The 112,443-nt window shown below is 73.2% G+C and carries 103 protein-coding genes (1 of these 103 only partly in view); 47 read left to right on the top strand and 56 right to left on the bottom strand.

Annotated features, from left to right (window positions below; all coding sequences use genetic code 11):
- On the bottom strand, positions 1-1,252 hold the 5' portion of the coding sequence (locus AB0J55_RS18895) for a DUF1996 domain-containing protein (RefSeq protein ID WP_364249564.1). The gene continues 194 nt to the left of window position 1, outside the view; only the first 1,252 of its 1,446 coding nucleotides appear in the window; it begins with the start codon at positions 1,250-1,252; its stop codon lies off the left edge, out of view.
- 238 nt (positions 1,253-1,490) lie between these two features.
- Here AB0J55_RS18895 and AB0J55_RS18890 point away from each other — a divergent pair, with 238 nt between their 5' ends.
- Positions 1,491-2,324, top strand: a complete 834-nt coding sequence (locus tag AB0J55_RS18890; protein ID WP_364249471.1) for a substrate-binding domain-containing protein — start codon at positions 1,491-1,493, stop codon at positions 2,322-2,324.
- 9 nt (positions 2,325-2,333) lie between these two features.
- Here the strand turns inward: AB0J55_RS18890 and AB0J55_RS18885 are convergent, their stop codons facing one another.
- From AB0J55_RS18885 to AB0J55_RS18870, 4 genes are all read right to left on the bottom strand, one after another.
- Positions 2,334-3,548, bottom strand: coding sequence for a cytochrome P450 (locus AB0J55_RS18885; protein ID WP_364249469.1), 1,215 nt, complete (start codon positions 3,546-3,548; stop codon positions 2,334-2,336).
- Positions 3,549-3,626: 78 nt separating this feature from the next.
- Positions 3,627-4,766 (bottom strand): MFS transporter, encoded by a 1,140-nt coding sequence (locus AB0J55_RS18880; RefSeq protein ID WP_364249467.1) that lies wholly within the window; start codon positions 4,764-4,766, stop codon positions 3,627-3,629.
- A gap of 177 nt (positions 4,767-4,943) precedes the next feature.
- The gene (locus AB0J55_RS18875; RefSeq protein ID WP_364249465.1) at positions 4,944-5,936 is read right to left on the bottom strand and encodes an amidohydrolase family protein; all 993 of its coding nucleotides are present in this window, start codon (positions 5,934-5,936) and stop codon (positions 4,944-4,946) included.
- Positions 5,937-5,943: 7 nt separating this feature from the next.
- A complete protein-coding gene (locus AB0J55_RS18870; protein ID WP_364249463.1) occupies positions 5,944-6,507 on the bottom strand; it encodes an NAD(P)H-dependent oxidoreductase in 564 nt (187 codons plus the stop codon).
- A gap of 99 nt (positions 6,508-6,606) precedes the next feature.
- Between AB0J55_RS18870 and AB0J55_RS18865 the strand changes: the two genes are divergently transcribed.
- Positions 6,607-7,116, top strand: coding sequence for a MarR family transcriptional regulator (locus AB0J55_RS18865; RefSeq protein ID WP_364249461.1), 510 nt, complete (start codon positions 6,607-6,609; stop codon positions 7,114-7,116).
- On the opposite strand, the gene glpK (AB0J55_RS18860) is transcribed toward AB0J55_RS18865, so the two are convergent.
- Complete coding sequence (glpK, locus tag AB0J55_RS18860; RefSeq protein ID WP_364249459.1) at positions 7,113-9,062, bottom strand: glycerol kinase GlpK; 1,950 nt, start codon at positions 9,060-9,062, stop codon at positions 7,113-7,115. The genes AB0J55_RS18865 and glpK (AB0J55_RS18860) overlap by 4 nt on opposite strands.
- 10 nt (positions 9,063-9,072) lie before the next feature.
- Positions 9,073-9,825 (bottom strand): IclR family transcriptional regulator, encoded by a 753-nt coding sequence (locus tag AB0J55_RS18855; protein WP_003057213.1) that lies wholly within the window; start codon positions 9,823-9,825, stop codon positions 9,073-9,075.
- A 154-nt stretch (positions 9,826-9,979) separates the two neighbouring features.
- On the opposite strand from AB0J55_RS18855, the gene AB0J55_RS18850 reads away from it, so the two are divergent.
- The 3 genes from AB0J55_RS18850 to glpD are packed head-to-tail and all read left to right on the top strand — an operon-like array spanning position 9,980 to position 14,033.
- Positions 9,980-10,801, top strand: a complete 822-nt coding sequence (locus AB0J55_RS18850) for an MIP/aquaporin family protein (protein WP_364249457.1) — start codon at positions 9,980-9,982, stop codon at positions 10,799-10,801.
- Positions 10,802-10,815: 14 nt separating this feature from the next.
- A complete protein-coding gene (gene glpK, locus AB0J55_RS18845) occupies positions 10,816-12,330 on the top strand; it encodes a glycerol kinase GlpK (RefSeq protein WP_364249455.1) in 1,515 nt (504 codons plus the stop codon).
- Complete coding sequence (gene glpD, locus AB0J55_RS18840; protein ID WP_364249453.1) at positions 12,330-14,033, top strand: glycerol-3-phosphate dehydrogenase; 1,704 nt, start codon at positions 12,330-12,332, stop codon at positions 14,031-14,033. The genes glpK (AB0J55_RS18845) and glpD overlap by 1 nt, the downstream gene beginning before the upstream one ends.
- A gap of 10 nt (positions 14,034-14,043) precedes the next feature.
- Here glpD and AB0J55_RS18835 read toward each other — a convergent pair whose 3' ends face one another.
- Complete coding sequence (locus tag AB0J55_RS18835) at positions 14,044-14,886, bottom strand: aminoglycoside phosphotransferase family protein (protein WP_364249451.1); 843 nt, start codon at positions 14,884-14,886, stop codon at positions 14,044-14,046.
- Between the two features lie 91 nt (positions 14,887-14,977).
- On the opposite strand from AB0J55_RS18835, the gene argG reads away from it, so the two are divergent.
- Entirely contained in the window at positions 14,978-16,423 is a 1,446-nt protein-coding gene (argG, locus tag AB0J55_RS18830; RefSeq protein WP_364249449.1) for an argininosuccinate synthase, read from the top strand.
- A 6-nt stretch (positions 16,424-16,429) separates the two neighbouring features.
- On the opposite strand, the gene AB0J55_RS18825 is transcribed toward argG, so the two are convergent.
- Positions 16,430-17,437, bottom strand: a complete 1,008-nt coding sequence (locus tag AB0J55_RS18825; protein ID WP_364249447.1) for a medium chain dehydrogenase/reductase family protein — start codon at positions 17,435-17,437, stop codon at positions 16,430-16,432.
- Between the two features lie 77 nt (positions 17,438-17,514).
- Complete coding sequence (locus AB0J55_RS18820) at positions 17,515-18,084, bottom strand: TetR/AcrR family transcriptional regulator (RefSeq protein WP_364249445.1); 570 nt, start codon at positions 18,082-18,084, stop codon at positions 17,515-17,517.
- A 296-nt stretch (positions 18,085-18,380) separates the two neighbouring features.
- On the opposite strand from AB0J55_RS18820, the gene AB0J55_RS18815 reads away from it, so the two are divergent.
- The 4 genes from AB0J55_RS18815 to AB0J55_RS18800 all read left to right on the top strand — a co-directional run bounded on the left by AB0J55_RS18815 (position 18,381) and on the right by AB0J55_RS18800 (position 22,152).
- A complete protein-coding gene (locus tag AB0J55_RS18815) occupies positions 18,381-18,968 on the top strand; it encodes a papain-like cysteine protease family protein (RefSeq protein WP_364249443.1) in 588 nt (195 codons plus the stop codon).
- A complete protein-coding gene (locus AB0J55_RS18810; protein ID WP_364249561.1) occupies positions 18,965-19,726 on the top strand; it encodes a hypothetical protein in 762 nt (253 codons plus the stop codon). The genes AB0J55_RS18815 and AB0J55_RS18810 overlap by 4 nt, the downstream gene beginning before the upstream one ends.
- Positions 19,727-19,774: 48 nt before the next feature.
- A complete protein-coding gene (locus tag AB0J55_RS18805) occupies positions 19,775-20,833 on the top strand; it encodes an Lrp/AsnC family transcriptional regulator (RefSeq protein ID WP_364249441.1) in 1,059 nt (352 codons plus the stop codon).
- 80 nt (positions 20,834-20,913) lie between these two features.
- A complete protein-coding gene (locus tag AB0J55_RS18800; protein ID WP_364249439.1) occupies positions 20,914-22,152 on the top strand; it encodes an FAD-binding protein in 1,239 nt (412 codons plus the stop codon).
- Here the strand turns inward: AB0J55_RS18800 and AB0J55_RS18795 are convergent.
- Positions 22,149-23,132 carry a LacI family DNA-binding transcriptional regulator gene (locus tag AB0J55_RS18795; protein WP_364249437.1) on the bottom strand — a complete coding sequence of 328 codons (984 nt, stop codon included), beginning with the start codon at positions 23,130-23,132 and terminating at the stop codon, positions 22,149-22,151. The genes AB0J55_RS18800 and AB0J55_RS18795 overlap by 4 nt on opposite strands.
- Before the next feature lie 298 nt (positions 23,133-23,430).
- Between AB0J55_RS18795 and AB0J55_RS18790 the strand changes: the two genes are divergently transcribed.
- The 14 genes from AB0J55_RS18790 to AB0J55_RS18725 all read left to right on the top strand — a co-directional run bounded on the left by AB0J55_RS18790 (position 23,431) and on the right by AB0J55_RS18725 (position 39,716).
- A complete protein-coding gene (locus tag AB0J55_RS18790) occupies positions 23,431-24,618 on the top strand; it encodes a Gfo/Idh/MocA family oxidoreductase (protein WP_364249435.1) in 1,188 nt (395 codons plus the stop codon).
- Between the two features lie 209 nt (positions 24,619-24,827).
- On the top strand, positions 24,828-26,123 hold the full coding sequence (locus tag AB0J55_RS18785; protein ID WP_364249433.1) for an extracellular solute-binding protein: 1,296 nt from the start codon (positions 24,828-24,830) through the stop codon (positions 26,121-26,123).
- A gap of 3 nt (positions 26,124-26,126) precedes the next feature.
- Positions 26,127-27,101 (top strand): sugar ABC transporter permease, encoded by a 975-nt coding sequence (locus AB0J55_RS18780; protein ID WP_364249431.1) that lies wholly within the window; start codon positions 26,127-26,129, stop codon positions 27,099-27,101.
- Entirely contained in the window at positions 27,098-27,943 is an 846-nt protein-coding gene (locus AB0J55_RS18775; protein WP_364249429.1) for a carbohydrate ABC transporter permease, read from the top strand. Before AB0J55_RS18780 ends, AB0J55_RS18775 begins: the two co-directional genes overlap by 4 nt.
- 4 nt (positions 27,944-27,947) lie before the next feature.
- Positions 27,948-28,565 (top strand): YesL family protein, encoded by a 618-nt coding sequence (locus AB0J55_RS18770; RefSeq protein WP_364249427.1) that lies wholly within the window; start codon positions 27,948-27,950, stop codon positions 28,563-28,565.
- Positions 28,562-29,686: a Gfo/Idh/MocA family oxidoreductase gene (locus tag AB0J55_RS18765; RefSeq protein WP_364249425.1), complete on the top strand. Its 1,125-nt coding sequence runs from the start codon at positions 28,562-28,564 to the stop codon at positions 29,684-29,686. Before AB0J55_RS18770 ends, AB0J55_RS18765 begins: the two co-directional genes overlap by 4 nt.
- A 13-nt stretch (positions 29,687-29,699) precedes the next feature.
- Positions 29,700-30,920: a Gfo/Idh/MocA family oxidoreductase gene (locus AB0J55_RS18760; RefSeq protein ID WP_364249423.1), complete on the top strand. Its 1,221-nt coding sequence runs from the start codon at positions 29,700-29,702 to the stop codon at positions 30,918-30,920.
- A complete protein-coding gene (locus tag AB0J55_RS18755) occupies positions 30,917-31,852 on the top strand; it encodes a PmoA family protein (protein WP_364249421.1) in 936 nt (311 codons plus the stop codon). The genes AB0J55_RS18760 and AB0J55_RS18755 overlap by 4 nt, the downstream gene beginning before the upstream one ends.
- Position 31,853: 1 nt before the next feature.
- Positions 31,854-33,140 (top strand): pectate lyase, encoded by a 1,287-nt coding sequence (locus AB0J55_RS18750; protein ID WP_364249419.1) that lies wholly within the window; start codon positions 31,854-31,856, stop codon positions 33,138-33,140.
- Between the two features lie 210 nt (positions 33,141-33,350).
- Entirely contained in the window at positions 33,351-34,121 is a 771-nt protein-coding gene (locus AB0J55_RS18745; protein WP_364249558.1) for a pectate lyase, read from the top strand.
- A 65-nt stretch (positions 34,122-34,186) separates the two neighbouring features.
- Positions 34,187-35,215: a pectinesterase family protein gene (locus AB0J55_RS18740; RefSeq protein WP_364249417.1), complete on the top strand. Its 1,029-nt coding sequence runs from the start codon at positions 34,187-34,189 to the stop codon at positions 35,213-35,215.
- A 159-nt stretch (positions 35,216-35,374) separates the two neighbouring features.
- Entirely contained in the window at positions 35,375-36,361 is a 987-nt protein-coding gene (locus tag AB0J55_RS18735; RefSeq protein ID WP_364249415.1) for an arabinan endo-1,5-alpha-L-arabinosidase, read from the top strand.
- Positions 36,362-36,405: 44 nt separating this feature from the next.
- Positions 36,406-39,321 (top strand): beta-galactosidase, encoded by a 2,916-nt coding sequence (locus AB0J55_RS18730; protein ID WP_364249413.1) that lies wholly within the window; start codon positions 36,406-36,408, stop codon positions 39,319-39,321.
- Positions 39,322-39,365: 44 nt separating this feature from the next.
- Positions 39,366-39,716, top strand: coding sequence for an STAS domain-containing protein (locus AB0J55_RS18725; RefSeq protein WP_364249411.1), 351 nt, complete (start codon positions 39,366-39,368; stop codon positions 39,714-39,716).
- Here the strand turns inward: AB0J55_RS18725 and AB0J55_RS18720 are convergent.
- A complete protein-coding gene (locus AB0J55_RS18720; protein WP_364249409.1) occupies positions 39,703-41,820 on the bottom strand; it encodes an AfsR/SARP family transcriptional regulator in 2,118 nt (705 codons plus the stop codon). The two genes, AB0J55_RS18725 and AB0J55_RS18720, sit on opposite strands and share 14 nt — an antisense overlap.
- 188 nt (positions 41,821-42,008) lie before the next feature.
- On the opposite strand from AB0J55_RS18720, the gene AB0J55_RS18715 reads away from it, so the two are divergent.
- Complete coding sequence (locus AB0J55_RS18715; RefSeq protein WP_364249407.1) at positions 42,009-42,449, top strand: DUF6294 family protein; 441 nt, start codon at positions 42,009-42,011, stop codon at positions 42,447-42,449.
- 24 nt (positions 42,450-42,473) lie between these two features.
- Here AB0J55_RS18715 and AB0J55_RS18710 read toward each other — a convergent pair whose 3' ends face one another.
- A complete protein-coding gene (locus AB0J55_RS18710) occupies positions 42,474-42,821 on the bottom strand; it encodes a cytoplasmic protein (RefSeq protein WP_364249405.1) in 348 nt (115 codons plus the stop codon).
- Positions 42,822-42,858: 37 nt separating this feature from the next.
- Between AB0J55_RS18710 and AB0J55_RS18705 the strand changes: the two genes are divergently transcribed.
- Positions 42,859-43,455 (top strand): TetR/AcrR family transcriptional regulator, encoded by a 597-nt coding sequence (locus tag AB0J55_RS18705; protein ID WP_364249404.1) that lies wholly within the window; start codon positions 42,859-42,861, stop codon positions 43,453-43,455.
- On the opposite strand, the gene AB0J55_RS18700 is transcribed toward AB0J55_RS18705, so the two are convergent.
- On the bottom strand, positions 43,448-43,861 hold the full coding sequence (locus AB0J55_RS18700) for a hypothetical protein (RefSeq protein WP_364249402.1): 414 nt from the start codon (positions 43,859-43,861) through the stop codon (positions 43,448-43,450). The two genes, AB0J55_RS18705 and AB0J55_RS18700, sit on opposite strands and share 8 nt — an antisense overlap.
- Positions 43,862-43,918: 57 nt before the next feature.
- Entirely contained in the window at positions 43,919-44,782 is an 864-nt protein-coding gene (locus tag AB0J55_RS18695; protein ID WP_364249400.1) for a universal stress protein, read from the bottom strand.
- Positions 44,783-45,031: 249 nt separating this feature from the next.
- Between AB0J55_RS18695 and AB0J55_RS18690 the strand changes: the two genes are divergently transcribed.
- The gene (locus tag AB0J55_RS18690; protein ID WP_364249398.1) at positions 45,032-45,811 is read left to right on the top strand and encodes a prepilin peptidase; all 780 of its coding nucleotides are present in this window, start codon (positions 45,032-45,034) and stop codon (positions 45,809-45,811) included.
- A gap of 4 nt (positions 45,812-45,815) precedes the next feature.
- Here AB0J55_RS18690 and AB0J55_RS18685 read toward each other — a convergent pair whose 3' ends face one another.
- The 11 genes from AB0J55_RS18685 to AB0J55_RS18635 form a co-directional block, all read right to left on the bottom strand.
- Complete coding sequence (locus AB0J55_RS18685) at positions 45,816-47,828, bottom strand: hypothetical protein (protein ID WP_364249396.1); 2,013 nt, start codon at positions 47,826-47,828, stop codon at positions 45,816-45,818.
- Complete coding sequence (locus AB0J55_RS18680; RefSeq protein ID WP_364249394.1) at positions 47,825-48,451, bottom strand: prepilin-type N-terminal cleavage/methylation domain-containing protein; 627 nt, start codon at positions 48,449-48,451, stop codon at positions 47,825-47,827. The genes AB0J55_RS18685 and AB0J55_RS18680 overlap by 4 nt, the downstream gene beginning before the upstream one ends.
- The gene (locus AB0J55_RS18675) at positions 48,445-48,882 is read right to left on the bottom strand and encodes a prepilin-type N-terminal cleavage/methylation domain-containing protein (RefSeq protein WP_364249392.1); all 438 of its coding nucleotides are present in this window, start codon (positions 48,880-48,882) and stop codon (positions 48,445-48,447) included. The genes AB0J55_RS18680 and AB0J55_RS18675 overlap by 7 nt, the downstream gene beginning before the upstream one ends.
- Entirely contained in the window at positions 48,882-50,087 is a 1,206-nt protein-coding gene (locus AB0J55_RS18670; protein ID WP_364249390.1) for a type II secretion system F family protein, read from the bottom strand. Before AB0J55_RS18670 ends, AB0J55_RS18675 begins: the two co-directional genes overlap by 1 nt.
- On the bottom strand, positions 50,084-51,613 hold the full coding sequence (locus AB0J55_RS18665) for a GspE/PulE family protein (protein WP_364249388.1): 1,530 nt from the start codon (positions 51,611-51,613) through the stop codon (positions 50,084-50,086). The genes AB0J55_RS18670 and AB0J55_RS18665 overlap by 4 nt, the downstream gene beginning before the upstream one ends.
- The gene (locus AB0J55_RS18660; protein WP_364249386.1) at positions 51,610-52,698 is read right to left on the bottom strand and encodes a type IV pilus twitching motility protein PilT; all 1,089 of its coding nucleotides are present in this window, start codon (positions 52,696-52,698) and stop codon (positions 51,610-51,612) included. The genes AB0J55_RS18665 and AB0J55_RS18660 overlap by 4 nt, the downstream gene beginning before the upstream one ends.
- A gap of 73 nt (positions 52,699-52,771) precedes the next feature.
- The gene (locus AB0J55_RS18655) at positions 52,772-53,125 is read right to left on the bottom strand and encodes a prepilin-type N-terminal cleavage/methylation domain-containing protein (protein WP_364249384.1); all 354 of its coding nucleotides are present in this window, start codon (positions 53,123-53,125) and stop codon (positions 52,772-52,774) included.
- 44 nt (positions 53,126-53,169) lie between these two features.
- Positions 53,170-53,598 carry a hypothetical protein gene (locus AB0J55_RS18650; protein WP_364249382.1) on the bottom strand — a complete coding sequence of 143 codons (429 nt, stop codon included), beginning with the start codon at positions 53,596-53,598 and terminating at the stop codon, positions 53,170-53,172.
- Positions 53,595-54,071, bottom strand: coding sequence for a hypothetical protein (locus tag AB0J55_RS18645; protein WP_364249381.1), 477 nt, complete (start codon positions 54,069-54,071; stop codon positions 53,595-53,597). The genes AB0J55_RS18650 and AB0J55_RS18645 overlap by 4 nt, the downstream gene beginning before the upstream one ends.
- Entirely contained in the window at positions 54,068-54,517 is a 450-nt protein-coding gene (locus AB0J55_RS18640; protein ID WP_364249379.1) for a hypothetical protein, read from the bottom strand. The genes AB0J55_RS18645 and AB0J55_RS18640 overlap by 4 nt, the downstream gene beginning before the upstream one ends.
- A 22-nt stretch (positions 54,518-54,539) precedes the next feature.
- Positions 54,540-54,986, bottom strand: a complete 447-nt coding sequence (locus AB0J55_RS18635) for a hypothetical protein (RefSeq protein WP_364249377.1) — start codon at positions 54,984-54,986, stop codon at positions 54,540-54,542.
- Positions 54,987-55,424: 438 nt separating this feature from the next.
- On the opposite strand from AB0J55_RS18635, the gene AB0J55_RS18630 reads away from it, so the two are divergent.
- A complete protein-coding gene (locus tag AB0J55_RS18630; protein ID WP_364249375.1) occupies positions 55,425-56,393 on the top strand; it encodes a DUF1731 domain-containing protein in 969 nt (322 codons plus the stop codon).
- A 201-nt stretch (positions 56,394-56,594) separates the two neighbouring features.
- On the opposite strand, the gene AB0J55_RS18625 is transcribed toward AB0J55_RS18630, so the two are convergent.
- A complete protein-coding gene (locus AB0J55_RS18625; RefSeq protein ID WP_364249373.1) occupies positions 56,595-57,617 on the bottom strand; it encodes a helix-turn-helix domain-containing protein in 1,023 nt (340 codons plus the stop codon).
- Positions 57,618-57,721: 104 nt separating this feature from the next.
- Here AB0J55_RS18625 and AB0J55_RS18620 point away from each other — a divergent pair, with 104 nt between their 5' ends.
- On the top strand, positions 57,722-58,681 hold the full coding sequence (locus AB0J55_RS18620) for an alpha/beta hydrolase (protein ID WP_364249371.1): 960 nt from the start codon (positions 57,722-57,724) through the stop codon (positions 58,679-58,681).
- Between the two features lie 84 nt (positions 58,682-58,765).
- On the opposite strand, the gene AB0J55_RS18615 is transcribed toward AB0J55_RS18620, so the two are convergent.
- On the bottom strand, positions 58,766-59,803 hold the full coding sequence (locus tag AB0J55_RS18615) for an NADPH:quinone reductase (RefSeq protein WP_364249369.1): 1,038 nt from the start codon (positions 59,801-59,803) through the stop codon (positions 58,766-58,768).
- Positions 59,804-59,969: 166 nt separating this feature from the next.
- On the opposite strand from AB0J55_RS18615, the gene AB0J55_RS18610 reads away from it, so the two are divergent.
- Both AB0J55_RS18610 and AB0J55_RS18605 read left to right on the top strand, forming a co-directional pair.
- Positions 59,970-60,119 (top strand): hypothetical protein, encoded by a 150-nt coding sequence (locus AB0J55_RS18610; RefSeq protein ID WP_364249367.1) that lies wholly within the window; start codon positions 59,970-59,972, stop codon positions 60,117-60,119.
- Between the two features lie 97 nt (positions 60,120-60,216).
- Positions 60,217-60,348: a hypothetical protein gene (locus AB0J55_RS18605; protein WP_257920605.1), complete on the top strand. Its 132-nt coding sequence runs from the start codon at positions 60,217-60,219 to the stop codon at positions 60,346-60,348.
- Positions 60,349-60,357: 9 nt separating this feature from the next.
- Here AB0J55_RS18605 and glgC read toward each other — a convergent pair whose 3' ends face one another.
- From glgC to AB0J55_RS18585, 4 genes are all read right to left on the bottom strand, one after another.
- The gene (gene glgC / locus AB0J55_RS18600) at positions 60,358-61,575 is read right to left on the bottom strand and encodes a glucose-1-phosphate adenylyltransferase (RefSeq protein ID WP_364249365.1); all 1,218 of its coding nucleotides are present in this window, start codon (positions 61,573-61,575) and stop codon (positions 60,358-60,360) included.
- Positions 61,572-62,726, bottom strand: coding sequence for a glycogen synthase (gene glgA, locus AB0J55_RS18595; RefSeq protein WP_364249363.1), 1,155 nt, complete (start codon positions 62,724-62,726; stop codon positions 61,572-61,574). Before glgA ends, glgC begins: the two co-directional genes overlap by 4 nt.
- Before the next feature lie 70 nt (positions 62,727-62,796).
- The gene (locus AB0J55_RS18590) at positions 62,797-64,251 is read right to left on the bottom strand and encodes a hypothetical protein (RefSeq protein ID WP_364249361.1); all 1,455 of its coding nucleotides are present in this window, start codon (positions 64,249-64,251) and stop codon (positions 62,797-62,799) included.
- A 159-nt stretch (positions 64,252-64,410) separates the two neighbouring features.
- Positions 64,411-64,794, bottom strand: coding sequence for an STAS domain-containing protein (locus tag AB0J55_RS18585; RefSeq protein WP_364249359.1), 384 nt, complete (start codon positions 64,792-64,794; stop codon positions 64,411-64,413).
- A gap of 626 nt (positions 64,795-65,420) precedes the next feature.
- On the opposite strand from AB0J55_RS18585, the gene AB0J55_RS18580 reads away from it, so the two are divergent.
- From AB0J55_RS18580 to fusA, 5 genes are all read left to right on the top strand, one after another.
- A complete protein-coding gene (locus tag AB0J55_RS18580) occupies positions 65,421-66,302 on the top strand; it encodes a MerR family transcriptional regulator (protein ID WP_364249357.1) in 882 nt (293 codons plus the stop codon).
- A gap of 225 nt (positions 66,303-66,527) precedes the next feature.
- Positions 66,528-70,103 carry a discoidin domain-containing protein gene (locus AB0J55_RS18575; RefSeq protein WP_364249355.1) on the top strand — a complete coding sequence of 1,192 codons (3,576 nt, stop codon included), beginning with the start codon at positions 66,528-66,530 and terminating at the stop codon, positions 70,101-70,103.
- A gap of 1,071 nt (positions 70,104-71,174) precedes the next feature.
- A complete protein-coding gene (locus AB0J55_RS18570) occupies positions 71,175-72,011 on the top strand; it encodes a hypothetical protein (protein WP_364249353.1) in 837 nt (278 codons plus the stop codon).
- A gap of 61 nt (positions 72,012-72,072) precedes the next feature.
- The gene (locus AB0J55_RS18565; protein ID WP_364249351.1) at positions 72,073-73,713 is read left to right on the top strand and encodes a helix-turn-helix domain-containing protein; all 1,641 of its coding nucleotides are present in this window, start codon (positions 72,073-72,075) and stop codon (positions 73,711-73,713) included.
- Positions 73,714-74,166: 453 nt separating this feature from the next.
- Positions 74,167-76,113 (top strand): elongation factor G, encoded by a 1,947-nt coding sequence (fusA, locus tag AB0J55_RS18560; RefSeq protein ID WP_364249349.1) that lies wholly within the window; start codon positions 74,167-74,169, stop codon positions 76,111-76,113.
- 102 nt (positions 76,114-76,215) lie between these two features.
- Here the strand turns inward: fusA and AB0J55_RS18555 are convergent, their stop codons facing one another.
- The 3 genes from AB0J55_RS18555 to AB0J55_RS18545 are packed head-to-tail and all read right to left on the bottom strand — an operon-like array spanning position 76,216 to position 78,825.
- A complete protein-coding gene (locus AB0J55_RS18555) occupies positions 76,216-77,397 on the bottom strand; it encodes a cysteine desulfurase-like protein (RefSeq protein ID WP_364249347.1) in 1,182 nt (393 codons plus the stop codon).
- Between the two features lie 14 nt (positions 77,398-77,411).
- A complete protein-coding gene (locus AB0J55_RS18550) occupies positions 77,412-78,545 on the bottom strand; it encodes an acyltransferase (protein ID WP_364249345.1) in 1,134 nt (377 codons plus the stop codon).
- A gap of 55 nt (positions 78,546-78,600) precedes the next feature.
- On the bottom strand, positions 78,601-78,825 hold the full coding sequence (locus AB0J55_RS18545) for a hypothetical protein (RefSeq protein ID WP_103354194.1): 225 nt from the start codon (positions 78,823-78,825) through the stop codon (positions 78,601-78,603).
- 104 nt (positions 78,826-78,929) lie between these two features.
- On the opposite strand from AB0J55_RS18545, the gene AB0J55_RS18540 reads away from it, so the two are divergent.
- Positions 78,930-80,159, top strand: a complete 1,230-nt coding sequence (locus AB0J55_RS18540; RefSeq protein WP_364249343.1) for a glycosyltransferase 87 family protein — start codon at positions 78,930-78,932, stop codon at positions 80,157-80,159.
- On the opposite strand, the gene AB0J55_RS18535 is transcribed toward AB0J55_RS18540, so the two are convergent.
- Positions 80,110-80,544 carry a DUF4383 domain-containing protein gene (locus tag AB0J55_RS18535; protein WP_364249341.1) on the bottom strand — a complete coding sequence of 145 codons (435 nt, stop codon included), beginning with the start codon at positions 80,542-80,544 and terminating at the stop codon, positions 80,110-80,112. The genes AB0J55_RS18540 and AB0J55_RS18535 overlap by 50 nt on opposite strands.
- Positions 80,545-80,632: 88 nt before the next feature.
- On the opposite strand from AB0J55_RS18535, the gene AB0J55_RS18530 reads away from it, so the two are divergent.
- Entirely contained in the window at positions 80,633-81,094 is a 462-nt protein-coding gene (locus AB0J55_RS18530; protein ID WP_364249339.1) for an SRPBCC family protein, read from the top strand.
- On the opposite strand, the gene AB0J55_RS18525 is transcribed toward AB0J55_RS18530, so the two are convergent.
- The gene (locus AB0J55_RS18525) at positions 81,064-82,263 is read right to left on the bottom strand and encodes an FAD-dependent oxidoreductase (RefSeq protein WP_364249337.1); all 1,200 of its coding nucleotides are present in this window, start codon (positions 82,261-82,263) and stop codon (positions 81,064-81,066) included. The two genes, AB0J55_RS18530 and AB0J55_RS18525, sit on opposite strands and share 31 nt — an antisense overlap.
- Entirely contained in the window at positions 82,260-82,700 is a 441-nt protein-coding gene (locus tag AB0J55_RS18520) for a nitroreductase family deazaflavin-dependent oxidoreductase (protein ID WP_364249335.1), read from the bottom strand. The genes AB0J55_RS18525 and AB0J55_RS18520 overlap by 4 nt, the downstream gene beginning before the upstream one ends.
- Before the next feature lie 54 nt (positions 82,701-82,754).
- On the opposite strand from AB0J55_RS18520, the gene AB0J55_RS18515 reads away from it, so the two are divergent.
- A complete protein-coding gene (locus AB0J55_RS18515) occupies positions 82,755-83,213 on the top strand; it encodes a MarR family winged helix-turn-helix transcriptional regulator (protein WP_364249333.1) in 459 nt (152 codons plus the stop codon).
- Between the two features lie 10 nt (positions 83,214-83,223).
- Entirely contained in the window at positions 83,224-84,066 is an 843-nt protein-coding gene (locus AB0J55_RS18510) for a cryptochrome/photolyase family protein (protein WP_364249331.1), read from the top strand.
- A 204-nt stretch (positions 84,067-84,270) separates the two neighbouring features.
- On the opposite strand, the gene AB0J55_RS18505 is transcribed toward AB0J55_RS18510, so the two are convergent.
- Genes AB0J55_RS18505 through AB0J55_RS18490 form a run of 4 tightly spaced genes read right to left on the bottom strand, consistent with a single transcriptional unit; the run spans position 84,271 to position 92,520 of the window.
- Entirely contained in the window at positions 84,271-85,881 is a 1,611-nt protein-coding gene (locus AB0J55_RS18505; protein WP_364249329.1) for an MFS transporter, read from the bottom strand.
- Complete coding sequence (locus tag AB0J55_RS18500) at positions 85,872-90,140, bottom strand: beta-ketoacyl synthase N-terminal-like domain-containing protein (protein WP_364249327.1); 4,269 nt, start codon at positions 90,138-90,140, stop codon at positions 85,872-85,874. The genes AB0J55_RS18505 and AB0J55_RS18500 overlap by 10 nt, the downstream gene beginning before the upstream one ends.
- Positions 90,137-91,837: a fatty acyl-AMP ligase gene (locus AB0J55_RS18495; protein WP_364249325.1), complete on the bottom strand. Its 1,701-nt coding sequence runs from the start codon at positions 91,835-91,837 to the stop codon at positions 90,137-90,139. The genes AB0J55_RS18500 and AB0J55_RS18495 overlap by 4 nt, the downstream gene beginning before the upstream one ends.
- Before the next feature lie 14 nt (positions 91,838-91,851).
- Entirely contained in the window at positions 91,852-92,520 is a 669-nt protein-coding gene (locus tag AB0J55_RS18490; RefSeq protein ID WP_364249323.1) for a hypothetical protein, read from the bottom strand.
- Between the two features lie 385 nt (positions 92,521-92,905).
- On the opposite strand from AB0J55_RS18490, the gene AB0J55_RS18485 reads away from it, so the two are divergent.
- Genes AB0J55_RS18485 through AB0J55_RS18475 form a run of 3 tightly spaced genes read left to right on the top strand, consistent with a single transcriptional unit; the run spans position 92,906 to position 95,986 of the window.
- On the top strand, positions 92,906-93,901 hold the full coding sequence (locus AB0J55_RS18485; protein ID WP_364249321.1) for an alpha/beta hydrolase family protein: 996 nt from the start codon (positions 92,906-92,908) through the stop codon (positions 93,899-93,901).
- A complete protein-coding gene (locus AB0J55_RS18480; RefSeq protein ID WP_364249319.1) occupies positions 93,898-94,728 on the top strand; it encodes an SDR family NAD(P)-dependent oxidoreductase in 831 nt (276 codons plus the stop codon). Before AB0J55_RS18485 ends, AB0J55_RS18480 begins: the two co-directional genes overlap by 4 nt.
- Positions 94,729-94,777: 49 nt before the next feature.
- A complete protein-coding gene (locus AB0J55_RS18475; protein WP_364249317.1) occupies positions 94,778-95,986 on the top strand; it encodes a glycosyltransferase in 1,209 nt (402 codons plus the stop codon).
- On the opposite strand, the gene AB0J55_RS18470 is transcribed toward AB0J55_RS18475, so the two are convergent.
- Entirely contained in the window at positions 95,983-96,972 is a 990-nt protein-coding gene (locus AB0J55_RS18470; protein WP_364249315.1) for a YdcF family protein, read from the bottom strand. The two genes, AB0J55_RS18475 and AB0J55_RS18470, sit on opposite strands and share 4 nt — an antisense overlap.
- Before the next feature lie 41 nt (positions 96,973-97,013).
- Here AB0J55_RS18470 and AB0J55_RS18465 point away from each other — a divergent pair, with 41 nt between their 5' ends.
- Positions 97,014-97,376, top strand: coding sequence for a DNA polymerase ligase N-terminal domain-containing protein (locus AB0J55_RS18465; protein ID WP_364249313.1), 363 nt, complete (start codon positions 97,014-97,016; stop codon positions 97,374-97,376).
- Between the two features lie 12 nt (positions 97,377-97,388).
- Here AB0J55_RS18465 and AB0J55_RS18460 read toward each other — a convergent pair whose 3' ends face one another.
- The 6 genes from AB0J55_RS18460 to AB0J55_RS18435 form a co-directional block, all read right to left on the bottom strand.
- Positions 97,389-98,090, bottom strand: a complete 702-nt coding sequence (locus AB0J55_RS18460) for a DUF998 domain-containing protein (RefSeq protein WP_364249311.1) — start codon at positions 98,088-98,090, stop codon at positions 97,389-97,391.
- A gap of 108 nt (positions 98,091-98,198) precedes the next feature.
- Entirely contained in the window at positions 98,199-99,065 is an 867-nt protein-coding gene (locus AB0J55_RS18455) for an NAD(+)/NADH kinase (protein ID WP_364249309.1), read from the bottom strand.
- 33 nt (positions 99,066-99,098) lie between these two features.
- Complete coding sequence (locus AB0J55_RS18450; protein ID WP_364249307.1) at positions 99,099-100,577, bottom strand: NAD(P)/FAD-dependent oxidoreductase; 1,479 nt, start codon at positions 100,575-100,577, stop codon at positions 99,099-99,101.
- Entirely contained in the window at positions 100,574-101,419 is an 846-nt protein-coding gene (locus tag AB0J55_RS18445; RefSeq protein ID WP_364249305.1) for an SDR family NAD(P)-dependent oxidoreductase, read from the bottom strand. Before AB0J55_RS18445 ends, AB0J55_RS18450 begins: the two co-directional genes overlap by 4 nt.
- The gene (locus AB0J55_RS18440) at positions 101,403-102,293 is read right to left on the bottom strand and encodes an alpha/beta hydrolase (protein ID WP_364249303.1); all 891 of its coding nucleotides are present in this window, start codon (positions 102,291-102,293) and stop codon (positions 101,403-101,405) included. The genes AB0J55_RS18445 and AB0J55_RS18440 overlap by 17 nt, the downstream gene beginning before the upstream one ends.
- Positions 102,290-103,588 carry a cytochrome P450 gene (locus tag AB0J55_RS18435; protein ID WP_364249301.1) on the bottom strand — a complete coding sequence of 433 codons (1,299 nt, stop codon included), beginning with the start codon at positions 103,586-103,588 and terminating at the stop codon, positions 102,290-102,292. The genes AB0J55_RS18440 and AB0J55_RS18435 overlap by 4 nt, the downstream gene beginning before the upstream one ends.
- Positions 103,589-103,673: 85 nt before the next feature.
- On the opposite strand from AB0J55_RS18435, the gene AB0J55_RS18430 reads away from it, so the two are divergent.
- On the top strand, positions 103,674-104,261 hold the full coding sequence (locus tag AB0J55_RS18430; protein WP_364249300.1) for a helix-turn-helix domain-containing protein: 588 nt from the start codon (positions 103,674-103,676) through the stop codon (positions 104,259-104,261).
- A gap of 7 nt (positions 104,262-104,268) precedes the next feature.
- Here AB0J55_RS18430 and AB0J55_RS18425 read toward each other — a convergent pair whose 3' ends face one another.
- The gene (locus AB0J55_RS18425) at positions 104,269-105,138 is read right to left on the bottom strand and encodes an NAD(P)H-binding protein (RefSeq protein ID WP_364249299.1); all 870 of its coding nucleotides are present in this window, start codon (positions 105,136-105,138) and stop codon (positions 104,269-104,271) included.
- A gap of 79 nt (positions 105,139-105,217) precedes the next feature.
- Between AB0J55_RS18425 and AB0J55_RS18420 the strand changes: the two genes are divergently transcribed.
- Positions 105,218-105,772, top strand: coding sequence for a helix-turn-helix domain-containing protein (locus AB0J55_RS18420; protein WP_364249298.1), 555 nt, complete (start codon positions 105,218-105,220; stop codon positions 105,770-105,772).
- Between the two features lie 54 nt (positions 105,773-105,826).
- On the opposite strand, the gene AB0J55_RS18415 is transcribed toward AB0J55_RS18420, so the two are convergent.
- The 5 genes from AB0J55_RS18415 to AB0J55_RS18395 are packed head-to-tail and all read right to left on the bottom strand — an operon-like array spanning position 105,827 to position 109,719.
- Positions 105,827-106,105, bottom strand: a complete 279-nt coding sequence (locus tag AB0J55_RS18415) for an HPr family phosphocarrier protein (protein ID WP_364249296.1) — start codon at positions 106,103-106,105, stop codon at positions 105,827-105,829.
- A gap of 11 nt (positions 106,106-106,116) precedes the next feature.
- A complete protein-coding gene (locus AB0J55_RS18410) occupies positions 106,117-107,565 on the bottom strand; it encodes a fructose-specific PTS transporter subunit EIIC (RefSeq protein WP_364249294.1) in 1,449 nt (482 codons plus the stop codon).
- A gap of 2 nt (positions 107,566-107,567) precedes the next feature.
- Complete coding sequence (locus tag AB0J55_RS18405) at positions 107,568-108,020, bottom strand: fructose PTS transporter subunit IIA (RefSeq protein ID WP_364249292.1); 453 nt, start codon at positions 108,018-108,020, stop codon at positions 107,568-107,570.
- Positions 108,017-108,961 carry a 1-phosphofructokinase gene (pfkB, locus tag AB0J55_RS18400; protein ID WP_364249290.1) on the bottom strand — a complete coding sequence of 315 codons (945 nt, stop codon included), beginning with the start codon at positions 108,959-108,961 and terminating at the stop codon, positions 108,017-108,019. The genes AB0J55_RS18405 and pfkB overlap by 4 nt, the downstream gene beginning before the upstream one ends.
- Complete coding sequence (locus AB0J55_RS18395; protein ID WP_364249288.1) at positions 108,958-109,719, bottom strand: DeoR/GlpR family DNA-binding transcription regulator; 762 nt, start codon at positions 109,717-109,719, stop codon at positions 108,958-108,960. The genes pfkB and AB0J55_RS18395 overlap by 4 nt, the downstream gene beginning before the upstream one ends.
- A gap of 103 nt (positions 109,720-109,822) precedes the next feature.
- Between AB0J55_RS18395 and AB0J55_RS18390 the strand changes: the two genes are divergently transcribed.
- Positions 109,823-111,424: a putative PEP-binding protein gene (locus AB0J55_RS18390; RefSeq protein ID WP_364249286.1), complete on the top strand. Its 1,602-nt coding sequence runs from the start codon at positions 109,823-109,825 to the stop codon at positions 111,422-111,424.
- On the opposite strand, the gene AB0J55_RS18385 is transcribed toward AB0J55_RS18390, so the two are convergent.
- The gene (locus AB0J55_RS18385; RefSeq protein WP_364249284.1) at positions 111,369-112,340 is read right to left on the bottom strand and encodes an SEFIR domain-containing protein; all 972 of its coding nucleotides are present in this window, start codon (positions 112,338-112,340) and stop codon (positions 111,369-111,371) included. The two genes, AB0J55_RS18390 and AB0J55_RS18385, sit on opposite strands and share 56 nt — an antisense overlap.
- Positions 112,341-112,443: the final 103 nt, after the last annotated feature.

Genomic DNA, 112,443 nt, shown 5'->3' with positions numbered 1-112,443 from the left:
GCACGTTCTTGAAGCCCTGCGGGCACTTGCCCTGCTGGTCGGCGAACACGATGTGCGTGCGGTGGTTGGCGCTGTCGATGTTCTTGCCGTCCCAGCAGTTCGGGAAGGCGTGGATGCGCTCCACCTTGCTGTTCTGCGGGCAGATCGGGTAGTGGTCGGTCAGCCGGTCCTCGAAGCCGGTGCAGGTCCAGCTGGGCCGGGCGTTGGCCGGGCCGTTGGTGCTCTGCTTGGCGTCGCCGTAGAGGATCCGGAGGAACTGCGGCATCGCGACGACCTTCTGCGCGCCGCCGCTGGTGAAGGTGATCGTCGCCGACTGGACGCGCTGGATCTCGCCGTCGTTGTCGCCGACTTCGTTCTTGTCGTTGACGCCCGGCAGTTCGCCCGCCTGGCCGTTGCTGTTCTGGCCGCCGTTGTCGAGGCCGCCCTGGCCGTTCTGCTTGAGCTTGCACGCGGCGAGCCCGCCGAGGTTCGTCGGCTTCGCGGCGCGGCGGCCGATCGCGATGGCGATCCGGTCGATGGTGGCCGCGCGCTTGTCCTTCAGCGGTCCGACGACGGCGTTCTGGATGTCCTGCGGGGTCTTCAGGTCGCCGTTCGCGATCCGCTTGTTCGCCTCGTCGATCTGCTTGTCGAGCAGGTCGAGGTTGCGGTTGACCTCGTCCATCGCCTGGTCCGGCACGTCGGGCAGCTTGCTCGCGACGTCCGGGCAGTCGACCTGGGCACTCGCCTTGTCCTTGGCGCTGCCGGCGCGGTCGGGCTGGGTGGCCGGCGGGTTCTTCTCGTCGTCGCCGGTGTCGATGCGGACGACCGGCCAGAAGTAGGCGGACTTGTCGCCGTTCTTGCACGTGGTCCCGGCCTTGAGCAGGCTCTTGTTGTTCGAATCGGCGTTCGTGGAGAGGTTGCCGACGTAGTCGTGCAGGTGCTGGGCACCGTTCTTGATCCCCGGCTGCGCGATGAAGTTGTCGGGGTTGAAGTGCTGGTTCTCGTTGCGGCCGCAGTCCACGGTGAACGTGCCGCGCGCGCCCTTCTGCTGCAGCGCCTTGTTCACGTTCACCCCGGCAGGCACCTTCGCGATGTCGATGAAGAACGACTTGTCGGCGGGGTCGGCACTGGCCTCGCCGGTGCGCCCGGCGGTGGTCGCGACGACGATGCCGCCGACCGCGATCGCGAGCGCGAGACCGCCGGTCGCGATCTTCGTGCGGCGGGTGATGCGATGTCTGCCCGTGGCGGGGGTGCGGGTGGTATTCCGGGCCATGGTCACCTCGTTCGGTTTTCCGGGCACGCCGAAGAAAGCCTGCGTGCCCGGGCTGGAGACGTGCGGAACCCGGGGAGTGAGCACCGGGGCGCGGGTATCGGGGACGCGCCCGGTGTCACTGGTTCCGGCATTGGGGGGAACGGCCGCCGCCGGAGCCCGGTTCAGCGCGTTACCGTTTCGTTATTTATGGAAGGTGAACAAAGTTCACGTCTATCCCTGTGATCGCTAACATCGACGCATGCCCGTGGACGACGCAGGTCCCGACGGCCCGCTCCACGCGCGGCCCCTCCCGCGACGGGGCACGCTCGGGGTGATCGCGACCGGAGCCTCGGCGTCGGGGCCCGTCCTGCACGGCCTGCGCGCCGCCGCCCGCGAGCAGGAGTACGCACTGAGCGTCTTCAGCGTGTCCAGCGCCGGCGGCGCGGCCGTGCTCGCCGCGGTGGCCGGCCTGCAGCTGCAGGGCGTGACCGGGATCGTGGTGCTCGACGGGCACCTGCTGGCCGAGCTCGCCCCGGTCGCCGGCATCCCGCTGGTGCCCGCGGCCTCGACCGACCAGTACGCGGGGGCTCGCCAGGCGACCGAACACCTCCTGCAGCTCGGCCACCGGACGGTCTGGCACCTCGGCGGCCCGGAAGAAGGGCCGGTGGCCCGCGCCCGCGAGCGCGGCTGGCGCGAGACACTCGAACGCCACGGGGCGGAGGTGCCCCCGGTGGTCCGCGGCGACTGGTCCGCCCGGTCGGGCTTCCGGGCCGGCCAGTCCCTGGCGGTCGAATCCGGGGTGGGTGCGGTGTTTTCGGCGAACGACCACATGGCACTGGGGCTGCTGGCCGCGTTCGCGGAGGCCGGCATGCGGGTCCCGCGCGACGCCCACGTGGTCGGCTTCGACGACGTCCCCGAGGCGGCGTACTTCGCCCCGCCGTTGACGACGGTCCGCCAGGACCACCTGGCGGCGGGCCGCCGCACCCTGGCCACGATGGCGGCCCGCATCGACGGTGTCGCGGTACCGGCGTGGGGGACGGTCGAGGCCGAGCTGGTGGTGCGGGAGAGCAGCCGCTGCCTCAAGAACGCGTAGGCCCCGGGCTCACCGGGTCAGCGGCAGGGACGCCATCCCGCGCAGCGCCGGGTTGGGGCGGCGCGCCACCTCACCGCCGATCCGCAAGGTCGGGAACCGCTTGCCCAGCTGTTCGAGCAGCACAGTCATTTCGAGCCGCGCCAGGGCCGCGCCGAGGCACAGGTGCAGGCCGTGCCCGAAGAACAGCCCGCGGCCGCCGTCGCGGGTGATGTCGAAGCGGTCCGGGTCCGCGAAGCGCGCCGGGTCCCGGTTCGCCGCCCCGGCGAGGATCACGACCATGTCGTCCGCCGGGATCTCCCGGCCGTCGAGGACCGCCGGCCGGGCGGCCGCACGCTGGCTCATCTGGGCGGCCCCGTCCCACCGCAACACCTCCTCGACCGCCCCCGACGCCAGCCCTGGGTCGCCGGCGAGCAGGGCGTACTGGTCCGGGTGGGTCAGCAGCGCGTGGATGCCGTTGCCCAGCGCACCCGCGGTGGTCTCGTAGCCGCCGCCGAACAGCACGAGCAGCGCGTTGAGCACCTCTCCCTCGGACATCAGCTCCTCGCCGGCGGCGGGCCGGGCCAGCAGCGCGGACGTCAGGTCGTCGCGGGGATCGGCACGCCGCCGCGCGATCAGCTCCGTGAAGTAGTCCCGGTATTCGACGGCGGCCGCGTCGACCTGGGCACGCAGTCCGGGCGCCATCGCCGGGTCGACCTGCTTGCCGATCAGCTCGGTGACCCGGCGAAGCCGGTTGTGGTCGGCTTCGGGCACGCCGACCAGATCGCCGATCACGGCCATCCCGAGCGGGTAGAGGACCGTGCCGACGAACTCCGCCGCGGTCCCGTCCGCCGTGGCGTCGGCGAAGCGGTCCAGCAGCCGGTCGGTGGCGCGGCGGACGGCGGGCTCCAGCTGCTGGACGCGCCGGACGGTGAAGTCGCGGACGAGCAGCCGGCGCTCGCGCGTGTGTTCCGGCGGGTTCTTCCACGGCAGGAGGTCCGTCAGCATCGCCATCGCGGCGTTGTCCCGCCAGCCCGGCCGGTGCCGGTCGCGCCATTCGGCGTCCAGGACCCGGAAGGTCTCGCCGTCGGCGAGCACCTGCTGGCAGTCGGCGAACCGGCTGAGCACCCAGCCGTCGTAGACCTCGCTGCGGAAGACCGGTGACTCTTCGCGGAGTTTCGCGTAGACCGGGTACGGATCGGCGAGCCCGGCGGGGGTGGACAGGGACAGCAGAGCGGCGTCGGACACGGGAGCTCCCTCCGGTGGCAGTGCGGTGTTCGCAGTCTTCTCCCCGGCACCCTGCCGGGGCAGGGCCCGGAGCCGGGATCACTCCGATGGCAGAGCGACGGACAGCACGAGCAGGGCGAGCCCGGCCGCCGGGGCGAGGGCGAAGGCGGCGGAAGCGCCCAGTGCGTCGGCGATGTGCCCGGAGACGAACGCCGCCAGCGCGGAGCCGGCCGCGCTGGCGGAGTTGTTCCAGGTGAACGCCTGGGTGCGGACAGCCGGGTCGACGGTCGTCTCGGTGAGGACGTTCAGCAGCACCAGCGTCGGCGGGATCGCCGCCTCGGTCACCACCACCGCGGCCCCGAGCCACAGGGCGGACGGCGCCAGAGGAGGCAGAAACGCTGTGCCCGTCAGGTAAGCGGCGGCGGCGACGAGCTGGAGCCGGGCCGGGGCGCGGTGCCTGCGCAGCCCGTAGTGCCAGCCGGAAACCAGCCCGCCGATGCTCGCGGCGGCGACGATCGGTGCGGCCGCCCCGGGCACGCCGTGCTGGGTGGCGAACGCGCTCACCGAGACACCCATGGTCCCGAAGTACAGCCCGACAGCCACGTTGAGCAGCGCGAGCCGGACGAAACGCACCCGGCGAAGGGGACGTCCGGGGCGGGCCGGCGGTGGCGCGGTCCGGCGCTGGGTGGCCAGGGCCGCACCACCGCCGACGACGAGAACCGCGGCCAGGGTACTGGCCAGGGGTGCGTACCCGGCCGCCCCGAGCGCGGTGACCAGTACCGGTCCGAGGAGGAACGCGGTGGCGTTGGCGAGCGACTCCAGCGAAAAGGCGGCCGGCAGGTGGCCGGTTCCCCGCAGCAGGTGCGCCCAGCGGGCCGCGGACAGCGCGCCGAGCTGGGGGACGGCCGCGCCGGCGCAGGCGGCGAAGGCGACCGCCACCGGGGGCGGCGCGGTGAGGACACCGGCGACGGCGATGCCGTGGGCGGCCACGGAGAACGGCAGGACACGGGTCTGGCCGAACCGGTCGGTCAGGCGGGCGACCTGCGGGCCGAGCACGCCTTCGGCGAGGGCGAACCCGGCGGTGGCGAGACCGGCCGTGCCGTACGAACCGGCGCGGGCGTGGAACAGCCAGAGCAGGCCCAGACCGGTCATGGCGATGCCGGTGCGGCCCACGGCGGCGGTGAAGAAGAAGGCGGCGGCGCCGGGAAGGCGCAGCACCGGACGGTATCCGGATGACATGGGGGAGTCCTCGTGGCCGCCGGGAAGCCCGGGCGGAGGGACACGGCCCGGCCGAGGCGGGTCCGGACGACTGGGGTCACCATGGCCGACGGACCCCCGGCTCGGCAAGTGTTTTACGGACGGCCCGGCGCGGCAGCGTCCTCAACGGGTGCTTCGTCGTTCACGTGCTGACTCCCTTCAGTCTCGCCGGATACCGGCGACGAGCTTCTCCCAGTTCCCGGACGCGATGAGCTCCCGGTCGGCGCCGCCGAGGGGTGCACTGTCCACAAAGGCCCGTGCGGACCCGGCGCGTTCCCGGTTGAACGGGTAGTCGGAGGCGTACATGATCCGCTCCGCCCCGACTGTTTCGCGGCTCCACCGCAGGTACTTGTGGCTGGCGATGCCGCCCGGGGTGATGAAGATGTTGGTGCGGAAGTAGTCCGCGATCGGGCGCCGAAGGGTGACGAGCGGGTCCATGGCGGCGACGCGGTCGAGGTAGAACAGCACGACTTCGCCCCAGTGGCCCAGAATGACCTGCAGGCCGGGAAACCGATCGAAAACACCCGCGATGATCATCCGCAGGACGGTCAGGCCGGCGTCATAGTGCCAGCCGAACGCCCCGGTGGCCAGCATGCTGTCCACCGGCTCGCCGAACCCGCGGTAGTACGCGTCGGTGACGCTGGGCACCGGCGCGCGAGGATGCAGGTAAACCGGCGCGCGCAGGTCTTCGGCGGCTTCGTAGATGTCCCAGAATCCGGCCGCGTCCAGGGCGCGGCCGCCGGAGTGTGCGTTCACCAGCGTTCCGTGGAACCCGAGTTCGGTGACCGCGCGCCGCAGTTCGTCGGCCGCGGCCGGCGGTGCCGGGGTCGCCAGCGTCGCGAACCCCTGCAGACGTCCGGGATGGCGCCGGATCGCTTCGGCGAGGCCGTCGTTCACGGCCACCTGCAGGGCGACCGCCTCGGCGGCGGGCAGGTTCTGCAGGCCGGGTGTCGTCAGGGACAGCACCGCCGTGTCGATCCCGGCGTCGTCCATGGCCGCGATCCGCCCCTCGCCGACGTCGAGCAGGGCCGGCAGCACGCCCGCGGCCAATGCCCGCTTCATCATCGGCTCGGCCGGCTGGGGATCGTGCCGCTTCCAGGCCTCGGTCACCTCGGCGGTGACGAAGTGCTCCTCCAGCCCGTACAGCCGCATCGCGCGCTCAGCTCCGGACGGTCTTGAGTGCGCCGGCCCAGGATTCGAGCTGGTCGAACAGGATCGTGGCCGCCTGGTCGTGCGCGGCCGCGGGGGTGAAGGTGGTGAAGTTGCGGAAGTCGTCGGCCAGGGAGAAGGACAGCTGCTGGCGGACGTGGGCGAGCTGCAGTTCGCTGCAGATCGCGCGCAGGTGCTCGATCGCCCGGGCGCCGCCGAGTGAGCCGTAGGAAACGAAGGCGGCGGCCTTGTTGTTCCACTCGCCGTAGAGGTAGTCGATGGCGTTCTTCAGCACCGCGGACGTGGAGTGGTTGTACTCGGGGGTGACGAAGACGAAGCCGTCGTACTCCGCGATGGTGGCGGCCCAGGCTTTGGTGTGTTCGCCGGTGTACCGGCCGGCGCGGGCGGGGATGGGCTCGTCCAGGTGGGGCAGTGGGTGGTCGAGCAGGTCGATCAGCTCGTAGCGGGCGCCGGTGCGTTCCTTGGCGCGGGTCAGGACCCAGTCGGCCACGGCTTCGCCGTTGCGGCCGGGGCGGGTGCTGCCGAGGATGACGGCGAGCTGCAGATCGCTCACGGGGCTGCCTCCGAATCTTCGTGACTTGAATCTTCAAGTCACGCTAGCCCGACTGACTTGAAGATTCAAGTGTCGGTTTCCCGCCGGTACACTCCCCGCATGCCTGCTCCGAAGGATCCCGAGGCGGCCGGGCCGCGCTGGCTCACCGACGACCAGCTGGCCGCGTGGAGGGGATTCATGAAACTGCTCCAGCGGCTGCCCGTGGCCCTGGAAGCCCAGCTGCAACAGGACTCGAAGCTCAGCCTGGTCGAGTACTACGTCCTGGCGCACCTGTCCGACCAGCCCGGGCGCCGCCTGCGGATGAGCGAGCTCGCCGTCCTGGCCGGCACGGAACTGTCCCGCCTTTCCCACCTGATCCGCCGGCTGGAGAACCGCGGCTTCGTGGTCCGCGAGCCCGACCCCGGAAACGGGCGCTACACGCGAGCCGTGCTGACCGACGCGGGATACGCCTACCTCGCCGACGCGGCACCCGCACACGTGGCACGGGTACTGGAGCTGTTCGTCGACGTTCTCGGCGCGAACGAACTCCGGACCCTGCACCGGATTTCCGGGAAGGTGCTCCACCGCATCGACAGCGAACCCGGCCCCCGGCTGCCGTTGCCGTCCTAGAGCTTGAGGCGATCGCCGAGCCCGCGGATGTGGTCCGCCCGGCCGCAGTCGAGGTCCTGCTGGCGACGCCGTTCCGCGACGAACGCCCGCCCCAGCCCGGTGCGGTCCGATGTGGACATCTCGCGGCGCAGTTCGTTCAGCAGCCCGCGTTCTTCGCCGCGCACGTGCGCGTCCACGGCGTTCTCCAGCCGCAGCAACGCCTTCTCGAAGTCGTCGCCGTCGAGGACGGCCAGCAGGTCGTCGGCGAACGGTGCGCCGGGTGACGACGGGCGGACGATCCGCTCGGTCGCCGTCGCGTGGGCGACCAGCAACGCCGCCAGCTCCGCCACCAGGGCCGGGCGGTCGGCTTCGCTGTTGCGCAGGTCGCGCAGGAGCTGCTCGAACCGGCGGTGGTCGGCCAGCAGGACCTCCACCAGGTCCGAGCCGGGGGCCGCCGCGGCCGGGGCCGGGCGCATCCAGCCGAACGTCAGCTCGACCGCCTGGCGCCAGTGCGCGTACTCGGTGTCGCGGCGGGCCGGGTCCATCGCCGGCAGCCACTGGCCCGCCCGGTGCCAGTTGCGGCGCAGGCCCTCCAGGTCCGGCCAGTACCCGACGGACAACCCGGCCGCATAGGCCGCGCCGAGCGAGACCGTCTCCGCCACCATCGGGCGGACCACCGGCACGTCGAGGACGTCGGCGACGAACTGCATCAGCAGGTTGTCCGCGGTCATCCCGCCGTCGACCTTCAACGTCGACAGCGCCAGCCCGGAGTCGGCGTTCATCGCGTCGACGACCTCGCGGGTCTGCCAGCCGGTCGCCTCCAGCACCGCCCGCGCGAGGTGGCCTTTCGTGATGTACGACGTCAGCCCGGCGATCACGCCGCGGGCCTCGCTGTGCCAGTGCGGCGCGAACAGCCCCGAGAACGCGGGCACGATGTAGCAGCCGCCGTTGTCCTCGACCGTCCGGGCCAGGGTCTCGATCTCCGGTGCGCTGCCGATCAGCTCCAGGCCGTCGCGGAACCACTGCACCAGCGACCCGGTGACGGCGATCGACCCTTCGAGGGCGTACACCGCGGGCTCGTCGCCGATCTTGAAGCCGACCGTGGTGAGCATGCCGTGGGTGGACAGCACCGGCGTCGGGCCGGTGTTGAGCAGCAGGAAGCTGCCGGTGCCGTAGGTGCACTTCGCCTCGCCGGGCGCGAAGCAGGTCTGGCCGAACAGCGCGGCCTGCTGGTCGCCCAGCGCCGCCGCGATCCGGATGCCGGGGACCACCCGGGACGTCGTCCCGTAGACCTCCGTCGACGACCTGATCTCCGGCAGCATCGCGCGCGGGACGTCGAAGAACTCGAGCAGCTCGTCGTCCCACGAAAGGGTGCGCAGGTTCATCAGCATGGTGCGCGAGGCGTTGGTGACGTCGGTGACGTGCACGCCGCCCTCGGCGCCGCCGGTGAGGTTCCAGATCAGCCAGCTCTCGATGGTGCCGAACAGGACGTCGCCGCGTTCGGCGCGCTCGCGCAGCCCCGGCGTGCGTTCGAGCAGCCAGCGGATCCGCGGCGCGGAGAAGTACGTGGCCAGCGGCAGGCCGCACAGCTGCCGGACGCGGTCGGCGCCGGGTTCCCGGGCGAGCTGTTCGAGCATGGCGTCGGTGCGGGTGTCCTGCCAGACGATCGCCCGCCCGACCGGGTTGCCGGTGCGCCGGTCCCACAGGACGGTGGTCTCGCGCTGGTTGGCGATCCCGAGGCCGACGACCTGGTCGGCGGTCGCGCCCGCGTCGGCCAGGGCCTGCGGCACGATCCGCGAGAGGTTCCGCCAGATCTCGGTCGCGTCGTGTTCGACCCATCCGGGCCGCGGGAAGTGCTGCTGGTGCTCGCGCTGCACGACGGAGACGAGCCGGCCGCGCGCGTCGAACAGGATGCACCGGGTGGAGGTGGTGCCCTGGTCGATGGACATCACGTACCGCTGGACCATCGTCCTCCCTTCACCATCGGGACGCGCCGAGGTCTCGGGACACCGCCCGGGCCGCGTCGCGGACCTGGGTCAGCAGCCGCGGGCTCGGGGCGCCGTCGGGCTCGCAGATCCGCTCCGCCGCGCCCGACACCCCGATCGCGCCGACCACGATGCCGCCGTGGCCGCGGATCGGGGCGGCGATCCCGGCCTCGCCCGAGATCATCTCGCCGTTCTCGGCCGCCCAGCCCGCCTCCCGTACCTTCGCACACGCCCGCTTGATCGCCGTCTGGGTGACCAGGGTCCGGCGCGTGTACGGCTCCGGGGTCGCCTTCAGCGTCGTGTCGTAGGCCAGCAGGACCTTGCCCAGGGCGGTCGCGTGCAGCGGCAGCAGCGTGCCGACGTCGAGGGTCTGCAGGCTGTCGTCCGGGCGGAACACGTGGTGCACGACGAGCACCCGGCCCTCCAGGGGCGCGCCGATCCGGACTGCCTCGCCGCTGCGGGCGGCCAGCGCGTCGGCCCAGTTGATCGCCCGGGACCGCAGCTCGTTGACGTCGAGGTAGCTCGTGCCCAGGTGCAGCAGGGCCGCGCCGAGCTGGTACTTGCCGGTGTCGCGGTCCTGCTCGACGAACCCGACGCCCTGCAGCGTGCGCAGGATCCCGTGCGCGGTGCCCTTCGCCAGTTCGAGGGACTCGGCGATCTCGCCGACACCCAGGCGCCCCGAGCCGCGCGCCAGCAACCGCAGGATCGCGGCGGCGCGCTCGATGGACTGGATCGGACCGGGCACCGCGCGACCCTAACCCGACCGGCCGCGATTCGACAATGTCGAACATCCACTTCGGCCGTTCGACAATGCCGACCGCCGTCCGTTGACCCTCCCGACCCGCGAACTTAACTTTCCCTCACCAATAGGGGGACAAGGTCCTTTGTGGAGGAAAGCAATGGTGCGAAACCTCAAGGCCCACGGGCTCGTCGGCGAGATGGCCGCCGAGTTCGTGGGGACGATGATCCTCATCCTCTTCGGATGCGGAGTGGTGGCGCAGGTCGTCGCCGCGGGCATCGGGGACCACGACAGCATCGCCTGGGCCTGGGGCCTCGGTGTCACGCTCGGTGTTTACGTCGCTTCGCGGATCAGCGGCGCGCACCTGAACCCGGCCGTGACCATCGCGCTCGCGGTGTTCAAGGGCTTCGAGTGGCGCAAGGTCGCCCCCTACGCCCTGGCCCAGACCGCCGGCGCGTTCCTGGCCGCGATGCTGGTGCGCTGGAACTACACCGAGGTCCTCAACGCGAAGGACCCGGGCCTGACGATCAAGACCCAGGGCGTGTTTTCCACCCTTCCGGGTAACGGCACGCTCCCGGTGGGTGACTGGGGTGCCTTCCGCGACCAGATCATCGGCACCGCGATCCTGCTGATCGTCCTGTTCGCCATCACCGACCTCCGCAACACCTCGCCGGGCGCGAACCTGGCCCCGGTCGTCGTCGGCTTCCTCGTCGTCGCCATCGGCATGGCCTGGGGCACCGACGCCGGCTACGCGATCAACCCCGCCCGCGACTTCGGCCCGCGCCTGGCCTCCTGGCTGACCGGCTACGACACGGCGTTCACCGACCAGTACGGCTTCCCCTACTGGTGGATCCCGATCGTGGCGCCGGTGCTCGGCGCGCTGATCGGCGGCGCCATCTACAAGTACCTGATCGAGCGGTTCCTGCCCGCGGGCGAACCGCTGGACGCCATGCCCGCCAAGGACCTCGAGCCCGCCAACTGAGTAGGAGCACGACCATGCCGGACTTCGTCGGTGCCGTGGACCAGGGCACGACCAGCACCCGCTTCATGATCTTCGACCACGGCGGCAACGAGATCGCCCGCCACCAGCTCGAGCACGAGCAGATCCTGCCCAAGCCGGGCTGGGTCGAGCACGACGCCACCGAGATCTGGGAACGCACGCGCTCGGTGATCGCGACCGCGCTCAACAAGGCCAACCTGACGGTGACCGACCTGGCCGCGCTGGGCATCACCAACCAGCGCGAAACCACCGTCGTCTGGAACCGCCGCACGGGGCGCCCGTACGGCAACGCGATCGTCTGGCAGGACACCCGCACCGACCGGATCGCCTCCGCGCTGGAGCGCGAGGGCAAGGGCGACATCATCCGCCGCAAGGCCGGCCTGCCGCCCGCCACCTACTTCTCCGGCGGCAAGCTGCAGTGGATCCTCGAGAACATCCCGGGCGTGCGCGAGGACGCCGAGAAGGGTGACGCGCTGTTCGGCACCACGGACACGTGGCTCATCTGGAACCTCACCGGCGGCCCGGACGGCGGCGTGCACGTCACCGACCCGACCAACGCCTCCCGCACCATGCTGATGGACCTCGAGACCCTCGACTGGGACGACGAGCTCCTGTCCTTCTTCGACGTCCCGCGCCAGATGCTCCCGGCGATCCGGCCGTCGTCGAACCCGGGGTTCGGCACCACCCGCGCCGACGGCCCGCTCGGCGGCGAGGTCGCCATCACCGGCGTCCTCGGCGACCAGCAGGCCGCCACCGTGGGCCAGGTGTGCTTCCGGCCCGGCGAGGCCAAGAACACCTACGGCACCGGCAACTTCCTGCTCCTCAACACCGGCCAGGAGCTCGTCCGCTCCCAGCACGGCCTGCTGACGACGCTGTGCTACCAGTTCGGCGACGACAAGCCGGTCTACGCGCTGGAAGGCTCGATCGCCGTCACCGGCTCGGCGGTGCAGTGGCTGCGCGACCAGCTCGGCATCATCAGCGGCGCGGCCCAGAGCGAGAGCCTCGCGCGCCAGGTCGAGGACAACGGCGGCGTCTACTTCGTCCCGGCGTTCTCCGGCCTGTTCGCCCCGTACTGGCGCTCCGACGCCCGCGGCGCGATCGTCGGCCTCACCCGCGCCACGACCAACGCCCACATCGCGCGGGCCACCCTGGAAGCGATCTGCTACCAGACCCGCGACGTCGTCGAGGCCATGCAGAACGACTCCGGCGTCACGCTCGACGTGCTGCGGGTGGACGGTGGCGTCACGGCCAACGAGCTGTGCATGCAGCTGCAGGCGGACATCCTCGGCGTGCCGGTGTCGAAGCCGGTCGTCGCCGAGACCACCGCCCTCGGCGCCGCCTACGCGGCGGGGCTCGCGGTCGGCTTCTGGAAGTCGACCGACGAGCTGGAGCAGAACTGGAACGAGGACAAGCGCTGGACGCCGTCGTGGAGCGGCGAACAGCGCGCCGAGGGCTACGCGGGCTGGCAGAAGGCCGTGGGCCGCACGCTCGACTGGGTCGACGTGCAGTGATGAGGAGGAACACCGTGACCCCGCTTTCCCCGGCCTACCGGGCGGAGACCCTGCGGAAGCTGGTCGGCGAAGAGGTCGACGTGCTCGTCGTCGGCGGGGGAGTCACCGGGGCCGGCGTCGCGCTCGACGCCGCGTCCCGGGGGCTGTCGACCGCACTGGTCGAGGCCCGCGACTTCGCCGCCGGCACGTCCAGCCGGTCGTCCAAGCTGATCCACGGCGGCCTGCGCTACCTGGAGCAGCTGGACTTCAAGCTGGTGCGCGAGGCCCTCAAGGAGCGTGGCCTGCTGCTGCAGAAGCTGGCCCCGCACCTGGTGCGGCCGGTCAAGTTCCTGGTCCCGCTGCAGCACCGGGTCTGGGAGCGCGGCTACATCGGCGCCGGCGTCACGCTGTACGACACCCTCGGCGGCGCCCGCGCGCTGCCGCGGCACCGGCACCTGTCCAAGCGGGGCGCCTTCAAGGCCGCTCCGGCGCTGGCGGACGACGCGCTGATCGGGGCGATCCAGTACTACGACGCCCAGGTCGACGACGCCCGCCACACGATGACCATCGCGCGGACGGCCGCCGAGCAGGGCGCTTCGGTCCTCACGCGGACTCGCGTCACTTCGCTGCTTCGTGACGGCGAGCGCGTCGTCGGGGCGAAGGTGGTGGACCGCGAGAGCGGCGTGGAGTTCGAGATCCGGGCGCGCGTGGTCGTGGCGGCCACCGGCGTGTGGAGCGACGACATGGCGGAGGCGGCCGGGATTCCCGCGCCGTTCACCGTGCGGGCGTCGAAGGGCATCCACCTCGTGGTGCCGCGGGAGAAGATCGACCTGGACACCGGGCTGATCCTGCGCACCGAGAAGAGCGTGCTGTTCGTCATCCCGTGGGGACGGCACTGGATCGTCGGCACCACCGACACCGAGTGGGACCTCGACCGCGAGCACCCGGCGGCGAGCCGCGCGGACGTCGACTACGTGCTCGACCACCTCAACGCCGTGCTCCGGACGCCGGTGACGCACGACGACATCGAGGGTGTCTACGCCGGTCTCCGCCCGCTGCTGGCGGCGAAGGCGACCGCGACGACGAAGCTGTCGCGGGAGCACGCGGTGGCGCGCCCGGTGCCGGGCCTGGTGATCGTGGCCGGCGGCAAGTACACGACGTACCGGGTGATGGCCGCGGACGCGGTCGACGCCGCGGTCGAGGAGGTCGGCCGCCCGGCCCCGCCGTCGTGGACCGACCGGCTCCCGATCGTCGGCGCCGACGGCTACCACGAGCTGTGGGACGACCGGTACTCGCTGGCCGCCCGGACCGGCCTGCCGCTGACCCGCGTCGAGCACCTCCTGCAGCGGTACGGCACGCGGATCTGGAACCTCGTTTCGCTGATGGAAGAGGATCCTTCGCTGGCTTCGCCGATCACGGAGACCTCGGAATACCTCCGTGTGGAGGCCGTCTACGCGGTGTCCCACGAGGGTGCGCTGCACCTGGAGGACGTCCTCACCCGGCGGACGCGGATTTCGATCGAGGAACGCGACCGCGGGGTGGCGGCGGCGCCCGTCGTGGCCGCCCTGATGGCCCCGCTGCTGGGCTGGGATTCCCACCGCACGGACCGTGAGGTGGCGAACTACCTGGCCCGCGTCGAAGCGGAGCGCTCGGCCCAGGAAGCCCCGGACGACGCGGCGGCGAACGCCACCCGCCTCGCGGCGCCGGCCCTGCTGCCGAGCTGATCCGGCGTGCTCACGGAGCTGGGACGCACTCCAGCTCCGTGAGCACGTACCGCGCGTTGGCGGAGATGACCGGGTTGGTGTGCCGGTAGTACGGCAGCTGGATCACCGCCATCGACAGCGCCCGGCCGCGGCCGCGCGCCCAGGTGGCGTCGTCGGCGGCCACGGCGTCCCGGAAGTCCTGCCGGGTGTCGGCGGTCAGCAGGTTCCATGCGGGGATCAGGTCGATCGCCGGGTCGCCGAGGCCCGCGGTCGCCCAGTCGAGGACGCCGCTCAGCCGGCCGTCGCGCAGCAGGAGGTTGCCCGGCATCAGGTCCCCGTGCACCCAGCACGGCGGCCCGGTCCACTGTGGAGCATCGAGCGCCTCGGCCCAGACGCTCAGGGCCGCCTCGGCGTGGAACGGCTCGTCGGTGCGGCTGAGCTCGTGGATCGCCCGGCGGGTGGCCGTGTCCACCGTGGACAGCGGCTGCCCCCGGAAGGCCGGGGGACCGGCCGCCGTGTTCGCCCGCAGCGCGAGGACGAACTCCGCCAGGCCGTGGACCGGGCGGCCTTCGAGCGCCGGGTCGCCGTCGAGCCACCGGTGCACCGCCCACGGCCACGGGTACCCCTCGGCGGGTTCGCCGAGCGCGGCGACGGCCGGGATCGCCACCGGCAACCCGTCGAGCACGCTCAGGATCCGGCGTTCCTTCGCCACGTCCTCGGCCGCGCGGGGCAGCCGGACCGTCAGTGCGTCCCCGAGGCGGAACACGGCGTTCACCGTCCCGCCGGAAGCCAGGGGCGTGACCGGCAGATCCGCCCACTGCGGGAACTGCCCGCGCAGCAGCCGCCGGACGAGCGCGGAGTCGAGGTCGGACACGTGATCACCGAACCACGCACGTCAACGGGGTTTCCGTGACCACGGGCACCCCGGATTGCACGACGATGCATAGCCGTGCATAATCATTCGCATGTCCAAGGTGCTCACTTCCCTGCCCGTCGGCGAGCGTGTCGGTATCGCCTTCTCCGGTGGCCTCGACACTTCCGTAGCCGTCGCGTGGATGCGCGACAAAGGCGCGGTCCCCTGCACCTACACCGCCGACATCGGCCAGTACGACGAGCCCGACATCGAGTCGGTGCCCGGCCGGGCCGGCCAGTACGGCGCCGAGCTCGCCCGGCTCGTCGACTGCAAGGAAGCACTGGTCGAAGAGGGGCTCGCGGCCCTGACCTGCGGCGCCTTCCACATCCGCACCGGCGGCCGCAGCTACTTCAACACCACCCCGCTCGGCCGCGCGGTCACCGGCACCCTGCTGGTGCGTGCCATGCTCGAGGACGACGTCCAGATCTGGGGCGACGGCTCCACCTACAAGGGCAACGACATCGAGCGGTTCTACCGCTACGGCCTGCTGGCCAACCCCTCCCTGCGGATCTACAAGCCGTGGCTCGACGCCGCTTTCGTCACCGAGCTCGGCGGCCGCAAGGAGATGTCGGAGTGGCTGGCCGCGCACGACCTGCCGTACCGGGACAGCACCGAGAAGGCCTACTCGACCGACGCCAACATCTGGGGCGCCACCCACGAGGCGAAGTCCCTGGAGCACCTGGACACCGGCATCGAGATCGTCAAGCCGATCATGGGCGTGGCGTTCTGGGACCCCGAGGTGGAGATCCCGGCCGAGGACGTCACGATCGGCTTCGAGCAGGGCCGGCCGGTGACGATCAACGGCAAGGAGTTCGCCTCCGCCGTCGACCTGGTCCTGGAGGCCAACGCCATCGGCGGCCGGCACGGCCTGGGCATGTCCGACCAGATCGAGAACCGGATCATCGAGGCGAAGAGCCGCGGCATCTACGAGGCCCCGGGCATGGCGCTGCTGCATGCCGCCTACGAGCGGCTCGTCAACGCCATCCACAACGAGGACACCCTCGCCAGCTACCACAACGAGGGCCGCCGCCTCGGCCGCCTGATGTACGAAGGCCGCTGGCTGGACCCGCAGGCGATGATGCTGCGCGAGTCGCTGCAGCGCTGGGTGGGCACCGCCATCACCGGCGAGGTGACGCTGCGGCTGCGCCGCGGCGAGGACTACTCCATCCTCGACACGTCCGGCCCGGCGTTCAGCTACCACCCGGACAAGCTGTCGATGGAGCGCACCGAGGACTCCGCGTTCGGCCCGGTCGACCGGATCGGCCAGCTCACCATGCGCAACCTCGACATCGCGGACTCGCGGGCGAAGCTCGAGCAGTACGCGAGCCTCGGCATGGTCGGCGGCAAGCATCCGAAGCTGATCGGCGCCGCCCAGGCCGCGGCGACCGGCCTGATCGGCGCGATGCCCGAGGGCGGCGCCGAAGTGATCGCCTCGCGCGGCAAGACCGACGACGTCGAACTGCTCGACAGCGCGGCGATGGAGTTCGGCACGGACTGACCGCGGTCAGGGCACGAGCACGACCTTGCCGGTGACCGTGCCGGATTCCGCCAGCGCCAGGGCTTTCCCGGCCTCGGCCAGCGGGATCCGCGCGGCCACCTGCGGCGTCAGCGTTCCGGCGGCGGCGAGCTCGAAGACGGCCGTCAGGTCCTCGGCGAGCCGCGCCCGGAACCGGGCGAGGTTCCGCTTGCCGCCCCAGACGTTGTAGAAGTGCGTCCGGCGCCGGTTCGGCAGCACGTTCCACCACAGCAGCCGGGCGAAGAGCTTGAGCACCGGCAGCCGGGAGTTGCCGGGGTCGTCCTTTGTGGACGCGCTGCCGTAGGCGACCAGCGTGCCGCCCGGGGCCAGCAGCCGGAAGGAATCGGCGATCCCGGGCCCGCCGACGTGGTCGAACACCGCGTCGACGCCGCCGGGCGCCAGCCTGCGGACCTCGGCCGGCACGTCGCCGCGGTAGTCGACGGCGGTCGCGCCGAGCGCGGTGACGACGCCGGCGTTGCGGGCCGACGCGGTCCCGATGACCTCGATCCCGGCCGCGCGGGCCAGCTGCACCAGCGTCGTGCCGACGCCGCCGCTGGCGCCGTGCACCAGGATCTTCGCCCCGGCCCGGACGCGGGCGATCCGGTGCAGCATCTGCCAGGCGGTGATCCCGTTGACGACGAACGTCTCGGCTTCGGCCGGGTCGAGCCCGGCCGGCACCGGGACCAGGTCGGCGGCGGGGAGGACGACGTGGCTGCGCCACCCGCCGGTCTTCGTCAGCGCGGCCACGCGGCGGCCGGCCAGGGCCGGGTCGGCGGCTTCGAGGACCGTGCCGACCACGTCGTACCCGGGCACGAAGGGGAACGGCGGCTGGTCGTAGTACTTGCCCCGCCGCATCTGCTGCTCGGCGAAGGACACGCCGGTCGCCTCGACGCGGACCAGCGCTTCGCCGGCGCCCGGGTGCGGGAGCTCGCGGCGTTCGACGCGCAGGCCGTCCGGCTCGACGAGGCCGGGGAGGACGATCTCGGTGACGGTCATGGTGGCTTCCTTCCGGTTGTGAGTGACTGGTCAATCACTTCATGGGCGACGAAAAGGCCCCCGGCGGGGGCCGGATTTCAGGACTTGCCGGGGTGGCGGATGCCGGCGGACAGGAGCGCGGCCCACTCGCCGGCGTGCTCGTCGAGGTCGAGTGTGGCGATCAGGTGGCAGAGCTGGCCGTAGGCGATGAACCGCTGCACGTGGTCGTCTTCGGCGCCGGAGCGGGACTTGGCCAGCTCGGTCACCTTGGCCAGGCCGCGGCGGACGGCGTCGGCGATCTCCGGGGTGTCGGCGGCCGACTGGGCGTGCACCTGCAGCATCAGCAGGTTCCGGTCGGCGATCAGCTCCGCGTAGGCGCCGCCCATTTCGTGCAGGATTTTCCCGGGATCGTCGTCCGCGGCGCGCGCGGCGCCGTGGGAGAGGGCGTGGGCGACGAGTTCGTAGCAGCGGTCGAGGGCGGCGACGAACAGGGAAACCTTGCCGGGGAACAACTTGAAGACGTACGCGGGGGAGATGTCGGCCCGGGCGGCCACGGCGCTGATCGGCGTGCTGTGGTAGCCGCCGCGGGCGAACTCGGCGATGGCCGCGTCGACCACGACGTCCCGCCGGGCGTCGGAGGTGGAGAGGGTGGCACCGCGTTTCGTCATGTGAGTGACTGTACACTCACTCTGGTCCGCGGGCAACCGGGGTGGGCGAGGAGCCGGATCCCTGGCGACGGGGACGAACCCGGCCCGCGTCCGCCGGCGAACGCCCGGAACAATCCCGCCGGAATCCGTCCGGCGGCCCCGAGCCGCTGCCGGATTCCGGCGCCCCGGAACTGCCGGAATCCGCCGGGAACGGTTTCCCGCGCCGCCAACCTCCCTTAGTAGGTACCGGATTCCCGGCCCCGCGCGGAGTATTCCGTGCCACCACGTCGATTCCCCACCGGCTGGAGGCACACCTCGTGAAAACCACATCAGGAGTCCTTCGTGGACTCGCGGCCCTTTCGGCCGTCACCGCCGCGGTCGTCGCCCTGCAGGCGCCGGCCGCCGCGGCCGCGGCGCGGACCGATCTCGGGATCACCATGCAGGCCCAGCAGAAGGACCAGTGGTGCTGGGACGCCAGCGGCAACACGGTCGCCGACTACTGGGGCTACTCCCTGACCCAGACCCGGTTCTGCCAGATCGCGCACAACGAGTCCGGCAGCGACTGCGCCAACAACCAGGGCTACCTGTCCGACCAGCAGCGGGTTTTCCGCTACCTCGGCTTCGCCAGCGCCGGGACGTACAACTCGAACGGCCAGACGCTTTCCTTCTCCGGCATCAAATCCCAGATCGACGCGGGCCGCCCGATCGGCACCCGGATCGGCTGGCGGTCCGGCGGCGGCCACATGCACGTCCTCTACGGCTACGACAATTCCGGCGGCGCGACCCGCGTGGAATACGGCGACCCGTGGCCGAACAACAGCCGCTACAACTCGATGAACTACAGCACCTACCTGTCGAACACGCAGTTCCAGTGGACCCACACCGTGTACGGAATGGAGGGCTGAGCATGCTGCGGAAAGCCATCGGCGTCGCCGTGCTGGCCGGCGCCGCGATGCTCACCACGACCGGCGCCGCGGGCGCGGCGAGCGGACCGGCGGGTACCCCGACCGCCGCCGACACCGCCGCCATCGGGCAGCTCACGAGCGGCCCGGCCACCCTCGGCCGGCTCGCGTCGACGAAGTTCCCGGGCGCCCACGCGGCCGCGGCGCAGCAGTCGGCCGACCCGCGCACCCAGGTCCCCGTCTACGAGCCGACCGCGGAGTTCGTCGCCGGGAAGTCGGACGTTCCGGCCGCGCTCGCCTACGTCGCGGTGCCGGCGCGGACCGGCGACGGCACCGCCGCCACCGTGTGGGCCGAGCGCCAGGGGGCCGCCTGGACCGTCGTGAACGTCGCGTCCGGCGACTACGAGCAGCGGTACGCCCGGGCCGCGGCCGGCGGCTACCTCCTGCACGAGCCGCAGGTCAACGCCTGGTACGCGGTGCACGGGGACGCCGTGACCGTCCTCGACGGCTCGGTCACCGGCCTGGCCGCGGGCACGAAGCTGTCCCTGGCGGACTACCGCGCGGCGCTGCACGGGCGGTACGCGGACAAGCTGCCGGGTTCGGCCTACGACCGCGACGGCGCGGGTGGCGGTTACGGCGGCCGCGAACGCGCGGTCCCGGCCGCGGACCCCGCCGGCGTGCCGCTGCTGCCCTTCGTGCTCGGCGGCGCCCTGGTGCTGGTGGCCGGTGCGGTGGTCGTGCCGCGGCTGCGCCGGCAGTAGGACGGCGAGGGGCTGCCGGTGCACCCGGCAGCCCCTTGGCAGCCGGTCATGATCAGGTCACAATGCGCCATGGCCGTTTCGCCGGGTGTGCCGCCGGAAGCGGCGCGCCCGGCGCTGAGCGCGTCGGATCTGGCGCTGGTGGAGGCCCTCCAGCGGGACCCACGGGCGCCGTGGACGCGCATCGCCGCGGCCGTCGGCACCGACGCGACGACGGCGGCCCGCCGCTGGGACCGGCTCCAGGCGGCCGGCCTGGCCTGGCTCACCGCCTACGCCACCGCCCCGACGACCACGGTCGGCTACGTCGACCTGGCCTGCCGCCCGGACACCCTCGGCGGCCTGACCCGCGAGCTGTGCGGCTGGCCGTCGGTGTTCAGCGTCGAGCGCACGACGAGCCGGTTCGCGCTGTTCCTCAGCTTGGCCGCGCGCGACCTCGACGCACTGGACGCGCTGGTCACCGCCCGCATCGGCACCCTGCCCGGGGTGCGGGAGGTCCGTTTCGCCGTCGCGACCCGCGTCTACCGGGAGGGCAGCGGCTGGCTGGTGAACGCGCTCGCCCCGGAACAGCGGGCGGTGCTGGACGACACCGCGGTGCAGGCCCGGCTGGTGGTGCCGCAGCAGTGGAACGACCGGGACCTGCGCGCGCTGGTGGAGTCGCTCGGCGAGGACGGCCGGCGCAGCTACGCCGAGCTGGCCCGCGACTGCCGGATGAGCGAGTCGGCGGTGCGGCGCACGCTGGCGCGGATGCTGCGCAACCACGAACTCGACTTCCGCTGCGATCTCGCACACGTCCCGGCGGGCTGGCCGGTGATCGCGGGCTACCGGCTCGACGTCCGCGCGGCGGAGCTCGACCGCGCCGGTTCCGCCATCGCGCAGCTGCCCGAGACGCGGCTGTCGGCCGCGGTGGTGGGGGAGGGCAACCTGGTGGTCTCGGCGTGGCTGCGCGTCCCGGGCGACTGCACGGATTACGAGACGCGGCTCGTGGAAGCCGCTCCCGGCGCGCGCGTGCTCGACCGGGCGATCACGCTCCGGATGCCGAAGCGGATGGGCCGCCTGCTCAGCCCGCACGGCCTCGCCGGCACCCACCAGGCGATCATCCCGGCCCGCTGAGCACCGCCGCTCGCCGTCCTGCTCGCACGGCCGCCGCGTAGGGTCGGAAGCGGATCTCTTACGGCGGAAGGACACAGCGGGTGGGCGAGTCGAACTGGGCCGGGAACCTCACTTACGGCGCGGACGCGGTGACGACGCCGCGGACGGTCGCCGAGGTGCAGGAAGCCGTCGCGGCGGCGGCGCACGTCAAGGCCCTCGGCAGCCGGCACTGCTTCAACGACATCGCGGACTCCCCGGGCGGGGTCCTGCTGGACCTGCGTGCGCTCGAGGCCGGGGTCGAAATCGGCGAAGGCACGGTGACCGTCGGCGGGTCGGCCCGCTACGGCGACTTCGCGCAGCAGCTGCACGACGCGGGCTTCGCGTTGCCGAACCTGGCGTCGCTGCCGCACATCACCGTGGCCGGCAGCGTCGCGACCGGCACCCACGGCTCCGGCCGGCGGCAGCCCGGGCTCGCCGCGGCCGTCTCCGGGATCGAGCTGGTCACCGCCGACGGCTCGGTGAAAACCTTCACCCGCGCCGACGCCGAGTTCCCCGGTCTGGTCGTCGGGCTGGGCGCGTTCGGCGTCGTCACCCGCCTCACCCTCGACGTCGTCCCCGCGTTCGACGTCCGCCAAGACGTCTTCGACGGCCTGCCGTGGGAAGCCGCGGACCGGCACTTCGACGAGATCGAAGACGCCGGCTACAGCGTCAGCATGTTCACGAACTGGGCGAACGACCGGATCGACCAGGTGTGGGTCAAGAGCCGCGCCGACGATTTCACCGAGCGGGAAGAGCTGTTCGGCGCGGTGCCCGCGGACGGGCCACGCCACCCGGCCCACGCCGCCGGGATCGCCGCGGACAACTGCACGCCGCAGCAGGGGGTGCCGGGGCCGTGGCACGAGCGGCTCCCGCACTTCGCGCTGGCGTTCACCCCGAGCGTGGGGGACGAGCTGCAGTCGGAGTACTTCGTGCCCTACCGGGACGCGGCGGCCGCCGTGCGCGCGATCCGGGAGATCGGTGACCTCGTCGCCCCGCTGCTGCTGGTCTCCGAGATCCGCGCGATCGCGGGCGACGACCTGTGGCTGAGCCCCTGCCACGGCGGCGACCGGGTGGCCCTGCACTTCACCTGGCAGCCCCGGCAGCCCGAGGTCGAGGCGGTGCTGCCGGTGCTCGAGGAGCGCCTGGCCCCGTTCGGCGCGCGCCCCCACTGGGGCAAGCTCTTCCACGCCACCCCGTCGGGCTACCCGCGGCTGGAGGAGTTCCGGGCCCTGGCGGACCGGCTCGACCCGCAGGGCAAGTTCCGCAACCCGTTCCTGCACCGCCACGTCTTCGGCGGCTAGCCCCGCGGCGGCGCGGTGGTGGCGCGGACGATGAGGTAGGTGTCCAGGACCTGCGTCGTGTGCTCGTCGGCCTCGCCGTCGAGCAGGCCCAGCAGGATCGTCACCGCCGCGCGGCCGGCCGCCTCCGTCGGCATCGCGATCGTCGTCAGCGGGGGTGCGGAGATCGCCGCGAAGACCAGGTCGTCGAAGCCCACCAGGCTGATCTCGTCCGGCACCGGCACGCCGCGGGCGTTCAGCCGCGCCAGCGCGCCGAAGGCGACGAGGTCGTTGTAGGCGACGATCGCCGTCACGTCCGCCGCCAGCGCCAGGTCCGCGCCCTGCAGGCCGCCCTCGAACACCGGCGGGAACGGGCCGAACTCCACGACGTCCGTGCCGTGCCGCGCCACCGCCTCCGCGAGGCCCTCCTGGCGGGCCCGGTTCGCCCACGACGTCCGGGGCCCGCCCAGGTAGGCGCAGCGCCGGTGGCCCAGCGCGGCCAGGTGCTGGATCGCCTGCCGCATGCCGTCCGCGGCGTCCATCACGATCGACGGGATCCCGGCCACCTCGCGGTTGAGCAGCACCAGGGTCGTCTGCCCGGCGAGCGCGCGCAGCTGGTCGTCGGTCATGCTCGGGCTGCACAGCACCACGCCGTCGACCTGCTTGGCCATCCGCCGCACCAGGTTCTGCTCGGTCGCCGGGTCCTCGTCGCTGTTGGCGAACAGCACGGCGATGTCGTCCTGCCGGGCCCGGGCCTGCACGCCGTTGAGCACGCCGGTGAAGAACGGGTTGCCCAGGTCCGAGACCACGATCCCGATGTGCCCGGTGCGGGCGGCGGCCACCGGCTGCGGTGCGCCCGCCGCGTGGTACCCCAGCTCGTGCGCCGCGGCGAGCACCCGGGTGCGGGTCTGCTGCCGGACCAGGTCCGGGGACGTGAACGCCCGGGACACGGTCGAGATCGACACGTTGGCCCGGCGGGCGACGTCGTGAATGGTCACGGTCACGGCTACTCCTCGGCAGGCTCCGGGCAACATCATGGAAACTCCCTGAGTGCGTTGTCAACAAATCCTGCAAACGATGACCGTCGCTTGCAGCCGGAAGAGGTCTATTCCAGTAAGCGCTATCTCGAAACGCGCACCCCCGTTCGGAGTACCGGCAATTCGACGAATTCGACCGTGCCGTCCCGAAGATTGACACCTTTGTCGCGGACGCCCTACGGTGACGACCGGAAGTTTCTCCCGAACGCCTGACCCATTCGTCAGTTCCGCGCGGCCCGCAGCGGGTCCCGCCGATCGGAGATCCATGTCGGGGAGCCGGAGCCGCACCGTGGCGGACCCGCCGAGGCTGGCCGTCGTCGGCACGTCCGGCTACGCGTTCAGCTACCTGCACCGGGCGCGCATCCTGCACGACGAGGGCCTGGTCCGGTTCGCCGGGATGGCCGACATCCGGCCGCCGTCCGCCGCCGCGATCGCGCTCCTGCCCGAGGGTGGCACCGCGCACGTCGGCGTCGACGACCTGCTCCGCCGCTGCCGCCCCGGCATCACCGTGGTCGCCACGCCGCCGCACGCGCACGTCCAGGTCGGGAGCGCGGTGCTGCGCGCGGGCAGCGACCTGCTGCTGGAAACCCCGCCCGTGCTCGACCTCGACGGCTTCACGACGCTGACGCGGCTGGCCGCGGAGGCCGGATCGGCCTGCCAGACCGGGTTCCAGAGCTTCGGCTCCCCGGCCCTGCCCGCCCTCCAGGCGGCGATCGCCTCCGGGAAGCTCGGGGACGTCGTCGGCGTGGGCGCCGCCGGGGCGTGGATCCGCACCGACGCCTACTACCGCCGCAACCCGTGGGCCGGCCGCCGCTGGCTCGACGGCGAGGCCGTCGTCGACGGGGCCCTGACGAACCCGTTCTCCCACGCCGTGGCCACCGCGCTGCTGGTCGGCGGGGTGGCCGGCCGCGACCCGGCGGAGATCGCGCTGGAGCTCTACGGCACGCGCGACATCGAAGCCGACGACACCGCCTGCCTGCGGATCCGGTTCGGCGACGGCCCCGAGATCGTCGTCGCCGCCTCGCTGTGCGCCGAGCAGGACCACGAGCCCTACGTCGTGGTGCACGGCGTCAAGGGGCGCGCGAAGTTCTGGTACAAGAGCCACCGCCTCGAGCTCGACGACGAGCGGCTCCACCTCGGCCCGCCGGCCGACCTGCTGCGCAACCTGATCGCCCACCACCGCGACCCGGACGGCGTGCCGCTGCTCGCGCCGCTGTCGGGGACGCGGGCGTTCGCCTCGGTGGTCGAGGCGGTGCGGAACGCGCCGTCGCCGTCGCGGATCCCGGCGGGCTGGATCCGCACGGTCGGCGAGGGCGCGAGCCGGCACCCGGTGGTGCGGGGGATCGGCGAAGAGGTCGCCGTCGCCGCCGACCGGCTGGCGTTGTTCTCCGAGATCGGCGTGCCGTGGGCGAACGCCGCCCGCCCGGCGGCGCCCGCCGAACGCACCGGATAACGCCGCCGGTGCTGCCCAGCGCTGACCGACCGGTGGCCGAACCGGTTCGAGTAAGCGCTTTCTCGGCGTGCGTGCTGAATGCTGAAAGTGCTGCTGCACAAGGGTTGTTGCGGCTATTTGCCCGTTGACACACGTGTTGTGCACTGCCTACCGTGAGCGCGCTGACAGCGTTTTCAGAAAGTGCTGACCGGCTGAGGACGGAGAGTTCGATGGGGCGGACAACTGAGCGTAGGACCAGGGGACGGGGTGTCGCCGCGCTGGCCGTGGTGGTCCCGCTGCTGCTGACCGGGGTGGCCGCCTGCGGCTCGGACTCCGGTGGCGGCGGTGGCGACGTCACGATCAACTTCGTCTGGTGGGGCAGCGAAGGGCGGGCGAACCTGACGAAGAAGGCCGTCGAGCTCTTCCAGCGGAAGAACCCGAACATCAAGGTGCAGACGTCGTTCTCGGCGTACGCGGCCTACTGGGAAAAGCTGGCGACGCAGACGGCCGGGGGCAAGCCGCCGGACGTGCTCAACGTCGACACCCGCTACCTCGCCGAATACGGCGGCCGCAACGTGCTGGCCGACCTGAACTCCGGCGCCGGCAAGGCGATCTCGCTCGCCGACGTCAACCCGGAGCTGGCGGCCACCGGTGTCTACCAGGGCAAGCGGTACGCCGTGCCGTGGGCGCAGAACACGCCGGCGATGATCTACGACCCGGCAGCGTTCACCGCGGCCGGCGCCGACCCGGCGAAGGGCATGACCTGGGACCAGTACGCCGAGACCGCCCAGAAGGTCGGCACGGCGGGTTCGGCGCGCGGGGTGACCGACTTCGGCATCCTCGACACGACCCTGGAGATCTGGCTGCGCCAGCAGGGCAAGCAGTTCTACACCGCCGAGGGCAAGCTCGGCTTCACCGCCGGCGACCTGCGCAGCTACTGGCAGCTCGCGAGCAGGTTCCGCGACACGAAGGCCGCGTCGCCCGCGGACGTCACGGCGTCCTACAACACCTCGCCCGAGCAGTCCCCGCTCGGCAAGAAGCTGACCGCCTCGGAGTTCGCCTACGACAACCTGCTGCCGGCGTACCAGAAGGCGAACGGCAAGCCGCTCAACGTGGCGCCGTACCCGAGCGGCGCGAACGGCGACACCGGGCAGTACCGGCGGCCGTCGATGTTCCTCGCCGTGTCCGCGCGCAGCCAGCAGCAGGAGGCGGCGGCGAAGCTGGTCGACTTCCTGATCAACGACCCCGAGGTCGGCAAGATCGTCGGCACCGACCGCGGCCTCGCCCCGAACCTGAAGGTCCGGGCGCAGCTGGCGGCGGACGCGAAGGGCAACGACAAGACCCTCTACGACTACGAAGCCGCGCTCGAACCGAAGCTCGGAGCCGCGCCGCCGGTGCCGCCGAAGGGCGCCGGGGCGATCCAGAAGCTCCTGCAGCGCACGTACGAAGAGGTCGCGTTCGGCCGGATGAGCCTCGACGACGCGGTGAACCGGTTCATGACCGAAGCCCAGAAGGGACTGTCCTAGCCGATGACGACCCTGCGCACCCCGGACCCGCCGGTCGCGCCGGCCGCGGCCGCGCGCGTCCGGCGCCGGGACCGGCCGGCCGGGCGCCGCCGGAAGAGCCAGCCGGAGGCGTTCGCCTTCCTGACACCGTGGCTCCTCGGCGCGGTGGCGCTGACCGTCGGCCCGATGGTGGTCTCGCTGTACCTGTCGTTCACCGACTACGACATGTTCACGACGCCGAAGTGGGTCGGGTTCGGCAACTTCGCGCACATGTTCACCGGCGACGACCGCTACCTGCAGTCGGTCAAGGTCACGCTGATCTACGTGCTGGTGTCGGTGCCGCTCAAGCTGACGGTGTCGCTGCTGGTGGCGATGCTGCTCAACACCCGCCGGGGCACAGGAGGCTTTTACCGGGCCGCGTTCTACGCGCCGTCGCTGCTCGGCGCGAGCGTCGCGGCGGCGCTGGTGTGGCGGGCGCTGTTCATGGGCGGCGGCCCGGTGAACGAGGTCCTCGCCTTCTTCGGCTGGCACACGCCGAGCTGGGTCGACGACCCGCAGTTCAGCCTCGCCTCGATCGTGCTGCTGGGCGTCTGGCAGTTCGGCGCGCCGATGGTGATCTTCCTGGCCGGCCTCAAGCAGATCCCGGCGGAACTGCACGAGGCGGCCGCGATCGACGGCGCCGGTGCGTTCCGCCGGTTCCGGCACATCACCCTGCCGATGCTGTCGCCGGTGATCTTCTTCAACCTGGTGATGGAGGCGATCCACGCCTTCCAGGCGTTCACCCCGGCGTTCGTCATCGGCGGCGGCCGCGGCGGCCCGGCCGACGCGGACCTGTTCTACACGCTCTACCTGTTCGAGGTCGGCTTCCAGGACTTCCGGATGGGGTACGCGTCGGCGATGGCGTGGGTGCTGCTGGTCGTGATCGCGATCGTGACGGCGATCGTGTTCCGGACGGCGAAGCTCTGGGTGTTCTACGACGATGCGGAGGACCGGAAATGACGGTGCTGCCGCGGAGCGCGCGTTCGGTCGGCTGGCACGTGCTGTGCCTGGTCATCGTCGCCGTGGTGCTGTATCCGCTGGTGTGGCTGGCGTTCGCGTCGGTCAAGCCACCGGACGAGATCCTGTCCCGGCTGGCGCTGCTGCCGACCCGGTTCGTCTTCGACGGCTACACGAAAGGCTGGGAGGGAGCGGCGGACGTCGGGTTCGGCCGGTTCTTCCTGAACTCGTTCCTGGTGGCCGGCCTGTCGGTGGCGGCGAACGTGCTGTCGTGCTCGCTGGCCGCGTTCGCCTTCGCCCGGCTGAAGTTCCGGTTCCGCGGCGCGCTGTTCGCGTTCATGATCACGACGCTGATGCTGCCCTACCACGTCACGCTGATCCCGCAGTACGTGATCTTCCAGCAGGCGGGGCTGGTCAACACGTTCGTCCCGCTGATCCTGCCGAAGCTGCTGGCGACGGAAGCGTTCTTCGTGTTCCTGATCGTGCAGTTCATGCGGGGGATCCCGCGCGAGCTCGACGAAGCGGCGATCATCGACGGCTGTTCGGTGTACCGCACGTTCTGGCACGTGGTGCTGCCGCTGTCGAAACCGGCGCTGGTGACGACGTCGATCTTCACGTTCATCTGGACGTGGAACGACTTCTTCACGCAGATGGTGTACCTGAACGACACGGAGAAGTTCACCGTGCCGCTGGGCCTGCGGCTGTTCGTGGACACGAGCAGCGAGTCGAACTTCGGCGCGATGTTCGCGATGTCGGCGCTCGCGCTCGTCCCGATCGTGCTGTTCTTCCTCGCCTTCCAGCGGCTGCTGGTGGAAGGCGTCAGTACCAGCGGCCTGAAGGGGTGAAGTGATGCGGACCCAGTGGCGAACCGGGCTCGGCGACTTCTCGGACTGCCTGCTGGCCGGGGTGCTGGTGGCGCTGGCCTCGGTGCCGGTGGTGACGGCGGGCCCGGCGTTCGTGGCGGGCTGCCGGGTCCTCGACCGGGCCCGGCACGACCTCGGCCGTCCACTGTGGACGACGTTCTGGGCGGACTTCCGCGAGGCCGCCCGGGGTGGGGTGGCGTTCGGGCTGGGGTGCCTGGCGGCGGTGGTGCTGCTGGCGGTGGACCTCGAGGTGGTGGCTTCGATGCCGGGTGCCGGTGTCCTGCAGCCGGCGTTGTGGGTGCTGGCGGCGGCGGGGGTGGTGGTGGCGGTGCGCACCTGCGAAGTGGTGGCCACCGCCGGCCCGGCGCCGGCCGGCGAGAGGCCGAGCGGCACCGCCGGGCGATCGCCGGACGGCACCGCCCCGAGCTGGCGCCGCGCGATCGGGACCGCGGCGCGGGAAACCGCCGCCGCCCCGGGCCGCGGGGTGCTCCTCGCCGCCGCCGCCGGGATCGCCGGCCTGCTGATCTGGATGCTGCCCATCCTCGCCCTCGTGGTGGCCGGGCCGCTCGCCCTGGCCGCGGTCGCGACCGGCGGCCGCCGATGACGCCGGACGTCGTCGTCTTCGGCATGGCCGGCTACGCGGCCCAGCACCTGCGCCGCGCCCGCGCCCTGCACGACCGCGGCGAACTCGTCCTCGCCGGGGCGTGCGACATCCGCGAGCCGCCGCCGGAGGCCCGCGGTCTGCTGCCGGAAGGGGCGGTGATCACCCGGGACGCCGCCGAACTGCTGGCCCGGACCACCCCGGACATCGCCGTGGTCGCCACCCCGCCGCACACCCACCTGCCGCTGGCGAAACTCGCGCTCGCCGCCGGCTGCCACCTGCTCGTCGAGAAACCGCCCGTCCTCGACCTCGCGGCCTTCGCCGAACTGACGGAGCTGGCCCGCGGCCGCGCCTGCCAGACCGGCTTCCAGAGCTTCGGCTCCGCCGCCGTCCCCGTCGTGCGAAGGGCCATCGAGGACGGCGAGATCGGCACGGTCACCGGGATCGCCGCCGGCGGCGCGTGGATCCGGCGGGACCGGTACTTCGCGCGCGCCGAGTGGGCGGGCCGCCGCCGCGTCGGCGGGCTGCCGGTGGTCGACGGGGCCCTGACCAACCCGTTCGCCCACGCCGTGGCCACCGCCCTGCTGGTCCACGGCACCGCCGGCGTCCTGCCGGAACGCATCGCCGTCGAGCTGTACCGGGCCCGGGACATCGAGTCCGACGACACCGCCTGCGCACGCCTGAGCTTCGCCGGGGCACCGGACGTCGTCGTGGCCGCGACCCTCGACGCCGAGGCCGACCACGAGCCGTACGTGCTGGTCCACGGCACCGAGGGCCGGATCCGCTGGCAGTACAAGACCGACCTGGTCACCGTCCACGACAGACAGCGTCCGGTCGGGCCGCCCCGGGACCTGCTGGCCAACCTCGTCGCGCACCTGCGCGGCGGCGAGCCGCTGCTGGCCCCGCTGGCCGCCACCCGCGCCTTCACCGCCCTGGTGGAAGCCGTGCGCGACGCCCCGGAGCCGCTGCCGCTGCCCGCCGAGTGGGTCCGGGCCGTCGGCACCGGGCCGGACCGGCACTTCGTCGTGCCGGGCGTCGACCGGGACGTGGACACCGCGGCCGACCGGCTCGCGCTCTTCTCCGAACTCGCCCTGCCCTGGACCGGCGCCGGTACGCGCGCCTGAAAAGAGAGAGGTGATGGCGGTGCGTCGCCACGCGATCGTCGGCCTGGGCTCCCGGGCCCAGCTGTTCGCCCGGGCACTGGCCGCGTCGCCGCGGGCGGAACTCGCGGCCTTCTGCGACCACAACGAAACCCGCATGCGGGTGCACAACGGCTGGCTCGGCACCCAGGTTCCCGCCTACCGGCCCGAGGACTTCACCGCGATGCTGGCGAAGGAGCGCATCGACGTCGTCGTGGTGTGCACCCCCGACCACACGCACGCGGACTACGTCGTCGCCGCGCTGGAAGCGGGCTGCGACGTCGTCACCGAGAAGCCCATGACGACCGACGTCGAAGGGGCGCGGCGGATCCTCGCGGCCCGGCGCGAGACGGGCCGCTCGGTGCGGGTCGCCTTCAACTACCGGTACAACCCGGTGCACCGCCGGGTGCGCGAACTGCTGGCCGGCGGCGTGATCGGCGAGGTCGGCTCGGTCGAGTTCAGCTGGCTGCTCGACACCGCGCACGGCGCCGACTACTTCCGCCGCTGGCACCGGGACAAGGCGAACTCCGGCGGCCTGCTCGTGCACAAGTCCGGCCACCACTTCGACCTGGTCGACTGGTGGCTCGGCAGCGGACCCGAGACGGTGTTCGCGCTGGGCCGGCTGTTCTTCTACGGCGACGGGAACGGCCACCGCGACGACCGGTTCGCGCTCGACCTCGAGGCCTCACCCAAGCTGCGGGCGCTCTACCACGACGCCGAGCGGGAAGACGGCTACGTCCGGAACCAGGACGTGTTCGGACCCGGCGTCACCATCGAGGACGACCTGTCGGTCCTCGTGCGCTTCCGCGGCGGGGCGGTGCTGAACTACCACCTGCACGCGTATTCGCCGCGGGAGGGCTACCGCGTCGCGTTCTCCGGCACCGAAGGGCGGCTGGAACTGGACGTCCGGGAGAACGAGTACGCGTCCGGCGCCGAGCCGGTGCCGAAGCGGGCGCAGGCCCGGCTGACCGTGCAACGGCACTGGGAACCGCCGGAAACCGTGTTCGACGGGCTCCTCGGCGACGGGCACGGCGGCGGGGACGAGCGGATGCTCGCCGAGCTGCTCGGCGACGCCGAACCGGACGCGCTCGGCTGCGCGGCCGACCACGACGCCGGCCTGCAGGCCCTGCTCACCGGGCTGGCCGCGGACCGGTCCCTGGCCACCGGCCGCCCGGTCGCGGTGGCCGAGCTGCTCGGCGAGATCGGGGAACCGGCGTGAGCCGGGCGGCCGTGGGGGACCTGTCGCTGGAGCCGGCCGAGTCCGGCGACGGCCGGGTGCGGGTCCGCCTCGGCGACGTCGTCCTGGCCGAGTACGTGGTCGCACCGCCGACGCCGGCCGGGGACTCGCCGAAGCCGTACCTGCACCCGCTGCGCACCACCGCGGGGGAGGTCGTGACCGCGGTGCGGCCGCACGACCACACCTGGCACAACGGCCTGCAGTTCACCATGGCCCACCTCTCGGGCGAGAACTTCTGGGGTGGCCGCACCTACGTCCGCGGCCGCGGCTACACCCCGCTCGACAACAACGGCACCATCGGCCACGTCCGCTGGGAGCGCCTCGACGGCGCGGCCGGGCACTGCGAACTCCGGCACGAGCTGGCCTGGCGCACCGCGGCCGGGCGGCGCTGGATCACCGAGCACCGCACGCTGCGCTTCGGCGACGTCTCGGCCGACGGCGGCCACTGGACGCTCACCTGGTCCAGCCGGCTGCGCAACACCAGCGGCCACGAGCTGCGGTGGGGGAGCCCGGTGACCGAAGGCCGCGACACCGCCGGCTACGGCGGGCTGTTCTGGCGCGGGCCGCGGTCGTTCACCGGCGGCACGGTCCGGACCCCGGACGGCCGGACCGCGGCCGACGCGATGGGGCACCGGGCACCGTGGCTGGCCTTCACCGGGCAGCACGACGAAAGCCTGCGGACCTCGACGCTGCTGTTCGCCGACAGCCCGGCCAACGCGGCCCACCCGACGGCCTGGTACGTCCGGGCCGAGCCGTTCCCCGTGGTCAGCTTCGCCGCCACCTACCACCGGCCGTGGCTGCTCGAACCGGACGCGGAACTGACCCTGACCCACCACGTCGTCGTCATCGACGGCGCCCCGGACACCGCCCGGCTGTCCGAGCTGGCCGCACGGGCGGCCGACCCAAGGAGCTGACATGCGCTGGAAGGCTTATGCAGGGTGTCTCGCCCTGCTCGGACTCACGCTCACCGCGGCCCCCGCCCAAGCCCACGGCCGCGACCCCGGCCGGGTCGTGCTCGGCGTGCACGACGGCTGGGCCGCCGCGACCACCGGGACCACCGGCGGCTCGGCCGCCGCACCCGGAGACGTCCACACCGTGACCAAGCGCTCGGAACTCGCCGCGGCCCTCGCGGCGAACCCCGGCGCGCCGAAGATCGTCTACGTCCGCGGGACGATCGAGGGCAACGTCGACGCCGCGGACCGGCCGGCGAGCTGTGAAAGTTTCGCCGACCCGGCGTACACTCTCCCGGCCTACCTGGCCGCCTACGATCCCGCGACCTGGGGCCGAGTCCCGCCGTCGGGACCGCTGGAAGAAGCCCGGGCGCGCTCGCAGGCCAACCAGGCGAAACAGGTCGTGCTCGACGTCGGCCCGAACACGACGCTCGTCGGGCTCGGCGACCACGCCACCCTGCACGGGCTGACCCTGCGCGTCACCGGCGACAACGTGATCCTGCGCAACCTGCACTTCTCCGACGCCCACGACTGCTTCCCGCAGTGGGATCCGCTCGACACCGCCGACGGCAACTGGAACTCCGAATACGACAACGTCGACCTGGTCGGCGCCACCCACGTCTGGGTGGACCACAACGAGTTCAGCGACGGCGGGAACGACCGGCAGCCCTCGTACTTCGGCCGCAAGTACGAAGTCCACGACGGCCTGCTCGACATCGTCAACGGCTCGGACCTGGTCACCGTGTCCTACAACCGGCTGCACGACCACGACAAGACCATGCTGATCGGGAACACCGACAAGCCCACCTACGACGTCGGCAAGCTGCGGGTCACCCTGCACCACAACCTGTTCTCCGAGATCGGCCAGCGCGCGCCGCGGGTGCGGTACGGCCAGGTGCACGTCTACGACAACCTCTACCTGGTCCGGGATCCGGCCGCGTACACGTACTCGCTCGGGGTCGGCGTGCAGTCGCGGATCTACGCGGAGAACAACTTCTTCGCGATCCCGGCCGGCCTGCCGCTGGGGCAGCTGGTGCACTACTGGAAGGGCACCGTGCTGCACGCGACCGGCACGCTCGTCGCGCAGGGCTCGTCGTGGCCCCGGCCGGTGGACCTGCTGGCCGAGTACAACGCGGCCAACGACCCGGACCTCGGCCCGGACGTCGGCTGGACGCCGAGCCTGGTGCAGCGCCTCGACCCCACCTGGGCGGTCCCGGCGCTGGTGCTCGCCGGAGCCGGAACCGGCCGCTGAAGCTTCGACACTTTCGCGTTTTCTGAAAACCCCGCACCGCGGCGACCATCCGGGCGACATGCACGCCGCTGCGGTGAACGACATTGACACGGCCTGGCCGCCACCCGAAACTTCGGTACGAGAAAGCGCTTTCACAACCCGGTCGGACGTTTCCTCATCAGCGCCGATTGAAGCCCAAGACCAGGGAGTGACGAAATGATTCCCCCAGCGATGTCCCGGATCCTGCGGGTGGCGGCGGTCGCCGCGCTCGTGGTCTCCGCGGCGGCCGGCACCGGAGCCACCGCATCGGCCGCCTCCTGGCCGAACCCGAGCACCAGCGTGCCGGTGCCGAAGACGATCAAGGTCACCAGCGGGACCTACGACGGCGGCCTGAAGCGGTTCTACGGCACCGGCGACCTCGGCACCGGCGGCCAGGACGAGGACCAGAGCCCGATCTTCGAGCTCTCGAACGGCACCACCCTGAAGAACGTCGTCCTCGGCAGCCCGGCCGCCGACGGCGTGCACTGCCTCGGCACCTGCACGCTGCTCAACGTGTGGTGGGAGGACGTCGGCGAGGACGCGGCGACCTTCAAGGGCACCTCCGCCTCCCAGACCATGACCATCGACGGCGGCGGCGCGCGCAAGGCGTCGGACAAGGTGTTCCAGCACAACGGCCCCGGCACCATGTACATCCGCAACTTCCAGGTCGACGACTTCGGCAAGCTGTACCGCTCCTGCGGCAACTGCAAGACGCAGTACAAGCGCAACGTCGTCGTGGACAACGTCACCGCCACGGTGCCCGGCAAGGCGCTGGTCGGCATCAACACCAACTACGGCGACACCGCGAAGCTGACCAGGATCACCATCGTCGGCGACTCCAGCCGCAAGATCGAGCCCTGCCAGAAGTACAAGGGCGTGACCAGCGGCGAGCCGACGAAGACCGGCAGCGGCCCGGACTCGACGAACTGCCTCTACACCGCGGCGAACATCACCTACAAGTAACCGACCCGCGCCGGGGGTGGCGGCCGCCGTCCGGCGCCCCCGGCGCGTTCCACCGTGGAGGTGTCATGGTCAAGACCCTGCTCGTCGCGTCACTCGTCGCCGGGGCGGCGCTCTCGGCTGCCACGGCGACGTCGGCCGCCGCGGCGGCGAACGTCGTCGTGGCGAAGGACGGATCCGGGAACTACACGACCGTCCAGGCCGGGATCAACGCGATCTCGGCGGGCGGGACGATCTCGATCAAACCCGGCACCTACCGGGAAGTGATCTCCGTGCCGTCGGGCAAGACCGGGATCACCCTGCGCGGCACCACCGGGAAGGCGTCCGACGTCGTCATCGACTACGACAACGCCAGCGGGACCAAGAAACCCGACGGCTCGACGTACGGCACATCCGGCAGCGCGACCGCCACGATCGCCGCGAACGGCTTCACCGCGACCGCGCTGACCTTCCGCAACTCCTTCGACCGCAACGCCCACCCGGAGATCAAGGACACCCAGGCCGTCGCGGTGAAGACCACCGGCGACCGGATGGTCTTCGACAACGTGACCTTCCTCGGGCACCAGGACACGCTGTACGCCGACACCGCGGCCGTCGGCACGGTCGGCCGGCAGTACTACCGCAACTGCGCCATCAGCGGCGACGTCGACTTCCTCTTCGGCCGCGCGACCGCGGTCTTCGACCGGGCCACGATCACCGCGCTCGACCGCGGTTCCAGCAGCAACAACGGGTTCCTGACCGCGGCCAGCACCCGGCGGTCCAACCCGTACGGCTTCCTGATCGTCGGCAGCAAGGTGCTGAGCTCGGCCGCGAACGCCAGCTTCTACCTGGGCCGGCCGTGGCACCCGGGCGGGGACGTGGACGCCATCGCCCAGGTCCTGATCCGCGAGACGTCCTTGCCGGCGGCGATCAAGCCGGCGCCGTGGACCGACATGTCGGGGTTCTCGTGGAAGGACGCGCGGTTCTCCGAGTACCGCAACACCGGCCCGGGCGCGGGGACCGGCACCGACCGGCCGCAGCTGCCCGCCGCGCAGGCCGGGAACTACACCGCGCAGAAGTACCTCGCGGGCGGCGACGGCTGGAACCCCGTGCACTGACGCCGTCGGGAGTGGCAAGGCGTGTTCCAACTCGCCTTGCCACTCACGACCGTCGCCGGGATCGGGCGGGGAAGACCCGCCGTCCGGCCCTTGACGGCGACTTCGCGAACGCCGACCATCGAGCACTGTTAACGTTAACACTCGACCTTGGGACACCGTATGCGCCTGCGCCGCCTCCCGGCCCTCGCCGCCGTCGCCGCCGCCCTGCTGAGCGCCCCCGCCGCGCAGGCCGCGGCCTACCCGGACCCCGGGTTCGTCACCGGGGACATCGAGGCGGTCCACGACCCGTCGATGATCCGCGCGGCGGACGGCAGCTACCTGCTCTACTCCACCGACGAGTACCTGCAGATCCGCCGGTCCACCGACCGGATCCACTTCACGAAGATCGGCTCGGTGTGGCCGAACGGCGCCCCGTGGACCGCGCCGTTCACCGATCCCGCCAAGCCGGGGTACCTGTGGGCGCCGGACATCTCGTTCCACAACGGCAAGTACTACCTGTACTACGCGGCTTCCTCGCTCGGCTCCCGCAACTCGGCGATCTTCCTCGCCACCAGCACGACCGGCCTGCCGGGCAGCTGGACGAACCAGGGCATCGTCGTGCAGACCAGCACGAGCAACGACTACAACGCGATCGACCCCAACCTGTTCGTCGACTCCTCGGGCCGCTGGTGGCTGAGCTTCGGCTCCTGGTGGACCGGCATCAAGATGATCCGGCTCGACCCGGCGACCGGCAAGCGCAGCACCAGTGACACCGCGCTGCGCGGCATCGCCCAGCGCACCGGCAGCACGACGGCCGAAGAAGCGCCGTACATCATCCAGCACGGCGGCTACTTCTACCTGTTCGTCTCGTGGGACCTCTGCTGCCAGGGCACGAAGAGCACCTACCGCGTGATGGTCGGCCGGTCGACGTCGATCACCGGCCCGTACACCGACCGGAACGGGGTCCGGATGACCGCGGGCGGCGGCACGCAGATCCTCGCGAGCCACGGGGCGGTCCACGGCCCCGGGCACGTGGCGGTGCTGCACGACTCGGACGCCGACGTGCTGATCTACCACTACTACTACTCGGACGCGACGCCGCTGACGGGCAAGCTCGGCATCAACCTCATCGGCTACGACAGCGCCGGCTGGCCGTACGTGTACTGACTCTCTCGCGTATAACGACCTATACCTCGCCGATCGGAAAGCCCATGCGCCGGTTCCTGTCGTTCCTGCTCGCTCTGCTCGTCACGGCCGGGCTCTGTGCCGCGCCGGCGGCGGCTTCACCACCGGCGAAACACCGGGTCACGTTCGACAAGTACTCGCTGATGCTGGACGGCCGCCGCCAGATCGTCTGGTCTGGGGAGTTCCACCCGTTCCGGCTGCCGAGCCCGGACCTGTGGCGGGACGTGCTGCAGAAGCTGAAGGCGACCGGCTACACGGCGGTGTCGATCTACTTCGACTGGAACTACCACTCGCCGGCGCCGGGGGTGTACGACTTCACCGGGGTCCGGGACATGGACCGGGTCCTCGACCTGGCCGCGGAAGCGGGCCTGTACGTCATCGCGCGGCCCGGCCCCTACATCAACGCCGAAGTCACCGGCGGCGGGTTCCCGGCGTGGCTGAGCACCCAGGCCGGCCGGGCGCGCAGCGACGCGCCGGACTACCTCGCCGCGGCCGACGAGTGGCTCACGCGGATCGACCGGATCATCGCCCGCCACCAGTACACCGACGGCCGCGGGCCGGTGATCCTGTACCAGATCGAGAACGAGCTGTCCGCGACCGGGACCGCGCAGCAGAACTACGTCGCGCACCTCCACGACAAGGCCCGGGCCGACGGCATCACGGTCCCGGTGTTCCACAACGACAAGGGCCGCAACGGGATCTGGGTCCCGCCGGACTCCGGCGTGCCCGGTACCGTGCCGGGCAAGGTCGACCTGTACGCCTTCGACGGCTACCCCGGCGGCACGTGCCGCACCGACGCGACGCCGGGCAACCCGAACGTCGCGCCGGACTGGGGAACGTACGGGCCGGGCGGGGCCAAGGGCGGCGCGAGCGCGTCGCCGAACACGCCGGGGTTCGTCGCCGAGTTCGGCGGCGGCTGGTTCGACTACTGGGGCAGCAACGGCACCTACCCGTGCACCGCCGTCCGGCAGGGCCCGGGCTACGAACGGGTCTTCTACGGCACGAACCTGGCGAACGGCCTGACGATCCAGAACTTCTACATGACCTTCGGCGGCACGTCCTGGGGCTGGCTGCCGGCGCCGGTGGTGTATTCGTCGTACGACTACGGCGCGGCGATCGACGAAGGGCGTCAGCTGCGGCCCAAGGCGCTGACGATGAAGGAGCTGGGCTACTTCCTCGGCACCGTCCCGGATCTCGCCAAGATGGACCACGGCGAGGCGGTCACGCCGTCGTCGGCCGCGGTCAAGGTCTACCACAACGTCAACCCGGACACCGGCGTCCACTTCTACCTGCCGGTGCACTCGCCGTCGAACGCGACGACGGACGACGCCTTCACCTTCCCGCTGTCCACGTCGGACGGTACCTACACCGTGCCGCTGCGGCTCGCCGGCCAGGACGCCAAGTACCTGGTGGCGGACTTCGACATCGCCGGGCAGCACCTGGTGTACTCGACGTCCGAGCTGATGGCCCAGGCGGCCGGGACCGTGCTGCTGCACGGCCGGCCCGGGGAGGACGGTCAGACGGTGCTGCGGTACGCGTCCCGGCCGCGCGTGGACGTCCTTTCCGGGGCGGTCACGACGACGTGGACCGGGAACGACCTGCGCCTGGACTACCGGCACGACGGGCTGGCGCGCGTCCGGATCAGCGGCGGCGGCCGCCCGGCCGTCACGCTGCTGCTCGCCGACGACGCCACGGCCGGCACGTTCTGGCTCGACTCGGGCCTGCTCGTGCGCGGCCCGGACCTGCTGCGCACGGCGCACAACGGCCTGTGGACGGCGCTGACCGGGGACACGAAGGCGCCACGGGACCTCGAGGTCTGGGGCGCCCGCGGCCCGGTGGTGACGTGGAACGGCATCCCGGTGCCGGTGCGGCCCACCGCCTCGGGGAGCCTGCTCGCCGTCCGCCCGCTGCCCGGCCCCGCCGACCCGCGGCTGCCCGAGCTCACCGGCTGGCGCTCGGCCCCCGGTTCCCCGGAGGCCGACCCCGGCTACGACGACTCGGCGTGGACCACCGCGGACCGGACCACGACGCACAGCACCACCCCGCCACCGGCGGGGCAGCCGGTGCTGACAGCCGACGACTACGGCTTCGGCGTCGGCGACGTCTGGTACCGCGGGCGGTTCACCGGCTCGCCGGGAGACGAGGTGAGCCTGCGGTACGGCGGCGGGGGCGCCGGGATGCTGCAGGCGTGGCTGGACGGGCAGTACCTCGGCGAGCACGTGCTGCCGTCCGCGCTCGCCGCGCCGCCGACGACCGGCACGGCGACGTTCCCCGTCCCTGAGGGCCTGCGCGGCGACGGCCCGCACGTGCTTTCGGTGATGGTGCGCAACAACGGCCACAACGAGGACGGCGGCGTCAACGACGCGCACAAGGAGGGACGCGGCCTGATCTCGTCGTCGATGACCGGTGTGGCGTGGAAGCTGCAGGGCGGGACGGCCGATCCGGTGCGCGGCCCGCTGAACAACGGCGGTCTCGCGGGCGAGCGCGCGGGCTGGTCCCTGCCCGGCTTCCCGGACCGGGACTGGACCCCGGCGGCGGTCCCGGCGCCGTCGGCCGCGGCGGGGACGACGTGGTACCGCACGACGTTCTCGTTGCGGGTCCCGCGGGGCCAGGACACGTCGGTGGGCCTGACGATCGGCGACCCGGCGAAGCCGCGGTCCGGCGGCCGGTACCGGGTGCTGGTCTTCCTCAACGGCTGGAACGCCGGCCAGTACATCGGGGACGTCGGCCCGCAGCACACTTTCGCGCTGCCGGCGGGAATCCTCGACCCGCACGGGCGCAACACCCTCGCCCTGGCGGTGACCAGCAACGGCGGCGCGGGCAACGGCCTGGAGCGGATCACGTTGACGGACCTGGGTTCGGCGCGGGGCGGGGTGCCGGTGCGGCCGGTGGCGTCGCCGGGGTGGGGAGCGGGGGGTTTGGGTGCGGCGGCCGGGGGGTAGGTGGTGATCACCTGCAACCGTCCCCGCCGTGAAGGAGTTTGCCGATGAGCGTGCTCGACCCGTCCGCCCTGCTGCTGACCGCGGCGACCGCGGAGCCCCGGCCCGGGACGCTGCGGGTCACCGTCACCGGCGAGATCGACATGGCCACCTGCCCGCGCCTCGACGCCGAACTCGACCGGGCGGTGGCGGCCGCGCCCGAGCGGCTGGTGGTCGACCTGCTGGGCGTCGGCTTCTGCGGCGTGACGGGCGTGGCGTCCTTGGGACGGCTGCGGACCCGGTGCGCGGAAACGGGAATCGACCTGGTGCTCAAGCCGTCCCGCGTGGTGCGGCGCGCCCTGGACAACGCGGCGATCGCCCCGCTGTTCCGGCTGGAGGAGCGGGCTATCGCGCGGTGACCGGCGGCCCGGTGAAGGTCCGGGCCTCCTCGTCGGCCGCGGCCAGCTCGCGTTCGGCGGCTGCGGTGTCGCCTGGCCCGTTGCGGCGGATCAGGGCTTCGGCGTGGCGGCGGCGGGAGAAGACCACCGCCGGCCAGTGGGCCAGCGCGAGGTTGTGCCGGACCGCCGCCCGCAGGTGCGTCACCGCTCGGTCCGCGTCGCCGGTGGTCAGGGCCGTCGTGCCCAGCGGGTGGTGGACCGAGCCGAAGCAGGCGATGCCGAGGCTGGCCATGGCCGGCAGGTGGCCGAACGGGAGCAGCAGCTCGTGGATCCGCGCCGCCGTCGCGTGGTCGTCCAGCAGGTACGCCGTTTCCGCCGCACCGCACAGCGAAATCAGGTACGTGCTCGAGCGCGGCAGCGCTCCCGGGTCGTCGCCGCACAGGCGCGCCAGCGCGCCCGCCGCCGTCCGGCGGTCGCCCGCCGAAGCCGCCGCCACGGCCAGCGCCGCGTAGTACGAGTTGTCGATCGGGCTCAGCGTCGGCGAATGCATCAGCCCGTCCAGCACCGGCACCAGTTCCCCGAGCCGGCCCTGGAACCACCGGATCGCCACCAGCTGCGCGCCGTACCAGCCGAGGGCGTCGAAGTCGCCCGCGGCCTGCCCGACCTCCGCGCACGCCTGCGCCCCGGCTTCGGCCTCGCGGAACCGGCCGGCCCGGATGTGCAGCATGACGTGCAGCGCGTCCGCCACGAATCCCGCCGCCAGGTGCTTGCGCTCGGCCAGGAGGTCGTCGAGCTCGCCGAGGCGCCGCTCCGCGTGCGGGTCGGCGGCGAGGAACGAGTCGACGGCGTCCCACAGCACCCCCATCACCAGGTCGGTGCGCCGCCCGGAGTGGCCGCTCACCGCCACGAGCTCCGTCGCGAGCGCGTGCCGCAGCCGGGTGTGGTCGGGACCGAGCAGGCAGTGGTGGGCCAGGCTCAGCGCTTCGGCGTGGGCGACCGGGTCGCCCGCCGCCCGCGTCCGGCCGGCCACCGCCAGGATCCGCTCGTGCGTGCCGGCTGCGTAGTCCAGTTCGGCCGCCAGCCGCGCCTGGAGCCGGTGCCCGAGCGACGACGCGGGATCCACCCGCTCCAGCGCGTACCGCACCCGGGTCAGCAGGGACGCCGACGCCGCGCACGTCCGGTGCTCGTGCACCCACACCCCGCCGAGGCCGAGGGCGGCACGGGCGAGTGTGTCGGCGTCGCCGGTCCGTTCGGCCCGGACGTAGGCGGTTTCGAAGTGCTCCCGGCCGGTCCGGAGGTCGCCGTCCTCGAGCAGCGCGTGCTCGCCGGCGGCGAGGGCGTCGTCCGGGACGGTCACCACCGCTTCGGCGCGGGCCGCCAGCAGCGCCGGGTCGTGGGCCAGCACCCGGCGGTGCACCTCCGCCAGGACCGGCGACGGCTCCACGCCGGACGCGGTGATCAGGCCGTGCCGGGCCCGGCGGAACGCTTCGAGCGCGTCACCCTGCCGCCCGGCCCGGTAGAGCGCCGTCATCAGCTGCGCCCACAGCCGTTCGTGCCCGGGGAACTCCGCGGTCAGCGCCTCCAGCTCGGCGATCAGGCCGGTGTCCTCCCCGGTCGCCAGGTCGGCGTCGATCCGGTCCTGGACGGCGTTGTGCCGCAGCCGGTCGAGCCGCATCCCCTCCGCCGCCAGGGTTTCGACGCCGGCGAACTCCTCGTAGGCGCCGCCGCGCCACAGCGTCAGCGCGTCGGTCAGCTGCGCCCGCGCGGCGGCGGGTTCCCCGGCGGCCAGGGCCCGCCGTCCCTCGGCGGCGCGCTGCTCGAACCGGGTGGCGTCGAGGGCCTCCGGGGGCAGGTGCAGCACGTATCCCGGGGACCGGGTCAACAGGACGCCGGAGTCGATCGTGCCGCGCAGGCGCGAAAGGTAGGTCCGCACGGTCCGGTCGGCGTGCGCGGGTGCCCGCTCGCCCCACAGCGCCCGGGCCAGCGCGGGAACGCTGACCACGCGGCCCGCCTCCGCCGCCAGCACCGCCAGCAGGGCCCGCAGGCGCGGCCCGCCGACGTCCCGCGGTTCGCCGGCGATCCGCACCTCGAACGGTCCCAGCACCCCGAGCTCCACCCCGCTCATGCCCGCCCCTCCGCACGCGGGCGCACCGCGCGCTTCGGCGTACAAGAGCCGCCGCCGTCGCCGGGGATACGTCCGACAGCCCGGTAATTCTCCGTCGACGAACTGTCGACGGACTGTCGACCGGCGCTGCGAGGCTCGGGCCTGCGGACCGGAGGGGTCCGCACCACCGGTTCTTCGGGAGGACGTCCATGAAACGCACGATTCGGGGTCTCGCACCGGTTCTCGCCGCCGCGGCGGCGGGAGCGGCCACGCTGTCGGGTGTCCCGGCGCAGGCTGCGCCGGCGCACTCCGCGGCGGTGCTGGAGGTGAAGAGCGCGACGTGGGGCCAGCTGCACGTCGGAGACTGCGAGCAGGACAACGGCACGATCGTCATCCGCTCGGACGGCACGGGCAACTGGAGCGCGACGACGCTGACCTTCCAGACGCACTCCGGCGACGTCTGGCACTCCAGCTTCGACTTCAAGACCACGGCCGGGACGCAGCTGTTCCACGCCGGCACGTTCGACAGCCCGCGGATGAACGACGGCAACCCGCCGCCGCGCTACCCGTGGGGCAAGCCCTTCACTTTCGACGCGTCGCTCTTCAGCGCTGTCGACATCTTCAAGACGATCCAGCACTCGAGCTGCTGACGGCGGGGTGAGAACCGCCCTGGGTCACGGTCCGCCGGGACCCAGGGCGGTGCCCGCCACGGCCCCGCCGGGACGGGGTTCCTTCAGCTCGACGAAGAAGGAGTGCGTCGGCGTCTCGCCGATGTTCTCGCCCGAATGCTCCTGGGCCGCGACCCAGCGCACCGCGCCGGCGGGCAGATCGACCTGCACTTCGCGGCCGCCGGCCGAAATCCGGCGGCTGAACGCGCTCATCGTGACCATCACCGTGTCGGGGTGCCGGTGCGGCGCGGTCCGGTCGCCGGGGCCGTCCCGGTACTCCAGGACCCGCACCCGCTCGTTTTCGAAGACCACCCGGTACAGCTCGGGGTTCGTGTCGGCCGGGTCACCGGTCATGGCCGCCTCCTTCATGGGACAGGAGTACCATGATGGCATGGCAGTGCCGTATGAGTCCACGGGCCGGAGCCGGCAGAAGGGGCGGACCCGGGCCGCGCTCGTCGCGGCGGCCCACGAGCTGCTCGCCGAAGGCCGCTCGCCGACGGTCGAGGACGCGGCCGAGGCGGCCGGGATCTCCCGCACCACCGCCTACCGCTACTTTCCGAACCAGCGCGCGCTGCTGCTCGCCGCATACCCCGAGATCCAGGACGACGCGGGCCTGCTGCCCGCGGACGCGCCGGCCGACCCCGCGGCCCGCCTGGCCCTGGTGATGCGCGCGTTCATCGAGTTCACGCAGCGCTGGGAGCCGCAGCTGCGCGCGCAGCTGCGGCTGTCACTGGAGCCCGGCGCGCCGCAGCCGGTGCTGCGGCGCGGCCGGGCGATCCGCTGGATCGAGGAGGCACTCGCCCCGCTCGCGGACACCCACCCCGGCGTCGACGTCCACGGCCTCGCCGTCGCGATCCGGTCCGCGACGGGCATCGAGTCCCTGGTGTGGCTCACCGACATCGCCGGTCTCGACCGCGATCAGGCCGCCGCGGTGCTCGCCGGCTCGGCGCAGGCCATCCTGCGCGCGGCCCTCGACCCGGTCACCTGATCAGCACGGTGGCGACGCACGACTCCGTGCCGTTGTCGAACGTCGCCGCCGCGGTGCCTTCGGACGTGACCGGCACGGCCGTGGTCGACGGCATCGTGAACGTGGTGCTCCCCGTCGTCGGCGACGACTGCGAGTACACCGTCTGCGTCGTCGATCCGGTGCGGTAGGAAATCCGCAGGGACACCTTGCCCGCGACGTCGCCGATGTAGGGCCCCGACGTGGTGTACCCGTTGACGATGCGGTGGTAGCCGCCGGAGGTGTCGTACCGCAGGGTGAACGTGCCGCTGTAGCCGCCCGAATGGCAGACGGCCGTCCGCTGGACGATGGTCGCCGCCTGCGCCGGGGTCACCAGCACCGTCGCGGCGGCCAGCACCGCCGCCAGCCCGGCCTGCACCGCAGTCTTCATCTTCTTCCTCCCTGGTTTCCGGCATCGTGCCCGGTCCCGCTTCCGTCCCGCTTCCCTTCACCCGGTGGTGCGCACCAGCAGGACCGGGCAGGCGGCGTGGTGCAGCAGGGCCTGGCCCGTGGAGCCGAGCAGCAGGCCGGGGAAGCCGCCGCGGCCGCGGTCGCCGAGGACGACGAGCTGGGCGGCGGCGCTGCGCTCGACGAGTTCCCGCCGCGGGTGGGCGTGCACCACGACCTGCTCGACGTCGACGTCGCCGGTGTCGTGGGCCAGGACCCGCTCGCCGAGCAGCCGGCGCCCGGCCTCGGTGACGCACCGCGGGTCCCGGTGCGGCGGCGGGCTGTCGGCCCAGGCGTGCAGGACGACCAGCGGGGCCCGGCGCGCCCGGGCTTCGGCGACGGCGGCGGCCAGCACCCGCGCGCCGGCTTCGCTGCCGTCGATGCCGGTGACGACCGGCCGGGCGGCGGCGCCGGGCTCGTCCCAGCTGTCGCCGCGGACGACGACGGTGTCGCAGCGCGCGTGGGTGCCGACGGCCGCCGCGACCGAGCCGGCGAGCAGGCTGGTGAGCCTGCCGTGCCCGGCCGACCCGACGACGAGCAGCGCGGCGTCCCGCGACGCCCCGATCAGCGCCTGGGCGGCGCGGTCGGGATCGAGCCGGGCGGCGGCACCGGGCACCCCCTGGGCGGCGGCGAGCTCCTGCGCGGTCCGCAGCGCACGCCGCCCCCGGGCGCGCAGGGCGTCGACCATTTCCTCGGGCGGCGGGACCACCCCGCCCGCGACCAGGGCCGGGACGTCCAGAGCGTGCACGATTTCCAGCGGCGCGTCCCGCAGCCGCGCGGTCCGCGCCGCCCAGCGGACGGCGTCGAGCGACTCGGCCGACCCGTCCACCCCGGTGACGATCGGCCCTCCGGCGGCGGCGGTCATCCTCCAGACTGTAGGCCCGCCCGCCCCCACCCGGGACCCCTAACTCACGTACCTGGAGGGACGACTCGCGTACCTGGAGGGACGACACGGCCGCAGCCTGGCCGGATGTCGTGTCGTCCATCCCGGTACGCGTGTCGTCCGCTGGGGTAAGCGAGTCGTCCGGCTGGGTGCGCGGGTCGCCGGAGTCGCGGGCGGGGGGCGGGTCGGGCATGATCTGCGGCGTTGCCGAGGCGATCCCGGAGGAGCCCGATGGCGGTGGTGGTCGTGACGGCGGCCGTGCTCGGGCTGCTCGCCGGCTCCTTCCTCAACGTCGTGATCCACCGGGTGCCGCGGGGCGAATCCGTCGTCAGCCCGCCGTCGCGGTGCCCGGACTGCGGGCGGGGGATCCGCGCGCGGCACAACGTGCCCGTCTTCGGCTGGCTCGTCCTGCGGGGCCGGTGCGCCGGCTGCGGGGCCCGGATCAGCGTCCGGTACCCGCTGGTCGAGCTGGGCACCGCGGTGCTGTTCGCGCTGCTCGCGCTGCGGTTCGGCCCGCCCGACCTGCCCGCCTTCCTGTACTTCGGCGCGATCGGGATCGCACTGGCCCTGATCGACCTCGACTGCCGCAGGCTGCCGGACGCGATCGTGCTGCCGTCCTACCCGGTCCTCACCGTCCTGCTGACCGCGCCGGCCTGGTACCGCGGCGACTGGTGGTCCCTGGCCCGCGCCGGGATCGGCGCGGCCGCGCTGTTCGCCTTCTACCTCCTCCTCGCGCTGGCCCACCCGGCCGGCATGGGCTTCGGTGACGTCAAGCTCGCGGGCCTCCTCGGCGGCGTGCTCGGGTACGTGTCCTGGGCGGCACTGCTCGTCGGGGCGTTCGGCGGGTTCCTGCTCGGCGCGGTCGCCGGCGTCGTCGTGCTGGCGACCGGCAAGGGCGGTCGCAAGACCGCCCTGCCGTTCGGCCCGTTCATGATCGCCGCCGCGCTGGTGGCGGTCTTCGCGGCCGGCCCGCTCGCCGACGCCTACCAGCGGCTGACCGGCCTGGCCTGACCGGTCACCGGTTCCCCGACCAGCTCAGCACCGACACCTGACGCGCTCCCGGCACCGGGTTGGCCGGATCCCCGTCCACGTAGGCCACCCGCGCCCGGGCGACCGGCGTCCCGCCCGGTGCGCAGGTGGAGGCACCCGGGCACACGTAGGCGGACAGATAGACGCCGAACACGAACCCCGGCGAGTCGTCCGGCACCTCGATGACCGCCCCGGTGAACGTCACGCTCCCGGTTTCCTTCACCCACAACGACCGCGCGACGACGCCGAAGCGGAAGATCGGTTCGGTCGCGTTGTTCAGCGTGACGTCCAGGACCGCTTTCGGCGCGTACGTCGTTCCCTGCACGTAGAACCGGTTCCCGGAGTTGTTGACCGCCGTCACCAGCGCGCACGCGGCGCTGCTGGTGTACAGCAGCTGGGTGCACCCGTTCTCCGCGCGCAGCGCGGGCGGGGTGTAGGCGAGCTCGAGCTGCAGCGCGTCCACCAGCTCCGTGCCATCGTGCTTGACGTTGACGGTGTAGCCGAGCTGCCCGCCGGTGAAGGTGCCGTCGTACACCGCCTGGGCCAGCTGGCTCGTCACGTCGGTGACGTCGGTGGCGGCCGAACCGTCGTTGGGCGTGGACAGGGTCAGCGGGATCGGCGAGCCGCCCGCCGGCGTGAACTGGGCGGTGCGCGCGTCCTTGCTCGCGCCCTGGTCGTTGCTGTGGACCACCCGTACCTTCGCCGACGTCAGGATCGTCCCGGCGGGCGGAGCCGCGGCGGGGGAGAAGCCGGTCGCGGTCAGGGTGGCGCTGCCCCCGCTCTTGCCGGGCGAGACCCAGGAAGCGCCGCTGCCGTCCACTTTGGACAGGGAAGCGGCCGTTCCGCCGGTGAAATCACCCGTCGCGGAAGCCGGACCGAGCGTCGCCGTCACGGGCGACTCCGCGCCGGAGGTCAGGCCGTACAGGGCGACCGGCGGCCGGTCCGCGCTGTAGGTGCCGCAGATTTCCGCCTGGCCGGCCTTCACCGCCAGCCGGCTGTCGCCGCCGAAGACGAACTGGACGCCGGCCGCCTTGGCGTCGTCGATCGGGTTGTCGCAGGCGGCGGGGATCTTCGCCGGGACCGGCGGCTTGGCGATGATCCGCCCGCTGTCGTCCACCGGGGTGCCCGCGACCAGGTAGCCGTTGTCGACCGTCCACACGTCGTCACCGCCGGGCAGCGACGGCGGCCGGACCGCCGCGCTGTTGTGGAAGTCGAAGTAGTATGCGCCGGGCGTGAACCACCACGTGCTGTCCTTGCACTTGCTGCTGCTGGACATCATCGCCGACAGCCCGGCCGCGTCGTCGTAGTACCCGGGCTGGAAGGTGACCAGCGAACCGGCCTTGGTGCACGCCGGCAGCGCCCGGCGCGGCGGAACCGACGTCAACGCCGGTGCGTAGCCCGGGTCGGCGCCGAGACTCGACCCGCTGGAGCCGCACGACGCCGCGGGCGTGCTGTGGATCGTGCCCGCGCAGGCGCCGCGGGCGTACACCGCGGTGTTCGTGTCGAGGGATCCGTTGACCACGTTGATGTTCGAGTTCGAGTACACCACGCCGTGGACGCGGAACGACGACCCGGTCGGCTGCTGGATGTTGAGCCCGTCCTCGCCGCCGGTGCCGAGGGTGAGGATCGCGCTGCCCGGCCGGTTGCACACGCTCAGCGACGGGCACTGGATCAGCACCTTCGCCGGGTCCGCGGTGCACGACACGGCCGCCGAGCCGCCGCTGCCGAACCCCGGCAGGGTGAGCGTGTCGGACGCGCCGAAGCAGTGTTCCCCGGCGGCGCCGGTGAACGTGCTGGTGCGGATGGCGTTGATGCCGGCCTGCAGCGCGCCGTCGGCCGTGTAGGCGGACGCGGCCTGGTCGCGGAGGTTGACCGTGGCACGGACGCTGGTGTCGGCGAAGGACAGCAGCGCCCCCAGCACCACCGCGATCACCGTGACCAGCACGAGCACCAGCGGCAGCGCGGCCCCGGTGTCGTCGCCCTTCCACCGGCGGTTCATGTCTGCCTCCGTTGCCCGAACAGGGTGATGGGGTAGGGGTCGGCGCTCGGCGCGACGGCGGTGAAGGTCAGCTTCACCCACAGCGGCACGGCGGCCGCGGTGCAGGTGCTGGAACACGTGACGTCCGGCGTGCCAGCCTTGACGTTGTGCGCGACGACCGAATCGGACACCGGTGCCGCGGAGCCCACGCAGCGCAGGCGGTGCAGCTCGGTCCCGGCCAGGTAGTAGGCGACGATCGCGGTGCGCCGGGTCGCGGACGGCGGACTGGTGTCCCAGTCGTCGGACAGCAGCCGGACGAGCGCAACCGGCGTCGCGGCGGTGCCGCAGACCTGGCCGCCCGCGTTGTACGCCGCGTTCAGCTGGACCGACGGCGAGAACGGGACGGCGCCGCTCGCCACCAGGCCCGAGTAGTCGCGCAGCCCGGTCGCGGCGACGTCCTGGGCGAAGAACGCCGCGCTCTGCTGGGCGTCGTGGGAGACGGCCAGGCGCGCGGACGTGGCATCGGTGTTCCTGATCGAGACGATCACCGCGTTGGCGATCGGGGCGGCCACCACGCCCAGGATGACGACGACGATCAGCAGCTCGATGAGGGTGAACCCGGCGTCGGAGCGGCGGCTCAGCACGGCGCCTCCCCGAGCCCGCACCGCTTGCGCACCACGACCTCCAGGCGTTCGCTCGCCCGCCCGTCGCCGCTGGCGACCTGCAGCGTCAGCTGCTGCAGCCCGCTGTCGGTGCCGCAGGTCGCCGACCACGCCGAGCCGGTCCAGTACTTCACCGACGCCACGGAGCTGGTGAACCCGGCCGGCACGGTGAACCCGGCCGGCGCGGCGTACTTCGCGGGCGCCGCGCACGCGAAGTACCCGCCCGCCATCACCTGGTTCTCGACCGCCTCGCCGAAGTCGCGCACCCCGGCGCCGGCCGTCGCCTGCTTGCGGTGGACGTCGGACATGAAGACGCTCACGCCGATCCCGCCGACGATCGCCAGCACCGCGACGCCCAGGATCGCGACCGCGACCAGCAGCTCGAGGAGGCTCTCGCCCCGGTCGCCGCCCATCAGAGGTGCACCTGGCCGAAGATGCCGTACATCGCCGAGACGAGCGCGACCGCGACGAACCCGACGACCAGGCCCATCACGACGATCACGGCGGGTTCGAACAGCGCGGTGAGCTTCTTCAGCCGGTAGTCCAGCTCGCTTTCGTAGTACTGGGCGGTGACTTCGAGCTGGGTGTCGAGGGTGCCGGTGTCCTCGCCGACGCGGATCATCTGCGCGGCCGTCACCGGGAACAGGCCGGAGCCGGTGAGCGGCCGGGCCAGGCCCTCGCCGGCGAGCACCGCCTGCCCGACCAGGGTGAGCGCCCGCATGAAGACGCGGTTGCGCAGCGAGTCCGTGGCGACCCGCAGGGCCTCCGGCAGCGGCACGCCGGCGCTGACCATCGACGACAGGATCCGGCAGAACCGCTCGACCAGCGCGTGCCGCACGGCCGGCCCGATCGCCGGGACGCCGAGCAGCGCGCGGTCGCGGGCGTACCGGCCGCCGGGCGTGCGCACGGCGGCGGCGTACACCGCGATCGAGGCGAGCAGCCCGGCCAGCAGCGCCCACCACCACTGGCCCAGGAAGTCGGTGACGGCCAGCAGCATCCGCGTCGGCAGCGGCAGCTTCGCGTTCAGGCTGGCGAAGAACGTCTTGAACCGGGGGAGGACGAAGGTGGCGAGCACGACGACGGTGACCACCGACATCAGCGCGATCATCGCCGGGTAGATCAGCGCGGCCTTGATCTTGCGCCGGGCTTCGAGGTCGCGTTCGAGGTAGCCGGCCAGCTGGTCGAGGACCTGGTCGAGGTGCCCGGTGAGCTCCGCCGAACGCAGGATCTCGCGGTAGAACTCCGGGAAGATCTTCGGGTGCCGGTCGATGCAGTCCGACAGCCGGTCGCCGCCGCGCAGGCCCTGTTCGACGTCCCGCAGCATCCGCGCCACCGACGAGTTCGCCGCCTCGTCGCCGAGGATGCGGACCGCGTCGATGAGCGGCAGCCCGGCCCGGACGAACGCGCCGAGCTGGCGCGAGAGGTGCATGACGACCTCGCGCTTGACCCGGGGCGCGGTCAGCTCCAGGCTCAGCACGCTCTTCTTCTCGGTGACCTCGATGTCCCGCAGTTCGCGCTCGTACAGCGCGAGGACGGCGGAATCGGCGTCGGCGGCCTTCTGCACCCCGCGGGTGCGCTGCCCGTCCGGGCCGGTGGCGACATAGGCGTACCGGTTCATCGCGCCCCTCCGGTGAGGTAGATCGACCGCAGCACTTCGGCCGGGGTGGTGACGCCCTCGGCGACCAGCCGCAGGGCCTCGTCCTGCAGCGTCCGCATGCCCTCCTTGCGGGCCAGTTCGTGCACCTCGCGGTGCGGCGCGCTGTCCAGCACCAGCGTGCGGATCCCGTCGCTGACCGGCATCAGCTCGTAGACGCCGGTGCGGTCCAGGAACCCGGTCTGCGCGCAGAAGTTGCAGCCGGCGCCGCGGACGAACCCGCCCGCCGGGCCGTCCGCGCCCAGGGAGTCCAAAAAGGACATCTCTTCGGCGGAGGGTTCGTAGTACTCGCTGCAGCGCACGCAGATCCGCCGCACGAGCCGCTGGGCCAGCACCGCGGTCACCGAAGACGCGACCAGGAAGTTCTCGATCCCCATGTCCAGCAGCCGGTGCAGGGCCGACGCGGCGTCGGTGGCGTGCAGCGACGAGAGCACGAAGTGCCCGGTGAGCGCGGACTGCACGGCGATCCGCGCGGTGTCGACGTCCCGGACCTCGCCGACGAGGATGACGTCCGGGTCCTGCCGCAGGATCGACTTCAGGCCGTCGGCGAAGGTGACGCCGGTCTGCTCGTTGATCTGGATCTGGTTGATCGAGGACATGGTGTACTCCACCGGGTCCTCGATGGTCATGATGTTGCGCTCGCTGCTGTCGAGCTCGCCCAGCGAGCCGTACAGCGTCGTGGTCTTGCCGCTGCCGGTCGGCCCGGCGCAGATCACCATGCCGTAGGGCGACTGCAGCACCGCCGAGTAGCGCGCCGCCATTTCGGCGGGCATGCCGAGCTGGGGCAGCCGGAACAGCGGGCGGCTCTTGTCCAGCAGCCGCAGCACGACCTTCTCGCCGCCGACCACCGGGGTGCTCGCCACCCGGATGTCCACCGGCCGGTCCTCGACGTCCATGCTGATCTGGCCGTCCTGCGGGCGGCGGCGCTCGACGATGTTCATCCCGGCGAGGATCTTGATCCGGCTGGTCACCGCGGGCCCCATCGAGCCGGGCAGGTCGAGGATGTCGTGGAGGACGCCGTCGATGCGGTAGCGGACGCGGATCCGCTCGGCCTGCGGCTCGACGTGGATGTCGGACGCGCGGTCGCGCAGCGCCTGCTTGATCATCAGGGCGACGACGTGCACCACCGGCGCGTCGTCGGTCGCGGTGGCCGGCGTTTCGGCGCGGGCCGCGTCGCGGCGCACGGCGTCCCGGGCTTCGAACGCCTTGACCTGCTGGTCGACGCCGGTGAGCGCGCGGTAGGTGCGGCCGATGGTGGCCAGGATGTCCGCGCGGGCGGCGACGGCGACGGTCACCGGGCGGCCGAGGGCCTGCTGCAGCGCGGGGGCGGTGGCGGCGTCGGCCACCGCGACCAGCACGGCGTCCTCGCGGACCGCGAGGGGGATCGCGCAGAGCTCGCGGGCCTTCGCCTCGCCGAGCAGGTCGGCGGCGGCGCGGTCCGGCGTCACCGTGCGGAGGTCGACGGTGCGGGGCTGGGTGCGGAGTCTCATGCCGGCACGCTCCGGGGCCGCGGGCGCGGGTCGATGTCCTGCGGGTGCAGGCTGCGCGCGGCCGCGTCGGCGGGGGAGACCAGCCCGGCGGCGACGAGCTCGGACAGCGACTGCTCCAGCGTCACCATGCCTTCGCGGCGCCCGGTCACCAGCGCGTTGCGCAGCTGGTGCGGCTTGCCTTCCTTGATGAGGTTCCGGACCGCAGTGTTCGCGACCAGGACCTCGAAGGCGGCGACGAGGCCGCCGCCGATGCGCGGCAGCAGCCGCTGGTGGACGATGCCGGTGAGGGCGGCGGCGAGCTGCACCCGGACCTGTTCCTGCTGCCCGGCCGGGAAGACGTCGATCATCCGCGCGAGGGACTGCGCGGTGTCGTTGGTGTGCAGGGTGGCGAAGACGAGGTGCCCGGTCTCGGCGATGGTGAGGGCGAAGCGGATCGACTCGAGATCGCGCATTTCGCCGACCAGCAGGACGTCGGGATCCTCCCGCAGCGCGCTGCGCAGGGCCGCCGGGAAGGATTCGGTGTCGGTGCCGACCTCGCGCTGGTTGACCGCGGAGCGCCGGTGTTCGTGGACGTACTCGATCGGGTCTTCGACGGTGAGGATGTGACAGGCGCGTTCGGAGTTGATCCGGTCGATGACCGCGGCGAGCGTGGTCGACTTCCCGGAACCGGTCGGCCCGGTGACGAGCACCAGGCCCTGGTGACGGCGGGCGAAGTCGGCCAGGACGGGCGGCAGGCCGAGGTCGGCCATGCCGGGGATGCGGCGCGGGATCATCCGCAGCGCGACGACGGTCTCGCCGCGCTGGGTGAAGGCGTTGCCGCGGACGCGGGCCTCGTCGCGCCAGCCGAAGGAGAAGTCGAATTCGCGGGCGGCGCGCCAGGCGCCGGCCTGGTCGTCGGTGAGCAGCTCGGCGAGCAGCGCGCGGGTGTCCTCACCGGTGAGGACGGGGTGGCCGGGGACCGCGGAGAGCTCGCCGTGCACGCGCAGCTGGGGCGGCAGTCCGGCGGTGAGCAGCAGGTCGGTGCCGCGCGCCTGCCACAGCGCCTCGAGCAGGCCGTCGACGCGGCTGCCGATCTGGGTGGGCATGGTTTCCCTCCGGGACGGGTCGGGTGCGGGTGGTGGGCGCGGGGCGGGCGCGTGGCCCGCCCCGCGGCCGGGCTCAGGAACCCGAGCTCTTGGTGCAGGCACCGGTGGCGGTGACGACACCGCCGGCGGTGCTGATGGAGTAGCCGCTCGTGGCGGACGGGGCCAGCGGGTCGCGCAGGTAGTGGTTGTTGACCAGCTCGGTGACGTTGGCCGGGTAGCTCCCGGTCTTCGCGTACTGCGCTTCGGTGGCGGTTTCGACGGCCTTGAAGTCCGCCTGGCAGGCGGCGGCCTTGCCGTCGCCGTTGAAGGCCTGCACGGCGAACACGACGACCCCGGCGAGCACGCCCAGGATCACGACGACGATGAGCAGTTCGATGAGGGTGAAGCCGTCCTCGTTGGCACGGGCGGCACGCAGTCTTTCCAGCATGGTGACTTCCTTTGCGTTGCAGGGCTTTCAGTGGTGTTCGGGAATCAGCAGGCAGCCACCTCCGTGGATCGCGTCCCCTTCCACGCACCGGCGGCCGCACGCACGCTGACGTACACCTTGTTGTTGCCGGGCAAGGGGATGGTGGCCGAAGTGGTCGTGCTGGTAGCGGCGAGGGAAACGGGGCCGCCTTGTGCGGTCGCGGTGAAGAGCTCGAACCCCGGCGGCAGGGGGGCCGGGTAGGTCCAGTGCAGCTGGGCCGAGGGGCCGCCGTTGCTGCTGTTGCACTTCGCCGAGTCGACGGTCGGCTGCCCGGGCGTCTGCAGCTTCAGCCCCGCCGCGTATCCCGTGCCGGGGCCCGATTTCAGCCAGGCCGCCTCCGCCTTTGCCGCGCCGACCGCGACCAATCCGGTGATCACCGTGGTCCACGCCGCGGCGACCATCGCGGCCGCGAAAACCACCCGGGGCGCGCTCATGAGCTCACCGTGACCGTCACCGGGATCGCGAACAGCGCGCCCTGGCAGCCGTCGTCGGAGGCGGTGCTCATGGTGACCGCGTTCGACAGGGTGAGGGTCGTGCTCCCGTTGGCGGCCACCGTCGTGTTCGGCGCCTGCGCGGTCCAGCTCACGCCGGTCGTCGTGCAGGTGCCCGTACCGCCGGATCCGGTCGGCGTGCCGTTGCCGGCGATGCCGGTGACCTTGACCGGGTACGGGTTGGGGTTGGCGACGAAGATCTTCGCGTCGCCCGCCGGCCCGCCGGGGTAGAGCAGGCCGCTGGTGAAGGCCGAGGCGGCCACCGTCCCGGTCGTCGGCGCGGCCGCCGTGCCGGCCTTCGCGTTCGCCGCGCCCGAACCGGAGCTCGTCCACGCCGCGACGGCGATCCCGCCGCCCAGCGTCGCGCCGACCACCGTGGTGACCACGAGCACGCGGCGCAGGGTGGGGTTCTTCATGGCTTGACCGCCGTTCCTGTGTAGGTCAGGGGAAAGGTGACCGACCGGCACGCGTCGGGTGCGCCGGGCAGCATGTGGCTGGTGAGCGGGACGTCGGCGGTGCCGTTGGCGGGCACTGTCACCGGCCGGGGGAGGGCGTCGACCCGCACCGACGACGCCGGGCAGGCCGGGACCGGCTTGCCGCGGCCGTCGACGGGCTTGCCGACGCCGGCCGTCACGGTCTGGACGAGGATCGGGAAGTTCTCGGCGTTGGCCAGCCGGATCCACCGCGTCCCGGCCGCGCCGGGGAACAACGCGGTGGCCCGGCCGGGCACGTCGGCGATGCCGAACGGCTTGATGCCGCCGCCGTTCGCGGTGCTCGCGACCGGCGCGGGGCCGATCGCGAACCACGTCACCACGACGGCCGCGAGCGCGCCGGCCGGAACCGCGATCCGCCACCTGGACATCGGGGCGCTCCTGGCGGGGCGATCAGGCGGACGCGAGGGTGGCGGTGAGCGGCAGCACGAAGGTCTGGCCCTTGCAGGCGTCGGTGGCGCTGCTGCTCATCGTCGCGTGCAGGGTGTAGGTGCTGCTGCCCTTGGCCGCGATGGTGCCGGCGGTGTTCGAGGGCGCCGCGCTGGTGACGGTGCCGGCCGCGCAGCCGTTGACCGCGTCCGAGGAGCCCGCGCTGATCGCGGTGACGACGACGGGGTAGTCGTTCGGGTTGTCGATGGTGACGGTGAAGTCGGTGCCGCCGCCCGGGTACAGGGCGCTGCCGGAGCCGGCGGGCGTGATCGCCGAGTTGACCGCCGTGGTCGAGGAGACCGAGCCGGTACCGGTGCCGGAGCTGGTCCAGGCCGCGTAGGCGACACCGGCGACGACGACCACACCGGCGGCGCCGAGGACGACCGCGGACCGCTTGCTGATCTTGCGCATGAGTTCACTCCTGGAAGCTGGTGGATCGGGAAGGCCGGGGCTCGGGGAAGCTCCGGCTGGTCCGAGTGGACCGTCACGAAGAGTGTGCGAATTCCGCGGCGATCTTCTCCCCGGGCGACCGGCCTGACTGCGAAGGACCGAGGTCCCTTGTCATCGGCGGTGGGGCGTGTTACGCGCGCGGGATCGGGCCGCGGCGACGTCGTTCCACGCCGGAAAAGTTCCGATGCGCGACCGTGACCTGCGGGTTTTACGACCCGATCGGCCGAATGGCGGAGACCTTCCCGTGATCTCCCCGGCGGGTGCTCAGGGGTCTCCGGCCACGCTTGCCTGCGGGGACGGCCGGTGACAATTCCTCGCATGATGAGTTACTTTGAGTAGTATTTGAACGCGTTCAACTCTTGCGGTACGGTGGCCGCTAGGCGGATGCGGAGGGGTGGCATGAAGATCGTGATTCCGGGCGGGACCGGGCACCTGGGGCGGGTGCTGAGCCGGGCCTTGGCCGGGCAGGGGCACGAGGTCGTGGTGCTGACCCGGCGGGACGCACGGCCGGAGCCGGGGGTGCGCCACGTCCGGTGGGACGGCCGCGGCCCGGGCCCGTGGACGGCGGAGATCGACGGCAGCGACGTCGTGCTGAACCTGGCCGGCCGGTCGGTGCACTGCCGCTACACCCGGGCGAACCTGCGGGAGATGCTGAACTCGCGCGTCGACTCGGCGCGGGTGGTCGGCGGCGCGATCGCCCGGGCGGCGCGGCCGCCGCGGGTCTGGCTCCAGATGAGCACGGCGACGATCTACGCGCACACGTCCGGCGCGCCGAACGACGAAACGACCGGCGTCCTCGGCGGCGACGAGCCGGACGTCCCGGCGTATTGGGCGTACAGCGTCGACATCGCGAAGGCGTGGGAGCGCGAGCAGCGGCTGGCGGCGACCCCGCACACGCGGAAGGTGGCGCTGCGCACGGCGATGGTGATGAGCCCGGAGCCGGGCGGCGCGTTCCCGATGCTGCTGCGCCTGGCCGGACTCGGCTTGGGCGGCCCGGTGGCGGGTGGCACCCAGTACATGTCCTGGATCCACGACGCCGACCTGATCCGCGCGATCGGGTTCCTCGTCGAGCGCGACGACCTGCGCGGTCCGGTGAACCTGGCGGCCCCGGAACCCTTGCCCTACCGCGACTTCCTGCGAATCCTCCGCACGGCGGCGGGGATACCGGTGGGCCTGCCGGCGACGAAGTGGATGGCGGAGATCGGGGCGTTCGTGCTCCGCAGCGACACGGAGCTGCTGCTGAAGAGCCGCCGGGTGGTACCGGGAAAACTCCTGGAGGCCGGCTTCGAGTTCACCCACCCCCAGTGGCCCGCCGCGGCCGAAGCGTTGGTCCAGCAATCACGCCGCTCACCAACCCCAGCCACCTGACCCCGCCAGGTCAGTTCACGTACCCAGACGGTCGGCCCGCGCACCCCGACGGTCGGCCCGCGCACCCAGGGGGTCGGCTTGCGTACCCAGGGGGTCGGTTCACGCGCGCCACTTGCCCGACCGTCCAGGTACGCCATCCGACTGTCCGGGTACGCCATCCGACTGTCCGGGTACCGAGCGCGGTGAGTTCGGGGAGGGTGTTCAAGCCAGGTCGGCGTTGTCCCGCAGGCGTCGCAGCATCAGGGCCAGATGCAGGCGGAACCGGCCGGCCGGGGAATCGACCTCGAAGCCCAGCACCGCCTCCGCGCGGGCCAGGCGGGCCGGCATCGTGCTGTGGTGGCGGTGCAGCACCGCCGCCGCCTTGCGGGCCGAGCCCGTGGCGCACAACGCTTCCAGCGCCGCCAGCGTGTCCTGGCCGTGGGACTCCGCCGCCAGGCGGTCGAGCCCCCGGACGTCGGGCAGCTCCGCCAGTTCCGGCGGGCTGAACTTGCCCGCCACCGCCGCCAGTCCGCCCAGCCGTTCCCACCACACCACCGGCTCCGCCGCCGACGTGAACCGCAGGGCCGTCCGGGCCGCTGCCCAGGAGCGCGGGGCCTCGATCGCCGGGCCCTCCGGGCCGATGCCCGCGCGGGCGCCGTCCGGCACCGCGGCCACTTCGCCCGGCAGCAGCACCACCCGCACCCCGCCCAGCCGTGCCGAGCGGCCCTCGAGCGCGTCGACGCCCGTGCCCGCCAGCACGCGCAACCGCGTTGCCGGGCCGAAGCCCAGCAGGTGCAGGGCCCGTGACCGTTCCGCCGTGCCGGCGTCGGCGGAGAGCGCCAGCTCGACCAGCGCCGGGTCGCCGAGCTCGGGCCGCGGCACGCCGGAGTGCTCCAGCAGGATCGCGGTCGCGATCGCGAACCGCTCCAGCAGCATGTCGTCGAGCGGGACCGGCTCGCCCGCCCGGGCCACCCACACGGCCACGCCGCCTTCCAGCGGCCGCACCGCCGCCCCCGCGGGCGCCGCGCCCGGCGTCACGACGTCGGCCCCCGGTGCCGCGCGCAGCGACAGCCCCTGGCCGGGCGCGTGCACGCCGACGGGGCAGCCGGCGAGGTCCGCCGTGCTGCGCACCAAGGCGTCCAGGCCGGCGCGGCCGGCGATCAGGCGGTCGAAGAACCCGATCACGCGCACGGCGTTCTCGGCGTCGGCGTCGAGCCCGGACAGCCTCAGCAGCAGCCCCTTCATGCCGTCACGATAGGCGCGCCCGCCGCCGGATGGCGAGGTCCGGCCCGGCAACGCCCGCCGGGTGGCGGTGGCCGGGGTCACGCCGGGCGGCCGATGATCGGACCATGACCTACGCGATCGATCCCGAGCTGCTGCCCTGGCTGGACATGCTCCCGGCCGTGACCCTGACCGACCACGAGTCCCTGCTGGCCGCGCGTTCCTCGATGGCGCAGCTGGCCGAAGTCCTGCCGGCCTACGAACCGGCGAACCCCGTCGACGTCCGCGACACCGCCGTGCCCGGGCCGTCCGACGCCCCGGACGTCCCGGTGCGCGTCTACACCCCGGCCGGCCGCACCGCGGCCGCGCCCGGGCTGCTGTACATCCACGGCGGCGGGTTCGTCATGGGCGATCTCGACACCTTCGACGCGCACCTGCTGCGCCTGGTCGACGAGCTGGGGATCGTGATCGTGTCGGTGGACTACCGGCTCGCCCCCGAGCACCCGTTCCCCGCGCCGGTCGAGGACTGCTACGCGGCCCTGAACTGGGTGGCGGCGAAGGCGGGCGAACTGGGCATCGACCCGGACCGGCTGGGAGTGGCGGGCGAAAGCGCCGGCGGCGGCCTGGCCGCGGCGGTCGCCCTGCTGGCCCGCGACCGCGGCGGCCCGGCGCTGTGCTTCCAGTACCTCGGCATCCCGGAGCTGGACGACCGCCTCGACACGCCGTCGATGCGCGCGTACACCGACACCCCGATCTGGAACCGGCCGAACGCGGTGTACAGCTGGACGAGCTACCTCGGCGCGGAACCGGGCGGCGACGGCGTCTCGCCGTACGCCGCGCCGTCGCGGGCCGCCGATCTGGCCGGGCTGCCGCCGGCGTTCGTGACGACCTGCCAGTTCGACCCCCTGCGCGACGAAGGCATCGACTACGCCCGGCGGCTGGCCCACGCCGGCGTGGCGGCCGAGCTGCGCCACTACCCGGGCACCTTCCACGGGTCCGGTCTGGTCGAGACGGCGGCGGTCTCCCGCCGCATGTTCGCCGACGAGCTCGACGCGCTGCGGCGCGGCCTTCGCATCACCGCCGGCTGACGGCGCGCGGCGCGGTGCCCCTGGGCCGCGGTGTCCTGACCGGCTTTCCCGTCCCGCGACAGGAAAGCCGGTCAGGACGCGGGATCAGGCCGCCGGACCGACGTCGATCAGCACCTTCCCGGTGACGCCGTCCTCCGAAGCCGCGTGTGCCTTCGCCGTGTCCGCCAGCGAAAACCGGTGGATCGGCACCCCGCGTTCCGCACCGGTCCCCAGTGCGCCGTCCGCCAGCGCGGCCGTGATGTCCTCGGCGCCGGCTCGCAGCTTGTCCTCGCCCACCGTGTACAGGACCAGGAACTGGTAGCGCGCGTTCAGCCACAGGTTCGTCCCGAAGTCGAGGCTGATCGTCCCGGTACCCCGGTCGTCGCCGTAGGTCGCGACCGTGCCGCGGGGGCGCAGCACCTCCGTGTGCAGCTTCGCGTTGACCCCCATCGCCACCTCGACCACCAGGTCGACGCCGTCCGGGGCGACCTCGCGGATCCGGGCCCCGAGCTCCGGGTCGGGGTAGCGCAGCACGTGCTGGGCGCCGGCCGTCCGGGCGAGTGCGGCCTTCTCGTCGCTGCTGACCGTGGCGATCACCGTCGCCCCGGCCCAGCGGGCGAGCTGGATCGCCGCGTTGCCGACCGCGCCCGCCCCGCCGCTCACCAGCACCGTGCGGCCGGCCAGCGCGCCGGGGGAGAGGCGGGCCGGGCCGTCCTCGGCGACCGTGAGCGCCCGGTGCGCGGTCAGCGCCGGGATGCCGAGCGCCGCCCCTTCGTCGAACCCGGCGCCGTCCGGCAGCCGGACGAGCTTCGAGACCGGCAGCACCGTGTACTCCTGCGCCGTGCCGGACGCGGGGCCGTGCGCGCCGGCGATGATCAGCCACACGCGGTCGCCCGGCGCGAACTCGGTGACGCCGGGGCCGACCGCGTCGACGACGCCCGCGCCGTCCTGGTTGGGCACCGTTTCCGGGATTTCGGCGCCGGGCTCGGCGCGCAGCCCGCTGCGTGCCTTCCAATCCGTGGGATTGACCGCGGAGACCACGATCCGGACGCGAACCTCGCCCGGCCCGGGGTCCGCGACGGCCCGTTCCGACAGCTCCAGCACCTCGGGTCCGCCGTGGCGGCGGTAGACGACTGCCTTCATGCCCGGTGCAATCCGCGGACCGGCCGGGATATTCCCGCCGGTCTGCGGAAATGCGTGGCGGGAAATCGTTTCCGGTGCCGGGAAAGCGGGAAAACACGGTCCCCCGGCCGGGCGATTTTCGGGCCCGGTCCCAGCGGAATCACCGGCCGTCGCAGAAACTGGGCGCGTGGGAGAGGAAAAGCGCACGCCGGGGGACGATCGGCCGAAGCGCGACGACGGTGAGCCGACGCCGATCTTCGACGCGGTGTTCAATGCGGCGCGCGCGAAGTCGAATACGTCGAAACCGGCCGCCGAACCGGACAAAACCCACCGGTGAGCGGACCCCGGACCACGACGTGCGGCACTTCGTTCGACGTCCGCAGCGAACATGTAGCATCCCGGGTGCTCGTCCACCCGCGCTCGAGGAGTGATCTTTGGCAGGCGTCGTCAACAGCATGATCGCCGCCGAGTACGCGGCGGGCGCGTCCATCTCGGAGCTGGCCGAGCGCTGGGGGATCGACCCCCGGCAGGTCGTCGAGCGGATCTCGGCGGCCACCCGCTCCTGAGCGCCCGGCTCAGATCGCCCGTTCCCCCTTGCCCAGCACGACGATGCCGCCCTCGCTGACGTGGTAGTGCCCGCGGTCGCGGGCCAGGTCGACACCGATGTGCGCCCCGGCCGGCACCACGACGTTCTTGTCCAGGATCGCCCGCCGCACCACCGCGCCGCGGCCGACGCGGGCGCCGTCGAGCAGCACCGAACCCTGCACCACCGCGCCCTGCTCGACGATCACGTCGGGGGAGAGCACCGAGTCCACCACCTGCGCGCCCGAGATGATGCAGCCGTTGCTGACGATCGACTGGTTCGCCGAGCCGCCTTCGACGAACTTCGCCGCGGCCCGCTGGCCGGGGTGGGCCAGGATCGGCCACCGCCGGTTGTAGAGGTTGAAGATCGGGTGCGTCGAAATCAGGTCGGTGTGGGCCTCGTAGTAGCTGTCGATGGTCCCGACGTCGCGCCAGTAGCCGTGGTCGCGTTCGGTTTCGCCGGGCACGACGTTGGTGTTGAAGTCGTAGACGGCGGCCTCGCCCGATTTCACCAGGGCCGGGATGATGTCCCGGCCCATGTCGTGGTGGGACGCGGCGTTTTCGGCGTCGGCGTAGAGCGCTTCCAGCATCACCTTCGTGGTGAAGATGTAGTTGCCCATGGACACGTACGCCTCGTCGGGGGAGTCCGGCAGGCCCGGCGGGTCCGCGGGCTTCTCCATGAAGGCGTCGATCATGAGCCCGTCGGTGGTCCGGATGACCCCGAACGAGCTCGCCTCCTTGCGCGGGACCCGGATGCCGGCGACGGTGACGCCCGCGCCGGAGGAGATGTGCGCCTCCAGCATCTGCCGCGGGTCCATCCGGTAGATGTTGTCCGCGCCGAACACCGCGATGTACTCGGGGTTCTCGTCGTGGACGAGGTTGAGGCTCTGGTGGATGGCGTCGGCGCTGCCCTGGTACCAGCGCGGGCCGAGCCGCTGCTGCGCCGGCACCGGCGTGACGTACTCGCCGGTCAGCGACGACAGCCGCCACGTCGTCGAGATGTGGCGGTCGAGCGAGTGCGACTTGTACTGCGTCAGCACGCACAGCCGCCGGATCCCGCCGTGCACCAGGTTGGAGAGCACGAAGTCGATCAGCCGGTGGGTGCCGCCGAAGGGCACCGCCGGTTTCGCCCGGTCCGCCGTCAGCGGCATCAGGCGCTTGCCCTCCCCGCCCGCGAGCACGATGCCCAGGACATGGCATTCGCTGTTCACAGCGACCTCCCGCACGCCTCGTAGAGGGCGACCGTCCGCTCGGCGATCGCCTTCCAGCCGAACTCGCCGACCGCGCGCTCGCGGCCGGCGGTGCCCATCGCGGCGGCCCGGTCCGGGGAGCCCACCACCTCGTTCAGCGCGGCGGCCAGGCCCGCCTCGAACGCTTCCGCGTCCTGTTCGTCGTAGTGCACCAGCAGCCCGGTCCGGCCGTCGTCGACGACCTCCGGGATGCCGCCGACGTCGCTGGCCACCACCGGCGTGCCGCACGCCATCGCCTCGAGGTTCACGATGCCGAGCGGCTCGTAGACCGACGGGCAGGCGAACACCGCGGCGTGGGTCAGCAGCTGCACGACCTCGTCGCGGGGCAGCATCTCCGGGATCCAGCGGACACCGGTGCGCGTCTTCTCCAGCTCGGCGACCAGGCCGCGGAACTCCGCGTCGAGCTCGGGCGTGTCGGCACCGCCCGCACACAGCACCAGCTGGACACCGGGGTCCAGCGAGGCGCCGGCGCGGACGAGGTGCGGGACGCCCTTCTGCCGGGTGATCCGGCCGACGAACAGCACGTACGGCCGGTCCGGGTCGATCCCGTGCTTCGCGAGCGCTTCGGTGCCGGGGTCGGGGCGGTAGAGCGTGGTGTCGATGCCGTTGTGGATCACGTGCACGCGCTCCGGCGGCACCGCGGGGTAGGCGGCGAGCACGTCCCGGCGCATGCCGCCGCTGACCGCGACGATGGCGTCCGCGGCTTCGTAGGCTTCGCGCTCGATCCACGACGAAACGCGGTAGCCGCCGCCGAGCTGCTCGGCCTTCCACGGCCGCAGCGGCTCCAGCGAGTGCGCGGTGACGACGTGCGGGATGCCGTGCGTCATCTTGGCCAGGTGCCCGGCGAGGTTCGCGTACCAGGTGTGGCTGTGCGCGAGGTCGTGCCCTTCGAGGGCGTTCGCCATGGACACGGCGATGTCCATGGTCGTGAACGCGGGCTGCCGGTAGCCGTGCGGATCGGTGTGCCCGGTGGCGTCGGCGCGGTCCGCGCCCCAGCAGTGGACGTCGAGATCGACCAGCGGCCGCAACTCCCGGGCGAGGAACTCAACGTGGACCCCGGCGCCGCCGTAGACCTCCGGCGGGTATTCGCGGGTGAGCAGGCCGACCTTCATGATGCGAACCCTATGGCCTTTCCCGTCCGCGGCGCAGTCTGGCGTCCAGGGGAATCTGGCGAGTTTTCCGTCACGGCCCCGGGGTGAGGGTGAAGTGGCCGTCGCCCTTCGCCGCGGACCGGACCGGCCAGCTGTCCGGTCCGGTCGCCGGGCCGGAGCCGTACTGCAGCCGGTAGTCCGGCCGCCGTGGTTCCAGGGAGGTGTCCAGCCAGTGGTAGTTGATCCGCAGCGCCAGGCTCATCAGCGGGTTCGCCAGCTCGATCCGCTTCCGGATCAGCTCCACGGCGTGGCCGCGGTCGGAGAACTCGTCGATGATCGCGCACTCGCAGTAGTAGGCGAGGGTGCCGATCTCACCGGGGCTGGCGACGCTCGCGCCGTGCAGCCGGGCGCCGAGCTCGGTGCCGACCCGCGCGTAGTCCCGGGCGCTGGCCCAGTTCCCGAAGACCACCGGCGACGGCCACGGCAGCCCCTGCGCGGCGTCGACCGCGGCCGCGCCCAGCGCGAGCACGCCGGTGAGCCCGAGCGCCAGCGCCGGCGGCCCGGTCCGCCACGCGGTCCGCTCCCGCGCCTGGGCGTACCAGGTGCCGAAGGCGGCCACGGCGAACGTGCTCGCCGCCGTCACCGGGGCCACGTAGTACCAGTGGAACGGGCCGACCCCGAGGAACGAGTAGGCGAGGTAGTGCAGGATCCCGCCGCCGGCCAGGGCGGCGACCGGGCCGAGCGCGGGGAACTCCGGCCACCGCACAGCGAACCTCGCCGCGGCCCAGACGGCGAGCGCGACCACGCCGACGAGGGCGGGCAGGAACGACACCAGCACGGTGACCGGCCAGCCGAGGTAGTACATCATCGGCCCGGTGCTGTAGCTCCACGGCGCGAACACCCCGGCCTGGAGCTGCTTGATCACGAGCGTGTCGGGCACGAACGAGCCGAAGGCGAGCCAGCTCACGAGGAACCACGGCGCGGCCGTGAGCGCGGCGAGGCCGGCCGCGGGCCGCCACCGGCGCCGGATCGCGGGCGTGCTCACCCCGATCACCACGACGAACACGACGAGGTCGAGCCGGGTCAGGACGGCGAGGCCGCCCGCGACGCCGAACCAGGCCGCCCGGCCTTCGAGCGCGCAGACCGTGAGAGCCAGCAGCACGACCGGGATCAGCAGCACCTCGAGCCCGATCGCGGACAGCACGAACGGGTTGAGCAGCACCAGGGCGACACCGGCCACCCCGGCCGCGGGCGGCAGCGCAAGCACGCGGCCGATGCGCTGCCACGCCCAGCCGAGACCGGCTCCGGACAGGACGGTGAGGACACCGAGCGCGACGACCGGGTGCGGGCTGCCCACGATGCGGGTCACCAGGGTCAGCGCGGCGAGGAGCAGGACGTTCAGGGGCGAGGTCGCCGAGTTGGCGGGCTCGCCGGGGATGATGCCCCACTCGCCGTGCACGGCGAGGTTCTTCGCGTACGCCAGGGTGATGTAGCCGTCGTCGGTGAGACTGGTCCGGACCAGGAGGAAGACGGCGGCGCCCAGCACCGCTCCGAAGGCAGCGGGGAGCCACTGGCCCCGCGCGCCCGTCCGTTCCGCGTTCGTTGTTACCGCCAGCAACCTGCCTACCTCGTCGTGCGGGACTTCACCCGATCGTGGCATGTGCCGCGTGGGTTCGCAGTACGGCGAGTGAGCGTTGCGGCGCGGTCAGGGACGGAGCACCGCGTCCTGGGTCTCGGCGACCGCCGCGTGGGCCGCGTCGACCCCGGGGTGCAGCGGGAGCAGCCGGTCCAGGCCGAGCAGCTGCAGCGGCCGGGCGACGGCACCCTCGCCGGCGGCGATGGCGAAGCGGACGTCCTGCGCGGCCGCGTCGCGGAAGGCCTCGACCAGCACGCTGAAGACGGTCGAATCGCAGAACGTGGTGCCGGTGAGATCGGCGACGACCCCACGGGCGCCGGCCTGGATGGGACCCAGCAGCGCGTCGCGGAGGCGCTGGGCGCTGCCGAGGTCGAGTTCGCCGTCGCAGTGGACGGTTACGACGCCGGTGTCCGTCGTGGTGGTGAATCGGGGCGCGGTGCGGTGGTCGGTCATCGGTTCCCTCCTCCTCGAGCGCCTGACGGGTGGTACCCACAGCGGCGCGAGATCACTCCCCGCGGCGGCCGGTGCGCTGCGACATCCGAGGGAAGCCGATGCACAACCGTTGCATTGCGGGTATAGCTTGACATGAACCACGCAACCCGGCCGCCCGGATGCCACACCGGGCGGCCGGCCCGGATCCGGCGGACGCGAGCCGGATCACCGGCGCCGGGCGGCGCCGGAGGGGACGCGGCCGGCCATCGCCCTGCCGCCGCGTCCCCGCCGCCGGGCTTGCCGGGGTGCGGGGTTCGCGGGGTCGCTGCCCGGGCTGGTTGCCGGGGTGGTGGGAGGTCCATCGCGAGTTCGCCGGTTGCCGGGCTGGGCGGGTCGTCCGGGGCTGCAGTGCCGGGACTGGGCCGAGGGCTTCGTGGGTTCGCGGGTTTCTCCCCGAGGCTGTCGTGGGCCGCGGGTTGCCGGGACTGCCGCCGTTGCGGTGCGCACCTTCCTTCGCGCGCCCGGCCCACATTCGACAGTCGCCGGAGCCGTCGCCACCTGCGCCGCTTCGCCGTGTCGCCGGTGAGGTGCCGTTCGCGTCGCTAAGCTTCGGGGAACGTCCGCCGTCCCCGAAGCGAAAGGATGCGGTGGAACCCGAGAACGTCGATGCACCGTCCGTCGCAGGAGCCTGGGCGCCCGGCAAGGTGGCCGAACTGCTCGGCGTGTCGCCGGTGACGCTGCGCAGCTGGAGCGCGCGCTACGGGATCGGGCCGCCGGCCGGCGCCGGGCGGCACCGCCGGTACTCCGATGCCGACGTCCGCCGCCTCCAGCACATGCAACGGCTGGTCGCGCGCGGGATGCCGGTGCGGGAGGCGGCCGCGGCCGCGTTCGGCGGCGGGCCGCGCACCGCCGGGCCGGAGGTGCCCGCGTCGCGCCGCGCGGACGAGCTGGCCGACGCCGCCGGCGAGCTCAGGTACGCCTCGGTGGCCGGCCTGCTGGACGAGACGCTGGGCACGATGGGCCCGGCGGCGGCGTGGACGGACGTCCTGGCGCCGGTCCTGCGCCGCCTGGGCGACCGCTGGCAGCGCGGGGACGTGTGCTTCGCGTCGGAGTGGGCGTTGACGACCGAGATCTCGCTGGCGTTCGAGCGGTTCAGCCGCCGGTTCCCGGCGGCGGTGCCGGGCCGCCCGGTGCTGCTGGCGTGCTGCCCGGCCGAACGCCACTCCCTGCCGATGGAGGCGTTGCGGGCGACCCTGGCGGAGGCGGGGGTCCCGGTGGCGTACCTGGGCCAGCTGGTCCCGGCGGAGACGGTGGCGGACCTGGCCGCCCGCCTCGACCCGGTCCTGATCCTCCTCTGGTCGCAGGCACCCCCCACGGCCGACGACCTCCTGGCGGCCCGCATCCGCGACCTCGGCTGCCCGGTGGGCACGGCGGGGCCCGGCTGGGACCACCTGGGGGACCGCGGGTTCCCGAGGGTGAACGACCTGGCCTCGGCGATGGAACTGGCGGTCGAGCACGCGCGGCCGTAGCTCCCCACGGCATTCGTTGCACATGCGGTGCAACGAACCAGTGAGCCGGTCCGCGCCCTCGTTCCGACATCGATGTCATTTCTCCGAATTCTTGTCCTCCTTGTCTTCTTGACGGTCCCCACAGCCGCGGCGGAAGCTTCCTGGCAACGTTGTCAGCCCACGGCGCGACACCCCGCCAGGTCGCGCGCCGGGACTCCGGGCTGCCGCTTCGAGAACGGAGTTCGCATGGCGGAAGAGCACGAGCGGGTGTCGCGGCGGCACGTCCTGACCGCCGGGACCGGGCTGCTGGCGGGGTTCGGCCTCGCCGCCGTCCTGCCCGGAACCGCGGCAGCCGCACCAGCCGCACCAACCGCGGAATCGGCGGAGGGCCGCCGGACCGACCTCGCCCTGTTCCGGCCCGTGCAGGTGTCCTCGACCGACTACGCCGCCACCCCGGCCGAGTTCGCCGTCGACGGCCTCGCGCAGGTCGGCGTCCGCGGCTCCGGCTGGCGCGCGGCCCAGGGCGACGGCCAGTGGATCGTCGTCGACCTGCAGGCGCCGTGCGCGATCGAGTCCGTCGTCCTCACCTTCGAGGCCCGTCCCGGCGATCCCGCCTTTGACGCCGCCGCGTCCCGCAGCCACACCAGCGGCTTCGAGGTCCAGTCCAGCTACGCGACGGCGTTCGACCTCGACGTCTCCGGCGACGGCAAGGCCTGGCGTACGGTCCACCACACCGACGCGGGCACCGGTGGTGTCGTCACGATCCCCGTCGCCGTCACCGCACGCTGGGTCCGGTTCACCGCGAGCCGCCGCTCGACGAGCAACCCCCTGGGCCTCAACGGCTTCCAGGTCTTCGGCACCAGCCGCGGCACCCGGCCCGCGGTCCGCGGCTGGACGAGCTTCCCGGTGCGCCCGGACGACAACCCGCCCGCGCTCGCCGTCGCGGCCGACGGCACCGTGCCGCTCGAGTCCGGCTGGGTGCTCACGATGGACGACTGGGCGCCCACCGGCGACGGCAAGGCCCTCTCGGGCACCACGGTGGACACCCGCGGCTGGCTCCCGGCGACCGTCCCCGGCACCGTGCTGGCCTCCCTCGTCGAGCAGGGACAGCTGCCCGACCCGGTGTCCGGGATGAACCAGCTGCACGTCCCGGAAGCGCTCTCCCGGCATGCGTGGTGGTACCGCCGCCGCTTCGCGCTCCCGCGCGGCCTCGACACCTCGCCCGGCCGGCACGTCTGGCTCGAGTTCGACGGCGTCAACCACGAAGCGCGGATCTGGCTCAACGGCGCCGAAATCGCCACGCAGAGCCACCCGTTCGGCCGCGGTGTCCACGACGTCACCGCCGCGCTGCGCCGCACCGGCGAGCAGGTCCTCGCCGTGAAGATCTCGCCGATGCCGAAGCCCGGCAGCCCCGGCGACAAGGGGGCCGACGGCAGCTCCTGGGTCGACGCCGGCGGCACGATGTTCGAGAACTCGCCGACCTACCTCGCCGTCTCCGGCTGGGACTGGATGCCCGCGGTGCGGGACCGCGCGTCCGGCCTCTGGGACCACGTCCGCCTGCGCTCCACCGGTGCCGCCGTGCTCGGCGACGTCCGCGTGGACACGAAGGTGCCCGACGCGAACACCGCCGAGGTGACGCTGACCGTCCCGGTCCGCAACGCCGCCGCGACCGCCCAGCGCGTCAAGGTCACCGCCGCCTTCGGCCCGGTGAACCTGGCCGCCACGGTCACCGTCCCGGCCGGGCAGACCACCGACGTCGTGTTCCCGAAGCAGCGGATCGGCAACGCGAAGCTGTGGTGGCCCAACGGTTACGGCGACCCGAACCTGTACGACCTGACGCTGACCGCGGCCATCGGCGCCACCACGAGCGACCGCCGGACGGTCAAGATCGGCCTGCGGGAGATCGGTTACCAGTACGACCTGCCGATCGTGATCGACGGCGGCCGGGCCACCCAGACCGTCGACCTCGGGCCGCAGAACGCCCGGTTCGTCCGCATGCTGGGCCTGCGGCGGGCCACCGGCTGGGGCTTCTCGCTCTGGACGATGTCCGTGCTGAACGGCTCGGGCCCCGACCTGGCCCAGGGCAAGCCGTCGGCGTCGCAGTCGGTCGCCGACGGCAACCCGCCCGAGCGCGCCTTCGACGGCGACCCGAACACGCGCTGGACGTCCGAGTACAGCGACAACCAGTGGCTGCAGGTCGACCTCGGTGCCGCGACGGCGTTCGACCGGGTGGTGCTGACCTGGGAAACCGCGTACGCCGCCACGTTCAAGATCCAGGTGTCGCAGGACGGCGACACCTGGACCGACGCCGCGTCGGTCGACAACAGCCCGAAGCCGCTGACGTTCCTCGTCAACGGCGTCAAGATCTTCGCCCGCGGCGGCAGCTGGGGCTGGGACGAGCTGCTGCGCCGGATGCCCGCCGAGCGGGCCGACGCCGTGGTCGCGATGCACCGCGACATGAACTTCACGCTGATCCGCAACTGGGTCGGCTCGTCGTACCGGCCCGAGCTGTTCGACGCCTGCGACAAGTACGGCATCCTGCTGTGGAACGAGTTCTGGGACGGCTGGTCGACCGACCCGGCCAACCACGACATCTTCCTGGCGCAGGCGGAGGACACCGTGCTGCGCTACCGCCACCACGCCTGCGCGACCGTCTGGTTCGGCTGCAACGAAGGCACCCCGCCACCGGTCATCGACAAGGCGCTGCGGGACATCGTCCATGCGAACACCGACCTGCTCTACCAGGGCAACTCGGCCGGTGGCGTCATCACCGGCGACGGGCCTTACTACTGGCAGGACCCGAAGCGCTACTTCACCGGCGAGGCGACCGGCGGGAAGTACGGGTTCTGGAGCGAGATCGGGCTGCCGACGGTGTCGGTCGTCGAAAGCATGCGCAACCTGGTCGGCGCCGGTGACCCGGGCTGGCCGATCGGGGCGCCGTGGTTCCTGCACGACTGGTCCACGAACGGCAACCAGTCGCCGCAGAGCTACCTGGCGGCGATCGACGCGCGGCTGGCGCCCTCGACGAGCCTGGCGGAGTTCTGCCGCAAGGCGCAGTTCGTCAACTACGAGAGCATGCGCGCGATTTTCGAGGCGTGGAACGCGAAGCTGTGGAGCGACGCCACCGGCGTGCTGCTGTGGATGTCGCACCCGGCCTGGCACAGCACGGTCTGGCAGACCTACGACTACGACCTCGACGTCAACGGCAGCTACTACGGCGCGCGCAAGGGCTGCGAGCACCACCATGTCCAGGCCGACCTCACGACGGGGCAGGTCCGGGTGGTCAACCACACGCCGGCCGCGCTGACCGGCGTCACCGCCACCGCCCGGCTGTACGGCCTCGACGGCGCGGCGCTCGGCCAGGCGCAGCAGCAGAAGCTCGACGTGGCCCCGGTTTCGGCCGCGGCCGCGTTCACGGTGCCGTTCGCCGACGCCCTGCCGGACCTGCACCTGCTGCGGCTGACCCTGACCGACGGCCGCGGCGCGGTGCTGTCGGAGAACACGTACTGGCGGTACCGGACGGACGCGGCGATGCGCGCGCTGAACCAGCTGCCGGGCGCGCACCTGACGACGACCCTGCGGCCCGACGGCGACGCCTACACCGCGACGATCCGCAACGACGGGCGGACGGTCGCGGCGATGATCCGGCTGTCGCTGCGGGAACGCAACGGCACGGACCGGGTGCTGCCGACCCGCTACGGCGACAACTACTTCTGGTTGCTGCCGGGCGAGAGCCGCACGGTCCGCGTCGAACCGCGGCGGCGGGTGCCGAACGCGAAACTGCTGGTGGAGGCGTACAACGTCGCCGCGAAGTTGATCTAGGCGCGGTTTTGTCGGACCTCGCCGCTACGCTCGCGGGGTCCGCGAGCGAGGAGGACCGGTGCGTGGCTGTGGGTCGCGATTCCGGAGCGAGTGGAGGGGTGCCGCGTGCTCCCCTCACCGCCCGCCGACGACCAGCCCGGAGCCGATCCGGGTCTCGGTCCTCCTCGCTCGCGGGCCCGGCGAGGGGGAGGGGTCATCGAGCAGCTGTACCGGACGGTGCTGGCCAGAACGGCGTACCAGGACGCGTTTTTCGCGTGGCCACGCGAAGACCGGGAGAGGTACGTCTCGCTGCTGCGGGCGGGGGATCCGTCGTGGGCTCCGGGTTTCCTGAGCTGGCTCCGCACGGAGACCCCGATGCGCTACCCGGCCCTGGTCGGAGCGGCGGCGTTCGTGGCGGGGCGGCTGGAGCGGGGTGAGCACGGGTTGTCGCGGCAGGTGATCGCCTCGGTGCTGCGCCGCGCGGACGACCCGGGGCACCTGCTGGCGTATTGGGGCTGGGCTTACGGGCCGTCGCTGCCGAAGCCGGTGAAGCGCGGCGTGGCCGAGGCGGTGACGCGTTTGTATGACGAGCAGGCAGTGCTGGCGTACGACGACGTGGGCCACCATTTCGAGCTTGGTTTCGTCCGCGGCGACCTGCCGTGGCGCGGCGGGATCGGCACACCGCGCCCGCTCCGGTTCGGTGAGGTGATCAGGCTGGTTCATCCCCGGGCCCGGGACCGGGCGCAGGGGGACCTGTTCCGGTATGCCTTGGCCCGGCGGAACGGGAGGCTCCGGGAGATCCCGGCAACGTTGCCGCTGGTGCGGAGCTGGGCGGGAATGCCTGCGGGGGAGGGACCTGCGGCGGATGCGCTCGCGGGATTACCGAGTGGGGTGGCGCGCGGTGGTGAGCGGCGGGCCGGGTCGCTGAGCCGGGGGAGTGCGGTGGGGCGCGTTGGGGAGTCGTCGGCTGGATCGCGGAGCCAAGGGAGTGCGGTTGCGCGCGGTGGTGAGCCGCGGGTCGGGTCGCTGAGCGGGGGGAGCGAGGTAGCGCGCCATGGCGAGCCACCAACCAACCTGCCCGCAAATCCCCCGTTGCCACCCGGGCCACTGCACCTCATCGCCGGCCTCCGAGCCGCCCCCGCCGCCCCGCCACCCGCCCAATGGCTCGCCCAGCTCCGGCGCACCCGGACCCGTGACCACGCCGCCACCGTCCTCGCCACCCTCCCGCTCGTCGACCTCCTGGCCCGGCCCGGCGGCCTCGCCCGGCTCGAACCCCTCCTCCCGCACCTGCCCCTCTCCGCGCTGCTCGCCCACCTGCGCCGGTTCGATGCGGCCGGGATCGGGTTCGAGACCGCCATGGCCGTCGCCGCGCGGATCGCCGATCCGGCCGAAGTCCGTGCGGCCGGGCTGGGGCCGCTGCGGTTCGCCGCCGCCTGGACAGGCGTCGACAGCCGGCGGTGGGAACCCGCCCTCGCCGCCGGGGCGCGGCACAGCCTCGAGGCCGTCCCGCGGTTGCGCGGGCGGACCCTCGTCGTCGTCGAACCCGGCAGCGACACCCGGATCGTCTTCGGGATCGCCCTGGCCCAACGGTGCGACGACGCCGACATCGTCCTCCTCGGCGGCGGGCGGTTCCCCCTCCGGCCGGAGGAGTCGCCGCTGCACGCGCTGGTCCGCTGGCACTCCACCGACCTGCGCGCTGCCACGCCCGTCGCCGTCGGGCACGACCGCGTCGTCCTCGTCACCGAGCAGTACTTCGGGGAGCCGGACGCCGGGGTCCCCCACTACGTCTGGGAAACCCGGCGGCACCACCGGCACGAACACGAGCCGGAGTTCGCGCCCGGCTCGGGGCACGGGTTCTTCCGCGGGCTCGGCGACGCGTCCTTCCTGATCATCCCCTGGTGGGAGGAGTTCGTCGCCGGCGACCAATGACAAGGCTGATTTCGTCCGCGGAGACGAACTAGGCTCACGGTGTCGCGCCTAGTTTCGGGAGGTGCTCGTTTCGGTGAACCTGCGCCCGCACGCCAGCCTCGGCCGCGTCCTCGACGACCTGGGCGGCACCCTCCTGGACCTGGTACTCGGCGACGGCGACCGCCCGGGCGGCATCGGCGGCGTCGCCATCCACGACCCCCTGGAGGAACCCGCCCTGCCGCAGCACGCCCTGGTGCTGGGCGTCGGCCTCGCCGACCCGGACGAGGTCGTCCGGCAGCTGCGGACCCTCGCCCGGCACGACGCCGCCGGGCTCGTGCTGCGCGCGCCGGTCGCGGTGACCCCCGCGGTCACCGCCGCGGTCGAGGAAACCGGCGTCGCCCTGCTGAGCCTGGCCCGCGGCGCGTCCTGGGCCCAGCTCGCCGCCATGCTGCGGTCGCTGCTGGCCGAGGGCGACGTCGGCGACGCCCAGCCGGAGACCCTCGCCGGGCTGCCTTCGGGCGACCTGTTCGCCGTGGCGAACGCCATCGCCGCGCTCATCGACGCGCCGGTCACCATCGAGGACCGGCGGTCCCGCGTGCTGGCGTTCTCGGGGCGGCAGGACGAAGCCGACGCTTCGCGCGTCGAGACCATCCTCGGCCGGCAGGTGCCCGAGCGGTTCGCCCGCGTGCTGGCCGACCGCGGCGTGTTCCGCGAGCTCTACCGCACCGATCAACCGGTGTACGCCGACCTGCGCGGGGAGGGGCTCGACGGGCTGAACCTGGTCCGGGTCGCCGTCGCGGTCCGCGCGGGCGACGAGGTCCTCGGCTCGATCTGGGCGGCGGTCCGCGAGCCGCTGACCGCCGACCGGACGCAGGCCCTCTGCGACGCGGCTCGGCTGGTGGCGCTGCACCTGCTGCGCGTCCGGGCGGGCGCCGACGTCGAACGGCGGCTGCGCGCCGACCTGCTCAGCACGGCCCTGGAAGGCGGGGCGGCCGCGCGCGAGGCGCTGAGCCGGCTCGGCCTGGCCGACCAGCCGGTAGTCGTGCTGGCGCTGGCGGTGCTGGAGTCGGGCGCCGCCGACGCCGAGCTCGCCGCCGACCGGCAGCGCCTGGCCGACGGCCTGGCGATGCACCTGAGCGCGGTGCACCCGCGCTGCGCCGCCGCGCTCGTCGGCGACACGGCGTACGGGCTGGTCCCGGTGACCCGCGACGCCGACGGCGAGCGGCGCGCGCTGCGGATCGCCAAGGACTTCCTGGACCGGGTGGGCGACCGGGTCCGGGCCGTGGTCGGCATCGGCCCGCTGGCCCGCAGCGCGGCCGAGCTGCCGGAGGCGCGGGACAGCGCGGACCGGGCGTTGCGGGTGCTGCGCTCGGGCAGCGGCGCCGGCCGCCGGGTCGCGCTGCTGGCCGACGTGCACGTCGAGGCCCTGCTGCTGGAGCTGCAGGACCTGGTCGCCGCGCGCGGCGACCGCCCGACCGGCCCGGTCGCGCGCCTGCTCGCCTACGACGAGCAGCACCACGCCCACCTGGTCGAGACGCTGCGAGCCTGGCTCGACGCCTTCGGCGACGTCATCGCGGCCTCCGCAGCGGTCCACGTGCACCCGAACACGTTCCGCTACCGCCTGCGCCGCCTCGCCGAAGTCGGCGGCTTCGACATGGCCGACCCCGAGGCGAGGTTCGCGGCCATGCTCCAGCTCCGCGTCGTGGCCCCACCCACCCCCTGAACGTGTGCCCGGAGAGCCGACACGCGTGATTGAGAGGACGACACGCGTGATTGAAGGGACGACACGTGATTGAGAGGACGACACGCGTGATTGAAGGGACGACACGAACAAGCCGCTCCCGGCGCGGTGTGTCGACCCCGGAATCACGTGTGTCGACCCTCGGATCACGCGTGTCGGCCCTTCCCGCACGGCTGGGTCGGGGAAATTGCGTTGGCCGCCGGGCTGGTCGTCGCTAGGCTGCGCCGGGACCTGTCCGCCGCGTCGAACGAAGGGAGCCGGCCGTGCGTGTCCGCATCGCTGTCGCTTCCCGGTCGCGGTCCGAGGTGATCCTGGTGTCTCCGCGTCCTCGGTGCCTGCCGCGCGGCTCGCACCGGACCCCGTGACGCGTTCCTGAAACGCCCGGTCGCGGGGAATCGCGCCGTCCCGATCACTTCGTCCACAAAGGACAAAGCCGTGCGTACCACCCTGACCGCCGTCCGCAACCTCGGCATCCTCGCCCACGTCGACGCGGGCAAGACCACCGTCACCGAACGGATCCTGCACCGCACCGGCGCCACCCGCAAGACCGGCGAGGTGCACGACGGCACCACCGTCACCGACTTCGACCCGCAGGAACGCGACCGCGGCATCACCATCTTCGCCGCGGCCGTCAGCTGCACCTGGGCCGGCCACCGGCTCACCCTCATCGACACGCCCGGCCACGTCGACTTCACCGCCGAGGTCGAGCGGTCGCTGCGGGTGCTCGACGGCGCCATCGCTGTGTTCGACGCCGTGGCGGGCGTCGAGCCGCAGAGCGAAACCGTGTGGCGGCAGGCCGACCGGCACGGCGTCCCGCGGATCGCGTTCGTCAACAAGCTCGACCGCGCGGGCGCCGACCTCGACACCGCCGTCGCCTCGATCCGGGCGCGGCTGCACCCGGCGCCCCTGGTCGTGCAGCTGCCGGTCGGGCGCGAGGACGGCTTCACCGGCGTCGTCGACCTGCTGCGCCTGGACGACGTGCCGGACGACCTCCTCGCCGAGGCCCGCCGGCGGCGCCGGGTGCTGGAAGAGGCCGTCGCCGAGCTGCACCCGGTGGCGCTGGACGAGTTCTGCGCCACCGGCACGATCTCGGCGGAGACGCTGGAGAAGGCGCTGCGGGAGCTGACCCTGAACGGCGCCGGGCTCGTCGTGCTGTGCGGCGCGGCCTACCGCGACCGCGGGATCGAGCCGCTGCTCGACGCCGTCGTGGCGTACCTGCCGTCGCCGGCGGACGTCCCGCCGGTACGCGCGGACCGGCCCGCGGACCCGGCCGCGCCGCTGGCCGCGCTGGTGTTCAAGGTCGTCTCGGCGGCCACGGGACGGCTGACGTACCTGCGGGTGTACTCGGGCACGCTGCGGAAAGGAGACCAGGTGACGGACGCGGGACGCACCGAACGCGTCGCGCGGGTCCTGCGCGTGCAGGCCGACCGGCATTCCGAAGTGGACAGTGCGGTGGCCGGCGACATCGTCGCGGTGGCGGGGCCGAAGGCGGCACGCGTCGGCGCCACGCTCTGCACGCCGGGTGCCCCGGTGCTGCTGGAGCCGCCGGTGACGGCGGACCCGGTGGTCTCGGTGGCCGTCGAGCCCCGGCGCGCGGGCGACGGCGAGCGGCTGACGGCGGCGCTGGCGCGGCTGGCCGAGGAGGACCCGTCGCTGGTCGTGCGGGTCGATCCGGAGACCGGGCAGACGGTGCTGTCCGGGCTGGGCGAGCTGCACCTGGAGGTGGCGGTGGAGAAGCTGCGCCGGGACCGCGGCCTGGCGGTCGCGGTGGGCCGCCCGTCGGTGGCGCACCGCGAGACGGTGGTCAGCGGCGTGTCGGGGCTCGTTTACCGCCACGTCAAGCAGGACGGCGGCGCAGGCCAGTTCGCGCACGTGGTCCTGGACGTCGCGCCGGCGGCCGAGGGGTTCGTGTTCGTATCGGCGGTCATCGGCGGCCGGGTGCCGCGTGAGTACGTCCGCGCGGTCGAGGCCGGCTGCCGGGACGCCCTGGCCGAGGGACCGCTGGGGGGCCACCCGGTGACGGGCCTGCGCGTGACGCTGACCGACGGGGCGACGCACCCGAAGGACTCGTCGGACCTGGCGTTCCGGACGGCGGGCCGGCTCGGGCTGCGGGAGGCGCTGCGCGCGTCGGTCCTGCGGCTGCTGGAACCGGTGGCCGAGGTCGTGGTGACGGTCCCGGCCGACGCGCTCGGCACCGTGCTGGGCGACCTCGCGGCCCGCCGCGGCCGGGTGGCGGGTTCGGCGGTCCGGCCGGGCTCGGCGGTGGTGACGGCGACGGTCCCGGTGGCGGAGCTGTTCGGCTACGCGAACCGGCTCCGGAGCCGGACCCAGGGCCGCGGCACGTTCACCGCGCGCCCGGCGGGCTTCGCCCCGGTGCCGTGAGGCGAGGGTGGCGAGCCGGGATGCCCGGCTCGCCACCCGGTCCTGCCGCAGCCGGCTCGTGAGGGGTAAGGCGAGTCTGACCGCCTTGCCCCTCACGACCGCTCAGCCGCGGGGCAGCGACTCCACCCCGGCCAGCAGCCTGTCCACGTCCTCCTCCGTGGTGTACGGCGCGATTCCCGCCCGCACCGCCCCCGTGTCGCCCAGCCCCAGATGCCGCGAACACTCGATCGCGTAGAAACTTCCCGCCGGCGCATTCACCCCCACCGCACCGAGGTGCTCGTACACCGCCTGCGACGGCACCCCGTCCACCGAGAACAACACCGTCGGCGTCCGGCGCCGCTCCGGCGCCCCGTACCGCGTCACGCCCGGCAGCGAAGCCAGACCACCGTCGAGGCGCGCCAGCAACGCGTCTTCGTGCGCCTCCAACCCCGCCATCGACGCCTCCAGCCGGGCGCGCCGGGACCCCGTCCCCGGCACCAGCCCCGCGAGGAAGTCGATCGCCGCGGTCGTGCCCGCCAGCAGCTCGTACGGCAACGTGCCCAGCTCGAACCGCTCCGGGACCGCGTCGGTCGACGGCAGCAGCTTGTCCGGGTGCAGTGTCTCCAGCAACGCCGGCGCCGCCGCGAGCACGCCGAGGTGCGGCCCGAGGAACTTGTACGGCGAGCACGCGTAGAAATCCGCCCCCAGCTCCCCGGCCGACACCGACGCGTGCGGGGTCAGGTGGACGCCGTCGACGTACAGCAGCGCGCCCGCGTCGTGGACCTCCGCCGCGATCGCCGGGATGTCCGGGCGCGTGCCCAGGAGGTTCGACGCCGCGGTCACCGCGACCAGCCGCGTCCGCTCCGACAGCAGCGGGCCGATCGGGTCGAGTTCGCCGGTCGCCGGGTCGAAGCCCGCCCAGCGCACCTTCGCCCCGGTCTGCACCCAGGGCCGGATGTTCGCGTCGTGGTCGAGGCGGGTGACCACGACTTCGTCGTCCGGGCCCCAGTTCCGGGCCAGCGTGCGGGAGAGGTCGTACGTCAGCTGGGTCATGCTGCGGCCGAAGACCACGCCGGCCGGGTCGGCGGCGAGCAGGTCGGCGACCGCCTGGCGGGCCTCGGCGACCACCGCGCTCGCCCGGCGCTCGGCCGCCGTGACGACACCGCGGTTGGCGATCGCCGCGCACAGCGTGCCGGCCACCGCCGCCCCGACGACGTCGGGGACCTGGGAGCCGCCGGGGCCGTCGAAGTGCGCGGCGTCGAGGGCGGGGAAGTGGTCGCGGATCTTCCACACGTCGTAGGTCACCGCGCCAGCATGCCTCAGGATCTCCGCAGCGGAGCGGCCGCGGTGACGGGCAGCTGCGGCGGCGCCGCCACCGGCCGCCGGACCGGCGCGGGCGGCCGCAGGTGCCGGCGCAGCCGCTGGGTCGGCTTTTCGATGTAATTCCAGGACAGCTGGCCGACGACGTAGGCGGCCGGCACCGCGAGCAGGATCAGCAGCCACACCTGCCGCACGCCAGCGAGGATGAGCAGCTGCTGGATCGGGAAGCCCCAGATGTAGGTGCCGTAGCTGCCGTAGACGTACGGGGCGGCCGCCTCCAGCCTCCGCGGCCAGTGCGTGGCCAGGGTGATCGCGCCGTACGCCGCGCTGAGCGCCAGCGCGTACCGGCTCGCCGGCGTCTGGCTCAGCCCGAGGTACGCCCCGAACAGCACCAGCGCCACCCACGGCTTGAGCGGGATCCGGTCGCGGTAGGCGTGCAGCACCACGCCGATCACGAACGGCACGAGGAACGACACCGTCGACCCGATCGGCACGACCAGCAGCGACCCGCCCGCGCCGTGGTACTCGAACGTCGCCCGCAGCACGCTGTCGGTGTAGACCATGCCGCCCAGGACGAGGACCAGGAACCAGCGCGGCACCCCGATCAGCACGATCACCCCGGCCACCAGGACCAGCCCGTAGCCGAGCAGCTCCATCGGCAGCGTCCAGAGCGCGCCGTTCACCGAGAACGGGTACGGGTTCGCCGCGAACACGCCGGGCAGGTCGTGCTGCATGTAGAACAGCACGGTCGTGCCGACCAGGTAGCGCCAGGTCTGGATGTGCGTCCAGTAGGCGTGCGCCGGCCACGTCGTCACCAGCGGGCCGATCACGAACACCGTCACCAGCAGCACCACGACCAGCGGCGGCATGATCCGCAGCAGCCGCCGCGCGGCGAACCGCCACCACGACGGGTCGCGCGCCCAGCTGTCCTGGATCTGGTAGCCGCTCATCGCGAAGAAGCCCATCAGCGCGATGTACCCCGGCGACATGTGCCAGGCCGCGGGGAAGACCGTCAGCCGCTGCGGGTGCAACAGCGGCATGCTGTGGTCGACGATCACCGTGATCGCGCCGATCATCCTCAGCCACGCGAAGCCGGTGTTGGGGTTGGCGTGAATTTTTGACGAGGTCGGCACGGAACGGGATGCTAGCCCATCCGGTTGTGCCCGCTGCCCCGAACGGCGGCGAAACTCAGCGTCCGCGGTTGCGCGGGTGCTCCCGCGCCCGGCGTTCGTTGCCGTGCTTGTAGTTTCCGGTCACGCGGGCCATGAGCAGCTGCTGGTCGTCGCCGCGCGCCACCGCGGCCAGGAACCGGGCGGCGGCGGCCCCGCGCAGCGTGCCGGCGGGACGGCCGTGGTGGGTGATGGTCACCGTGCCGCGCTCGTCGCGGTAGGCGAAGCCGTCCGGAGTTCCCATGCGCCCAGGGTGACACGGGCGGCAAGCACATTTCGGGGGTTTCCCGGATGGTGCCGCGAGCGGGACCCGACAGAATGCGGGGAGTGACCGGAGGGGGAGCAGGGGTGCGGGGCAAACTGGGGAACAAGTACGTGCTGCTCGGGGCGCAGCTGCTCGTGCTGGTGGCGTTGCTCGTGTCGTACAACGGCGGCCGGTGGCGGTTCCCGGCCTACCGGGTCGACCTGGACGTCTACCGGCTGGGCTCGGCGGCCCTGCTGCACGGCCAGGCGCTGTACGGCACGCTGCCGCCCACCGGCGACGGCCAGTCGCTGCTGTTCACCTACCCGCCGTTCGCGGCGATCGTGCTCTCGCCCCTGTCCCTGCTTCCGTACTGGGCGGCGTGCCTCGCGCTCACCCTGCTCACGCTGGGGTTGCTGGCCCTGGTCCTGGTGACGGTGCTGCGGGCGTTCGGGGCGCGGTGCGACTGGCGGCGCGTCGGAGTTCTCCTGCTGGCCGCCGAGGTCCTGGAGCCGGTGCTGCGCACGTTCTACGCCGGCCAGATCGACCTGCTGCTGCTGGCGCTGGTCGTGCTGGACGTCCTGGTCGACACCCCGCGGTGGCCGCGCGGCCTGCTGATCGGCCTCGCCGCCGCGGTGAAGCTGACCCCGGCGGTGTTCCTGCTGTACTTCCTGCTGCGCCGGGACACCCGGGCCGCGGCCACCGCCGCCGTGACGTTCCTGGCCGCGACGGCGCTGGGCTTCCTGCTCGCCGGCGCGGATTCGGTGCGGTACTGGACCGGTGCGCTGTGGGACACCGGCCGCGTCGGCGAGCCGACCTACGCCGGCGACCAGTCGCTGCTGGGCCTGCTCGCCCGGGCCGGGGTGCCGCCGCAGGCGCGGACGGCGTGGTGGCTGCCGCTGGTGGCGGTGGTGCTCGTGCTGACGGCTTGGGGGATGCGCCGCGCGCTGGCCGCGGGGGAGAGGACCGTCGCGCTCGGCCTCAACGCCCTCGGCGGGCTGCTGGTCTCGCCGATCTCCTGGACCCACCACTGGGTGTGGGCGGTGGTCGTCCTGCTCGGCTGGGCGGAACTGGCCCGCCGGACCCGCCGGCGGGGACCGGCGGCACTGGCCGGGGCAGGGGCGGTGCTGTTCGCCGCCGGGCCGCAGTGGTGGTGGCCGCGCGGGGGCGAGGTGGAACGGCACTGGACCTTCGCCCAGCAGCTCACCGGCAACGGCTATGTCCTTTTCGGACTCGCGGTGCTGGTCGCGGCGCTGCTCGTGCGGTTCACGCCACGGGACGACGTCTTCAGCGGCGCGGTGCCGGCCCGCGCCGGAGCCAGCCCCCACCGAAGATGAGCATGGCGGTCCCGAGGGCCAGGTCCAGGCAGATCCCCGCGGTGTTCAGCGGCAGCGCGTCGGTGATGGCGTCCGGCAGCGGGAGCAGGCCCGCGAGCCCGGCCACGGCGTAGCAGGCGCCGGCGGCCACCAGGAACCGGGCGGCCCAGCGCGGCGAGCGGGTGCAGAACACCGCGGCGGCGCCGGTCAGCAGGTGCACCAGCGTCCACGGCCCGGACACGGCCAGCCCGCCGAACAGCAGGCGCGGACCACCGCCGGCGGCCGCGCCCGTCATCAGCTCCAGCGCGGCGAGCACGAGGAACAGCAGGCCGATCAGCATGCCCATGCCCTGGACGGGGGCGGGGCCCCGCCGTGGCACCCGGGCCTCGGGTTCGGTGGCCGTCATGCTTTCGGGGTTCCCCGCGCGGCTCCTTTTAATGCACCACATCAGGGGTATCCGGCACGAACGCCGACTGCTGAGCAGGAGTGAGACGATGACCGAGTACCGCCACACCGCGACCGCCGACATCCCCGCCGATGAGCTGTTCGCTTTCCTGAGCCACCCCGAGAACCTGCCGCGCTACTTCCCGGAAATGAAGGTCGCCGAGCCGCAGGGCGGGGACAGCGTCCACGTCGAGGCCGAGGTGCACGGCAACCGCGTCGCCAGCGAAGCGTGGCTGCACACCGACCCGGGCACCCGGTCGCTGAAGTGGGGCGCCGAGGGCCCCGACGACTACCACGGCGAACTGCGCATCCGCGAAGACGGCCCGGCGACCTCGGAAATCACCGTCACGCTGCACAGCGTCCGCGAGGCCGACGGCGACGAGGTCCAGCAGGGCCTCGAGCGCACGATCGCCGCGATGACCCACGCCGCCTCCGCCGACGCCGACGTCGAGGCGGCCGAAGGCCACGGCGGCTGGAGCTCCTACGACGACAAGAAGGACTCGTCGAGCTGAGGAGGGAACGGCCCGTAGGCGTTGGCGCGCGCCCCGCGGGTGCGCACGGCGGGCACGGCGAACAGGTACTTGAGCAGCTTCGGGGGCGCGGTGCCGCGGCCGCGGGCCCGGGCGGCGGCCGCCCGCCGCTCCACCCGCACCTGGTCGGCCTGCACCCGCTCGATCGCCCGGATCCGGTCGGCCTGGACCCCGGCGAGGTCAGCCGGGGTGACGCCGCCGCGGCGGAAGGCGGGGATCAGCCGGTTGGCCGCGGCGACGGCGTCCTGGACCGCCATCAGGATGCCGTTGCCGCCGACCGGCGAGATGACGTGCGCGGCGTCGCCGAGCAGCAGCAGGCCGGGCCGGTGCCAGCGGTCCACGCGGGAGATGTCCACCGACAGCAGCGTCGTCTGCGAGAAGTCCGCCAGCAGGTGCGCCCGGTCGGCCAGCCACGGCACGCGCTCGCGCACGAACGCCCGGATCGGCTCGACCCCGCGCTCGCGCAACGCCGGGTAGGAGCCCTTTTCGAGGCTGTACCCCACCTGCCAGTCGCGGACGCCGCCGAGGACACCCACGTAGGCGTCGCGCCCGAAGTAGAGGTCGAGGTCGGCGTCGGGCGGGTCGCCGGGGGAGCGGGGCAGCCGGAACCAGAGCAGGTCGGTGGTGGCGCCGAGGGACCGGGCTTCGAGCCCGGCGAGCCGGCGGACGGTGGAGAACCGGCCGTCGGCCCCGACGACGACGGACGTGGTGAGTTCTCCGCCGCGGTACCGGACGCCGGTGACCGTGCCGTCGCCGGCTTCGAGCAGCCCGGTGACCTTGGCGTTGGTGCGCAGGGTGAACGCCGGCAGGGCGCTCGCCCGCTCGGCGAGGAAGTCGAGGAACCGCACCTGGGGCATCAGGGCGATGTAGGCGAACGGTGTGCGGAGCCGGTCGTAGTCGGCGGCGCGGTAGACGCCGTCCGGGGTGTGGAACCGGAACGAGCGCGCCTTGAAGTGGTCGAGCCGCAGCAGGCCGGTGGCCAGGCCGAGCCGGTCGAGCAGTTCGAGGGTGTAGGGGTGCAGGGAGTCGCCGCGGAAGTCGCGGTCGAAGTCCGACCGGGCTTCGAGCACCGTGACCTCGATCCCGGCGCGGGCGAGCAGGTAGCCGAGCAGCAGGCCGCCGGGCCCGCCGCCCGCGATCGCGACGCTCACGAGTCCACAGTGGACAGGCGGAACACGGCCATGCCCGGCAGGTGCCCGAGGATCTGTTCGACCGTGGCGTCCTGGGGGACCGGGAACGCCCGGATCGCCCACGGGACCGACATCGCGGCCAGGTAGGCGGCGACCACCGCGGCCGCCTCCGCTCCGCCGGCCGGTTCGGCACGGCGGTCCTCGCGGCGGCCGCCGGACAGCAGCGTGCACTCCGGCGCGGCCAGGAGGTTCTCCACCCAGTCGCGGTCGCGGACCGGGGAGACGAGGTACTGGCCGCCGTCGTGGGCGACGACGGCCAGCGGCACGCGCCGCGGTTCGCCGCTCCGGCGGCCCCGGGTCTCGACGACCCGCAGCGCATACCCACCTTCGGGTGGTGCTTCGGCGGGTGCGTCGATCAGTTTCGCGGTCATTTCGGCGTTCATCGCTCGGACGTCCACGCGCTCCACGGTAGCAAAACTAGCTAGTTTGTCTAGCTACCTTAGAATGCCCCGGTGGAAGACCGTCCCGTCGCGCTCCGGGTGAACCTCGCCCTGCGGGAGCTGCTCGCGCTCGCCCACGACGTCCAGGTCGCGCTGGCCCGGCGCCTGGGCCTCGGGGCGACCGACGTGCAGGCCCTGCAGCACCTGGCCACCGGCACGCCGATGGGCACCGTCGACCTCGCGCACGCGCTGAAGATCCGGTCGGCGTCGGCCACCGTCCTGGTCGACCGCCTGGAGGCCGCCGGCCACGTCCGCCGCGACCCGCACCCCCGCGACGGCCGGCGGGTCACCCTCGTCGTGAGCGAAGCGGCGCGCGTCGAGGTCCGGGCCGCGCTGGCCCCGCTCGTCGACGCCATCACCCGGTTGACGGACGGCTTGCCGCCGGGGCAGGCGGAGGTGGTGGCGCAGTTCCTCGGCGACACCACGGAGATCCTCCGGGCGTACGCTGCGGAGCCGCCGGAAGCGGGTTAGCGTTCCGCGCATGCGAGACGAGCCCGCGCTGTGGCTGTTCGCCGACCAGCTCGGGCCGCACTTCCACAGCACGCCCGGCCACCGTGATCGTGCCGTGCTGCTGATCCGCTCGGCCGCGGCGTTCGGCGCGAAACCGTTCCACCGCCAGAAGCTGCACCTGGTCCAGGCCGCGCTGTACCGGCTCGCGGCCGACCTCGGCGACCGCGTCACCCTGATCGACGCCCCGGACTACCGCACCGGCCTCCGCCGCTTCGGGCGGCCGGTGGTCGTGCACGAGCCGGCGTCGCACGCGGCCGACGCCTTCGTCCGGCGGCTACGCGACGAAGGCGTCGTCACGGAAATCCTGCCCACGCCCGGGTTCATCTTGTCCAAAGAGGACTTCGCGGCCTGGGCCGCCGGGCGCACGCGGTTCGTCATGGAGGACTTCTACCGCGACCAGCGCCGGAAGTTCGGCGTGCTGCTCGAAGCCGACGGCGAACCCGAAGGCGGGCACTGGAACTACGACCACGACAACCGCCGGCCGCCGCCGAAGACCGTCCGGCTCGACGTCCCGGCACCGTGGCACCCGCGGGAGAACGAGATCGACCACCGGGTCCGCGCCGAACTCGACGCGGCCGGACGCGCGGGGGAGATTCACCCGGTCGGTGTGGACGGCCCGCGCCGGTTCGCCGTCGGGCACGACGAGGCGAAGCGGGCGCTGCGCCGCGGACGCTGGACGCCGACGCGGTCGAGGCGGCGTGCCTGCGCACCGCATTGGCCGGGGTCCGCGACCGCGGCTACGCCCACCACATCGAACGCCTCATGGTGCTCGGCAACCACGGGCTCCAGCGCGGCTACGACCCGGCCGCGCTGACCCGCTGGTTCGCCACCGCGTTCGTCGACGGGTTCCCCTGGGTGATGCCGGCGAACGTGATCGGCATGAGCCAGTACGCGGACGGCGGGATGGTGGCCACCAAGCCGTACGCGGCCGGGGGCGCCTACATCGACCGGATGAGCGATCACTGCCCGGGCTGCGTGTTCGACCCGAAGAAACGGACCGGCCCGGACGCGTGCCCGTTCACGGCGGGCTACTGGGCGTTCCTGGACCGGAACGCCGAACGGCTGCGGGGCAACCACCGGATGCGTCAACCACTGCGCGGCCTGGAACGGCTCGCGGACCGGGCCGAGGTCGTCGCCCGGGAAGCCGCCCGCGAGCACTTCTGATCGTATAACGGCCTATACGTCCGCGGACGATCGATATCAACGCGGCAGCCAGGAACAACCCGGCAGCGACGGCCGCAGCGGCCTGCACACTCACCATGCAGGCCGCCCGCGCCGCCGCGAGGAGCTCAGTGGCCTGCGCCAGGCCTTGCGAGGCCGCCTCCGCCTGGGCCGGGCCGGCCGCCGCCAGCTGCTCCGCCGCGTCCGGGACGCCGGGCGGCACCACCAGGTGCGCCGCGTAGACGGCCGCGGCCAGCGAGCCGAACGCCGTCGTGCCGAGGCCCGCGCCCAGCTCGTAGCCGGTTTTCTCGACCGCGGCCGCGCCACCCGCGCGGTCGGCGGGCGCGGCCGACAGCAGCGTGTCCGTGCTCGACGTCAGCGCGAGCGCCATGCCGAAACCCGACCCCACCAGGGCCACCCCGAGCCACCACGGTGACGTCAATGCGCCCGCCGCAGGAAGGGCGAGGGAGACCGCGGCGAGCGCGAACCCCGCTGCGCGGACTCCCGCGTTGCCGAACCGCCCCAGCAGGGCCGGGGCGACGACGCTGCCCACCGCCGACGCCCCCAGCACGAGCAGCAGCCGCGCCGCCGCGGCCGTCGGGGAGAGGCCGAGCACCACCTGCAGGTACTGCGCGAGCAGCAGGCCGAGCCCGACGAGCGTGCTCATCACCAGCAGGACCCCGCCGATCGCGCCCGGTACGCCCGGCCGCCGGAACAGCGCCAGATCCAGCAGCGGCGTCGCCGACCGCCGCTGGCGGCGCACGAACAGGACGAGGAGAACGCCGCCGGCCAGGCCCGCCGCCGAGCCGCCCCCCGACGGCCCGACGGCGAAGGCGATCCCGAGCACGCCGCCCGCGGCGAGCCCGGCGCTGAGGGCGTCCCACGGCCCGCGCTGCGGTGGCGTGCGCGGCAGCCACCGCAGCGCCGCCGCCACCGCGGCGAGGATCACCGGCGGGTTGACCAGGAACGTCGCCCGCCAGCCCCACGTCTCGACGAGGAGCCCGCCGAGCACCGGACCGAACACCGAACCGGCCCCGGCGATGCCGCTGCACACCGCGATCGCCGTGCGCCGCCGCTGCCGGTCGGGAAACACTTCGCGCAGCAGCGACATCGTCACCGGCATGATCAGGGCACCGCCGACGCCGAGGGCGGCCCGGCCGGCGAGCAGGGCCGGCACGTTCGGCGCGAGCGCACAGGCCAGCGACGCCAGCCCGAACACCGCGTAGCCGGTGACGAGCACCCGGCGCCGCCCGAAGCGGTCGCCGAGCGTGCCCGACGGAAGCAGCAGCGGCGCCGCGGTGAGCGGGTAGATCGCCACGATCCACACCTGGGCGGCCGCGCCGGGCCGCAGCTGCCGGACGACGTCGGGCAGTGCGACGTGCAGCACGGTGGCGTCCACCGCGACCAGGAGCAGCCCGGCGCCGAGTACGGCCAGCAGCGGCCACGCCCGGATCCCGGTCACGGCCACAGCAGCCCCGCCAGGTGCCGCGCGACGACGTCGACGTGCGGCGGGTCGACCACCGACAGGTGGTGCGCGGGCACCGGCACGATCTCCAGCCGCGGGCACAGGTCCGCCCAGCCGGCCGCGAGGTCGGTGCGGGAGTACCGCGGTTCCATCGCGAGCCCGGCCGCGTACGGCTCGGTCGCCCGGTAGAGCACCACCCGCCCGGCGTAGGGCCGCGGTGTCCCGCGTTCGGCCGCCAGCGTGTCCTCGAAGGACTGCTGCTGGTGGCGCAGCACGCCCGGGCTCAGCAGCCCGGCCTCGGCGACCCGGCGCATGGTGAGCTCGATCTGCTCTTCTTCGGGCAGGAGCGCGAGTTCGTCGTGGCCGAGCCGGACGGTCCGGCCGTAGGTGCCTTCGACGTAGCCGGTGAAACGCAGGAACCGCCGGGCCGACGACGCGCGCGGGTCGAGGTCCGGTTCCGGCAGCGGCAGCATCGTGTCGATCAGCGCGACGAGCTCGACCGGTTCGCCTTCGTCCGCGAGCCGCGCGGCGACGCCGTAGGCGAGGGCGCCGCCGAACGACCAGCCGGCGAGCCGGTAGGGCCCGTGCGGCCGGCGCGCCCGGACCAGGGGCAGCAGCCGGTCGACGCGCTCCTCGATGCTCGCCCCCGGCACCCGTTCGAAGCCGACGCAGGGCACCCCGGCGGGCAGCCGGTCCAGCAGGGGCCGGTAGACGGTGCAGGTGCTGCCGCCGGGGTGGAACAGCAGCAGGGGCGCGGTCCCGGCGTCACCCGCCTTGAGCACGTGCACGGGCCCGCGTTCTTCGCGCGTGTCGAGGACCGCCCGTGCCACGTCGGCGATGGCGGCGAGGGAGTCGTGCGCCAGCAGCTCGGCCGGGTCGATCGGGGTGCCGAGCTCGGCGGTGAGCCCGTCGGCGAGCAGCCGGGCCAGGTGCTCCGAGCCGGCCAGCCGGACGTGCGGGCCGGCCGCTTCGGCACCGGTGTGCTCGCGCCACAGCCGCAGGACGAGCCGGTCGGCGGCGTCCCAGGCCCGGCCGCGGGGCGCGAGGTCGCGGTTGAGGTCGGCGAGGGTGGCCCCGCGCAGGACGGCGGCGGTGTCGGGCTCGGTGCCCAGTTCCCGGCGGACGGCTTCGCGGATCCGGTTCGCCATCAGGGAGTCCAGCCCGAGGTCGACCAGCGGGGTGGCGGGGTCGAGGCGGTCGGGGGAGAGCCCCATGATGGCGGCGACGATCTCGGTGAGCCGGCCGGCCCCCGCGGCAGGAGCCGGCGTCGTGGCGGGCCGGGGCTGTTCGGGGCGTGGCCCGGTTTCGGTGTACCAGTGCCGTTCGTGGCGCCAGGGCATCGGCGGGACGTCGGCGAGCCGCGCGCCGTCGTCCGGCCCGGCGAGGGTGATCCGGGTGCCGGCGCAGTACAGCGTCGCCGCGGCCGCGCCGAACGCGTGGACCTCGTCCTGGCCGCGGCGCACGGTGCCGGTCACGACGGCGTCGGCGATCCCGGCGGCTTCGAGCGTCCGGCTGAGCGAGCCCCGCAGGATCGGGTGCGGGGACACCTCGGCGAACACGCGGTGCCCGTCCGCGGCCGCGGCGGTGACGGCCTGCCGGAACCGCACCGGGCGGCGCAGGTGGGCGGCCCAGTACCCGGCGTCGAAGTCCGGCAGCTCGCGCGGATCGGTCAGGACGGTGTCGTACCAGGGCACCAGCGGCCGGCGCCCGCCGAGCTCGGCGAGCGCGTCCCGCAGGGCACCGAGGACGGGCTCGACCCCGGCCGAATGCCCGGCGACGCCGACCGGCAGCCGCCGCGCGCTCCGCCCGGCGGCGGTGAGCTCCGCGACGAGCCCGTCCAGGACGGCCGCCTCCCCGGCGACGGTCAGCTGTCCCGGCGCGGAGTCGACGGCGAGCTGGACACCCGGGTGGCGGGCGAGGTCGCCGGGGCTCAGCTCGACGGCGGCCATCGCGCCGCCGTCCCCGAGGGTGCCGAGCAGCCGGGCCCGGGTGGCGACCAGGTGGACGGCCTCGTCGGCGGTCAGTGCCCCGGACACGACGGCGGCGGCCGCGGACCCGAGCGAGTGCCCGAGGACGGCGGCGGGCCGGACGCCGAACGCCTCCCACCGCGTGGCGAGCGCGACCTGCATCCCGAAGATGGCGAGCTGGGTCTCGGCGAGGTCGTGGGGGCCGCCGGTGAGCAGGGCGCGCAGGGAGCGTCCGGTGTGTTCGGTGAAGGGATCCCCGAGCTTGTCGACCTGCGCGGCGAACGCGGGTTCGGCGGCGAGGAGGCGGCGGCCCATCCCGGGCCATTGCGAACCGTGCCCGGAGAAGACGAACACGGGCCCTTCCCCGGCCACGGCGGTGCCGGTGACGGCCCCGGCGGGCAGCGGATCACGGCCGGCGGCGACGGCCCGCAGCAGTTCGGCGAGCTCACTGTGCCCGGCGGCGACGAGGGCGGCGCGGTGCGGATCGCCGTTGTCGCGCCGGTGGAGGGTGTGGGCGACGTCGGCGAGCGGGCTGCACCGGCCGGTGGGGGAGTCGACCCAGGCGGCCAGCTGCGCGGCCCGTTCGGCGAGCCGGTCGCGGGTGCGGGCGGACAGGACGGTGATCCGGACTCCGGCGTCCGGCAGTGTCGCCGCTTCGCGGCCGGTGCCGTTCGCGCGAGGTTCGCCGCCCGCCGTCTTTGCGGTCCGGGCGCCGGATGACCGCCGGTGCTCACCGGGCGCCCGGCGGCCGTACTCCACCTCGCCCGCGTCCCGGCAGGGCGTCCCGGTCGCCGGTTCCTCGAGGACCACGTGCGCGTTCGTCCCGCCGAACCCGAAGGCCGACACGCCGGCGATCGCCCGGCCGGCGTGCCGCGGCCACGGCGTCGCCTCCGTGACCACCTTCAACCGCAGCTCGTCGAACGAGATGTGCGGGTTCGGGGCGGTGAAGTGCAGCTGCGGGGGCAGGCAACCGTGCTTCATCGCCAGGACCACCTTGATCAGCCCGGCGATGCCCGCCGCGGCCTCCGCGTGCGCGATGTTCGTCTTCACCGAGCCGATCAGCAGCGGTGCGCCCGGCCCGCGGCCCGCGCCCAGCACCGCGCCGAGCGCGCGGGCCTCGATCGGGTCGCCCAGCAGCGTTCCGGTGCCGTGCGCCTCCACGTAGTCCACAGTGGACGGGTCGAGTCCGCGGTACGCCTCGCGCAGCATCGCCTGCTGGGCCACGGGGTTCGGGGCCGCCAGGCCGTTCGAGCGGCCGTCGGAGTTGACCGCCGACGCCCGGATCACCGCGAGCACCCGGTCGCCGTCGTATTCGGCGTCCGCCAGCCGCTTGAGGACCACGACGCCGCAGCCCTCGGCGCGCGCGATGCCGTCGGCGGCCGCCGAGAACGTCTTGCAGCGGCCGTCGCCCGCGAGCAGCCCGGCCGCCGCGAAGGCCGCCGTCGGGCCCGGCAGCAGCATCAGGTTGACGCCCGCCGCCAGGGCCAGGTCCGCGTCGCCGTCGCGCAGCGCGCGCACCGCGTGGTGCACCGCCACCAGCGAGGACGAGCACGCCGTGTCCACCGCCATGCTCGGGCCGCGCAGGTCGTAGACGTACGACAGCCGGTTCGCCGCGATGCTGCCCGCCGCGCCCGTCGCCGTCCACAGGTCCGGTTCGCCGCCGGTCATCGTCAGGTGGCCGTAGTCGTGGGTGGCGATCCCGGTGAACACCCCGGTCCGGCTCCCGCGTAGGGACGTGGGCGCGATCCCGGCGTCTTCCAGCGCCGCCCAGGCGACCTCCAGGAGCATCCGCTGCTGCGGGTCCATCGTCGCCGCTTCGCGCGGGGTGATGCCGAAGTGCCCGGCGTCGAAGCCGGCGACGTCGTCGAGGAAGCCACCCAGCACCGGCGCCACGTCGGCGTCCCACCGTCCCGGCGGCGCGGTCCCGACGGCGTCCCGCCCGCCGCGCACGAGTTCCCAGAACTCGCCGGGCCCGTCCGCGCCCGGGAACCGGCAGCCGACGCCGACCACCGCGACGGGATCGGTCCGGCGGCGGTCCGTGCTCCGCGGGACGTCCGGCTCTTCGGTGCCGGTCAGGCTGCGGACGAGGTGGTCGATGGTCGGGCTTTCCCAGAGCAGCGTCGCGGGCAGCCGCCGGCCGAGCCGCTCCTCGAGGTCCGCGGCGATCCCGACGGCCTGGCGGGAGGACAGGCCGTAGTCGCCGAGCGGGTGGTGCGGCTCGGGCCGGAGGCCGGTGTGCTCGGCGACGGTGTCCAGGAGCCAGCGGCACAGGGTGTCGGTCGTCGGGTCGCTCATCGCGCCAGTGCCTTTCCGTAGTCGCCGGCGAGGTAGCGGTCGCGGCAGGCGGCGCGCGCGATCTTGCCGCTGGAGGTGCGCGGGACCCGCCCGGGCGGGACGAGCAGCACGTCCCGCAGCGCGAGGCCGTGGGCGTCGGAGACCAGCCGCCGGATCGCGGCGGCGAGCGCGCGCTCCGCCGGTTCGGCCAGGTCCGCGTGGGTGCGGTGCTCGGCGACCACGACGACGGCTTCGGTGTCGGCGCCCTCGACGGCGAAGGCGGCGACGCTGCCGGGGCGGATGGCGCGGTCGGCCGACGCGGCGGTCGCCTCGACGTCCTGGGGGTAGTGGTTGCGCCCGTCGACGATGATCAGGTCCTTGATCCGGCCCGCGATGTAGAGCTCGCCGCCGTACCGGACACCCAGGTCGCCGGTCCGCAGCCACGGCCCTTCCGGGCGGCCATCAGCCAGCCGCGCGCCGAAGGTTTCCGTGCTTTCCAAGGGTTTCTGCCAGTACCCTTCGCCGACGTTGGGCCCGTGCACCCAGATTTCGCCGACCGAGCCGTCCGGGAGCGCGACGGCGGTTCCCGGGTCGACGAGGGCGACGAGCTGGCCCGCCGGGGCGCCGCAGGCGACCAGCCGGACGCCGTCGGCGGCCGGCCGCGCGGTGCCGGTGGCGAGGGCGTCGCGATCGAACGTCGTCACGCGCGGGACCGCGGCCGGGCCGGTGGTGACGAAGACGGTCGCCTCGGCCAGGCCGTACGCCGGGCGGGTCATCTCCGGCCGGTACCCGGCGGCGGCGAAGGCGGTGTGGAACCGGTCGAGGACGTCCGGGTTGATCGGCTCGGCGCCGTTGACGATCGCGGCGACGCGGCCGAGCCGCAGCCGGGCACGGTCGTCGTCGCGGATCCGGCTCGCGCAGTAGTGGAAGGCGAAGTTCGGGGCCGCGCTCCAGCTGCCGGCGTGGTCGCCGAGCAGTTCCAGCCAGCGGACCGGCCGTTCGATGAAGGCCAGCGGATCCATCAGCACCGAGCGCAACCCCAGCGCGAGCGGCGTGATCAAGCCGAGGACCAAGCCCATGTCGTGGAACAGCGGCAGCCACGACACCGTGGTGGCGGCCGTGGGGTCGAGGCCGAGGCCCTGCACCGCCTGGGCGACGTTGGCGAGCACGTTCGCGTGGGTCAGCACCACCCCGGCCGGGCTGCGGGTCGAGCCGGAGGTGTACTGCAGGTAAGCGACGTCGTCCGGAGCCGCCTGCGGGGCGGGCCACGACCGGGCCGGGCCGGGGCGGTCGGCCGCGACCACGGGGGTGTCGCCGCCGAGGAACCGCTCGACCGCCGGCTGCGCGGCGGTGTTCGTGACGGCGGCGGCGGGTTCGCAGTCGGCGAGGACCGCCGCGAGGCGTCCCGCGTGGCCGGGCAGGCCCGGGTCGAACAGCGGCACCGCGATGGCACCCGCGGCGATCGCGGCCAGGAAGCCGACGACGTAGTCCGGACCCTGCGGCGCAAGCACGGCGACGCGGTCGCCCGGCGACACGGGCAACGCGGCCGCGGCGGCGTCGACGCGCTCGGCCAGCTGCCGCCAGCTGAGGGTGCGCCGCCGTCCGGCGGGGTCGGTGGCGAAGTCGGCGAAGGTCAGGGCGGGGGCGTCGGGGGTGGTCGCCGCCCAGTGGCGCAGGCAGGCGGTCAGGGTGCCGCCGGCCGGGATGGCGTGGGACATCGGGTTTCTCCTTGCTAGCGGCCGAGCCGCGGGGCCGCGTGCTGCCACGCGGCGACGGCCAGGGTGTCGAGGTCGAGGCCGGTGGTCCCGGCGTCGCGGAGCAGGACCAGCACGTCGCCGGCGGCGACGGCGACCGTGCGCAGGCGCAGGCCGGGCACGTCGGCCGGCTGGCCGGGCAGGGTCAGGACCTGCTGGTAGGACAGCGTTTGGGCGCCGGGGACGGCGGGTGCGGCCGCGACGGTCGTGGTCGAGACCGCCGGCAGGTCCTGGTCGTCGACGGTGACCCGGCCGCAGCGGCGTGCCTGCGCGGTCCAGGCGGTGAGATCGGGCGGGTGCGGGGTGCGGGCGACCAGCTCGGACAGCCGGCCACCGGGCACCGTCGTCTGGAAGCCCTGTCCGGTGCCGGTGCGGAGGAGCCTTCCGTGGACGACGTCGGCGCACCCGTCGTCTCGGTCCGGCCGGTCCGAAGTGGACAGTGCGACGTCGAACACGTCGCGGGCTGCGGGCGGTCCGGGGATCGCCTCGGCGGGCAGCAGGGCGGCGGGCGGGACCGCGGGTGGTCCGGGCACCGGTGCCGGCGGCGCGCCGGTGGCCGGTTCGGCGGGGGAAATGGTGGCGACGGCGGCCGCGGCGATCAGGAGGGCGGCGGCGCGAACCGGGGTCGGGCGAATTCGGGCAGGCATGGAGAACCCTTCCGGGAGCATTCTCGGGGGAGGTGCGGTCCCGGCGCTGGAACCCTTCACCGGGACACGCGAGCCCGGCGGCACGGGGAAGGCTACTGGCAGGTAATCGGTTACCGGAAGCACCTCAAGACCGCGTAAACATCTTCGAGCACGGGGGGTGAACTGCAGAATCGCAGGTTGGCGACGAGTTCGGTGCGGCGATGTGGCACGGGCGTCCGAGATCGGCCACGCTCCGCGACCGGCGGCTCACCCTGGCGGGGGAGTTTGTTTTCCTGCGCTTCACATTGTCCGCCCGCATCGTGGACAGGACAATTGCGCTCTCAAACGTCGTCCGGCTAGCTTGACCGCACTTCTTCGGGAATTTCGTGAACGGGAAAGGAAACGCATGCGCCTGGTTGCGAGGTGGTGCGCGGTGCTGGTGGCCGTGGCGGGCACGTTGCCCGGTGTTCCCGCCGCGGCCGCGCCCGACGTGCGGGCCGACGACGGGTCGCACGTCGTCGCCCAGACCACTGTGGACGGTGACGGGCGGGTGCTCGACCTGACCGTGCGGTCGGCCGGCGTCGGGGCGTACGCGATGGTCCGGCTGATCCTGCCGCGCGGCTGGGCGGCCGAGCCGGAGCGGAGGTGGGCGGCGGTCTACCTGCTCGCCGGCGAGACCCGGCTGCAGGACTACCGGGGCTGGAGCGCGAACACCGACGTCCGGCGGCTCGCCGACGACGCCGGTGTCCTGGTCGTCATGCCCGGTTCGGGGCCGGCCGGCTTCTTCAGCGACTGGTGGAACTACGGCAAGGACGTTGCGCTCAACCAGTGGGAGACGTTCACCGCGGTGGAGCTGCCGCAGCTGATCGACCGCGGCTACCGCGGGAACGGGCGCCGGGCGGCGGCCGGCCTGTCCCTCGGTGGCTACGGCGCGATCGAGCTCGCCGCGCGGCGGCCGGGCGTGTTCCGCTACGCCGCTTCCTTCAGCGGCAACCTCAACCCGACGGGGCCGGCGGGCGAGCTGCTGACCGGCGCGATCGTCTCGTCGGCCCGCCTCGACCCCGAGGCGCTGTGGGGCGACCGGCGGCGCGAGGCCGCGCGCTGGGCGGCCCACGACCCGCTGGTGAACGCGGACCGCCTGCGCGGCACCGAGCTGTACCTCTCGGCGGGCAACGGATTGCCGGGCCCGTTCGACGCGAAGCTCCCGGTCGACGTGCTGCCGGGTGCGATGCTCCTGGAGTTCCTGTGCGGGGCGCAGACCACGGCGATGGCCGCGCGGCTGCGCGCCCTCGGCGTCCCGGCGACGGTGGATCTCTACGGGCCGGGGACCCACCAGTGGGCCTACTGGCAGGAGCAGCTGCACAAGACGTGGCCCCGGATGCTGCAGGTGCTGGCGTCGTGAAACCGTCCTACGTGGTCACGGGAGCGGCGGGCGGCATCGGCCGCGCCTGCGTGGCGGAGCTGGTCCGGCGGGGCGCGCACGTGTGGGCGAGTGTGCGCACGGATGCGGACGAAGCGGAACTCGGGCGCGCGTACGGCGACGCGGTCACGGTGCTGCGGATGGACCTGCGTGACGCGGAATCCATCGCGGAGTGCGGAGACCGGGTCGCGGCGGCGGGGCCGTTGCGGGGCTTGGTGAACAACGCGGGCCTGGCCCGGCCGGGGCCGCTGGAACACGTGCCGCTGACGGCGTTCCGGGAGCAGCTGGAGGTGAACGTGACGGGCCAGCTGGCGGTGACGCGCGCAATGCTCCCGGCCCTGCGGCGCGCGGAGCCGGCCCGCGTGGTGACGCTCGGCTCGATCGGCGGCCGCATCGCCGGGCCGATGGTGGGCCCGTACCACACGGCGAAGTTCGCCTTGGTGGGTTTGACGGACAGCCTGCGCGCGGAGCTGGCCCCCGAGGGCATCCAGGTGATCCTGGTCGAGCCGGGCGCGGTGACGACGGCGATCTGGCCTCGCGCCCGGGCGGCCGCGGAGGAGGTGAGGGCGGCGCTGTCCCCGGCGGCATTGGAGCGGTACGGAGCCCAGCTGGCAGCGGCGGAGCGAAGCGCGGCGAGATCGGAGCGGACGGGAGTACCGCCCCGCCGGGCGGCGGAGGTGGTGGTGCGGGCGTTGACGGCCCGCCGGCCGGCCCCGCGGTACCTGGTGGGCACGGACGCCCGGGTGGCGGCGGTGCTGGCGAACCTGCCGTTCCGGCTGCGGTACCGATTGACGGCGGCGAAGCGGTGAGCGGGGTCGCCCTGATGCGCCGCGGATCCCGCCCGACGGCAGGAAAACCATGAGCCGCCTCGTGGTCATCGTCGCGCCTGGCTCGCGAGGGGATGTTCAACCCTGTGTTGCCCTCGGCCGGGGCCTGGCCGCCGGCGGGGATCGCGTCCGGGTGCTGGCCGCGCCGGCCTTTCGCGAGCTCGTCGCATCGCACCACCTCGGCTTCGCGCCGCTCTCCGCCGATCCCGCCGCCGTGCTCGGCTCGGCTGCCGGCCGCGCGTGGACCCGCGGCAGCCGCCTCACCTTCCTCTCCCGCCTCCGCGACGTCCTGCGACCGCTCCTCGACCAGCTCCTCGCCGACGTCCACGCCGGTGCCGCCGGGGCCGATCTCGTGCTCGCCCCCTCGCTCGGCTTCCTCGGCGCGCACCTGGGCGCCCACCTCGGCGTCCCCCACACCGAACTCCACTACCAGCCGAGCGTCCCGACGCGGGCGTTCCCGCACCCGCTCCTCCCGCACGCCGCCCGGCTCGGGCCGTGGGGACGCCGGCTCAGCTTCGGCGCCGTCGACGCCCTCACCTGGCAGGTTCTCCGCCCCGAAGTCGACCGCTGGCGCGTCGAGACGCTCGGCTTGGCCAAAGCCGGCGCAAGGGGGCCACAACGGCGTTCGACCGTCCTCTGCGGCTTCTCCGAGGCCGTCGTGCCGCGGCCGCCCGACTGGCCGGACCGGGTGCACGTCACCGGCTACTGGTTCCTCGACACCGCCCGCCCGCGGCCGGACCCGCGGCTGCGCGACTTCCTCGCCGCCGGGCCGCCGCCGGTGTACGTCGGCTTCGGCAGCATGCAGCCCGCCGACACCGAACGGACCTTCGACGTCGTCCGGACCGCGTTGCGCCGCGCGGGGCTGCGGGGCGTCCTCGGTGCCGGGCTCGACGACGACGACCTGCTGGTCGCCGGGGACGTCCCGCACGACTGGCTGTTCCCGCGCACGGCCGCGGTCGTCCACCACGGCGGCGCCGGGACCACCGCGGCCGGGCTGCGGGCCGGCGTCCCCACTCTCGTCTGCCCGGTCTTCGCCGACCAGCCCTACTGGGGCGAGCGGGTGTCGCGGCTGAGCGCCGGCCCGAAACCCGTGCCGCTCAAGGCCCTCGACGCCGACGTGCTGACCGCCCGGCTGCGGGAGCTGACCGGAAACCCGCTGTTCCGGCGCGGCGCGCAATACGCCGGGGCGCGCGTGCGGGCCGAGGACGGCGTGGCCCGCGCGTGCTCGATCCTGCGTTAGGCGAAAATCGTCAACGCCACGCCCGTCCCGATGATCACCACGCAGGCGGCGATCGTCGTCCGGCGGTAGTACAGGATCAGCGCCGCGAACTCGCGCAGCAGCGCGCTCGGCAGGAAGTACCGGGCCGTCGGCGCGCCCGTCGCCTGGAACGGCAGGCCCAGCCGGCGGCACTCCACCGCCGTCCGGAAGACGTGGTAATTGCTGGTCACCGCCACCACCCGGCGGGCGCCGGCGGGGAGCAGCGCGGCCGAGAACTCGAGGTTTTCCCCGGTCGTCGCGGCCCGGTCCTCGCGCCGGATCCGGTCCTCCGGCATGCCGCGGTCCCGCAGGTAGGCGTGCATCGCTTCGGCTTCGGTGACCGTCTCGCCGGGACCCCGCCCGCCGGACACGACCAGCAGCGGCGGCGTCGCCTCCCGCTCGGCGAGCCGGATCGCCCGCTCGAGGCGCCCGGCGAGCAGCGGCGGCACGCGCTCGCCGGCCAGGCCGCAGCCGAGCACGATGATCGCGTCGAACCCGCTGCGGCGGCCCAGCCGGCCGTACACCACGGAGTAGATCAGCAGCGAAAGGAACAGGAACCCGAAGTAGCAGGCCAGCACGGCCGCGATGGCCACCAGCGCCGAACCCCACCGGCCCAGCGGGACGAAGAACAACGCCTCCAGCGCGACGAGCCCGGCACCGAGCCCGAGCGACAGCAGGTTCCCGGCACTGCGTCCTTCCCGCCGCCACATCGTCACGCCGTTGGCGACCAGCGCGGCCGGCAGCATCAGTGCGACGAGCACCACCACGATCGCGAGCAGGCCGAGCAGCACCGGGGTCAGCCACTCCAGGTGCAGCGCCGCCCGCAGCAGCCACAGCGCGCTCAGCAGCAGCGCGACGCCGAGCCAGACGGCGTTGCCCAGCCGCCGCGGTTCGCGCGCCAGCCGCACGGCGAACACGACGAGGGCCACCCCGGCGGCGACCGGCAGCACCCCACCGGCGACATTCACCGGTCCAACCTAGCGGGACGGGATCTGGCAGGGTGAGGGGCGTGACCGATCGGCGCCCGGCGTTCGTCCTGCACGAGCACTTCCGCCCGCGGCACCACTTCGACCTGCGCCTGGAGGAGGACGGCGTGCTGCGGTCCTGGGCGGTCCCGCGCGGCCTCCCGCCGGACCCCGGCACGAACCGGCTCGCGGTCGCGGTGCCCGACCACGCCCTCGATCACCTCGCCTACGAGGACGCGACGAAGAAGATCGCCGACACGGGCTGGTGGGAGGAACACGACCGGACGGCGAAGCGGATCCTGTTCACCCTGCACGGCCGGACGGGCGCGGTGCGGTACGCGCTGATCCGCACGGCGAGCGACTGGCTGCTGCACCGCACCCGCGACCAACCGGGCGAAGCGGCGTAGCCAAGGCCTCGGTCAGGCGGGCGACACCCGGGCACGAGGCCGGAACCGGACTCCCATCGGCATCGCCCGGTGCGCCCAGTACCCCAGCACTCCCAGCAACGCGATCTCCAGCACCATCATCAGCCGCTCCACCAGGCCGGTCGCCACCGTCGGCAGGTGGCCGCCCAGGACGACGTTCACCGCGAACGGGACGATGAACGGCAGGTAGAACGGGATCGCCGCCAGCGCCAGCCGCCGGGACCACGTCGCGAACCGGCGCCAGCGCGGGTCGTCGCGGTGGCGGCGGCCCAGTGCCCAGCCCACCACCGGCAGGCTCAGGCACGTCACCGCCGACGCGTAGAGGTGGATCTTGCCCGTTGCGGTGATCGCGCCGCCCTGCGGGTCCTTCGCGAACACCGCCACCGCGAGCAAGCTGACGCACCACAGCACTTTCGCCGCCACCAGCGCCGGGTTCGCCAGCAGGCCGCGGCGGCAGAGCGCCACCAGCAGCAGGGCCGAGCCCGTGCTGGTGAGCAGCAGCGCGCCGTCCCACAACCCCCGGCCGGGGCTCAGTGCGTAGTCGCTGAGCATCGTGCTCACCGGGTCGAGCGGGGCCAGGCGCCGGTCGACGTGCAGCACGGTGAGCAACACGACGGCGCCGGCGAAGGCGGCGAGGGCTCCCGGGACGAGCAGGCGGGCGCGCAGGCGGGGACGGACGGGTGCGGGACACAGCATGTGGGGAAACACTCCGGGACGGTTCGGCTGGTTCAGGCGCAGCCGCGCACGCTACCCGTGACCTTTCCGTGACCATTGCCGACGGGCCCGCGCTGTGACGCAGGACACTCAGTGGTCGCCGTCCTGCGGGATCTCGGCCGAGTCGGTGAGCCGCAGCTTGCGCCGCGCCCGCTGGTAGAACGTCGTCATGCCGAGCCGGACCACCCGGGCCGCGCTCGGCCGGCCCCGCAGATCGAGCCGCTCGCCGGGGGAGACGTACCCCTCGACCTGGCCGTCGACCTCCACCGCCAGCCTGCCGCTGGTCGGCAGCAGCTCCAGGGTGACCTCGTCGTGCACCGAGAGCACCACACCCCGGCTGTACGCCGAATGCGGTGCCGCCGGCGTCACCAGCAGCGCCTCCACCGCCGGGCTGGTGATCGGGCCGCCCGCCGAGAAGCTGTACGCCGTCGAGCCGGTCGGGGTCGCCACCACCACCGCGTCGGCCGAGTAGCTCACGAACGGCTGGCCGCCGACGCGGACGGCGACCACCGCGCTGCCGTCGCCGGGCACGCGCACCACCGCGATGTCGTTGAACGCCGTGATCTTCCGCCCCTGCAGCACCGCGTCCACGGCCAGCCGCGGCTCCACCGTGAAATCGTGGTCGTCGATGGCCGACAGCGCGCCGGGCAGGTCGGGGACGTCGACCTCGGCCAGGAAGCCGAGCTTGCCGAGGTTCACCCCGAGCACCGGCGCGCGCTGGCCGTCGGCCAGCCGCATGGCCCGCAGCATCGTGCCGTCGCCGCCGAGGCTGACCACCAGGTCGGAGCGGCGCCCGAGCTCCTCGGGCGTCACCCCGACCGCGGCGCAGTTCAGCCGGACGATCTCGTCGGCGATGCCGAGCACCTCGATGCCCCGGTTCCCGGCCCAGCCGAGCACCGCTTCGACGGCGGCCGCCGAGTCGCGGCGGGGGTGCAGCACAAGACCCGCGGAGTGCATGTCAGCGGCTCCGGACGGGGGTGGTTCCGAGCGTCATGCGCTCAGTCTGCCCGCTCCCGCCCCGCGCCGCCGCGAGAACCGCAGCGCGCCGTCGTCGATCTTCCCGTGCCGCAGCTTGACCACGTCGTGCGCGTAGCTCATGCCCAGCTGCCACGGCGCCCGCGAACCCGCCTTCGGGAACTCGTCGACGGACCGCAGGACGTACCCGGCGTCGAAGTCCAGCAGCGGCCGCTCGGTGACCGCCGGGTCGTCGTTGACCGGGACGGCCTGGTCGTGGCCGGTGCGGTCCAGGTGGCGCAGCAGCCGGACGACGTACTCGGCGACGAGGTCGGCCTTGAGCGTCCACGACGCGTTCGTGTAGCCGATGGTGAAGGCGAAGTTCGGGACGCCGCTGAGCATCATGCCCTTGTAGGCCATGGTTTCCGGCAGCTTGACCGGGTCGCCGTCGACGACCAGGTCGATGCCGCCGAAGGCCAGCAGCCGCAGCCCGGTCGCGGTGACGACGACGTCCGCTTCGAGCTCGCCGCCCGATTCCAGCCGGATGCCGGTCTTCGTGAAGGAGGCGATCCGGTCGGTGACGACCGAGGCGTCGCCGCGCTTGATCGACCGGAACAGGTCGCCGTCCGGGACCAGGCACAGCCGCTGGTCCCAGGGCTGGTAGCGGGGCTTGAAGTGGGTGTCCACGGCGTACCCGGGAGGCAGCTGCTTCATCGCCGCCTTGCGGATCATCGCCTTCACCACGCCCGGGCGGCGCCGGCTGAGCTGGTAGATCAGCGTGCTCACGGCGACGTTCTTCCAGCGCGCGATCGGGTACGCCAGCCGCGGCCCGAGCAGCCCGCGCAGCCGGTTGGCCAGCGCGTCCTCCGAGGGCAGCGAAAGGATGTACGTGGGGGAGCGCTGCAGCATCGTCACGTGCGCGGCGCGGTCGGTCATCGCCGGGACGAGCGTCACCGCCGTCGCGCCGCTGCCGATGACGACGACCTTCTTGCCGGTGTAGTCGAGGTCCTCGGGCCAGTGCTGCGGGTGCACGACCGTCCCGCCGAAGTCCTCGAGCCCGGGGAACTCCGGGGTGTGCCCGGCCGCGTAGTCGTAGTAGCCGCTGCAGAGGTACAGGAACTTCGCGGTGATCTCGACCGGTTTCCCGTCGTGCACCGCCGTGATCGTCCACAATGCGTCCTCTGTGGACCATTCGGCGCGGGCGACCTGGTGCCCGAACCGGATGTGGCGGTCGATCCCCGCGTCGGCCGCGGTGTCGCGGACGTAGCGCAGGATCGACGGGCCGTCCGCGATGGCCTTCGCGTCGGTCCACGGCCGGAACCGGTAGCCGAGGGTCTGCATGTCCGAATCCGACCGGACGCCCGGGTAGCGGAACAGGTCCCAGGTGCCGCCGATCGCGTCGCGGGCTTCGAGGATCGTGAAGGTCTTGCGCGGGAACGCCGTCCGCAGGTGGTGGGCGGCGCCGACGCCGGACAGCCCGGCGCCGACGATCAGCACGTCGACGTGGTCGGTCATCGGACGGCCTCCGTCCGCCGGGCGCGCTGCAGGACACGCGTCAGTACGGCGTTGTAGTGGGTGGGGGTGATGCGGGCGAGCGCGTCGAACAGGTAGGCGTCTGGGCCGACCAGGATGCGGGCCTTCCCGCGGTCGACGCCGGTGTGGATGATCTGCGCCGCCTTGTCCGGCGAGGTCATCGTCATAGCCTCGAACTGCGCGGCCATCTGCTCGTGGGTGCGGCCCCGGCCCTCGGGGTCGCGGCGCACCCGGGCGTTGCGGGCGATGTTCGTCGTGATGCCGCCCGGGTGCACGGTGATCGCGCGGACATCGGAGCCGCGCAGCTCCTGCCGCAGCGACTCGGTGAACCCGCGGACGGCGAACTTCGCCGCGCAGTACGCGCTCTGGTACGGCACTCCGAGCAGGCCGTACACGCTGGAGGTGTTCACGATCGCGCCTTCGCCCTGCTCGACGAGGATCGGCAGGAACGCCCGCGTCCCGTGCACGACGCCGTGGAAGTTGATGTCGTGCAGCCACTCGTCGTCCTCGGGCACCGCGTCGAGGACCGAGGAGGTCACCGCGACGCCGGCGTTGTTGAACACCGCGGCCAGGGGCGCCGGGAGCCACTCTTTCACCTCCGCCGCGAAGCGAAGCTGGTCTTCGGCGTCGCGGACGTCGAGCACGCGGGTCAGCACCCGGCCGTGCAGGGCGGCGGCGGTCGCCTTGAGGCCGTCTTCGTCGACGTCGGCGAGGGCGACCGGCGAACCGAGCCGCGACAGCCGGGTGGCCAGCGCGCGGCCGATGCCGGACGCGGCGCCGGTGATCACCACCGGGCGCCCGGTGAGACTACGAGGCCGGGACATCGCTGCTCCTCGCGTGCTTGTCGATCAGGTCGAGAATCGTCGGCCAGGCGCCCTCGGGCAGGTCGTGGCCCATGCCGCGGATGGTTTCGAGCCGGGCGCCGCGGATCGCGCGGGCGGTCGCGCCGCCGCCGGTCGGGTGGACCATCCGGTCGCGGTCGCCGTGGATGACCAGCGTCGGCGCGGTGATCTTCCGCAGCAGCGGCGTCCGGTTGCCGGACTTCATGATCGCGGCGAGCTGGCGGCCGACACCGCCGGTCGTCGGGTCGCGGTCCCAGCCCGTGCCGGCCAGCTCGCGCACGAAAGCCTCGTCGAACGGGAAGCCGTGCGAGCCGATGTGGCGGAACATCCGGACCGCGCTTTCGACCGCCTCTTCGCGGGATTTCGGCGGCTTCGCGCCCATCATCCGCAACGTCGACAGGGCGGGCCGGCCGAGCAGCCGCGACCCGGTCGTCGACATGATCGACGTCAGCGTGCGGATCCGGCCGGGGTACAGCGCGGCGGTGGTCTGGGAGATCATGCCGCCCATGGAGACGCCCGCGATGTGGGCGGTCTCGAGGTCGAGGGCGTCGAACAGGCCGATCGTGTCGGCGGCCATGTCCTTCAGGTCGTACTGCTGCGCGGGGAACCGGCCCGCGAGCATGCCGGGCAGGCTCGGCGGCCGGAACCGCGGGTGCGTCGATCGCCCGGCGTCGCGGTTGTCGAACCGGATGACCTCGTACCCGCGCTCGGCCAGCTGCGTGCAGAAGGCGTCCGGCCAGCTGTGCAGCTGCTGGCCCAGCCCGGCGACGAGGACCAGCGGCTCGGCGCCGGTGTCCCCGATCCGTTCGCAGGCCAGGGAAATCCCGCGCCCGACGTCGACGATCTGCTCGGTCAAGAAACACCTCCGATGGTGGTCCGGCGGCGCACGACCGCGCGGCCGCCCTTGGCGGGGGCGTAGGCGACGCCCCGCGAGTGCCAGCGTTCGCCGGGCTCGGTCGTCGGTACCAGCGTGAAGTCCCGCAGCAGGGTCCGCAGCACGACGGTCATCTCCATGGTCGCGAAGGCGGCGCCGAGGCAGCGGCGGGTGCCGCCGCCGAACGGGATCCACTGGTAGAGGTCGGGGCGCACGCCGGCGAACCGGTGCGGGTCGAAGGTGGCCGCGTGCGGGAAGACGGCGTCGTCGTCGTGGATCAGCGCGATGCTGACCAGCACGGCGTACCCCTTCGGCAGCGTCCACCGGCCGAGCCGGAAGCCGTCCTGCTTGACCTGCCGGGCGGTGAGGTCGATGACCGGCCGGGTGCGCTGGACCTCGAGGATGGTGGCGTCGAGGAGCTTGCCGTCGCCTTCCCGCAGTTCTTCGAGAAGGGCGGGGTGGCGGCGAAGGCGTTCGACCGCCCAGGCCAGCGTCGTCGCGGTGGTTTCGTGGCCGGCGGTGAGCAGGGTGAGCAGCTGGTCGGAGATCTCTTCGCGGCTGAGCCCCGACCCGTCGTCGTAGCGGGTCTGCAGCATCATCGAAAGGACGTCGTCCTTTTCTTCGGCGCGGGCCTTGGCGATGAGCCGGTCGACGATCGCGTCGTACTCGCGGCGCATCCGTTCGAAGCGGCGCCACGGGTTGAAGCGGCCCTTCTTGGAGATCGGCGCGACGGCCAGCCGCGAGCCGAGGGTGACGAACGGCGGCAGCAGCTCGCGCAGCTCGGCGAACTCGGCCCCTTCGGCGCCGAAGACCGCGCGGAGGATGGCGTTGAGCGTGATCCGCATCATCGACGGCAGCGTGGCGAAGGGCTTGTCCTCCGGCCAGGTCGCGAGTTCGCGGACGGTTTCTTCTTCGACGATCTTCTCGTACGCGGCGAGGCGGCGGCCGTGGAACGGCGGGACCAGGAGTTTCCGCTGCCGTTTGTGCTCGTCGCCGGACAGCGCGAACATCGACCGCGGCCCGAGCACGCGTCCGAGGTTGACCTCGAGGTTGTCGACGAGCTCGGGGCCGGAGGTGAACAGCTGCTTGATCTCGGCGGGGCTGCTGATCACGACGGCCCGGCCGAAGATCGGCACGTTGACGGTGAAGGCGTCGCCGTAGCGGTCCCTCAGCCGCCGCATGCCGCGCAGCGGCTGGGTCAGGGCGTAGGCGCCCTGGACGGCCCGCGGCACCGTGGGCCCCGGCGGCAGCGTCGTGGGGCTTGTCATGGTCGTCATCGACCCTCCCGGAAAGGTGGTACGCGAGCGTACCGTCGGTACGGTACGCCGGTGTACCATCTCTTTTCAAGAGGAGGGGTATAGCGTGACTGCTGTGGACGTCGACACCCGCCCGCACCGGCAGCGCCTCCTGGACGGGCTGGCCGAGTCGATCACCGAGACGGGCTTCCGCGACACGACGGTGGCCGATGTCGTCCGCCGCGCCCGCACGTCCCGCCGCACGTTTTACGAGCACTTCTCCAGCCGGGAAGAGTGCCTGATCGCGCTCCTGGCGGAGGCGAACCGCTCGATGATCCGCCAGATCTCGGACGCGGTGGACCCCCGGGCGCCGTGGGCGGTCCAGGTCCGCCAGGCGATCGAAGCGTGGATCGCCTGCGCGGAGTCGGAACCGGCGATCACGCTGAGCTGGATCCGCGACGTCCCCGCGCTGGGCGCCCCGGCACGAGACCTGCAGCGCGACGCGATGGAGGGCTTCATCGCGATGACCCAGCGGCTGACGGACACCCCCGAGATGCGCGCGGCCGGCATCAGCCCGCCTTCGCGGCAGCTGTCGATCATGCTCCTGGGCGGCCTGCGCGAGCTGATCGCGACGACCGTCGAGGACGGCGGCCGGGCCGGCGACGTCACGGAGGTCGCGGTGCGCGCCTCGATCGCCCTGCTCGGCCCGGCCTGACTGCCGGTCAGAACGCCGGCGCGAGCACCTCGCGGCACCAGGTCCGGAAGTCCGTCGCCGTGATCGCCGCCTTCGCCCAGTCCGCGTCGTAGACGCCCTCGTCCTGGGCGGCGAACATCTCGACCGCGTCCGCAACCACCCGTTCGCTCGCCCCCTGGGACCGGCGCATTGCGGCGAAATCGGCCAGGGAGATGCGCTGGTACGCGATCGGACGGCCGAGTTCTTCGCTCATCACGGCCGCCATGCCGTCGGGGGTGAGCCGGTCGGGGCCGAACACGGGCACGTCCGCCTGGCCGGTCCAGGACAGGTCCGTCAGCAGGCCCGCGGCGGTGGCGGCGATGTCCCGCGTCGCGATCGTGGCCAGCGGCCGGTCGCCCGCGCACGTCAAGGAGAACGCGCCGCGCTCGCGGATCGAGGTGACCTGTCCGAGGAGGTTCTCCAGGTAGAACGGCGGGGACACCGCCCGGTAGGCCGCCCCCGACCGCTGGAGCTCGGCGTCCATGGCGAAGGCCGCCGACAGGACGCCCGCCGGCTTGGCCCAGCCGTGTCCGGCGCTGCTCACGGCGACGACGTGGCCGACGCCGTGACGGCGGACGGCTTCGCCACCAGCCCGGGCGAAGCTGACGTAGTGCTCTTCGGCGCTCGCTGCGGCGGGGTTCGGCGGTACGAGCCAGAACAGTGCCTCGGCCCCGGGCAGTGCCGCGTCGAGCACGGCCGGGTCGTCGTGCGTTCCCTCGGCCACCTCGACCTGCTCGCGGACGTCGTCATCGAGGCGGGCGGCGTCCCGGACGACGACCTTGACCTTGCTGCCCGCGGCGAGCAGCTGCCGGACGAGGGGGCGGCCGACCTGTCCGGTGGGGGTGGTCACCACGATCATGGGTGCTCCTAAGATGAAGGTGAATTCCGGTTCCGAATATAGCCCGGAACCCGTCGCCGTCAAGTACGCTGAGCCGACCATGACCGCTTCCCGACGTGTGCTGCGCGCCGACGCCCGGCGCAACCGCGACGCCATCCTCGACGCCGCCGGAGAACTGTTCGCCCAGCGCGGCGACGCCGTCCAGATGGAGGAGATCGCCGACCGCGCCGGGCTGGGCGTCGGTACCCTCTACCGGCACTTCGCCGACAAGCAGGCCCTGCGGGCGGCGATCATCGGCCGCCGGTTCGAGGAGATGACCTTCCTCGCCGGGGCAGCCGAAGAGGTCGGCGACCCGTGGGCGGCGTTCGAGTCCCTGCTGTACGGCTACCTGGAGGCGGCGGAACCCGACGCCGCCTTCCGCTTCGCGCTCCTCGGCCCCGAAGAGCCGAGCTGGGGCGACATCGAAGAGCAGAAAGCCGCCTTCTCGGAGATCGTCGAGCGCATCGTGCGGCGCGCGGTCGAAGCCGGCCGGCTGCGCGCCGACTTCGGTCCCGGGGACTTCGTCCTCATCACCCGCGCGGCCATGGCCAACATGGCGGGCGACGGCCGGTGGCGCCGGCTGATCGACCTCCAGCTGGAGGGCATCCGCGCCTGAACACGCAGCGAGGGCGTGGCACCCGCGTGCCGCGCCCTCATTGCTGCGTGCCGGTTACGCGTCCAGGTCCCGGGCGATCAGCTCGGCCAGCGCGTCGACCGAGGCGCGGGCGTGGTCGCCCTCGGCGGTCAGCTCGACCTCGTCCCCGTGGGCCGCGCCCAGGGTCATCAGGCCGAGGACGCTGGCGGCGTCGACCGGGTCGCCCGGCACCCCACCGGTGATCTTGGCGATCTTCACCTTCGCCGGCTGGCCGGCGGCGGTCTTCGCGACCAGGCCCGCGGGCCGGGCGTGCAGCCCGACGCTGCTGGCGACGAGCGTGCGGCGTTGGTACACAGTGGACTCCTTCACGCGTTGACGGGCTGGCCGGAGACGGCGGCGGAGCGTTCCGCGGCGCGGAAGCGCACCTGCTTGAGGGCGATCACCGACCCGGCGGCCACCGCGGTGCCGGCGATCAGCGCCACCAGGAACAGCAGCGGGCTGCCGATCAGCGGCAGGACGAAGATGCCGCCGTGCGGGGCGCGCAACGTGGCGCCGAAGGCCATCGACAGCGAGCCGGTGACGGCCGAGCCGAGCATGATCGACGGGATCACCCGGAACGGGTCCGCCGCCGCGAACGGGATCGCGCCCTCGGTGATGAACGACGCCCCGAGCAGCCAGGCTGCCCGGCCGTTTTCGCGCTCGGCCTCGGTGAACAGCTTCTTCCGCACGGTCGACGCCAGCGCGAGCGCCAGCGGCGGCACCATCCCGGCCGCCATCACCGCGGCCATGATCTGCAGCGAGCCGGTGGCCCCGGTGGTCAGGCCGCCGACGGCGAAGGTGTAGGCGGCCTTGTTGACCGGGCCGCCCATGTCGAAGGCCATCATCAGGCCGAGCAGCGCGCCCAGCAGCAGCGCGCTGGCCCCGCTGAGGCTGTTGAGCCAGTTCGTCAGCCCGCTCGTCGCGGCCGCCATCGGCTTGCCGACCACGACGTACATCAGCACACCGACCACGATGGACCCGAGCAGCGGGTAGACGACCACCGGCATGATGCCCCGCATCGCCTTCGGCACGCGGACCTTCTTCAGCCACAGCACCACGCCACCGGCCAGCAGACCGGCGACGAGGCCGCCGAGGAACCCGGCGCCGACGGTGACGGCGATCGCGCCGCCGACGAACCCGGGGGCGATGGCCGGGCGGTCGGCCATCGCGAAGGCGATGAACCCCGCCAGCACCGGCACCAGGAACTTGAAGGCGGCGCTTCCGATCTGGAACATCAGCGCGGCCCAGCCCGCCACCGAACCGGCGTCGAAGTGCTCGGTGACCGCGGGCGCGTCGGAGATCTTGTAGCCACCCAAGGCGAAACCGAGGGCGATGAGCAACCCGCCCGCGGCGACGAACGGGATCAGGTAGCTGACCCCGGTCATCAGCCACTGCCGGATCTTCGTCCCCGCCTTGTCGTTCGCGCCGACCTTCGAGGTCAGCTCCGGCGCGGCCGCGGGAGCCACGGGCTCGCGTGCGGCGGCCTTCGCGCGTTCGAACAGGCCGGCGGCGTCGTTGATCGCGGCCTTGACCGGCGCCTCGACGATCGGCTTGCCGGCGAACCGGTCCCGGCCCTGCACGGCGAGGTCGGCGGCGAAGATGACCGCGTCCGCGCTCGCGATGTCCTCGGCGGACAGCGGTTCGGACCCGGCCGACCCCTGGGTTTCGACGACGATCTCGTCGCCGTTGGCCTGGGCGGTCTGCTCCAGCGACTCGGCCGCCATGTAGGTGTGGGCGATCCCGGTGGGGCAGGCGGTGATGGCGACGAACTTCATGATCAGGCCACCTCCTGGCGGATGTAGTCGGCGACGGCGGCGGGGTCGGCGGCGTCCAGGAGGTTCTGCTTGAACTCCGCCCGGACCAGCCGCCGGGCGAGCGCGGCCAGCACCTTGAGGTGGTCGCTGCCGCCGCCTTCCGGTGCGGCGATGAGGAAGATCAGGCGCGCCGGGCCGTCCGGCGCGCCGAAGTCGATGCCCGCGTCGCTGCGGCCGAAGGCCAGCGTCGGCGCGGTGACCGCGGCCGAGCGGCAGTGCGGGATGCCGATGCCGCCTTCGAGCCCGGTGGCCATCTGCTCCTCGCGGGCGGCGACGTCCTTCAGGAACAGGTCGAGGTCGGTCACCCGCCCGGCGTCGACGAGCCGCTGCGCGAGGCCGCGGACGGCGGCCTGCTTGTCGCTCGCGTCGAGGCTCAGGTCGACCAGGTCGGCGGTGATCAGGTCCAGGGTGGTCATGCGGCGGCTCCGCTGAGGGTGAAGGTGGGGTCGGCTTCGAGCACGCGCACCTGGTCGGGGTGCACGTCGTGGGGGGTGGGCATGCGGCTGCCCTCCTGCGCGACCGCGGCGGTGCCGTAGGCGACCGCGGTCCGCAGGGCTTCGGGGCCGGTTCCTCCCGCGTGGAGGAACCCGGCGAGGGCGGCGTCTCCGGCGCCGACGGTGCTGCGCACGGCCACGAGCGGGCCGAGCGCGTGGTGCGTTCCGGTTTTCTCGACGAGCACGGCACCGCGCGCGCCCAGGCTGACCAGCACGCGGCCGACACCGCTGTCGATCAGTTCCCGGCAGAACGCGACGACGTCGCCGAGCAGCGGCAACGGCCGGCCGGCGAGCTCGGTCAGCTCGTCGAGGTTCGGCTTGAGCAGGTCCGGGCCGCCCGCGCAGGCGGCGGCGAGCGGCGCGCCCGAGGAGTCGACGGCGACCTTCGCGCCGGCTTCGTGCGCGAGCTTCGTCAGCCGCGCGTAGAAGTCGTCGGGGACGCCGGCGGGGAGACTTCCGCAGCACACCAGCCATTCGCCACGCGCGGCCAGCTCGACGGCCCGGCGTTCGAGGGTGGCCAGCTCGCCCGCGGAGATCTCCGGGCCCGGCTCGTTGACCTTCGTCGTGGTCCCGTCGGCTTCGACGAGCGTGATGTTGCTGCGGGTCGACCCGGCGATCGGCACCGCGACGACCGGGACGCCTTCGGGCGCGAGCAGGTCGGCCAGCCGCTCGCCGACCGGGCCGCCGGCGGGCAGCAGTGCGACCGTCGGGGTGCCGGCGGCGGTCAGCGCGCGGGCGACGTTGACGCCCTTGCCGCCGGGGTCGAGCCGGACGGCCTCGGCCCGGTTGACTTCGCCGCGGCGCAGGCCGGCCAGCCGCGCGGTCCGGTCCAGGCTGGGGTTGGGGGTCACGGTGACGATCACGCCAGCACCACCTCCGGGCCCGCCTCTTCGAGTTCGGCCACCGCGCCGGCGTCGAGGCCGCTGTCGGTGACCAGGACGTCGATCTCGGCCAGCCGCGCGAACCGGCTGAGCTGGTCGGTGCCGTACTTGCTGTGGTCGGCCAGCAGCACCCGCTTGCGGGCGGCGGCGACCACGGCGGCCTTCACGGCGGACTCGGCCATGTCCGGCGTCGTGCAGCCGTGCTCGGCCGAAAAGCCGTTGGCGCCCAGGAAAGCGACGTCGACGAGCAGGCCGTCGAGGGCGTGCAGCGTCCAGGCTTCGACCGCGGCGAGCGTCGTCCCGCGGACGCGGCCGCCGAGGATGTGCAGCGTGATGCCCGGGCGGGTGGCGAGGATCGAGGCGACCGGGATCGAGTTGGTGATCACCGTCAGCTCGCGGTCGGCGGGCAGCAGCGTGGCGAGCCTGCTGGTCGTGGTGCCCGCGTCGAGCAGGATCGAGCCGCGGTCGGGCACCAGGTCGAGGGCGGCCCGCGCGATGGCGTCCTTTTCGGCGGCGTTGGTCTGGTCCCGCTGCGCCACTTCGGGTTCGAAGTCGAGCCGCTCGACGGCGACCGCGCCGCCGTAGACGCGGCGGACGACGCCCTGGCGTTCGAGGACGCCGAGGTCGCGGCGGATGGTCTCGGGGGCGACACCGAGTTCGGTCGCGACGTCGTTGACGTCGACCCGGCCGTCGCGACGTGCGCGTTGCGCCAGGAGCTGATGCCGTTCGGCGGCGTACATGCCCGTTCCTCTCCGATGTTTGCCCGTTGCCGTTTGATTGTGCCCGTTGTTACCGTACTGTCAATCCCCAGTTACGAGATCCTTTGCCCCCGGAGGTCATCCCATGCAGCTGTCCGGAGTCGGAGTCAGCCCGGGCCGGGTCGCCGGTCCCCGCGTCGTCGTGGCCGCTGACCTGCCGGAACCCGCCTCGACGCCGCCTTCCGGCGACCTCGGGGCCGAAGCGGGCAAGATCGGGCCGGCAGCGGCTTCGGTGGCGACCGCGTTGTCCGATCGTGCCCGTTCCGTGTCCGGAGATGCCCGGTCTGTGCTGGAGACGACCGCGGCGATGGCGGCGGACCCCGCCCTCCTGGCGTCCGCGGAGAACCTGGTCCTCGAACGTTCGCTGCCGGCGCCGCGAGCGGTCTGGGAGGCGGCGGGGGAGTTCATGACGGCGCTGCAGGCCGCAGGCGGCTACCTGGCCGAGCGCGCGCGGGACGTCGCCGACGTCCGCGACCGGATCGTCGCGGCGCTGCTGGGCGTGGCGCCGCCGGGCGTCCCCGAACTGACGTCGCCGAGCGTCCTGGTGGCCCGGGACCTGGCCCCGGCCGACACGGCGGGGCTCGACCCGGATCTGGTCCTGGCGCTGGTGACGGCGGAGGGCGGCCCGACGAGCCACACGGCGATCCTGGCGCGGGCGCTGGGGATTCCCGCGGTGGTGGCGTGCGCCGGTGTGCTGGACCTGGACAGCGCGGGCCTCGCGGTCGACGGCTCCGCGGGCACGGTGACCTCGTCGGACGGCACGGTCCGGGCGCCGGCCCGGACGTCGCGCCCGACGTGGGACGGCATCGGGCAGCTGGCCGACGGCCACCGCGTGAAGCTGCTGGCCAACGTCGGATCGCCGGCGGACGCGGTCGCGGCCGCGGCGGCCGGCGCCGAGGGAATCGGCTTGTTCCGCACGGAGTTCTGCTTCCTGTCGGCGGCCGCGGAGCCGACGGAGGCGGAGCAGCGGGCGGCGTACGCGGCGGTGTTGGCCCCGTTCGCGGGGAAACCGGTCGTGGTCCGGACGCTCGACGCGGGTTCGGACAAGCCGTTGGCGTTCTTGCCGATGGGCGAGGAACCCAACCCGGCGCTGGGCGTCCGGGGGCTGCGGGTCGCGTTCGACCGCCCGGAGCTGTTGGACCGCCAGCTGTCGGCGATCGCGGCAGCGGGCGAGGAGACGGGTGTGGAGCTGTCGGTGATGGCCCCGATGGTGGCCACGGCGGCGGAAGCGGCCTGGTTCGCGGCCCGCGCCCGCGCGGCGGGGATCGCCAGGGTGGGCGTGATGATCGAGATCCCAGCGGCGGCGTTGTGCGCGGAGGCGATCCTGGCTGCGGTCGACTTCGTTTCGCTGGGGACGAACGACCTGGCCCAGTACGTGTTCGCGGCGGACCGCCAGCTGGGCGCGGTGGCGGCGTTGAACGACCCGGCCCAGCCGGCATTGCTGCGCCTGGTGGGCATGGTCGCGGAGGCGGCAGCGGGCAAGCCGGTGGGGGTGTGCGGCGAAGCGGCAGCGGACCCGTCGCTGGCGCCGGTCCTGGTGGGCTTGGGCGTGACATCGCTGTCGATGAACGCGGCGGCCCTGCCCGGCGTGGGCGCGGCGCTGCGGGAGGTGGACCTGGAGACGTGCCGCGTCAGGTCACGATCGGATCGCCGAGAGCCAGTTCGGGCGGCCGCCCCGGCCGGGTGACGACGACGGCGGCGGAGCCGAAGGGAGACGCCGCCGCCCCCGGCCGCGACATCTCGAGCCGCAGCACGCGGGCACCGGAGACGTCGACGTCGATTTTCGCCGGCTTCCCGGCCGAGACGTCGTGTTCACACCGCGGCGTCCCGTCGAGCACCACCCGGACGCGCCCGACCTGGAACGGGTCCCGGGCGTCGTCGAGCACCCCGGCGACGGTGCTGAACCGCTGGTAGTGGCCGCCGAGGTCCAGTTCGACGAACCCCGGCCCCCTGGCGGACGGCGTGCCCGGCCGCAGGACGATGCTGCTTCCGTAGTGCAGGCCGTCGATCCACGCGTCGCCCCGCCGCACCCCGGGGCTGGCGCACGTCCACGGCAGTTCCCCGGCGGGTAGCCGGCGCGGTCCCCGTGCCCCGCCGCGCCAGACACCGCGGCGGGGCATCTCGTGCTTCCCCCGGCCCGTGATCGCGGCGAGCAGGTCGGCGACCCCGCCGTCGGTGAATTCCGCGATCTCGTACCGGGTCATGGAGTAGGGGTTGAGGAACTCGGGGATTTCGTCGATCGACCGGCCGGGCAGGACGACCGGAAGGACACGGCGGGTGCCGTCCTCGAGGTCCCTGGTCAGCTTGTTGCGGATGATCGCGGTCTCGAACTGGGCGCCGCGGCCTTCGTCCGGCGGTGCCTCGCCGTCGGCCCGGGCCCGGTACAGGGGAGACGCCACGACGATGACGAAGTCCGCGGCTTTGAGGTTCCTCGTGGCCCACAGCGACCAGTCGATGCGGGAGTTGTCGTACCACTGGTCGAGCACGACCTCGAGGCCGATCCGGCTGTGCAGGAAGGTCGCGAACCGGCGGACCAGCTCTTTGTGCTCCTCGGAGTCGTGCGAATAGCTGAAAAATACCTTCGGCGGGTCGGGCTCGGACATCGGCTTCCCCTCGGATCGGTCGGTGAATCACCGATCCGCGAGATCGGTTTTCCGCAAACGATTCGGCCCTCATGCGGCATGTTTGCCTGTCATATATCGGCCG

This window comes from Amycolatopsis sp. NPDC049688 (genome assembly GCF_040674975.1).
Classification (GTDB): Bacteria; Actinomycetota; Actinomycetes; order Mycobacteriales; family Pseudonocardiaceae; genus Amycolatopsis.
This window is presented reverse-complemented; position numbering and strand designations above follow the sequence as displayed.

Excerpts from the sequence above, each read along its gene's own strand:
- AB0J55_RS18385 (WP_364249284.1), bottom strand. The coding sequence starts at position 112,340 with ATGTCCGAGCCCGACCCGCCGAAGGTATTTTTCAGCTATTCGCACGAC.
- AB0J55_RS18685 (WP_364249396.1), bottom strand. The coding sequence starts at position 47,828 with ATGAACCGCCGGTGGAAGGGCGACGACACCGGGGCCGCGCTGCCGCTG.
- AB0J55_RS18460 (WP_364249311.1), bottom strand. The coding sequence starts at position 98,090 with ATGCTGTGTCCCGCACCCGTCCGTCCCCGCCTGCGCGCCCGCCTGCTC.
- AB0J55_RS18625 (WP_364249373.1), bottom strand. The coding sequence starts at position 57,617 with ATGAAGGGGCTGCTGCTGAGGCTGTCCGGGCTCGACGCCGACGCCGAG.
- argG (WP_364249449.1), top strand. The coding sequence starts at position 14,978 with ATGTCCAAGGTGCTCACTTCCCTGCCCGTCGGCGAGCGTGTCGGTATC.
- AB0J55_RS18780 (WP_364249431.1), top strand. The coding sequence starts at position 26,127 with ATGACGACCCTGCGCACCCCGGACCCGCCGGTCGCGCCGGCCGCGGCC.
- AB0J55_RS18850 (WP_364249457.1), top strand. The coding sequence starts at position 9,980 with ATGGTGCGAAACCTCAAGGCCCACGGGCTCGTCGGCGAGATGGCCGCC.
- AB0J55_RS18660 (WP_364249386.1), bottom strand. The coding sequence starts at position 52,698 with ATGCCCACCCAGATCGGCAGCCGCGTCGACGGCCTGCTCGAGGCGCTG.
- AB0J55_RS18745 (WP_364249558.1), top strand. The coding sequence starts at position 33,351 with ATGTCCCGGATCCTGCGGGTGGCGGCGGTCGCCGCGCTCGTGGTCTCC.
- AB0J55_RS18720 (WP_364249409.1), bottom strand. The coding sequence starts at position 41,820 with ATGAGCGGGGTGGAGCTCGGGGTGCTGGGACCGTTCGAGGTGCGGATC.
- AB0J55_RS18510 (WP_364249331.1), top strand. The coding sequence starts at position 83,224 with ATGCGAGACGAGCCCGCGCTGTGGCTGTTCGCCGACCAGCTCGGGCCG.
- AB0J55_RS18620 (WP_364249371.1), top strand. The coding sequence starts at position 57,722 with ATGACCTACGCGATCGATCCCGAGCTGCTGCCCTGGCTGGACATGCTC.
- AB0J55_RS18655 (WP_364249384.1), bottom strand. The coding sequence starts at position 53,125 with ATGCTGGAAAGACTGCGTGCCGCCCGTGCCAACGAGGACGGCTTCACC.
- AB0J55_RS18880 (WP_364249467.1), bottom strand. The coding sequence starts at position 4,766 with ATGTCATCCGGATACCGTCCGGTGCTGCGCCTTCCCGGCGCCGCCGCC.
- AB0J55_RS18785 (WP_364249433.1), top strand. The coding sequence starts at position 24,828 with ATGGGGCGGACAACTGAGCGTAGGACCAGGGGACGGGGTGTCGCCGCG.
- AB0J55_RS18825 (WP_364249447.1), bottom strand. The coding sequence starts at position 17,437 with ATGACCGTCACCGAGATCGTCCTCCCCGGCCTCGTCGAGCCGGACGGC.
- AB0J55_RS18390 (WP_364249286.1), top strand. The coding sequence starts at position 109,823 with ATGCAGCTGTCCGGAGTCGGAGTCAGCCCGGGCCGGGTCGCCGGTCCC.
- AB0J55_RS18820 (WP_364249445.1), bottom strand. The coding sequence starts at position 18,084 with ATGACGAAACGCGGTGCCACCCTCTCCACCTCCGACGCCCGGCGGGAC.
- AB0J55_RS18675 (WP_364249392.1), bottom strand. The coding sequence starts at position 48,882 with ATGGGCGGCGACCGGGGCGAGAGCCTCCTCGAGCTGCTGGTCGCGGTC.
- AB0J55_RS18485 (WP_364249321.1), top strand. The coding sequence starts at position 92,906 with ATGCGCCTGGTTGCGAGGTGGTGCGCGGTGCTGGTGGCCGTGGCGGGC.
- AB0J55_RS18575 (WP_364249355.1), top strand. The coding sequence starts at position 66,528 with ATGGCGGAAGAGCACGAGCGGGTGTCGCGGCGGCACGTCCTGACCGCC.
- AB0J55_RS18690 (WP_364249398.1), top strand. The coding sequence starts at position 45,032 with ATGGCGGTGGTGGTCGTGACGGCGGCCGTGCTCGGGCTGCTCGCCGGC.
- AB0J55_RS18765 (WP_364249425.1), top strand. The coding sequence starts at position 28,562 with ATGACGCCGGACGTCGTCGTCTTCGGCATGGCCGGCTACGCGGCCCAG.
- AB0J55_RS18890 (WP_364249471.1), top strand. The coding sequence starts at position 1,491 with ATGCCCGTGGACGACGCAGGTCCCGACGGCCCGCTCCACGCGCGGCCC.
- AB0J55_RS18530 (WP_364249339.1), top strand. The coding sequence starts at position 80,633 with ATGACCGAGTACCGCCACACCGCGACCGCCGACATCCCCGCCGATGAG.
- AB0J55_RS18670 (WP_364249390.1), bottom strand. The coding sequence starts at position 50,087 with ATGAACCGGTACGCCTATGTCGCCACCGGCCCGGACGGGCAGCGCACC.
- AB0J55_RS18715 (WP_364249407.1), top strand. The coding sequence starts at position 42,009 with ATGAAACGCACGATTCGGGGTCTCGCACCGGTTCTCGCCGCCGCGGCG.
- AB0J55_RS18645 (WP_364249381.1), bottom strand. The coding sequence starts at position 54,071 with ATGAAGAACCCCACCCTGCGCCGCGTGCTCGTGGTCACCACGGTGGTC.
- AB0J55_RS18695 (WP_364249400.1), bottom strand. The coding sequence starts at position 44,782 with ATGACCGCCGCCGCCGGAGGGCCGATCGTCACCGGGGTGGACGGGTCG.
- glpD (WP_364249453.1), top strand. The coding sequence starts at position 12,330 with ATGAGGAGGAACACCGTGACCCCGCTTTCCCCGGCCTACCGGGCGGAG.
- AB0J55_RS18775 (WP_364249429.1), top strand. The coding sequence starts at position 27,098 with ATGACGGTGCTGCCGCGGAGCGCGCGTTCGGTCGGCTGGCACGTGCTG.
- AB0J55_RS18725 (WP_364249411.1), top strand. The coding sequence starts at position 39,366 with ATGAGCGTGCTCGACCCGTCCGCCCTGCTGCTGACCGCGGCGACCGCG.
- glpK (WP_364249455.1), top strand. The coding sequence starts at position 10,816 with ATGCCGGACTTCGTCGGTGCCGTGGACCAGGGCACGACCAGCACCCGC.
- AB0J55_RS18585 (WP_364249359.1), bottom strand. The coding sequence starts at position 64,794 with ATGACCGACCACCGCACCGCGCCCCGATTCACCACCACGACGGACACC.
- AB0J55_RS18490 (WP_364249323.1), bottom strand. The coding sequence starts at position 92,520 with ATGCCTGCCCGAATTCGCCCGACCCCGGTTCGCGCCGCCGCCCTCCTG.
- AB0J55_RS18760 (WP_364249423.1), top strand. The coding sequence starts at position 29,700 with ATGGCGGTGCGTCGCCACGCGATCGTCGGCCTGGGCTCCCGGGCCCAG.
- AB0J55_RS18665 (WP_364249388.1), bottom strand. The coding sequence starts at position 51,613 with ATGAGACTCCGCACCCAGCCCCGCACCGTCGACCTCCGCACGGTGACG.
- AB0J55_RS18615 (WP_364249369.1), bottom strand. The coding sequence starts at position 59,803 with ATGAAGGCAGTCGTCTACCGCCGCCACGGCGGACCCGAGGTGCTGGAG.
- AB0J55_RS18635 (WP_364249377.1), bottom strand. The coding sequence starts at position 54,986 with ATGCGCAAGATCAGCAAGCGGTCCGCGGTCGTCCTCGGCGCCGCCGGT.
- AB0J55_RS18700 (WP_364249402.1), bottom strand. The coding sequence starts at position 43,861 with ATGAAGACTGCGGTGCAGGCCGGGCTGGCGGCGGTGCTGGCCGCCGCG.
- AB0J55_RS18425 (WP_364249299.1), bottom strand. The coding sequence starts at position 105,138 with ATGATCGTGGTGACCACCCCCACCGGACAGGTCGGCCGCCCCCTCGTC.
- AB0J55_RS18495 (WP_364249325.1), bottom strand. The coding sequence starts at position 91,837 with ATGTCCCACGCCATCCCGGCCGGCGGCACCCTGACCGCCTGCCTGCGC.
- glpK (WP_364249459.1), bottom strand. The coding sequence starts at position 9,062 with ATGGTCCAGCGGTACGTGATGTCCATCGACCAGGGCACCACCTCCACC.
- AB0J55_RS18500 (WP_364249327.1), bottom strand. The coding sequence starts at position 90,140 with ATGAGCGACCCGACGACCGACACCCTGTGCCGCTGGCTCCTGGACACC.
- AB0J55_RS18805 (WP_364249441.1), top strand. The coding sequence starts at position 19,775 with ATGATCAGGTCACAATGCGCCATGGCCGTTTCGCCGGGTGTGCCGCCG.
- AB0J55_RS18650 (WP_364249382.1), bottom strand. The coding sequence starts at position 53,598 with ATGAGCGCGCCCCGGGTGGTTTTCGCGGCCGCGATGGTCGCCGCGGCG.
- AB0J55_RS18735 (WP_364249415.1), top strand. The coding sequence starts at position 35,375 with ATGCGCCTGCGCCGCCTCCCGGCCCTCGCCGCCGTCGCCGCCGCCCTG.
- AB0J55_RS18450 (WP_364249307.1), bottom strand. The coding sequence starts at position 100,577 with ATGACCGACCACGTCGACGTGCTGATCGTCGGCGCCGGGCTGTCCGGC.
- AB0J55_RS18545 (WP_103354194.1), bottom strand. The coding sequence starts at position 78,825 with ATGGGAACTCCGGACGGCTTCGCCTACCGCGACGAGCGCGGCACGGTG.
- AB0J55_RS18535 (WP_364249341.1), bottom strand. The coding sequence starts at position 80,544 with ATGACGGCCACCGAACCCGAGGCCCGGGTGCCACGGCGGGGCCCCGCC.
- AB0J55_RS18420 (WP_364249298.1), top strand. The coding sequence starts at position 105,218 with ATGACCGCTTCCCGACGTGTGCTGCGCGCCGACGCCCGGCGCAACCGC.
- AB0J55_RS18740 (WP_364249417.1), top strand. The coding sequence starts at position 34,187 with ATGGTCAAGACCCTGCTCGTCGCGTCACTCGTCGCCGGGGCGGCGCTC.
- AB0J55_RS18475 (WP_364249317.1), top strand. The coding sequence starts at position 94,778 with ATGAGCCGCCTCGTGGTCATCGTCGCGCCTGGCTCGCGAGGGGATGTT.
- AB0J55_RS18710 (WP_364249405.1), bottom strand. The coding sequence starts at position 42,821 with ATGACCGGTGACCCGGCCGACACGAACCCCGAGCTGTACCGGGTGGTC.
- AB0J55_RS18875 (WP_364249465.1), bottom strand. The coding sequence starts at position 5,936 with ATGCGGCTGTACGGGCTGGAGGAGCACTTCGTCACCGCCGAGGTGACC.
- AB0J55_RS18410 (WP_364249294.1), bottom strand. The coding sequence starts at position 107,565 with ATGAAGTTCGTCGCCATCACCGCCTGCCCCACCGGGATCGCCCACACC.
- AB0J55_RS18405 (WP_364249292.1), bottom strand. The coding sequence starts at position 108,020 with ATGACCACCCTGGACCTGATCACCGCCGACCTGGTCGACCTGAGCCTC.
- AB0J55_RS18445 (WP_364249305.1), bottom strand. The coding sequence starts at position 101,419 with ATGTCCCGGCCTCGTAGTCTCACCGGGCGCCCGGTGGTGATCACCGGC.
- AB0J55_RS18730 (WP_364249413.1), top strand. The coding sequence starts at position 36,406 with ATGCGCCGGTTCCTGTCGTTCCTGCTCGCTCTGCTCGTCACGGCCGGG.
- AB0J55_RS18630 (WP_364249375.1), top strand. The coding sequence starts at position 55,425 with ATGAAGATCGTGATTCCGGGCGGGACCGGGCACCTGGGGCGGGTGCTG.
- AB0J55_RS18770 (WP_364249427.1), top strand. The coding sequence starts at position 27,948 with ATGCGGACCCAGTGGCGAACCGGGCTCGGCGACTTCTCGGACTGCCTG.
- AB0J55_RS18865 (WP_364249461.1), top strand. The coding sequence starts at position 6,607 with ATGCCTGCTCCGAAGGATCCCGAGGCGGCCGGGCCGCGCTGGCTCACC.
- AB0J55_RS18750 (WP_364249419.1), top strand. The coding sequence starts at position 31,854 with ATGCGCTGGAAGGCTTATGCAGGGTGTCTCGCCCTGCTCGGACTCACG.
- AB0J55_RS18790 (WP_364249435.1), top strand. The coding sequence starts at position 23,431 with ATGTCGGGGAGCCGGAGCCGCACCGTGGCGGACCCGCCGAGGCTGGCC.
- AB0J55_RS18395 (WP_364249288.1), bottom strand. The coding sequence starts at position 109,719 with ATGTACGCCGCCGAACGGCATCAGCTCCTGGCGCAACGCGCACGTCGC.
- AB0J55_RS18640 (WP_364249379.1), bottom strand. The coding sequence starts at position 54,517 with ATGTCCAGGTGGCGGATCGCGGTTCCGGCCGGCGCGCTCGCGGCCGTC.
- AB0J55_RS18435 (WP_364249301.1), bottom strand. The coding sequence starts at position 103,588 with ATGACGACCATGACAAGCCCCACGACGCTGCCGCCGGGGCCCACGGTG.
- AB0J55_RS18455 (WP_364249309.1), bottom strand. The coding sequence starts at position 99,065 with ATGCACTCCGCGGGTCTTGTGCTGCACCCCCGCCGCGACTCGGCGGCC.
- glgA (WP_364249363.1), bottom strand. The coding sequence starts at position 62,726 with ATGAAGGTCGGCCTGCTCACCCGCGAATACCCGCCGGAGGTCTACGGC.
- AB0J55_RS18705 (WP_364249404.1), top strand. The coding sequence starts at position 42,859 with ATGGCAGTGCCGTATGAGTCCACGGGCCGGAGCCGGCAGAAGGGGCGG.